At 40.9% G+C, this 114742-nt stretch carries 104 protein-coding genes, 1 other RNA gene and 7 pseudogenes (1 of these 112 cut by a window edge); 86 read left to right on the top strand and 26 right to left on the bottom strand.

Going from position 1 to position 114742, the window contains the following annotated elements; all coding sequences use genetic code 11:
• Positions 1-147 precede the first annotated feature (147 nt).
• From A5886_RS16115 to A5886_RS14735, 3 genes are all read left to right on the top strand, one after another.
• Positions 148-282 (top strand): hypothetical protein, encoded by a 135-nt coding sequence (locus A5886_RS16115; RefSeq protein WP_256926238.1) that lies wholly within the window; start codon positions 148-150, stop codon positions 280-282.
• Positions 283-708: 426 nt separating this feature from the next.
• Positions 709-4398, top strand: a complete 3690-nt coding sequence (locus A5886_RS14740; protein WP_086275820.1) for a helicase-related protein — start codon at positions 709-711, stop codon at positions 4396-4398.
• Complete coding sequence (locus tag A5886_RS14735; RefSeq protein ID WP_086275819.1) at positions 4376-7669, top strand: Eco57I restriction-modification methylase domain-containing protein; 3294 nt, start codon at positions 4376-4378, stop codon at positions 7667-7669. Before A5886_RS14740 ends, A5886_RS14735 begins: the two co-directional genes overlap by 23 nt.
• 576 nt (positions 7670-8245) lie before the next feature.
• Here the strand turns inward: A5886_RS14735 and A5886_RS14730 are convergent.
• Complete coding sequence (locus A5886_RS14730; protein WP_179190055.1) at positions 8246-8926, bottom strand: IS6-like element IS1216 family transposase; 681 nt, start codon at positions 8924-8926, stop codon at positions 8246-8248.
• Positions 8927-9525: 599 nt separating this feature from the next.
• On the opposite strand from A5886_RS14730, the gene A5886_RS14720 reads away from it, so the two are divergent.
• Complete coding sequence (locus A5886_RS14720; protein WP_256926237.1) at positions 9526-11481, top strand: DUF3991 domain-containing protein; 1956 nt, start codon at positions 9526-9528, stop codon at positions 11479-11481.
• Between the two features lie 136 nt (positions 11482-11617).
• On the opposite strand, the gene A5886_RS14715 is transcribed toward A5886_RS14720, so the two are convergent.
• A complete protein-coding gene (locus tag A5886_RS14715; RefSeq protein WP_086275816.1) occupies positions 11618-11872 on the bottom strand; it encodes a transposase in 255 nt (84 codons plus the stop codon).
• Between the two features lie 297 nt (positions 11873-12169).
• Between A5886_RS14715 and A5886_RS14710 the strand changes: the two genes are divergently transcribed.
• From A5886_RS14710 to A5886_RS14660, 11 genes and pseudogenes are all read left to right on the top strand, one after another.
• On the top strand, positions 12170-12946 hold the full coding sequence (locus tag A5886_RS14710; protein ID WP_218776647.1) for an IclR family transcriptional regulator: 777 nt from the start codon (positions 12170-12172) through the stop codon (positions 12944-12946).
• Between the two features lie 21 nt (positions 12947-12967).
• The gene (locus A5886_RS14705) at positions 12968-14572 is read left to right on the top strand and encodes an ABC transporter substrate-binding protein (protein WP_086275814.1); all 1605 of its coding nucleotides are present in this window, start codon (positions 12968-12970) and stop codon (positions 14570-14572) included.
• Positions 14573-14664: 92 nt separating this feature from the next.
• Positions 14665-15666, top strand: coding sequence for an ABC transporter permease (locus A5886_RS14700; RefSeq protein ID WP_218776646.1), 1002 nt, complete (start codon positions 14665-14667; stop codon positions 15664-15666).
• 27 nt (positions 15667-15693) lie between these two features.
• Positions 15694-16557: an ABC transporter permease gene (locus tag A5886_RS14695; protein WP_086275813.1), complete on the top strand. Its 864-nt coding sequence runs from the start codon at positions 15694-15696 to the stop codon at positions 16555-16557.
• 13 nt (positions 16558-16570) lie between these two features.
• Positions 16571-17404, top strand: coding sequence for an ABC transporter ATP-binding protein (locus tag A5886_RS14690; RefSeq protein ID WP_086275812.1), 834 nt, complete (start codon positions 16571-16573; stop codon positions 17402-17404).
• A gap of 16 nt (positions 17405-17420) precedes the next feature.
• On the top strand, positions 17421-18251 hold the full coding sequence (locus A5886_RS14685) for an ATP-binding cassette domain-containing protein (protein ID WP_086275811.1): 831 nt from the start codon (positions 17421-17423) through the stop codon (positions 18249-18251).
• A gap of 79 nt (positions 18252-18330) precedes the next feature.
• Positions 18331-19428, top strand: coding sequence for an S-methyl thiohydantoin desulfurase family protein (locus A5886_RS14680; RefSeq protein ID WP_086275810.1), 1098 nt, complete (start codon positions 18331-18333; stop codon positions 19426-19428).
• A 12-nt stretch (positions 19429-19440) separates the two neighbouring features.
• Entirely contained in the window at positions 19441-20115 is a 675-nt protein-coding gene (locus A5886_RS14675; protein ID WP_086275809.1) for an AroM family protein, read from the top strand.
• A gap of 33 nt (positions 20116-20148) precedes the next feature.
• Complete coding sequence (locus A5886_RS14670) at positions 20149-21084, top strand: DUF1177 domain-containing protein (protein ID WP_081119598.1); 936 nt, start codon at positions 20149-20151, stop codon at positions 21082-21084.
• 437 nt (positions 21085-21521) lie between these two features.
• Positions 21522-21638 (top strand): annotated as a pseudogene (locus A5886_RS14665) (recombinase family protein); the annotation flags it as partial.
• Positions 21637-21851, top strand: a pseudogene (locus A5886_RS14660) (IS6 family transposase); the annotation flags it as partial. The pseudogenes A5886_RS14665 and A5886_RS14660, both read left to right, overlap by 2 nt.
• 61 nt (positions 21852-21912) lie before the next feature.
• Here A5886_RS14660 and A5886_RS14655 read toward each other — a convergent pair.
• Positions 21913-22938 carry a LacI family DNA-binding transcriptional regulator gene (locus A5886_RS14655; protein WP_086275808.1) on the bottom strand — a complete coding sequence of 342 codons (1026 nt, stop codon included), beginning with the start codon at positions 22936-22938 and terminating at the stop codon, positions 21913-21915.
• Positions 22939-23097: 159 nt separating this feature from the next.
• On the opposite strand from A5886_RS14655, the gene A5886_RS14650 reads away from it, so the two are divergent.
• From A5886_RS14650 to A5886_RS14620, 7 genes and pseudogenes are all read left to right on the top strand, one after another.
• Positions 23098-24534: a glycoside hydrolase family protein gene (locus A5886_RS14650; RefSeq protein WP_086275807.1), complete on the top strand. Its 1437-nt coding sequence runs from the start codon at positions 23098-23100 to the stop codon at positions 24532-24534.
• A 14-nt stretch (positions 24535-24548) separates the two neighbouring features.
• Positions 24549-25829, top strand: coding sequence for an ABC transporter substrate-binding protein (locus A5886_RS14645; protein WP_086275806.1), 1281 nt, complete (start codon positions 24549-24551; stop codon positions 25827-25829).
• 13 nt (positions 25830-25842) lie between these two features.
• Complete coding sequence (locus A5886_RS14640; protein WP_086275805.1) at positions 25843-26793, top strand: carbohydrate ABC transporter permease; 951 nt, start codon at positions 25843-25845, stop codon at positions 26791-26793.
• Positions 26793-27620: a carbohydrate ABC transporter permease gene (locus tag A5886_RS14635; protein ID WP_086275804.1), complete on the top strand. Its 828-nt coding sequence runs from the start codon at positions 26793-26795 to the stop codon at positions 27618-27620. Before A5886_RS14640 ends, A5886_RS14635 begins: the two co-directional genes overlap by 1 nt.
• 3 nt (positions 27621-27623) lie before the next feature.
• Positions 27624-29072, top strand: a complete 1449-nt coding sequence (locus tag A5886_RS14630; protein ID WP_086275803.1) for a glycoside hydrolase family 32 protein — start codon at positions 27624-27626, stop codon at positions 29070-29072.
• A 7-nt stretch (positions 29073-29079) separates the two neighbouring features.
• Positions 29080-29949: an ROK family protein gene (locus A5886_RS14625; RefSeq protein ID WP_086275802.1), complete on the top strand. Its 870-nt coding sequence runs from the start codon at positions 29080-29082 to the stop codon at positions 29947-29949.
• Positions 29950-29973: 24 nt separating this feature from the next.
• Positions 29974-31083, top strand: a pseudogene (locus tag A5886_RS14620) (ABC transporter ATP-binding protein).
• Positions 31084-31148: 65 nt separating this feature from the next.
• On the opposite strand, the pseudogene A5886_RS14610 reads toward A5886_RS14620, so the two are convergent.
• Positions 31149-31625 (bottom strand): annotated as a pseudogene (locus tag A5886_RS14610) (recombinase family protein).
• A gap of 782 nt (positions 31626-32407) precedes the next feature.
• Here A5886_RS14610 and A5886_RS14605 point away from each other — a divergent pair.
• From A5886_RS14605 to A5886_RS14560, 10 genes are all read left to right on the top strand, one after another.
• Positions 32408-32740: a hypothetical protein gene (locus A5886_RS14605; protein WP_022797073.1), complete on the top strand. Its 333-nt coding sequence runs from the start codon at positions 32408-32410 to the stop codon at positions 32738-32740.
• Positions 32718-34679 carry a V-type ATP synthase subunit I gene (locus A5886_RS14600; RefSeq protein WP_086275800.1) on the top strand — a complete coding sequence of 654 codons (1962 nt, stop codon included), beginning with the start codon at positions 32718-32720 and terminating at the stop codon, positions 34677-34679. Before A5886_RS14605 ends, A5886_RS14600 begins: the two co-directional genes overlap by 23 nt.
• Positions 34676-35146, top strand: a complete 471-nt coding sequence (locus A5886_RS14595; protein WP_005225567.1) for a V-type ATP synthase subunit K — start codon at positions 34676-34678, stop codon at positions 35144-35146. The genes A5886_RS14600 and A5886_RS14595 overlap by 4 nt, the downstream gene beginning before the upstream one ends.
• A gap of 13 nt (positions 35147-35159) precedes the next feature.
• Positions 35160-35744: a hypothetical protein gene (locus A5886_RS14590; RefSeq protein WP_086275799.1), complete on the top strand. Its 585-nt coding sequence runs from the start codon at positions 35160-35162 to the stop codon at positions 35742-35744.
• Positions 35745-35747: 3 nt separating this feature from the next.
• Complete coding sequence (locus A5886_RS14585; protein ID WP_054115303.1) at positions 35748-36734, top strand: V-type ATPase subunit; 987 nt, start codon at positions 35748-35750, stop codon at positions 36732-36734.
• Complete coding sequence (locus A5886_RS14580; RefSeq protein WP_054115302.1) at positions 36724-37032, top strand: V-type ATP synthase subunit F; 309 nt, start codon at positions 36724-36726, stop codon at positions 37030-37032. Before A5886_RS14585 ends, A5886_RS14580 begins: the two co-directional genes overlap by 11 nt.
• A gap of 15 nt (positions 37033-37047) precedes the next feature.
• Positions 37048-38835, top strand: a complete 1788-nt coding sequence (locus A5886_RS14575; protein ID WP_022797079.1) for a V-type ATP synthase subunit A — start codon at positions 37048-37050, stop codon at positions 38833-38835.
• Positions 38819-40216 carry a V-type ATP synthase subunit B gene (locus tag A5886_RS14570; RefSeq protein WP_054115301.1) on the top strand — a complete coding sequence of 466 codons (1398 nt, stop codon included), beginning with the start codon at positions 38819-38821 and terminating at the stop codon, positions 40214-40216. The genes A5886_RS14575 and A5886_RS14570 overlap by 17 nt, the downstream gene beginning before the upstream one ends.
• Positions 40197-40826, top strand: a complete 630-nt coding sequence (locus tag A5886_RS14565) for a V-type ATP synthase subunit D (protein WP_022797081.1) — start codon at positions 40197-40199, stop codon at positions 40824-40826. The genes A5886_RS14570 and A5886_RS14565 overlap by 20 nt, the downstream gene beginning before the upstream one ends.
• 83 nt (positions 40827-40909) lie before the next feature.
• A complete protein-coding gene (locus A5886_RS14560) occupies positions 40910-42280 on the top strand; it encodes a TrkH family potassium uptake protein (protein ID WP_179190053.1) in 1371 nt (456 codons plus the stop codon).
• Positions 42281-42447: 167 nt separating this feature from the next.
• Here the strand turns inward: A5886_RS14560 and A5886_RS14555 are convergent, their stop codons facing one another.
• Positions 42448-43506: a zinc-binding dehydrogenase gene (locus tag A5886_RS14555; RefSeq protein WP_086275797.1), complete on the bottom strand. Its 1059-nt coding sequence runs from the start codon at positions 43504-43506 to the stop codon at positions 42448-42450.
• Positions 43507-43677: 171 nt separating this feature from the next.
• On the opposite strand from A5886_RS14555, the gene A5886_RS14550 reads away from it, so the two are divergent.
• On the top strand, positions 43678-44088 hold the full coding sequence (locus A5886_RS14550; RefSeq protein ID WP_086275796.1) for a MerR family transcriptional regulator: 411 nt from the start codon (positions 43678-43680) through the stop codon (positions 44086-44088).
• Between the two features lie 70 nt (positions 44089-44158).
• Here A5886_RS14550 and A5886_RS14545 read toward each other — a convergent pair whose 3' ends face one another.
• From A5886_RS14545 to A5886_RS14535, 4 genes are all read right to left on the bottom strand, one after another.
• A complete protein-coding gene (locus tag A5886_RS14545; protein WP_086275795.1) occupies positions 44159-44743 on the bottom strand; it encodes an acyltransferase in 585 nt (194 codons plus the stop codon).
• 137 nt (positions 44744-44880) lie between these two features.
• Positions 44881-45684 (bottom strand): Cof-type HAD-IIB family hydrolase, encoded by an 804-nt coding sequence (locus A5886_RS14540; protein ID WP_086275794.1) that lies wholly within the window; start codon positions 45682-45684, stop codon positions 44881-44883.
• Positions 45685-45729: 45 nt separating this feature from the next.
• A complete protein-coding gene (locus A5886_RS15950; protein ID WP_373404594.1) occupies positions 45730-45906 on the bottom strand; it encodes a hypothetical protein in 177 nt (58 codons plus the stop codon).
• 17 nt (positions 45907-45923) lie between these two features.
• Complete coding sequence (locus A5886_RS14535; protein WP_179190051.1) at positions 45924-46361, bottom strand: DapH/DapD/GlmU-related protein; 438 nt, start codon at positions 46359-46361, stop codon at positions 45924-45926.
• Positions 46362-46537: 176 nt separating this feature from the next.
• On the opposite strand from A5886_RS14535, the gene A5886_RS14530 reads away from it, so the two are divergent.
• Positions 46538-47539, top strand: a complete 1002-nt coding sequence (locus tag A5886_RS14530) for an ROK family protein (RefSeq protein ID WP_086275793.1) — start codon at positions 46538-46540, stop codon at positions 47537-47539.
• A gap of 178 nt (positions 47540-47717) precedes the next feature.
• A complete protein-coding gene (locus tag A5886_RS15945) occupies positions 47718-47867 on the top strand; it encodes a hypothetical protein (RefSeq protein WP_179190050.1) in 150 nt (49 codons plus the stop codon).
• Positions 47868-47959: 92 nt separating this feature from the next.
• Here A5886_RS15945 and A5886_RS14525 read toward each other — a convergent pair whose 3' ends face one another.
• Positions 47960-49390, bottom strand: coding sequence for a peptidoglycan DD-metalloendopeptidase family protein (locus tag A5886_RS14525; RefSeq protein WP_086275792.1), 1431 nt, complete (start codon positions 49388-49390; stop codon positions 47960-47962).
• A 184-nt stretch (positions 49391-49574) separates the two neighbouring features.
• On the opposite strand from A5886_RS14525, the gene A5886_RS14520 reads away from it, so the two are divergent.
• On the top strand, positions 49575-50042 hold the full coding sequence (locus A5886_RS14520; protein ID WP_086275791.1) for a GNAT family N-acetyltransferase: 468 nt from the start codon (positions 49575-49577) through the stop codon (positions 50040-50042).
• 219 nt (positions 50043-50261) lie between these two features.
• Here the strand turns inward: A5886_RS14520 and A5886_RS14515 are convergent, their stop codons facing one another.
• On the bottom strand, positions 50262-51365 hold the full coding sequence (locus A5886_RS14515; RefSeq protein WP_086275790.1) for an iron-containing alcohol dehydrogenase family protein: 1104 nt from the start codon (positions 51363-51365) through the stop codon (positions 50262-50264).
• A gap of 1 nt (position 51366) precedes the next feature.
• Positions 51367-52302, bottom strand: a complete 936-nt coding sequence (locus tag A5886_RS14510; protein WP_256926236.1) for a bile acid:sodium symporter family protein — start codon at positions 52300-52302, stop codon at positions 51367-51369.
• A gap of 680 nt (positions 52303-52982) precedes the next feature.
• Here A5886_RS14510 and A5886_RS15940 point away from each other — a divergent pair.
• The 6 genes and pseudogenes from A5886_RS15940 to A5886_RS14475 all read left to right on the top strand — a co-directional run bounded on the left by A5886_RS15940 (position 52983) and on the right by A5886_RS14475 (position 60229).
• Positions 52983-55636, top strand: a pseudogene (locus A5886_RS15940) (HAD-IC family P-type ATPase).
• Between the two features lie 205 nt (positions 55637-55841).
• Positions 55842-56360, top strand: a complete 519-nt coding sequence (locus tag A5886_RS14495; protein ID WP_086275788.1) for a VOC family protein — start codon at positions 55842-55844, stop codon at positions 56358-56360.
• A 282-nt stretch (positions 56361-56642) separates the two neighbouring features.
• Positions 56643-57716 (top strand): FecCD family ABC transporter permease, encoded by a 1074-nt coding sequence (locus tag A5886_RS14490; protein WP_086275787.1) that lies wholly within the window; start codon positions 56643-56645, stop codon positions 57714-57716.
• A gap of 5 nt (positions 57717-57721) precedes the next feature.
• Positions 57722-58504: an ABC transporter ATP-binding protein gene (locus A5886_RS14485; RefSeq protein WP_086275786.1), complete on the top strand. Its 783-nt coding sequence runs from the start codon at positions 57722-57724 to the stop codon at positions 58502-58504.
• A complete protein-coding gene (locus A5886_RS14480; RefSeq protein ID WP_086275785.1) occupies positions 58497-59510 on the top strand; it encodes an ABC transporter substrate-binding protein in 1014 nt (337 codons plus the stop codon). The genes A5886_RS14485 and A5886_RS14480 overlap by 8 nt, the downstream gene beginning before the upstream one ends.
• A 128-nt stretch (positions 59511-59638) precedes the next feature.
• Entirely contained in the window at positions 59639-60229 is a 591-nt protein-coding gene (locus tag A5886_RS14475) for a DUF3885 domain-containing protein (RefSeq protein WP_086275784.1), read from the top strand.
• Between the two features lie 5 nt (positions 60230-60234).
• On the opposite strand, the gene A5886_RS14470 is transcribed toward A5886_RS14475, so the two are convergent.
• A complete protein-coding gene (locus A5886_RS14470; protein ID WP_086275783.1) occupies positions 60235-61266 on the bottom strand; it encodes an SDR family oxidoreductase in 1032 nt (343 codons plus the stop codon).
• A gap of 124 nt (positions 61267-61390) precedes the next feature.
• Here A5886_RS14470 and A5886_RS14465 point away from each other — a divergent pair, with 124 nt between their 5' ends.
• Positions 61391-61810, top strand: a complete 420-nt coding sequence (locus tag A5886_RS14465) for a MerR family transcriptional regulator (protein WP_086275782.1) — start codon at positions 61391-61393, stop codon at positions 61808-61810.
• 140 nt (positions 61811-61950) lie between these two features.
• Positions 61951-62490, top strand: coding sequence for a hypothetical protein (locus tag A5886_RS14460; RefSeq protein ID WP_086275781.1), 540 nt, complete (start codon positions 61951-61953; stop codon positions 62488-62490).
• A 58-nt stretch (positions 62491-62548) separates the two neighbouring features.
• On the opposite strand, the gene A5886_RS14455 is transcribed toward A5886_RS14460, so the two are convergent.
• The gene (locus tag A5886_RS14455) at positions 62549-63277 is read right to left on the bottom strand and encodes a DUF554 domain-containing protein (RefSeq protein WP_086276080.1); all 729 of its coding nucleotides are present in this window, start codon (positions 63275-63277) and stop codon (positions 62549-62551) included.
• A 334-nt stretch (positions 63278-63611) separates the two neighbouring features.
• On the opposite strand from A5886_RS14455, the gene A5886_RS14450 reads away from it, so the two are divergent.
• From A5886_RS14450 to A5886_RS14425, 6 genes are all read left to right on the top strand, one after another.
• Positions 63612-64577 carry a tRNA dihydrouridine synthase gene (locus tag A5886_RS14450; RefSeq protein ID WP_086275780.1) on the top strand — a complete coding sequence of 322 codons (966 nt, stop codon included), beginning with the start codon at positions 63612-63614 and terminating at the stop codon, positions 64575-64577.
• Between the two features lie 225 nt (positions 64578-64802).
• Positions 64803-65246 carry a MarR family winged helix-turn-helix transcriptional regulator gene (locus A5886_RS14445; protein ID WP_086275779.1) on the top strand — a complete coding sequence of 148 codons (444 nt, stop codon included), beginning with the start codon at positions 64803-64805 and terminating at the stop codon, positions 65244-65246.
• Positions 65247-65311: 65 nt separating this feature from the next.
• On the top strand, positions 65312-66712 hold the full coding sequence (locus tag A5886_RS14440) for an MDR family MFS transporter (protein ID WP_306297906.1): 1401 nt from the start codon (positions 65312-65314) through the stop codon (positions 66710-66712).
• 172 nt (positions 66713-66884) lie between these two features.
• Positions 66885-67781: an EamA family transporter RarD gene (rarD, locus tag A5886_RS14435; protein WP_086275778.1), complete on the top strand. Its 897-nt coding sequence runs from the start codon at positions 66885-66887 to the stop codon at positions 67779-67781.
• 288 nt (positions 67782-68069) lie between these two features.
• Positions 68070-68912: a BglG family transcription antiterminator LicT gene (gene licT, locus A5886_RS14430; protein WP_086275777.1), complete on the top strand. Its 843-nt coding sequence runs from the start codon at positions 68070-68072 to the stop codon at positions 68910-68912.
• Between the two features lie 132 nt (positions 68913-69044).
• The gene (locus A5886_RS14425; protein WP_086275776.1) at positions 69045-70913 is read left to right on the top strand and encodes a beta-glucoside-specific PTS transporter subunit IIABC; all 1869 of its coding nucleotides are present in this window, start codon (positions 69045-69047) and stop codon (positions 70911-70913) included.
• Positions 70914-70998: 85 nt separating this feature from the next.
• Here the strand turns inward: A5886_RS14425 and A5886_RS14420 are convergent, their stop codons facing one another.
• Together A5886_RS14420 and A5886_RS14415 are read right to left on the bottom strand one after the other, a co-directional pair.
• Entirely contained in the window at positions 70999-71670 is a 672-nt protein-coding gene (locus A5886_RS14420) for an ABC transporter ATP-binding protein (protein ID WP_086275775.1), read from the bottom strand.
• Between the two features lies 1 nt (position 71671).
• The gene (locus tag A5886_RS14415; RefSeq protein WP_086275774.1) at positions 71672-72766 is read right to left on the bottom strand and encodes an ABC transporter permease; all 1095 of its coding nucleotides are present in this window, start codon (positions 72764-72766) and stop codon (positions 71672-71674) included.
• Between the two features lie 112 nt (positions 72767-72878).
• Between A5886_RS14415 and A5886_RS14410 the strand changes: the two genes are divergently transcribed.
• Complete coding sequence (locus tag A5886_RS14410) at positions 72879-73466, top strand: TetR/AcrR family transcriptional regulator (protein WP_086275773.1); 588 nt, start codon at positions 72879-72881, stop codon at positions 73464-73466.
• Positions 73467-73664: 198 nt separating this feature from the next.
• Positions 73665-74534, top strand: coding sequence for a ferrochelatase (gene hemH, locus A5886_RS14405; RefSeq protein WP_256926234.1), 870 nt, complete (start codon positions 73665-73667; stop codon positions 74532-74534).
• A gap of 66 nt (positions 74535-74600) precedes the next feature.
• Here hemH and A5886_RS14400 read toward each other — a convergent pair whose 3' ends face one another.
• Entirely contained in the window at positions 74601-75269 is a 669-nt protein-coding gene (locus A5886_RS14400) for a cyclic nucleotide-binding domain-containing protein (protein ID WP_086275772.1), read from the bottom strand.
• Between the two features lie 190 nt (positions 75270-75459).
• Here A5886_RS14400 and A5886_RS14395 point away from each other — a divergent pair, with 190 nt between their 5' ends.
• The 5 genes from A5886_RS14395 to A5886_RS14375 are packed head-to-tail and all read left to right on the top strand — an operon-like array spanning position 75460 to position 79566.
• Positions 75460-76380 carry a phosphate/phosphite/phosphonate ABC transporter substrate-binding protein gene (locus A5886_RS14395; RefSeq protein WP_086275771.1) on the top strand — a complete coding sequence of 307 codons (921 nt, stop codon included), beginning with the start codon at positions 75460-75462 and terminating at the stop codon, positions 76378-76380.
• Positions 76381-76438: 58 nt separating this feature from the next.
• Positions 76439-77203 carry a phosphonate ABC transporter ATP-binding protein gene (phnC, locus tag A5886_RS14390; protein WP_086275770.1) on the top strand — a complete coding sequence of 255 codons (765 nt, stop codon included), beginning with the start codon at positions 76439-76441 and terminating at the stop codon, positions 77201-77203.
• Positions 77200-77979, top strand: coding sequence for a phosphonate ABC transporter, permease protein PhnE (phnE, locus tag A5886_RS14385; RefSeq protein WP_086275769.1), 780 nt, complete (start codon positions 77200-77202; stop codon positions 77977-77979). Before phnC ends, phnE (A5886_RS14385) begins: the two co-directional genes overlap by 4 nt.
• Positions 77976-78758, top strand: coding sequence for a phosphonate ABC transporter, permease protein PhnE (phnE, locus tag A5886_RS14380; RefSeq protein ID WP_086275768.1), 783 nt, complete (start codon positions 77976-77978; stop codon positions 78756-78758). The genes phnE (A5886_RS14385) and phnE (A5886_RS14380) overlap by 4 nt, the downstream gene beginning before the upstream one ends.
• Before the next feature lie 4 nt (positions 78759-78762).
• Positions 78763-79566, top strand: coding sequence for a metallophosphoesterase family protein (locus A5886_RS14375; RefSeq protein ID WP_086275767.1), 804 nt, complete (start codon positions 78763-78765; stop codon positions 79564-79566).
• A 57-nt stretch (positions 79567-79623) separates the two neighbouring features.
• Here the strand turns inward: A5886_RS14375 and A5886_RS14370 are convergent, their stop codons facing one another.
• Positions 79624-81048 (bottom strand): glycoside hydrolase family 1 protein, encoded by a 1425-nt coding sequence (locus A5886_RS14370; RefSeq protein WP_086275766.1) that lies wholly within the window; start codon positions 81046-81048, stop codon positions 79624-79626.
• Between the two features lie 167 nt (positions 81049-81215).
• On the opposite strand from A5886_RS14370, the gene A5886_RS14365 reads away from it, so the two are divergent.
• Both A5886_RS14365 and A5886_RS14360 read left to right on the top strand, forming a co-directional pair.
• Positions 81216-81929 carry a GntR family transcriptional regulator gene (locus tag A5886_RS14365; protein ID WP_086275765.1) on the top strand — a complete coding sequence of 238 codons (714 nt, stop codon included), beginning with the start codon at positions 81216-81218 and terminating at the stop codon, positions 81927-81929.
• Positions 81930-82068: 139 nt separating this feature from the next.
• Positions 82069-83394, top strand: a complete 1326-nt coding sequence (locus A5886_RS14360) for a PTS sugar transporter subunit IIC (RefSeq protein ID WP_086275764.1) — start codon at positions 82069-82071, stop codon at positions 83392-83394.
• A gap of 139 nt (positions 83395-83533) precedes the next feature.
• On the opposite strand, the gene A5886_RS14355 is transcribed toward A5886_RS14360, so the two are convergent.
• The 3 genes from A5886_RS14355 to A5886_RS14345 all read right to left on the bottom strand — a co-directional run bounded on the left by A5886_RS14355 (position 83534) and on the right by A5886_RS14345 (position 85471).
• Positions 83534-84556: a peptidylprolyl isomerase gene (locus A5886_RS14355; RefSeq protein ID WP_086275763.1), complete on the bottom strand. Its 1023-nt coding sequence runs from the start codon at positions 84554-84556 to the stop codon at positions 83534-83536.
• 132 nt (positions 84557-84688) lie between these two features.
• Entirely contained in the window at positions 84689-85045 is a 357-nt protein-coding gene (locus A5886_RS14350; RefSeq protein WP_086275762.1) for a YtxH domain-containing protein, read from the bottom strand.
• The gene (locus A5886_RS14345) at positions 85046-85471 is read right to left on the bottom strand and encodes an HIT family protein (RefSeq protein ID WP_086275761.1); all 426 of its coding nucleotides are present in this window, start codon (positions 85469-85471) and stop codon (positions 85046-85048) included.
• Between the two features lie 210 nt (positions 85472-85681).
• Here A5886_RS14345 and A5886_RS14335 point away from each other — a divergent pair, with 210 nt between their 5' ends.
• The 16 genes from A5886_RS14335 to A5886_RS14260 all read left to right on the top strand — a co-directional run bounded on the left by A5886_RS14335 (position 85682) and on the right by A5886_RS14260 (position 100014).
• Positions 85682-86161, top strand: coding sequence for a hypothetical protein (locus tag A5886_RS14335; protein ID WP_086275759.1), 480 nt, complete (start codon positions 85682-85684; stop codon positions 86159-86161).
• 63 nt (positions 86162-86224) lie between these two features.
• The gene (locus A5886_RS14330) at positions 86225-86953 is read left to right on the top strand and encodes an ABC transporter ATP-binding protein (protein ID WP_086275758.1); all 729 of its coding nucleotides are present in this window, start codon (positions 86225-86227) and stop codon (positions 86951-86953) included.
• 2 nt (positions 86954-86955) lie between these two features.
• Positions 86956-88167, top strand: a complete 1212-nt coding sequence (locus A5886_RS14325; protein WP_086275757.1) for an ABC transporter permease — start codon at positions 86956-86958, stop codon at positions 88165-88167.
• A 102-nt stretch (positions 88168-88269) separates the two neighbouring features.
• Positions 88270-89049, top strand: coding sequence for a phosphotransferase family protein (locus A5886_RS14320; RefSeq protein ID WP_086275756.1), 780 nt, complete (start codon positions 88270-88272; stop codon positions 89047-89049).
• Between the two features lie 58 nt (positions 89050-89107).
• The gene (trmB, locus tag A5886_RS14315) at positions 89108-89758 is read left to right on the top strand and encodes a tRNA (guanosine(46)-N7)-methyltransferase TrmB (protein WP_086275755.1); all 651 of its coding nucleotides are present in this window, start codon (positions 89108-89110) and stop codon (positions 89756-89758) included.
• A gap of 83 nt (positions 89759-89841) precedes the next feature.
• Positions 89842-90807 carry a competence type IV pilus ATPase ComGA gene (comGA, locus tag A5886_RS14310; protein WP_086275754.1) on the top strand — a complete coding sequence of 322 codons (966 nt, stop codon included), beginning with the start codon at positions 89842-89844 and terminating at the stop codon, positions 90805-90807.
• A complete protein-coding gene (comGB, locus tag A5886_RS14305) occupies positions 90758-91789 on the top strand; it encodes a competence type IV pilus assembly protein ComGB (protein ID WP_086275753.1) in 1032 nt (343 codons plus the stop codon). Before comGA ends, comGB begins: the two co-directional genes overlap by 50 nt.
• A complete protein-coding gene (gene comGC / locus A5886_RS14300; RefSeq protein WP_086275752.1) occupies positions 91786-92109 on the top strand; it encodes a competence type IV pilus major pilin ComGC in 324 nt (107 codons plus the stop codon). The genes comGB and comGC overlap by 4 nt, the downstream gene beginning before the upstream one ends.
• Positions 92110-92118: 9 nt before the next feature.
• Positions 92119-92562, top strand: coding sequence for a competence type IV pilus minor pilin ComGD (gene comGD / locus A5886_RS14295; RefSeq protein ID WP_086275751.1), 444 nt, complete (start codon positions 92119-92121; stop codon positions 92560-92562).
• Positions 92543-92860 carry a competence type IV pilus minor pilin ComGE gene (gene comGE, locus A5886_RS14290; protein WP_086275750.1) on the top strand — a complete coding sequence of 106 codons (318 nt, stop codon included), beginning with the start codon at positions 92543-92545 and terminating at the stop codon, positions 92858-92860. Before comGD ends, comGE begins: the two co-directional genes overlap by 20 nt.
• A complete protein-coding gene (comGF, locus tag A5886_RS14285) occupies positions 92850-93266 on the top strand; it encodes a competence type IV pilus minor pilin ComGF (protein WP_086275749.1) in 417 nt (138 codons plus the stop codon). The genes comGE and comGF overlap by 11 nt, the downstream gene beginning before the upstream one ends.
• On the top strand, positions 93238-93600 hold the full coding sequence (comGG, locus tag A5886_RS14280; RefSeq protein WP_256926233.1) for a competence type IV pilus minor pilin ComGG: 363 nt from the start codon (positions 93238-93240) through the stop codon (positions 93598-93600). Before comGF ends, comGG begins: the two co-directional genes overlap by 29 nt.
• A 168-nt stretch (positions 93601-93768) precedes the next feature.
• Positions 93769-94773 carry a class I SAM-dependent methyltransferase gene (locus A5886_RS14275; RefSeq protein ID WP_086275747.1) on the top strand — a complete coding sequence of 335 codons (1005 nt, stop codon included), beginning with the start codon at positions 93769-93771 and terminating at the stop codon, positions 94771-94773.
• 24 nt (positions 94774-94797) lie between these two features.
• Complete coding sequence (locus tag A5886_RS14270) at positions 94798-95982, top strand: acetate/propionate family kinase (protein ID WP_086275746.1); 1185 nt, start codon at positions 94798-94800, stop codon at positions 95980-95982.
• Between the two features lie 338 nt (positions 95983-96320).
• Positions 96321-98150 carry a hypothetical protein gene (locus tag A5886_RS14265; RefSeq protein ID WP_086275745.1) on the top strand — a complete coding sequence of 610 codons (1830 nt, stop codon included), beginning with the start codon at positions 96321-96323 and terminating at the stop codon, positions 98148-98150.
• Positions 98151-98553: 403 nt separating this feature from the next.
• Positions 98554-100014 carry a peptide MFS transporter gene (locus tag A5886_RS14260; protein ID WP_086275744.1) on the top strand — a complete coding sequence of 487 codons (1461 nt, stop codon included), beginning with the start codon at positions 98554-98556 and terminating at the stop codon, positions 100012-100014.
• Between the two features lie 185 nt (positions 100015-100199).
• Here the strand turns inward: A5886_RS14260 and A5886_RS14255 are convergent, their stop codons facing one another.
• Positions 100200-102203 (bottom strand): KUP/HAK/KT family potassium transporter, encoded by a 2004-nt coding sequence (locus tag A5886_RS14255; protein WP_086275743.1) that lies wholly within the window; start codon positions 102201-102203, stop codon positions 100200-100202.
• A gap of 270 nt (positions 102204-102473) precedes the next feature.
• Here A5886_RS14255 and A5886_RS14250 point away from each other — a divergent pair, with 270 nt between their 5' ends.
• From A5886_RS14250 to A5886_RS14235, 4 genes and pseudogenes are all read left to right on the top strand, one after another.
• Positions 102474-103232 (top strand): ABC transporter ATP-binding protein, encoded by a 759-nt coding sequence (locus A5886_RS14250; RefSeq protein WP_086275742.1) that lies wholly within the window; start codon positions 102474-102476, stop codon positions 103230-103232.
• Positions 103229-104809, top strand: coding sequence for an ABC transporter (locus A5886_RS14245; protein ID WP_086275741.1), 1581 nt, complete (start codon positions 103229-103231; stop codon positions 104807-104809). Before A5886_RS14250 ends, A5886_RS14245 begins: the two co-directional genes overlap by 4 nt.
• 398 nt (positions 104810-105207) lie before the next feature.
• A pseudogene (locus tag A5886_RS14240) lies at positions 105208-105390 on the top strand (type II toxin-antitoxin system RelE/ParE family toxin); the annotation flags it as partial.
• Positions 105386-105651: pseudogene (locus tag A5886_RS14235) on the top strand (helix-turn-helix domain-containing protein). The pseudogenes A5886_RS14240 and A5886_RS14235, both read left to right, overlap by 5 nt.
• 298 nt (positions 105652-105949) lie before the next feature.
• On the opposite strand, the gene A5886_RS14230 reads toward A5886_RS14235, so the two are convergent.
• The 4 genes from A5886_RS14230 to A5886_RS14215 all read right to left on the bottom strand — a co-directional run bounded on the left by A5886_RS14230 (position 105950) and on the right by A5886_RS14215 (position 108507).
• Positions 105950-106429, bottom strand: a complete 480-nt coding sequence (locus tag A5886_RS14230; RefSeq protein ID WP_086275739.1) for a universal stress protein — start codon at positions 106427-106429, stop codon at positions 105950-105952.
• Between the two features lie 61 nt (positions 106430-106490).
• A complete protein-coding gene (locus A5886_RS14225) occupies positions 106491-106775 on the bottom strand; it encodes a hypothetical protein (RefSeq protein ID WP_086276078.1) in 285 nt (94 codons plus the stop codon).
• A gap of 158 nt (positions 106776-106933) precedes the next feature.
• Positions 106934-107128: non-coding RNA, 6S RNA (ssrS, locus tag A5886_RS14220), on the bottom strand.
• A gap of 104 nt (positions 107129-107232) precedes the next feature.
• On the bottom strand, positions 107233-108507 hold the full coding sequence (locus A5886_RS14215) for a replication-associated recombination protein A (RefSeq protein WP_086275738.1): 1275 nt from the start codon (positions 108505-108507) through the stop codon (positions 107233-107235).
• 184 nt (positions 108508-108691) lie between these two features.
• Here A5886_RS14215 and A5886_RS14210 point away from each other — a divergent pair, with 184 nt between their 5' ends.
• The 7 genes from A5886_RS14210 to dtd all read left to right on the top strand — a co-directional run.
• Positions 108692-109312: a DNA-3-methyladenine glycosylase gene (locus tag A5886_RS14210; RefSeq protein ID WP_086275737.1), complete on the top strand. Its 621-nt coding sequence runs from the start codon at positions 108692-108694 to the stop codon at positions 109310-109312.
• A gap of 16 nt (positions 109313-109328) precedes the next feature.
• On the top strand, positions 109329-109817 hold the full coding sequence (locus tag A5886_RS14205; protein ID WP_086275736.1) for a DUF3013 family protein: 489 nt from the start codon (positions 109329-109331) through the stop codon (positions 109815-109817).
• Between the two features lie 10 nt (positions 109818-109827).
• Entirely contained in the window at positions 109828-110775 is a 948-nt protein-coding gene (gene prmA / locus A5886_RS14200) for a 50S ribosomal protein L11 methyltransferase (RefSeq protein ID WP_086275735.1), read from the top strand.
• Between the two features lies 1 nt (position 110776).
• On the top strand, positions 110777-111532 hold the full coding sequence (locus tag A5886_RS14195; protein ID WP_086275734.1) for a 16S rRNA (uracil(1498)-N(3))-methyltransferase: 756 nt from the start codon (positions 110777-110779) through the stop codon (positions 111530-111532).
• 4 nt (positions 111533-111536) lie between these two features.
• Positions 111537-112175: a deoxyribose-phosphate aldolase gene (locus tag A5886_RS14190; protein WP_086275733.1), complete on the top strand. Its 639-nt coding sequence runs from the start codon at positions 111537-111539 to the stop codon at positions 112173-112175.
• A gap of 177 nt (positions 112176-112352) precedes the next feature.
• Complete coding sequence (locus tag A5886_RS14185; RefSeq protein WP_086275732.1) at positions 112353-114563, top strand: RelA/SpoT family protein; 2211 nt, start codon at positions 112353-112355, stop codon at positions 114561-114563.
• A 9-nt stretch (positions 114564-114572) separates the two neighbouring features.
• Positions 114573-114742, top strand: partial view of a D-aminoacyl-tRNA deacylase gene (gene dtd, locus A5886_RS14180; RefSeq protein WP_086275731.1) — the 5' portion only. It continues 277 nt past the right edge of the window; only the first 170 of its 447 coding nucleotides appear in the window; its start codon is at positions 114573-114575; its stop codon lies beyond the right edge, outside the window.

Genomic DNA, 114742 nt, shown 5'->3' with positions numbered 1-114742 from the left:
TTTTTATAGAGTTTGTGATATAATAAAATCACATAAGAAAAGGCTTACATTTCCTGTATAGCCTTAGACTATCAAATAAAAAATGGTGTGATTTCTGATATTCTACCCACTTTCTTTTGAAAAACAGATCAGTGAGGTGATGTTATTATGGCAAAGAAAAGCTGCCAACGAATATCCGCTAAAGTTAGAAAGGCTGGTAGAGATTTATCTACTGGTAAAACGAAAAAAATTAGGAGTAAAGCTGCTGAAGTTTTAGTTGGCCACAAACAGCAACATCATTAGAAAAAGAGGCTTAGGCCTCTTTTTCTGTTTCTGTTCATAATTTTATAATTCGTTTAAAATCTTAAAAGGGTAATCAACTGTTATTAGAATTATCAGATATAAAGTTAGCATCATATTAAATAAAAAAAATTATTTGTTAATACATTGAATATTACCTCTGAAACAGTATTGAATGTATATCCATATTGTAATTTAAACGGACACGAAATAATTTATTAATCGTTTTTCTACTAGAGACTTTAGGTTTTCTGTAGTAAAATATTTTATAGGGAGTCCCTCTTTTCTGTGAATGTGGTGTTATAACGCTATTCTACAGAAGGGGATTCTTTTTTTTAGTATATATAAAATATTCAAACTTTGATGCTATCTTTAGACGCATGTTTTTTAGAGGAGATATATATTTAGGAACGGAAAGAGGCGAATTTAATGGCGCAATACCCACAATTTATTGATAATAAAAGAAAAACATTAGCAGAAACACTACGTACAATCGCTCCAAATTATAACGTTCTTCGTATAGCAACAGGATATTGGGATTTAACTGGAACATTGGAATTAATAGAAGAAATTAAACATTATAAAAAAATACACTTATTAATCGGGCAAGAGCCTTTAGCTAATCATCTTCAAAAAAAAATTAAAATTTCAGTTGATGAAAATGAACTATTTCCAGATGTTTATGTTCAATCTGATTTAGAAGATTATGGAGGGGCCAAGCAAATAAATGAACTACGTGAAACAGCACGTAAAGTGGTAACCTTAATAAAAGAAGGTAATTTAGAAGTAAAAGTTTTTAGGCAACCTAGACTTCACGCTAAGGCATATATATTCGGTGAATTAGGTGATGGAAAATCTGTTGGGATAATTGGATCATCTAACTTTACAAAAGCAGGGCTTACTACTAGTCAGGAACTAAACTTTTTAACTGATGACTATAAAATAGTAGAGTTTGAACCCAAAACCGACAATCAAGAGAACGGTCATATCACTTGGTTTGATGAGTTATGGAACGATATTGGTGCGGAGGATTGGACTGGGGATTTTACAGAAATAATTAGTAACAGTCCAGTAGGGGATAAAACTTATGGTCCATACGATGTATATATAAAGACATTAATGGAAGTTTTTCCAGATGAGCTGATTGATATATCTCCATTCGATACTGATATTGAAAGAGTTTTGCATGAATTCCAAAATCAAAATGCACTAAGTCTTCGTCGAAAATTAGATAATATGGGCGTTGCTATGCTTTCCGATTCTGTAGGATTGGGAAAAACCATCACAGCTGCAGCTATAATTAAACAATATATCCATGATGATAAGGTGAATATCGCTATTATTCCACCTGCGTCACTAAAGCAACAGTGGGTAGATGAATTAGAAAGTGATAGATGGAATTTAGTAGAACATAGAGATTTTGAAATATATACACAGCAGGATAGTAATAAAATTCAAGAATTAATTGATAAATCAAAAAGTCGTAGAAATACAAGGGATGAAATAGATCTGTTTGTGGTAGATGAGGCTCATAACCTAAGAAATTCAAGCTCTACACGACACCAGCAAATATTAGAATTATTTCAGGAAAATCCGAATGCTAAAGTTTTACTTCTTACTGCAACTCCAATAAATAATTCACTTATGGATTTTGCCAATCAAATTCAGCTTGGTTCAAAGGGTGATTTAGTTTCTGTAAATGTTCCCTACGCAACAGGAAACTCACAATTAGAATATATTGATTTCTTTGAAGCATTAAAAAGGATTCAGTCACAAGTAAGTAGAACAGAAAAAAATGGTGAAAAATTAGATTGGAACATCTATCGAAAATCATTGACTTCTGGTATTAGGCATTATTTAGTTCGTTCTACAAGACAAGGTGTAATAAAAAGAAATGCAATGAAAAGCAGTGTTGAGGGACAAAAACTATTCCCTGATACTAAAGTTGAACAATTTTCATATAGTTATGGGAAAGATAATTCAAAATTGGTAAAAACGGCGATTGAGGCACAGATTAGCAATGTTTTTGAAGGCTTAGATCCAAGGTTGTTAAATCTAAATTTTGTAAGTGAAATTACACAGAGAACGACTCATCCGATTGATTTGTATTCTAATATTCATAGACTTCAAGAGGATAATCAGAACGAACAAGTATTTGAAGACAATGATATTTCAGAAAAATACTTAGATATTAAAATATTAAATAGTAACATGTCGGAAACGGTAATACCACTTCTTTTTCAATTAATTAATTTTCTAGGATTTACACCATATAAGCCTGACTCTTATCGTAATGAAATATATGGTAAGTCTATTCCAGAAGTCCGTTCTATGAATATCTCTTCTAAAATAAGAACGCAGTTAGCTATTCATAATATGTTGCATGTAACTTGGTTAAAACGCTTGGAGTCATCAATGATGGCTTTAAAAAAATCTATATCTAATTATAAACATAGAATTGAATTTTTCGAAACTTGGTTAGAAAAAGGCTATATCATAAATTTATCTGATGCATCGTTGTTGGAAAATGAGTATGGGGAAGATATTGATAGAGCCTTTGAGGACTATGAACAATATCTTTCCGAATTAGAAGAGGCAATGGATGGCGATGATGAGTATATTAAGAAACGTGGTATAGAACGTAAAGATGCAGATGAAGATATTTATAATTTGGTGCAACTAAGAAAAGACATAGATCGTGATAAATCGATTATTAATCTATTATTAAGTTTACTAGACCTACTAACACAAGAAGGTTCCGATGAAAAATTAAATTCTTTTGTATCACGCTTATGTGAGCAAATCAATGAAGGAAAACATGGAGGAAAAGTGTTAGTTTTTAGTTTCTTTTCTGATACAGTGGATTATTTGAGAGATACATTGCCTCAATTATTAGAAAATAATATACCAGGATTTAACAAGCAATCAGCATTCGTTTCAGGTAATAGCAAAGAAGTAGAAGAGATTGCTAAAAGATTCTCTCCAAATAGCAAAAAATATCAATTGAAAACTAATGAAGTAGAGTTGAATTTTTTATTTGCAACAGACGTCTTGTCAGAAGGACAAAATCTTCAAGATGCAGGGATTTTAGTGAACTATGACTTACATTGGAACCCAGTAAGAATGATACAAAGAAATGGACGTATTAATCGTTTAGGATCATGTTTTGATGAAGTTCTAATTGCCAATGCAACGCCAAGTGATGATTTAGAGACATATCTAAAATTGGTTAGAAGACTCGAACGTAAAATTGATACGATAAATTCAACAGTAGGTAATGACCAAAGTATATTAGGCGAAGAAGCTAATCCAATTGAATTTAACGATATGCTTGATTATTATAATGAAAATGAAGTAACAGCAAGTAAAGCAGCTTCTAAATTAGAAAATCAAGGGGATCCCCTTGATTGGACTGACGATTATTCATTAGAATTAAGGGCTTTTTTAGAAGAACATAAAGAAGATGGAGAGGTTGAGAGAATAAAAGCAATTCCTAAAGGAAAATGGAACTATCTTCCTGAATCTAAACAAGCAATTCTTGATCCATCGGAAGTGATTGGCTTATATACAACTAATGGGAAAATTACAGGAACTGGTGAAAAAATTAAAGATGTAGGTTTTGTTAAAATTGCATTTTCTGGTCAAAGTAGAGGTCCTTTCCGATCTATTAGAACAGAATACATGGAAGAACAAGAAGCTTTAAGAAGAATTAAAACAACGCCTGATGATAACGATGTAATTATGGATACAATAAAGGTGAATAGGGAAGAATATATATCTAAAGGAAGAGTAGAAGTAAAAGTGCAGTTTGATTCAAATAAAACTGTTTTTGATTTAAAACCCTCTCATATAAAAGCTTTAGAAATTGTAGGGACATACTTTACATTGGATGTATTAGGTATAGTTAGAAAAGGTATTAAAAGATCAAATGAGAAACGTGAATTTGAACAACTTGTAAGAAAGTTAAATAAGGAAGTAAAAGAATCAGGTGCTCCATATTCTACAACTATTCGAAAATTTGAAGTTTTCATTAAAAAACTTTTAGATAAAGAAAATCAGGAACAAAAAATAGATAAAATTGAAGGAGTATTATTTTATGCTAACAACGAAAAGGCTTAGTATCATAGATGATTTGGTTAAAAAGCTTTCAAATGAAGATGATAAATGGATGTCCCTTGCAATTGCAATTGATTTAGCAGATGAAGTATTAAAGGTAATTCTCCCCGAAAATAGTGAATGGGAAAAAAAATTAAGTAGAGAGGCTAGATATACAGGACAGCTGCCAGATCCGTTACCTTTAGACACTTTTAAGAATCAAAAACAGATATCATGGTTTAATAGTCATCCTGAATCGACTTCAGCAAGAAGTGCATTTAAATTATTTTATTCTGAAGATTGTGCTTTGGAGAGTAACTTTTTTTGGTTTAGTGATTCAGCAACTAAGCAAAAAATTGCTGCTGCCACAGAGTATTCACAAAATTGGGAGGATTCAGACCTTACTCGTAAGCCAGAGTATAAAGTAGGAATAGATTTCTTTTTAACACCAGATACTAATAGTTTGATGGTTGTTATTTCTAATCATCAAAAATTACGTGTATTAGAATTACATGGACATTTAAGTAATACTCAAAAATTAATTTTGAAAGATAAATTGAATGGTGCTGCAGCATATACAGGGATTGAAAATGGTAAGCAATTAGAATTTGAGCCACAACGCACAATTCATACGACACTATGGAATGCATTACAACTTAAAGAAGTGAATAAACAATTTTATGGGTATGTGGCTAGTCATTATGCAGAAGTTGTAACATATTTAGAAAAAAATGGGAAAAAGTCGGATGATTCAAAACAATTCTCTTCAAGGTTATTGGGGAGATTATTATTTATTTGGTTTTTAAGAAAAATGAATGTTATCGATGAAAGTATTGGATATTTTGAAACAGATGATTTAACAGCAACTGAATATTATAACCAAAGACTGAAACAATTATTTTTTGAAACATTAAATACTGAGGTTGAATCTAGAACTAGCGGCGATTTGCTTAATCCTTATTTAAATGGGGGTCTATTTGAAGCGAAGGAAAACGACTTTGTTGATGAAACAATAGAATTTCCAGAAGGTTATTTCACACGCTTATATAATCATTTTGATGAATTTAATTTTACAACAGATGAATCTAGTGCTGATTTTGAATTAATAGCGGTAGATCCTGAAATGTTGGGACAGGTTTTTGAGTCTTTATTAGCTTCTCAGACAGATAATGAAGATAATAATGAGCGCAATAATACAGGTTCGTTTTATACCCCACGTGAAATTGTTGGGTATATGGTGAAAGAAACTGTTAGACAATATTTATATTCTAAAATAGACGAAACAGCTCATAAAGGAATAGATGAATTATTAGATTTATCTGATTCTCAATGGTTGAATAGAAAAAGCACATCTAGCGCAGATGTCTGGGGAGTTAATAGCAAGAAAGTTATTTCTGAAATTAAAATAGCTCTCGACAATTTCAAAGTACTTGATCCTGCGGCAGGTTCAGGAGCATTTCCTATGGGGATGCTTCAGCAACTACTAAAAACTTATGAAAGAATTGAAAAACGTTTTGACCCTTACAAGTTAAAACTGTCTATTATTGAAAATAATATTTTTGGTGTTGATATTCAACCTATGGCTGTGGAGATAGCAAGACTTCGTGCATGGTTATCAGTAATTGTTGATGAAAAAGATATTTCAAACATTAAGCCATTACCAAATCTAGATTTTAAATTTATTGCAGCTAATTCATTAGTTAAGTTAGAGGATGGTCAAACTGATTTATTTGCTGATCCAGAATTAGATATTAGGCTTCAAGAATTAAGAAATAAATATTTTAATGCTAAATCTCCCCATAAGAAAAAGGAATATCAAGAAAGGTATTATAAACTGACACTTGGTCAAGGTAATGTTTTTGATGATGAACGAACTTTTCAGTTGAAGTCATTTGATCCGTTTAAAAATAGAACTGCTGCAGAATTTTTTGATCCACACGTAATGTTTGGAATAACGGAAGGTTTTGATGCAGTAATTGGGAATCCACCATATCTTCTGGAAGGAAAATCTTCAAAGGATAAATTCATAGGAATACCTTATTATCAAGGAAAAATGGATTTGTGGTACAGTTTTGCTTGTTTAGGAATTGATATGTTGAAAAAACACGGACATCTTGCTTTTATTGCAAAAAATAATTGGGTTACTAATAGTGGAGCTAGTAAATTAAGAAATAAAGTTATCAAAGAAACTAAAATTATTCAACTAATTGATTTTGGTGAATTAATGGTATTTGAAAGTGCTGACCAACAGACAATGATTATGCTTTTTTCTAAGAATAATGATACTGACAATTATCAATTCGATTATTCTAAAGTAACTGCTAATAAAGATCAATTAGAACTTTTAAATGCTTCAAAAGTATTGGCAAAGACTTCTCCTGAAGTCGAGTATTTAAAACCCAAAATAAATAGAGTAGAGTTCATAGATTGTTATTTGACTTTTAGTGTTTCAGAAGGGTTGTTAAATAAAATCAATAGTTCACCATCATTTTACTTAACAAAAGAAGAGGTAGCTCAAGGTATTGTTTTTCCACAAGATTTTCTGAATAAAGCTAATCAGAAAAAATTAGGAGAAAGTTTCACCGTGGGACAAGGAATATTTGCATTTACAAGTGAAGAGAAAGAGCATTTTCATTTAAATGAAAATGAAGAATCTTTAATAAAACCATACTATATGCCAGAACAGTTAAAACCCTACTATACAAATCCAAAGAATAAAAATTGGCTAATTTACACGGGAAAAGAATATAAATTTCATGATAGTTTTGATAATTATCCACAACTAAAAAAACATTTAGATCCTTTTTTATCAATATTAACTTCATCAAATAAGCCTTATGGGCTTCATAGAATGCGTGTCCAAGATTTTTTTGAAGGTGAAAAGGTGGTTGCAGTTAGAAAATCAGTAGGTAGACCTATATTTTCTTATTCAGATTTTGATTGTTATGTTTCCCAATCATGCAATATTATTAAACCCCAAAAAATATCGACGAAAGTATTGACTGGAATTATTAATTCAAAATTAATAGCATTTTGGCTGAAAGAAAAAGGAAAAATGCAAGGAAATAATTATCAACTAGATAAAGAACCTTTACTAAAAGTTCCTCTACGGGTCCCTCAAAGTAATGAAATTGAAAATATCACTAATCAAATATTAATCAAAAAAAATAAGCAAGAATCTACAGCTTATCTTGAGAAAGAGTTAGATAAAGAAATATATCTATTATATGGATTAAACAATGAAGAGATAGAAATAATTGAGACATTAATTCCCGATTGGAGCTCACTGACGTAGTTGTCTTTTATTATTAAATTTAAATGGCGGATTTTAGTTTTAATTATCAACATAATTATTCTATAAAGGAATTAGTAAATATATTCTCAGGTAAGTTGACGGTGTCTCGAAAGAGGTCTACTGGCAAGAAGGCCTCTTTTCTGGTCCAAGTCCCTACTAAGTAGTCGTCATGTGAGAAGAGAAGATTTCTTCGTCTACGATTCGAGTATCATCAACCAGACTGAGAAACAGCTGGTTGATAGACTGGCGGAACGCATTAAGGAATTCCAAGAACACTATGAACACGTATACTTGCTCTGAATGGACGAGAACATGCACCGCGAATCCATAAAAAGTGATGCGCTCAAAAGCTCTATCAGTTTGGTGAGCGCGTCCGTGAACGACGCTTTGAAGCTTTCCAGCCGGACTTTATCCTCTTGTTGGAAAATAAAGATCACTATCTCCAAATTTTCATTGAACCCAAAGGCATGCACTTGCTTGAAAAGGAACAATGGAAAGAAGGTTTGTTGTTATATATCAATCGGTTCTGTTGCAAAGTTTTAAATAAAGAATAAAATCGCTTACGGTATCTATGATTTAAGCTGGGATTCCCAATAATACCTTGATTTCAGTACAGACCGAAAACCTGAAGAGAGTGCCTTCTTTTCGGGTTTTCTTATATAATCCTCGGATGGCTTCCATGCCTTTAATCGTGGTAGAGGCAGTGCGTAAACTTCGATAGAATTTATTGCGTCTCTTTACTGGACGATGGTCTTGTTCAATCAAATTATTCAGGTATTTAATGGTAAGATGTTCTGTCCCTTGATAAAAGCCGTATTCTTTTAGTTTCTTAAAGGCACTTGTAATAGAGGGGGCTTTATCTGTGACTACAACCTTCGGTTCATCAAACTGCTTCACTAACCGCTTAAGAAAAGCATAGGCTGCTTGTGTGTCCCGTTTTTTACGTAACCAAATATCCAAGGTTAAACCATCTACATCGATGGCTCGATACAAATAATGCCATTTTCCTTTAATTTTGATGTACGTTTCATCCATTTTCCATGAATAAAAGGATTTTTTATTTTTCTTTTTCCAAATTTGATAGAGTAGTTTGCCATATTCTTGCACCCAACGATAAATCGTCGTATGAGAAACGTTAATGCCACGATCATATAAGATTTCTTGAACTTCACGATAGCTAAGGTTATAACGAAGATAGTAGCCCACGGCTACAATAATCACATCCTGCTGAAATTGCTTTCCTTTAAAATGATTCATCGTCATTCCTCTTGCTATCTTTTTCTATTATTCTACCTTATTTGATAGTAGATTTAAAACTTTGCAACAGAACCTTTTAAACGAACTAACGGGTGACACTACAGAGGTGCTCAACGCTACAAAAGATCAAGAAGCTGCCTTGAACCATTTCCATCGAGTGGAATTTAACGAGGGGTCGGAAAGCATTCGTAATTTTGAAGGAGAGATCGTTTCACAACCTTTAATCGAAGAAATCAAACGTTTAGATCGACCAATGGAAAGTGTATTACAAATTTTACTTTTAGGAAATTAAAGATGGAGAAATCGTCGATGCATTTCGTTTAGACGTCGGGGACGGGGTCAATAGTAACCAAGACTATTATGAAAAGCTTGAATCGTTAGCTACAAAAGATAAGAAGGATGTTCTAACAAACGATCATTCAAAAGCAGCTTACTATTTAAGAATTGAAAACCATGCAGAAGGGGCTTTTTTCAGAATCTATACAGATGAGGAAAATATTTTTAAAAGTACAGTAGCGTCCTATGAGTTTGATTTACATGCGAAATTAACTGAAGAAAATATTTGGTTCAGTCAAGATCATAAAGAAGCTGAAGAGAAATTGAATGATGATTTTTTAGTAAATAACCGATTGAATCCAAAATATCTTTCCTCTTTTATTAGCCAATGGAATGACTATAAAAAACAAAATAATGTTTATATGGGCGTGCCTATTGATCATGGATTGATCGAATTTGATTCGAGTGATTACTATAAAGGAGAGCCAGAGCAGCTGACACAAGGGCAACTCAAAATGAGCAATCCAGATACTAAAAATAAAATTGAATATTCTGAAGAAAAACGGTCAGTCAAAAAAAGAAAATCAGCCGATGAATTAAAAAAAGAAACCGACCAACTCGTCAAAGATGCCATGGAAAATATCAAGAATCATTTTGATGATCCGGAAGACGTCTTAGAACTAGGTGCGTTTATGAGTGAGTTTTACAATTACTCACTAAAAAATACGGCATTGATCCAAGAGCAATTACCTCATGCTCACGCTGTGGCCGGTGCGAAAAAATTCAAAGACGCTGGCTTTTTTATTCGCAAGGGAGAAAAAGCCATATGGGTTTTGGCGCCAACAACGTATAAGTGTTTTATCAACGAACAGGGACGTTCACAGTCACTATCGAAAGCCACCAAGCAACAAAAAGAGAAGATACTCAAAGGAGAACTGAAAACAGAAGAAAGAAGGGCATTCAAAAACGTGCCGGTCTTTGATATTAGTCAGACGACGGCCGCAAACACAAAACTGTTATACCAATCATTAGAAACCTATGCCTTATCAGAAGGCCTAACGATCATTGATGATCTAACGACTGTTACGCCAGTGTTAGGAACTGCAAAAGGGGCATATGGTCAGGGCATCGATGGCTCAGAAATGCTTTTCATGAATCCTCGGTTTACACAAGCAGAACAAGTGCCAACCATGATCCACGAATTGGCACATGCAAAACTTCAATCAAAAGCGAGTAATTCGACTTATTCTAGCTCAGTCAAAGAATTTCAAGCGGAGTTGGCTGCGTATATCGGTGCCCACCATTACGGCATTGATACGAAAGAAGAATCGATTCCGTATATTGCGGCTTGGACAAAGAATGGACAGACCGTTGAGGATAAATTGGCTCAAATGGAAGAGGTGAAAGTGTTCTCTCGCCAAATGATTGAACAGATCGATACGCAACTGATGATCCATCAAGAATTGGAACAACGAGAACAAGAAAAAGCGCCCACGGTAGAAAAACAAAAGCTGACCGAACCACAAAAGACGTACAAAACGTTCTCGGAACAGATTGCTTTTGCGAAGACAGTATCGATCCTAGATATCGCTCATAAAAATGGCATTGACTTAAAAAAAGATTCTGCCAAACAATATCGTATTGCAGACAATCATTCTGTAGTTATTACAGTCCCCAAAAATTTGTTTATTGAAAATAATGGACATTTTGGTGGAGGGCCGATTGACTTTGTCCAAAAGATTGTTGGAATAAAGGACTTTAAAGAAGCCGTCAGACATATTACAGACAATGACTATGACGCAACGGAATTTGAACCAGAAGCAAAAATTGACTACAAATATGATAAAGAAAATGAACGGCCTTTTGTTCGAGCAAAAAAATATTTAATAGAGGAACGCTGCATTGATGAAGAACTTGTAAATGTCCTTCATAACAAAGGGTTTTTACGACAAGATAAACGTAATAATCTAGTATTGATTTGGAATAATCAAGGGGAAATCTGCGGAAACAGTGAAAAGGGAACGATCAAGGACTCTACCTGGAAAAAAATCGAACCTGGTTCTAATAATTTTGTGGGATTCAACGTTAGAAATGGCGAACCTAAACGGTTGGAATTCTTTGAATCTGGCGTTGATCTTATGAGCTACATGACACTAAATAAATCTGATCTGCAGGATACCTGGTTTGTTTCTATGGAGGGGTTGAAGCCGGAAACGGTCTACTATTATCTAGAAGAGTCACAGCGTGTAGCGCCTTCAGGAGTTGAAGAAATATCTTGACGTGCATTGACCAAGAACTTGTTATCTCTACTCTGTAAAGTGTTTTCTAAATATTGCTTCCGATTTGTTGTGACAGTTCCATCTAAAGAAACAGTGTAATCCTTACACCATTTTTCAGTAAATTGAACAAGCGAATTTAGGTTTTCCGAGAGAACATGGCTGCGGCTTTTTTTAAGATTTCAAGTTCCCCTTTCAAACGAGCATTTTCTTTTTTCAGTTCAGCCACTTCTTTTCCAGTCAGTCCCGTGGACTGATTAGGTAAATATAAATTCTTCCATTTGTAAATCGTTGCTTCAGATAAGCCATATTCTTTCGCCAACCCTCGAACAGAACGTTCAGTTTGATTCAGTTCAACAATCATCTGTTTAAAATTTTCTTCATATCGGTTCATAAAAATTCATCCTCTCGTAGATAAGTTTAATTTATTCTTGTCTCTACGAAAAGCTGTCTAAGATTTGATACTAACACCAAAGCGGACAATTGCTTGACTATTTTATATATGGACTGATTATTACTAAAAAAATTTATAATTAGAAATGTTGATATAACTAGGTTTTTAAAATAATCATGATGTTTATATTAAATAATGTAAAGTTTTTTCACATCAAATAGGTTTACTTGATGAGAAAATTGTGATAATATTCAGAAAATTAAATAAATGAAACATCGGTTCGTTATGAGAACCACTATGAGGGAGGGACCTAAAATTTTAAGTAGTGTACAGCTTTCATTACAAGTAATGAAATGTTTTACCATTGAAAAACCGGTATGGGGTATTAGGGAACTAGCGCGTGAACTTAATCAAAGTCATACGAAAATTTTTAGAATATTAGAGACAATGAAAGAAGAAGGTTTTGCGGTTCAAAATCCTGAAACGAAAAAATATAGTTTAGGAACTCCCTATATTGAGTTAGGTAACTTAGTGAATAAACAGTTTAACGTGGAAGAAGAGTTGCGTCCATGTATGATTGAGCTTCGAGATGCGTTAGATGAATCGATATTTTTCACGGTTATCAATCAGCGTCAAGGTAAGACTTTAATTGCTGTCGATTCACAACAAGGTGTCAAATTTACGGCATTTGAAGGAAGTTCAGAACCTTTATATGCAGGAGCTTCTTATCGAGCGATTTTGGCATATCAGCGTCCAGAATTTATTCAAGAAGTATTGTCAGAAGAAATGTTTCCTTATACAGAAAAGACGATTTTAGATAAAGAAATCCATTATGAAAAATTGGCAGAAATCAGAAAACAAGGCTATGCCATTTCTTATGGGGAATATACACGAGATGTTTGTGCTATTGCCTTTCCAATTAGAGATGCAAGTTCAGAAGTTCGGGCATCTTTAACCATTTCCGGTCCCCTTTATCGAATTTCAGAGGAAAAACAACAGGACGCATTGAACATAGGTAAGGTCACTCAGGGCAAGATTGAGCATATTTTAAAACGATCCAATATCTATTTTTAAGAAAAGAAAGAGGGAGTACAAATGAAAAAGAATTTTAAAGCATTGATGCTTTGCTTTGCAGCAACAGCACTATTGGCGGCGTGTGGTGGCAGTAAAGATTCAGGAACAGAAGCAAGTCAGGGTACAAACACACTTGATCGTCCATTTGTTTATGTAGCACAACAAGTGGTAGGGTCGATTGATCCTGCAAAAGTAATTGATGAAACAGAAATTATTGCGGCAGTCAATTTATATGATCCTTTGTTCTATCCCGATACAGCTAATGGCAAAATGGATCCAGTACCACATCTAGCTTCAGAATATGAAGTATCCGAGGATGGCTTGGTATATACGGTGAAATTAAGAGATGATGTAACCTTCCATTCAGGAAATCCATTTACAGCCGATGATGTAGTGTACACAATGCAACGTATGTTAGCGGTAGGTCAAGGAAATTCTTGGTTGTGGAACAATGTATTAGATGCTGAAAATGTGAAAAAAATTGATGATTATACCGTTGAATTTACCTTAAACAATGCATATGCGCCATTTATCTCTTCAATGACACAATTATTTATTGTGGATAGTAAACTGTTGGAAGAAAATACAACAGGTGATGATTATGGACAAGCTTATTTAGAAAATAATGAGGCTGGTTCAGGACCTTATACATTGGCAAAATGGGATCGTGAATCACAAATCGATTATAAAGCGTATGAAGATTATTGGAAAGGTTGGAAGGACAATCAATTCAAAGATGTTCAAATGAAAATTATTACAGAAGAAGCAACTGTTAAAACATTGCTTGTTTCTGGACAAGCGGACATGGTTCATCAATGGTTGAATGTTTCAGCCTATAAAGAATTTGAAAACAATGACAAACTAGTTGTTCAAAAAGATCCAAGTGCAAAACTTCAACATATTCCAATGAATATGCAAAAAGCACCAACTGATGATGAGAATGTTCGTAAAGCAATCGCAGCAGCATTTGATTATGATTCAGCGAACAAGGATATTTTAGGTGATTCAACACAAGCAGTAGGTCCAGTTCCAATCGTTGTTACTGGAAACAATCCTGATGTGACGGTTTTCAAACAAGACTTAGAACAAGCGAAAGAATATTTAGCTGCTTCTAAATATGCAGGACAAGATATTTCAGTAGACTTTATGATTATGGGTGAAAATCCAGAGCAACGTCAATTTGGTCAATTGGTATCAGATAATTTATCGAAAATTGGGATTAAAGTAAATATTGTAAATGCAACATGGCCACAAATTACTGAAGCGGCTACTTCGGCTGAAAAAACACCAAACTTAACTTTAATTTCTGATTCATTGAAATACCCTCATGTAGATAGCCACACTTATGGCATTTATCATCCTTCTACACAAGGGAGCTTCCGTACAATGAGCTGGTATGATGATGAAGAAACGACAAATATTTTGGATGAAGCAAGAAAAGAGATTGATGTAGATGAACAACTTGAGCTATATAAGAAAGCGCAAGAAATTATTACAGCAAAAGCACCATCAATTTATGTAGCGAATCCTACACATAATATTGCTTATGCAAATTATGTTGATGGTTATACTTTTGTTGGATTGATGGGTTATGATATTGCCTTTTACAATTTGAGCATGAAATAAGAAAGTTGAGACAGAAAGGTTTTTTATCAGTTACCTATGATAAAAGAATTCTGTCTCCCTTTCTTTTCACTACTATGGGAGGAGCAGATTAGATGGGACGATTTATAGGAAAAAGAATTCTTGGCTTAATTCCAACAATACTAGGATTGATTTTGCTTATCTTTTTATTATCAAGAATTATGCCCGGAGATTCTGTTCGTTTGGCGTTAGGGCCTGAAGCAACGCAAGAACAGATTGTGGCAATGGAAAATCAATTAGGGTTACATGATCCACTGCCGGTACAATTTTTTAATTACATTAAAGGATTATTTGTCGGATATATGGGGTTGTCTTTACGCTCTGGTCGTAACGTTTGGTTGGATATTAAAGATACCTTTCCAGCGACTTTTGAATTATCTTTAGTCTCAATGATTATTTCAGTAGCAGTAGGAATTCCTTTAGGTATTTATTCTGCGGTGAAGAACAATAAAATTTCTGACCACATTATTCGTATTGTCTCTTTATCAGGAATTGCGTTGCCACGTTTTTGGCTAGCAATTTTATTGCAATTGATTTTTTCTTATTGGTTAGGTATTTTTCCAGTTATCGGTCGAGGAAATGTTGCGGTTGAGTCAATTACAGGCTTACGTTTGTTAGATAGTTTGCTTACAGGGAATTTTGCAGGTTTCACAGATAGTTTTATTCATATTTTATTACCTGCTATTGCTTTATCGATTGCAACTGCTGCTCAAATTATTCGAATGACACGTACAAATATGATCGATCAAATGAACAAAGATTATGTGTTAGCAGCGGAATCTTATGGCTTGCCAGAAAATCTAGTGTATCAACGATATATGTTGAAAAATGCGTTCATCTCGGTATTGACAACAGTTGGGATGCAATTTGGATCATTGATTGGGAATGCATTTCTTGTAGAAGCTGTTTTCGGTTGGCCAGGAATGGCACAATATGCGATTCAAGGAATCTTGTATAAAGATTACAATGCCATCATTGGTGTGACATTGGTCATCGGTTTATTCTTCGTCTTGATTAATGTGATTGTTGATTTACTTTATGGATTCTTTGATCCGAAAATTAAATTAGATGCTTAATAAATGAAAAAACTATAGGAGGTTCATATGGAAGCAAATGTAAAAGAAAGAAAAGCTCCTGGGAAAATCCGGAAACTCCTAAAAAATAAATTGACGCTTGTTGGATTGATTATTGTAGCATTAGTAGTCTTTGCCGCAATTTTTGCAGATTTTATCGCTCCCCATCCAAGCGATGTCACTGGTTCGATTGATTTTTCATTAATGAATCAACCGCCTAGTAGTCAATATATTTTTGGGACAGATGAAGCAGGAAGAGATAATTTTAGTCGTGTGTTGTTTGGTGCACGTTATTCTTTAATCATGGGTGTGGTTGTTTTAACTGTGGCGATTGGGATTGGCGTTCCTTTAGGCTTAATTGCTGGATTTTGGGGTGGAAAAGTTAATTCTGTCATTATGCGTTTGACAGATATTTTTTTATCAATTCCATCAATTATCTTAGCGATGGCTGTGGCAGCGATTATGGAACCCTCTTTATTTAACTCAATGGTAGCTATCTCTTTTGGTTGGTGGCCATGGTTTACACGATTAGTTCAAGCGGAAACGTTAAAGATAAAAAATGAACAATTTATTTTAGCTTCAGAAGGAATTGGTGCTAGTAAATGGCGCATCGCTTTTATTGAAATTTTACCAAACTGTTTATCTACAATTATTGTTAAAGCTTCTACAGATATTGGATTTGTTATTCTGACTGGTGCAAGTTTAGGGTTTTTAGGGTTAGGTGCACAACCACCCGCTCCTGAATGGGGAACAATGGTGGCTGAAGGACGAGTTTATTTGCCGACAATGTGGTGGCAAACAACATTTCCTGGTTTAGCTATTTTAGTAACAGTACTAGGATTCAACCTTTTAGGCGATGGATTAAGAGACTTCTTCGACGTAAGAGTAGACTAAGGGGGAGTAAAGAATGACAACAGAGAATTTATTAGAAATCAAAAACTTATCAATAAGTTTTAAAAATGGACCAGAAGAGGTGCCAACATTACACAATATCAACATTTCATTAAAACCTGGCGAATTGGTCACAATTGTTGGAGAATCTGGCAGTGGCAAAACAATTACAGTTCGTTCCATTTTAGGATTACTTAAAACGCCACCAACACTCTATACAGGTGGCAGTATCCTTTATAAAGGAAAAGATTTGTTGAAAAATAAGAAAAAAGATTGGCGTGAGATTCGAGGAAAAGAAATTTCGATGGTTTTTCAAGATCCAATGACAGCATTAAATCCTGTATTTACCATTGGAGAGCAGATGCTGAATGTTTATTTGTATCAAGGGAAAAAACGCGCCCGCCGTTGGTTTGGTAAACCTTCAAATGAAGAAAAAAAAGCAGCTCGAGAACGAGCAATTGAGTTACTGCATAAAATGAGTTTGCCTGATCCAGAAGGGCTACTGGAACGTTATCCTTTTGAACTTAGTGGTGGGATGCGCCAACGTATAGTGATTGCGCTTGCACTCATCCATACACCTAAGCTATTAATTGCTGATGAACCAGGGACAGCTTTAGATGTAACGGTTCAAAATAGTATCAATAAAGAATTACAGCGTTTAGTCAAAGAAGAAGGAATCTCGATGTTGTACATTACACATAATTTGGGTGTCGCTAAAGAAATGGGTGAACGAACTTACGTCATGCAGTATGGAAAAGTTGTCGAAGAAGGCAATACAGAAGATGTCTTCTTACGACCAAAAGAAACCTATACGAAAAATTTATTAGCGGCGTTGCCAAAACTTGTTTAGGAAAGGAGACAAGCTAATGGATAATCAACCAATTTTAGAAGTTCAAGGATTGAAAAAAGAATTTATCGTCAAAACGAAAAATCGTGGAGAAAAGGAAATCGTTCATGCTGTGAATGACATCTCCTTTATTATGAAACGTGGTTCGACGTTGGCGGTGGTAGGCGAGTCTGGAAGTGGCAAAACGACATTAGCAAAAATGATTATGCGTTTTGAGAGCATTACGGCTGGAAAAATTCTTTTCAATGGAACCGATATTAGCCAAATTAAAGGAAAAGAGGCTATCAAAGCCTTTCATAAACAAATACAAATGGTTCATCAGGATCCCACATCTTCTTTAAATCCAAGTAAGACTATTCGTCAAATTATCGAAGAACCTTTACTTGTGCATAAATATGGAGATGCAAAGCAACGATTAGCAAAAGTCAGAGAATTGATTCAAGTGGTAGAATTACCCTTGAACTTTTTAGATCGGTACCCTCATATGTTAAGTGGAGGACAAAAGCAACGGGTGGGAATTGCGCGAGCGATTGCTTTAGATTCTGAATTGATTATTTTAGATGAACCAACATCTGCATTAGATGTTTCTGTACAAGCAAAAATTATTCGTTTATTAGAAGAATTGCAGGAAAAATATCAGCTTTCGTATTTGTTTATCACTCATGACTTAGCCTTGGTGAAAAATTTTTCTGATGATGTCATTGTCATGCAAATAGGAAATTTAGTTGAGCAAGGCAATGTGGAAGAAATTTTTTACCACGCCCAAGAAACCTATACGAAAAAATTATTAAAATCAATTCCTGTAGTTGAACCAGCAGAACAAGAATATTTAGATAGTATTGGGATTTAAGATTGTTTGCCTAAATCGATTAAGAAGTTAATCGATTGAAAAATGAATTACCATAACACAAAGTAAGTAGGAGGTTGACATGGTTTTAAAAATAGATGAATCAAAAATTGAAGCACTTGCCATTGGTGGTCTGATTTTAGGCGGTGGTGGTGGTGGTGGCATGGACCACGGAATTGAAAATGCACAAAGTTCTTTAGCGGATGGACGTAGACCAAAAGTGATTGCTGTGGAAGACTTGACAGAAAATGCCACAGTGTTGACAATTTCCGCTGTAGGAGCTCCTTCGGCAACTGAACAATATGTCGTTGTAGAAAATTATGTAGAAATCGTAGAGCTCTTAGAAAAAAATTATGGGCTTAAAGTGGATGCTTTAATTACCAATGAAATGGGTGGCGGCTCTAGTTTTAATGCTTTTATTCCATCCGCTTTGAAAGGAATACCAATGGTGGATGCCTCTTGCAATGGACGAGCACATCCACTGGGAACTATGGGGGCAATGGGATTAGCTGAAACACCAGGATATGTAACTCAGCAATCAGCTGTTGGTGGAGATCCTGCAACTAATAAAGCAATCCAATTAGTCACACAAGGTTCAGTTAATGCCACATCGACATTAGTTCGAAAAGCAGCAGTTGAAGCTGGGGGATTAGTCGTTGTTGCGAGAAATCCTGTTAGTAAAGAATTTATTTTAAAAAATGCCGCGTTGAATACCTTAACGCAATCTTATGAAGTAGGAAATGCTTTTTTACAGGGAACGACACCATTGGAAAAAGTAGAAAATGCTGCTAATTATCTTGGTGGAACAGTCGTATGCCAAGGTAAGGTGCAAGACTTTGAACTAACTATATCAGGTGGTTTAGATGTAGGGATATGCACGGTTCAAGATCAAGAGGATGACTATGTCTTGTATATCTGGAACGAATATATGGCATTAGATAAAAATGGCGAACGTGCCAGCACATTCCCTGATTTATTGATGTCTTTTGACCAAGCAACAGGCTTGCCGATTACTACAGCTGAATTAAAAGCAGAGCAAGAAATTTTTGTTCTGCAAGTACCTTACCAAAAATTGGCTTTAGGAGCGGGTATGTATGAAGCTTCTGGTTATGAACGGATTGAACAAACCTTGGGCATTGAAATTTTACCGTATATTCAAGACGTCATCAAAAAAGCATAAGGAAGCGATTCGATGAAAAAAATTGTATTTGTCACAATCGGTGAAGCACCACGTTTGGATATCGCTGATTCGTTTGCTGCTTTTTTTCAAAAGTCTGCAAACGTCAAACAAGACGGGTTGCTAAATGGCTTAACAATGACCAAAGCAGAGAAGCTATTGTCTCCACAAGGCAATGAAGAAGTAGTTGTTAGCACCTTTTGTAATGACGAGAGTATTCGCATGTCAAAAGAAAAAGTACAAGCACGAATGCAACAAAAAATTGACGATTTGGAAACTCAAGGAGTCGATGTGATTGTTGTATTGTGTACTGCTGAGTTTGAAAATCTAACCACTAAAAAAGCTATTTTAGTTGAACCCGAGCGGATTCTATTACCGTATATTCAGCAAAAATTTGGCAAACAACAGCTGGGAGTAATGCTTCCACTTGCACTTCAAATAGAAGCATCAGGGAAGAAATGGCAAACCAATCAATTAAATCCGATTTTTGCAGCCGCTTCACCTTATGACTTTTCAGAAGATACATTTGCAAAGGCAGGAAATTATTTGCAAAAAGCTGGTGCTGAAGCAATTATTCTAGATTGTATGGGCTATAGTCGATACATGAGTGAATTTGTGATTCAGGTAACCGGACTACCGGTATATCAAAGTAACGAATTATTATTTGAATATGTTCAACATACATTTTAAATCAGGTTGTATTCATACAAAAGGAGGAGTAATATGTTAAAACAAGTGATGGAAATCATTGATTTATTAGATGATCCTAAAATTACTGGAGAAAAGGCGTTGCAGGCGTTTCAAGGAATTAAAGGAATTACTGCTACTAGCACAACTTTGCAAGGAGCAGAAGGGTCAACGGACTTTGTAAAGATCTTCATTGAAGGTTCCAATGGAAAAAGTACAGGTGGAACCGCTCCAACGTTAGGAATTATTGGTCGATTAGGTGGTATTGCCGCCCATCCTAGCCGAATTGGATTAGTTTCTGATGCCGACGGAGCTATTGGCGCTTTAGCTTCAGCATTAAAATTGACGGACATGTATCAAAAAGGCAATCAATTAGCCGGTGATATTATCGTGACGACGCATATTTGTCCAGATGCACCGACTCAACCACATGAGCCTGTGGATTTTATGGGTTCTCCTGTAGAAATGTCCGATATGAATGAATACGAGATTCTACCAGAAATGGATGCGATTATCTCGATTGATGCAACAAAAGGCAATAACGTGATTAATCATCGTGGTTTTGCTATTTCGCCAACAGTAAAAGAAGGCTATATTTTACGAATCTCAGATGATTTACTTCGTTTAATGAGTATGACGACAGGTCAACCACCCGTTACATTCCCTATTACGATGCAAGACATCACACCTTATGGAAACGATGTGTATCATATCAATAGTATCTTACAACCAGCCATTGCTACGAATGCACCAGTAGTTGGATTAGCTTTAACAGCTGAATCAGCAGTTCCAGGTTGTGGCACAGGAGCCAATCATGAAATTGATATTGCAGGAGCAGTACGTTTTGTATTGGAAGTAGCCAAAGAATTCACTCAAGGAAAATGTTATTTCTATGACGAAACAGAATTTGCTCACTTAGAAAAATTATATGGAAAGATGACTATTTTACAAACATTAGGTCAAGATGGATAGATGTCAATAAAGTAGACACAAAAAGAGCAGATATTTAGTGAGAATCAAAGTATTTATCCTCCATTCATTGGGTGTAAGCATATCCAGTGTGCCATGAGGACGTTGAGAATTGTAAAACCCCTCAATATATTGAAAACAAGATATTGACTCAAATCCAACACTCTTTTTAGATACTATAATTGATATGTATTGCTATTTTTTTATGTTAATAAACTTGCAAAATAAAGATGTGGTCAGAAACTTAAAAGTTTTTGATCCTTTTTTTATTTCTCATTTAATCGCTCTTTCAGCAGCTCAATTAATTAGGTCAGAAAGTATTTCATTTAGCGGTCAACAGATTATACTTAAATTAGACACTCACGTTTTATTGAAATTACTGATTTTCCCGTGTGTGCTTAGGGTGTATGATAATTAGTTTGAGAAATTAGGTGGAATTTTTGAAAATTGCATATATTCGTGTCTCATCGACAGATCAAAATGAGCAGCGGCAAATTGAAGAGATGAAAAAATTTGGAGCAGAGAAAATTTTTGCTGAGAAACAGTCGGGTGCAACATGGGACGGTGAAGTATCTCAATAACTTGATTGAGCAAGATCATCGTCCAATTAAGTGACGGAATAAATTTTATTAAAGTCTTCGGACAGCGTTAGCTACAATTAAGGCATGGAAACTATTCGAGGAGTCTACAAATAAAGCCGAAATGAAGGGTCTCTTTTTGGCTTTTCCGTCTGCATAGAAATTAAATGGTTACTGGGGATAGCAGCGTAATTCGTAGTCAAAAGGGTAGTATCGCTGTCTATTTTGAAACTTTGCAACAGAACATTATTTTTTATAAATTAGTAGACTCCCTAAAGATCAGCTTCGTAGAATATTTTGAAATCGAATAAGGAATATCAGGTTCACTCAAGCGGTCCATAATGAGATGCGCAGCTTTTCTGCCCAAATAAAATTTTGGCGCGTCGATGGTGGTCAACCCCGGTAAAATTCGCTCGGAGTTCGGGATATTATCAAATCCGATCACGTTGACATCGTCCGGTATTTTGTGTCCCAGCGCCTGTAGGGCGTAGATTAATTGGATCGCTAGCCAGTCATTTCCGCACAAGAAGACATCCGGCACTTTTTTCATGGAATTGAGCAATTCTTTGATTTTCTCAAAATTCTCGAAAATCGTGTCTGTGTCCTTGAGAATCGAAGCATGGCTGTTGATTTCCAGTTCATGCTTTTTCAGCGTACTGAAAAAGGCATAATAACGCTCCATAAAGCCAAGGCCTGTATTAGGTGAATACAAATCGCCAATAAAGGCAAAATCAGAGAAGCCCTTTTGAATGAGTAATTCAGTGATCCGTTCAACATTGGAATGATTTTCCATCATAACAATGTCACACTTTCCAATCAAATAATTAGGATTTTTTGGCGCATCCACCGTGACGATCGGAAGGTGAGTCTCCAATAACTTGTCCCAAACCGGTCGGAAATTCATTTCGACCACAATGATGCCTTTCGTATTCGAACTGTAGACCGCTTCGGGCAAACGCCCTTCCTCGATATCCTCTTTCGATAATGTTGCGATCGTCAGCTGGTAATTCGTCTCGGAAAGGATCGTTTCGATCCCCGTCAAAACATTGCTCCAAAATTGAGAATCGTTTGCATGATTGATATTCAGGAACAAGATATTTCCCTGATCGATCTTGTATTCTGTTCGTTCTTCCTTCGTAAAATACCCCATGGATTCGGCTTTTCTTATAATGATCTCCGTTGTTCGCTGAGATACTTGAGGATCGTTCTTGAGCGCCTTTGAAACAGTATTTCTTGAATACCCGGTTTCTTTAGCAATATCATTGATCGTACATTTCATTTTTCACCCTCCCACAGGCAGTATACCCACCGCATGCACATAAAAGCAATATTTATTTGCACGAAAATGCACAAAAACGTGAAAAACACTTGTGATTAAGCGCTACCAAAATTATTCTAAGGGTGTTAAATGATCAATTAAGTTTAGGAGAGATGTTGAATGAGTTTATTTTATCGACCGGAGAATGCGTGGGTGGGGGACTTGATCCCGTATTGTGAAGAAGGAACATTTTATGCGTATTATCTGCATGATCCAAGAATCATCGAGGGAAAATATGCCGAAGAAACAACGTGGCATTTGGCGACAACCAAAGACTTTGTCCAGGTGGATTATCAAGGAGAAGCAATCAAACGGGGAACGAAGGAATCCTACAACCTCAATAATTACACAGGTTCAATCATTAAAGACGCTCAAGGTAAGTACCATGCTTTTTATACTGCTTTTAATGAGAACAAGCCTTTTGTAAATGGAAAGAGTGTCCAGCTAGTCATGAAAGCGGTCGGCGAAAGCTTGTACGAGCTCGAGACAGACCCGAATTTTTTATTTCCATCTGACGGGAAGATCTATGAAGAGTTTGACTGGCGCGATCCTTTCGTTTTTTGGGTGGAGGAGGAGAAATGCTACTTCATGTTGTTGGCGTCTAGATGTCAAGGGGCGGGAGATCTGAGAGGCGGCTGCATCTCTTTGTCGAAGTCAAAGGATTTGGAGACTTGGGAATATTGCGAACCATTCTATGATCCGAAGATGTACATCACGATGGAGTGTCCAGAGGTCTTTAAGATGGGGGAGTACTGGTATTTAGTGTTTTCAACATTTTCAGACCGCTTTACGACACATTACCGTTACGCAAAAAGCTTAGAGGGTCCGTGGATCATACCAGCAGACGACGTATTTGATACACGCGCCAACTATGCGATCAAAACAGCTTCAGATGGAGAAAGAAGAATTGCCTTTGGCTGGGTCGCGACAAAAGAAGGAGAGACGGACTTTGGTCCCTGGGACTGGGGAGGAACGATGATTTTCCATGAATTGATCCAAAATCCTCAGACTGGTGAACTGAAGGCTGTGATGATTGATTCGGTTGGCGAATTCTTTGAAGAAAAATCGGAGATATCCGCACCAGTCTTTTATAATGATCATAGTAATGATAAAAACAAGGTCGCAAGCGACACGTTAGGAGCCATGCTGTTCGATAGTCCATCCGACACTTTTTCAGTGACAGTGGATTTTGATGTTTTGAAGGCAAAAGAGTTTGGAATTGCCCTTCATGTGGATGAAGGGATGGAAACGGGCTATTTCTTACGGATGCTACCGGAACAACAGCTGATTGCGTGGGATCTCTGGCCGCGAGCTGAAAAGGGCGAGTATCAGTGGCAGATCAAAGGAGATATTCCCTATCAAGTGGAGACAAGCCGGATTCTGCCGAAAGCGTCACGCTATCGTGTCCGCGTGTTGCGAGAAGGAAGTATGTGTGTCGTCTATATGAACGACGAAATTGCATTATCGACGAGATTATACAATCACAGCGGAAAAAAAGTAGGGGTTTACGTGGTTCAAGGGGAAGTAGTGTTGCATGAGATCGAGATAAGAGAATAGGAGTTGTTTCTTCCATGATAAGAAAAGTTGGAGTTTTGGTTAGTCTTTTAGGCGTTCTTTTTATGGTAACAGCCTGTGGAGGGGAAAAAGAAGATGCCTCCACTACGACGGTCAAATGGCTGACTTCTCGACCAGTCGGCGGGGCAATCGACGAGACCATGCGGGAAATCGCCGATCAGTACAGCAAGGAGAAAGGCGGGAAGTGGAAAATTGATTTTGAAACCACGGCGGACAGACCTTCGTATTTACAGAAATTAAAAACATTGGTTGCCGGCAACAACATGCCGGATATCATTGACACCGATCCAGACCTTTACGCAAAAGAGCTTGTCAAAGCAGGGAAGCTCGTAGACATGAAAAAATTTCTGCAAAAGAACGACTACTATCAAAACTTTTACCCGACAGCATTAAAATACCAAGAATTTTCGGATGGTTCGATGTACACTCTCCCACTGGAATACCATGTCGAAATGATCTGGTACAACAAAAAATTGTTTTCTCAACACGGAATCAGTGTTCCGAAAACCTTCGATCAGTGGTTAGCGGCATGTAAAAAACTGAAAGAAGCAGGGGTGACGCCAATCTCTGTAGATGGGATCGATCGCTGGCCGGTCCAACGCTATTTGGCGATGCCCGCCTTCAGACAAACAGGAAATCAGTTTATTGAGAATCTGAGTCAAGGAAAAGAAAAAATGTCTAGTCAAACGGGTGTTGATTCAGTCAAGTTTGTAAAAGAGATCGGGCAGTACTTCAATGAAGGGTTTTCTGCCACCGATTACGCGACAGCACAATCCATGTTTTTAGATGGAAAATCAGCGATGTATTATATCGGTGACTGGGAGATTGGCGCCATGCAGGAGAAATACGACGCGGGCGAAATTGATTATTTCTATATGCCGACAACGAAGGACAGTGTGACAGCAGCCAATGAATTTTGTGTAAACTCTGGAATCGGTATGGCCTTCAACGCAGAAACTTTCGATGAAAAGACGAAGGATTTCCTCCTCTATGTGCTGAACCATTATGCAGATATCTACACGAAGAAAATGCAGATGTCTCCAATTAAAACGGAGTTGCCAAAAGATGTCGATTATTCAAGTTTGTACTTGAGAATCCGAAAAGATATGGACAATACCGGGGAGCAATTTATGAAGCCATGGGATACCTATCTGGATTCTTCAACGAATACGATCGTTCAGGACAACTTGCTGCTTGTAGGATCGGGAGACATGAAAATTCAAGATTTTGTCAAAATGATCGATGATTCGATCAAAGTGAACGTCACAGATCAATAATGGAGGGGAAAATATGGGTGTTTTACGTGATAAGAAAGCATTTTTCGTTTTTCTGATGCCTGGCTTGCTGTTCTATCTGCTTTCTGTTTTTTATCCAATCACGGAGTCGCTTCGTTTAAGTTTTATTAAATGGAACGGCATCACTCCGCAACAATTTGTTGGGTTGGATAATTACAAGCGGCTTTTTCAAGACCCGGTGTTTTATAAAGCATTAATCAATAATTTAATTTATTTAGTGATTGTTGTCATTATTCAATTGTCGATTGGGTTACTATTTGCGGTACTGTTGACGTACTTGAAAAAACGGGCGAATTTAGTCAAGACGCTCTATTATGTTCCATGTATCGTTACGACAGTCGCCATCGCGCAACTCTTCAGAAGTATTTATTCAACACAGCCAGAAGGCTTGCTGAATCAGATGTTATCGGCAGTAGGGTTAGGAGGACTGACGACTTCTTGGTTGACGAATTTGAATACGGTGCTAGGTGCCGTCTCGATTCCCGAAGGCTGGCGCTTCATCGGAATGTACATGGTCATCTTTTATGCAGCCCTCGTCTCATTAGATGAATCGGTGTATGAAGCAGCGAAAATCGATGGTGCTACAGAACTGCAAATCCTCTTCAAAATCAAGATTCCCATGATCAAAGACATTCTGCTGCTCACCTTTACGATGTGCTTGACAGGTGCTCTGAGAGGGTTTGATATTCCTTACTTGCTGACAAACGGCGGTCCAGGGAATGCAAGCGAATTAATGTCCACATATATGTACAAACAGGCCTTTACCAATAACCAGTATGGATATGGGAGCGCCTTGGCCGTCTTTATCATTATAGAAAGTGTCTTGATCATCTTTATTCTAAGAAAAATATTTGAAAATTACGATGTGAAGGCGCAGAAAAAGGCAGCGAAGCAGGCGCTGGCATTAAGTAAACGAAAAAATAACAAGGAAGGGCGTGTGGCGTAATGAAAGAGAAGGCAATAAAGTACTTGTTTATCCTTTTATTGATCGTTTTTTTGATCATACAGATCTACCCTGTGATCTGGCTGTTCATTGCAAGCTTGAAAGATTCCGTAGAACTATCGACGACGCCATTCTCATTGCCGAAAGCTGTGACATTTGAGAATTATAAAAATGTGCTGGGAGACGGTGTCATAGGCGGTTATATGTGGAACAGTTTGAAGATCACCATGATCTCGCTGGTGCTGATCCTCGTATTAAGTGCAACGATCGGCTTCGCGTTATCAAAATTTCACTATAAACACAGCAAAAAAATCTATTCATTTTTTATGTTCGGCATCATGGTGCCTGTTCAAATCACACTGATTCCACTGTTCATTTTTTATAGCAAAATCGGGATCTTAAATACCAGTATGGCGATGGTCCTGCCGCAAGTCGGCTTTGCATTGCCGCTCTCTGTCATGATGTTTGTCAATTTTTACAGTTTTGTTCCTGATGAACTGATTGAGGCCGGGATCGTAGACGGCTGTTCACCGTATCGGGTCTTTTTACAAATCGTCGCACCGTTGGCGAGAAATACGATGATCACGATCGCTTCAATGTACAGTATTTTGATCTGGAACGACTTCATATTTGCCAATACATTTATCAGCGATTCTTCTGCAAAAACCATCACCATGGGCTTAAAGGATTACGTGGGCGCGTTTGGAAATGTGGATTGGGGCGCGACCTACGCGGCGATATCGATCGCCATTTTGCCACCAATCTTGATTTACTTCTCGCTGAATAAATGGGTGACTTCGGGCATGACTGCTGGCGCGACGAAAGGATAGCTTATGGAGAACAAAGCAAATCAATATATCGAAACCAATAGAGCGTTGGCCGTGAGAAGCTCTCACCAGCCGATCCTCCACTTCACACCGTCATTAGGATGGATGAATGATCCAAATGGACTGATTTTCTTCAAAGGAGAATATCATCTGTTTTATCAATACCACCCCTACCAAACAAAATGGCATCAAATGTATTGGGGCCACGCGGTAAGCCACGATCTAATCACTTGGCAGGAGCTGCCGATTGCTTTGGCACCTTCTGAGGTATACGAAGATAGCACGGAAGGCGGGTGCTTTTCGGGAACAGCGATAGAACACGAAGGCACGCTTTATCTATTCTATACAGCCGTAGCGAAAAATGCGGCAGGGCAATTGGTCCAAAAGCAATGCGTCGCAATGAGCGAAGACGGCAGGCTTTTTTCAAAATACGAAAACAACCCCATCCTTCAAAACGATTCTCTCGGAAAGGAGAATCCTCATTTTAGAGATCCTAAAGTGTGGCAAAAAGATCATACCTTCTACATGCTTGTCGGTGTTAGTCAAGATAACGTTGGGAAGTTGGTTCTCTACCGATCAGAGAATCTTTTAGAGTGGACACTGATGGGGGTCGCCTTTGAAGAACCCAATGCGTGGATGCTGGAATGTCCAGATTTTTACGAATTAGATGGCAAGGACGTATTGACCTTTTCACCAGTAGGAATAAAAGGTGAATATTCGAGTTATCTGATTGGTCGCCTGGATTACGAAAAGGGGCGATTCCAAGTAGAATCGAGGGGCATTCTTGATTATGGCGTTGATTTTTATGCGCCTCAGACCTTTCTAACACCAGAGGGGGAACGGTATGTTATCGGCTGGCAAAACGGTTGGGAATGGATGTATGAGTGGAACGGATTCGGTGAATTAACAGAAAATAGCTGGTGTGGTGCGATGAGCATACCAAGAAAAGTCATACGAAAAGGCGATCGGCTGCACGCTTTATTATCAAAGGAAATCTCGCAATTGAAAGCGGCAGAGACGGTCATTTATGATACACAAACCGATGGATACCAAAAGTCCGTTTCCACGATTCAAAAGCCTACGCTCATTGAATTGTCGCTGGAAGCAGGAGAAACACCGATAACGCTGGTGTTTAAGGATAAACGAACAGGACAGACAGACACGTTCACCATTGAGGAACACCTACTTTACCATTCTGAGGGGAATCCTTTGGGAAGAAAGGATATCACGCTGCCGCTTTCCAGCAGAAGCAAGACCCTCAAGATTCTGCTAGATCTATATGCTATAGAAGTCTTTGATGAGGACGAAGGAACGGTGTTAAGCGTAAATAGCTTTTTCGAAGGCACGCTAGCTCGCGACTTTTCCTTCAGCTGCAGCGAAAAAGGGCGGCTCAAACAGGTGGTAGTAACAGAACTGAATGGAAAACAATTGATCAAGAGATCTGTGAAGGGATAGATGAAAAATGTTTGGAAGTATCGAAGCAGGAGGAACGAAATTTGTCTGTGCAGTAGCAACGGATAACTTAGAGATCGTGAAGCGGGACAGCTTCCCCACCACGAAGCCTGAAGAAACCATGAAAGCTGTCCTCGAATTTTTCTCGCCATATAAAGAAACGCTGAAAGGAATAGGTATCGGTTCATTCGGTCCCATTGATATTCAGTATGAATCGCCAACTTATGGCTACATCACTTCTACACCAAAATTGGACTGGCAGCAGTTTGACTTTGTGGGAACAGTGAAGAAGGCTTTTCCTATACCGGTTTCTTGGACCACTGACGTGAACGCGGCCGCTTATGGAGAATCTGTTTTTGGGAATGGAAAGGGACGATCAAGCATCGTTTATTATACGATCGGAACCGGCATCGGGGGCGGCGCACTGCAATACGGCCGCTTTATCGAAGGCTTCAGCCATCCAGAAATGGGGCATATGCTGGTGAACCGACATTCAGCGGACACATACGAAGGAAATTGTCCGTTCCACAAAAATTGCTTAGAGGGCATGGCCTCTGGTCCAGCGATCGAAAAGCGAGCTGGGAAAAAGGGACAGGATTTGAGTGAAAAAGATGTGCAATGGGAGCTGGAAGCCTATTACCTTGCGCAATGTGCCTACAATACGACACTAATGCTTTCACCTGATGTCATTATTTTTGGTGGAGGTGTCATGAAGCAACGCCAACTGTTAGAGAAAATGAAGTCAGCCTTTAAAGAACTGTTGAAGGATTACGTGGAGGTACCAGAACTAGATCAATACCTTGTGCTTCCGAAATTAGGAGACAACGCGGGAACGTACGGGTGTCTGGCATTAGCAAAAGAGCAGCAGCTGCATTCTTGATAGGAAAGAAATGGGTGAACACATATGACAGAACTAAGTTTAAAACATATTCATAAGAAATACGACAATGCAGAAACGTATTCAGTGACTGATTTTGATTTAGAGATCAAGGACAAAGAATTTATTGTATTTGTTGGTCCATCAGGTTGCGGGAAATCCACAACCTTGCGCATGATCGCCGGGTTAGAAGATATCTCGGAGGGAGATTTTACGATTGATGGTCAGCGGATGAATGATGTAGTTCCCAAAGACCGAGACATCGCCATGGTTTTTCAGAATTATGCGCTTTACCCCCATATGACCGTTTTTGATAACATGGCGTTTGGCTTAAAGCTTCGTAAATACGATAAAAGTGAAACCGCGAAACGAGTCGAAAACGCTGCCGAAATATTAGGTCTTTCAGACTATTTGTATCGAAAACCAGCGGCGCTATCCGGTGGACAAAGATAGCGTGTTGCTCTTGGAAGAGCGATTGTCCGTGACGCACGAGTATTTTTGATGGATGAGCCATTGTCGAATTTGGATGCTAAGTTGAGAGTCTCGATGCGTGCCGAGATCGCCAAATTGCATCAACGGTTAGAGACGACAACGATTTACGTGACCCATGACCAGACCGAAGCAATGACCATGGCCGACCGGATCGTCATCATGAAAGACGGCGTGATCCAGCAAGTCGGTTCACCGCAAGAAGTCTATAACACGCCCGTGAATATTTTCGTGGCAGGCTTTATTGGTTCGCCAACAATGAACTTCTTTCACGTAACATTGAAAGATGGGGTGCTGACGAATCATCATGGCTTAAAGTTGCGGATACCTGATGGGAAGAATAAAGTATTAAAAGAAAAAGGCTATGAAGGAAAAGAAGTGATATTTGGGATTCGTCCAGAAGACATCCATGGCGAGCAAATTGCTCTTGATGCCGCACCTCAATCAACAGTCCGTGCTCAAGTAGTTGTTTCAGAATTATTAGGAGCAGAAACAATGCTTAATTCTGTTATCGGTGATACTGAATTCGTTGCCAAAGTGGATGCGAGAAACTTCCATGAACCGGGATCCTCTGTAGATTTGGCATTTGATTTGAATAAAGGGAATTTTTTCGATAAAGAAACAGAGTTAGTTATAAAATTACCTTAATGGGGGTACAAGGAACATAGAAACGAAAATGCACGACAGAAAAGCGAATGAATGTAGTATGAAATCTACAAATCATTCGCCTTCTTTATTATATATATGGTTGGTTGAGAGAGTCCATTTTCTTTGGCAATCTCTGTAACTGGAACTCCTTGCTTTAACATGTCTACCACCGTTTTATTAACTAATCGTCTTTGCGGATCTTTTCACGCTCATTTTGTACAATATAACTCAGTAGTGATAAAAACATGTCAAACATAGCTGTGTCCAGGAGTTCATTTCCAGTGTTGAAATCCAAAAACTGTGCGACCAGTATTTTTAATGCTACTTTAAAAGCAACTGTATTTTTACGTCTTCATAATCTCTGCCTAAACGGTTCAATGATGCAACGATGACACAATCACATTTGCGAATATAAGTTAGTATTTTTGAAACTCAGGTCGCTGGGTATCTTTACCGCAGGCTTTTTCTTGGAATAATTTCTCAATATGAAACTGAGAACAATTTCCCTGACCATTTTCCAAAGAAACGATTTTATGGACCAAATAAAAATGTTGGTTTTTCTGGCGACGATGATAGGCCAAGCGAGTAAGAGCGAAAGTGACACAATCAGATTCTGTCACATTCGATAAAATTGCTCTATCCTTAGAGGCTCTAAGAGAAAATCTTTTTTCTTTTAGCGATTTTTTTCTATAGCTTTTTTAAATGTGACTTATCATCTGTTATAGTCGTATTAAGTAACATTTGTGAGGTGGCTAAACCGGAAAATATGGGCAATGAAATTAGATGCTTTTTAGTATGTATAAAATAACTACGGTCTAATAAAACGCCAATAAATCCTATAGCTAATATATTTTTTCTGCAATGTGTCCCATCGCAATCGCAGGTTGGCGATTGATTTCTCAGAGATTCACACATCTTTTTCTGATCATCCGATAAGACAATGGTTATATAATCGGTCGTCTCCAATTCTTTCGAATCTTTTGAAAGAATAATTTAGGGGTAAAGAATGTTAATATATAGAGTTTAGAGTAAATGTTGCCGCTGATTGGCGAAGTGCAGAGTGGTCTAGTGATGAGAGATGAAAATAATTGCACTTATCTATTGATGATTGGGATTATTTTTGTTACAATATATATTGTATCAAAAAATTGAAGACACAAAGGTTGAGCATTTCGGTGTTTCAAGGATCAGGTTTGCCAAGGGGTGAGGCGAACATTCTTGGAGGAATGCTGGCCTTTTTTTGTTATAAGCATACTTCTTCGCGAGGTATGCTTTTTTGTTTGTTTTTCAGTTGAATATACACATGATTATAGGAGGGGAATTAATGAGAGAAGCTTTGACTCGTTTACGAGAAGCAGAAGAAGCCAATGAACAGCAATTGATCGCTTTGAAAAAAGCGCTACAATTGGAAGAAGCGCAGCAACAACAAGAATTGCAAAAACGGGCTGCCGCTTTGGAAGAGGCACTTGCACAAGAACAAGTCGCAGTCGAAGAGCAGTTACACCAGTCGCTGGAAGCACAAAAGCAACGGCTGGCAGAAGAAAATCAACAAGTTTTAGATCGTTACCAAAAAAATATGCAAAGCTTCCAAGAGCAAGCGATTCAACAGATCGTTGAAGGAGTGATCGGGACTTATGGCAGTAACCAAACTAAATAAATTAACGTTGATCACCCCGAAACGCTACCAAGAAAGTTTGTTGACGAAGTTGCAAGCGATGCAGTTTGTTGAAATCGAGAATGTATTTGAGAAAGAAGCCAACGAAACTTGGTTGCAGGAATTTTTTGCAGGTACAACGCCAGAAAGTACTTCTCATCAGACACTGATTCGTCGTCTACAAGAAGCAATCCGCTTTATTCGTCAAACTGGCGATGCGAAAAAAAGCACGGAGTGGCGGCGGGCTGCCTTGCGGCTGTCGGACTTTGAAACAAGCTTCGATGAAGCAGCAGCTTTAACAGAACTAGGTCAAGTTGAGAATTTGCAGGAGCGCTGGTTAGAGACGATTGAAGCGATCGAAGCAGCGACTCAGGCAGAAGATTGGGCGACACAGTGGCAAAATCTTGACGTGCCACTAGAAATTGAAGCAACTACACATACGTGTTTTTTTGCAGGTAGTGTTGAAGAACCACGCTGGGAAGATCTAGCTGAAGCTTTGCGTCAATTGGAAGATGTTCATATAGAAGTCATCTATTCTGATCAGAAGAAAGTTAATTTCAGCTGTCTTTTTTTAGCAACGACCGAGGCGCAAGTTTTCCAATTGTTTCACCGTTTTGGGGTGAAGAAAGAAACTGGCCTAACATCAGAATCACCAAAAGTGGTTTTGCAAAACGCGAAACAAGCGTTGACTTCCTTGACGCAGCAGCGCAAAGAACTGATTACAGAAATCAGTCAGCACAAACAACGGCTGATCCTGTTGCAGCAAGCGGAAGAACTGTTTTTGACTCGTGAGAATCGTGCAATGATGCAACAACGTCTAGCGGCAGGTCAGACATTTTCGCTCTTGCGCGGGTGGATTGCAGAAAAGGATCAACCGTTAGTGGCAGAAATGGTCCAAGAATCCTTTGCCAATGAGATTTACTATTCATTTGAAGAACCAACGGCAGACGAGATTGCTGCCAATCAAGTACCAACGAAGTTAAAAAATGCTTCATTTATACAACCCTTTGAAATGCTGACGGAAATGTATAGTTTGCCGAAATACGATGAAATTGATCCAACCCCTTGGATGACGCCTTTCTATTATGTTTTCTTTGGGATGATGGTGGCTGATTTAGGTTATGGTGCATTGATGGCTGTAGCGACAACGATTGGGCTGTATGCCTTACGTTTGCCAAAAGGAACCAAACGATTTCTGAAATTGTTCCAGATATTGTCTGTACCAACCATGATTTGGGGTGCAATCTACGGCTCGTTTTTTGGTGCTACATTGCCTTTCCAGCTTTTATCGCCCGCCGAAGATTTTATGGCAATCTTTGGTCTATCGATGATTTTTGGTGGCATCCAACTGTTTACAGGTCTTTATTTGGCGGCTAAGGAAAACATCCGCAAAAAGGATCTTTTAGGTGCAGTAAACGAAGGCTTTGCGTGGCTAGGACTTTTGAGTGGTCTGCTAGTGGCAGCCGCAGGCAATCTTTTGATTGATGTCCCTGCATTAACCACTGTCGGCTTGATTTTAGCGGGCTTTAGTGCCTTATTGATTATCGTGGTACCGATTCTTAAAGGGAAAACCAAAGTGGGCGGCTTCTTTCTAGGGTTGTACGACTTGTACGGTGTGACGAGTTACATCGGTGACTTTGTCAGCTACAGTCGCTTGATGGCCTTAGGGATCTCCGGTGGGAGTATTGCAGCAGCCTTCAACTTATTGGTGGGCTATTTGCCGCCAGCTGCTCGTTTTTCAGTGGGTATTCTCTTATTGCTTGTACTGCAAGCATTGAATATCTTTTTATCGTTACTGAGTGCATATGTGCATGCCGCTCGTTTACAATATGTAGAATTTTTCGGCAAATTTTTCACTGGTGGTGGACGTCAATTTGAAACCTTTACGCCAAGTGAGAAATATGTTGATTTTGACAAAGAAAATGGAGGAGACAATAAATGATTGATTACTTGATTAACAATAATGGTGGTATGGTGTTTGCAATTATCGGAATGGGGATTGCGACGATCTTTTCTGGGATTGGTTCAGCCAAAGGTGTGGGCCAAACTGGTGAAGCAGCGGCAGCTTTAACGACGAATCAGCCTGAGAAGTTTGGACAAGCTTTGATTTTACAATTGCTTCCTGGGACACAAGGTCTATACGGATTCGTTATTGCGTTTATGATTTATGGCAGCTTAAGTGGTGAAATGTCGACAGTGACTGGTATGGCTTATTTGATGGCATCACTGCCAGTTGCTTTTACTGGTTTATTCTCAGGAATGGCCCAAGGAAAGGTCGCTGCAGCTGGGATTCAAATTTTAGCGAAAAAACCAGAGCATTTCTTTAAAGGCGTGATGTTCTCAGTAATGGTTGAGATGTATGCCATCTTAGGCTTTGTTATTTCTTTCTTACTTTTAGGAACGATTTAAAGGGGGCGAAGGTATGGATGCAATCGACAAAATGATTGCTGAACTAGACCAAGAAGCGCAGATAAAACGGGAACGTTTGGCTGCCGCTGAACGTGCTAGGATCAGTGAAACCATGGCACGTGACTGGGCGAAGAAAGAGTCGGACTTGCAGCTTCGTGCCCAGCAAGCAAAAAAGCAAGTCGAAAAAAATTATCAGCAAGCCCTGAATCGCCAATCAAGTGCCGCCAAGCAGCAAAAAATGGTGAAGCAAAATGAATATCTGACACAACTTTTTGAGCAAGCTTATCAACAAATGATTGGTTGGACACCAGAAGAGCTCCAGACATTTGTTGAAAATGTGCTGGAGCGGCTGCCAATCAGTGGCACGTTGACCTTTCATGCGGGTCTAGATCAAGCAGCCCACTTAGATGATACTTGGGTCGAGGCTTGTCAGTCCGACTTGCCGTATCAAATCAAGGTAGGAACACCATTGTCAGAAGCTGGATTTTTGGTGGATGACAATGGTATTCAATACAACTTTACTTATCGTGTGTTACTTGAAGAATACAAGAAAGAATCCCGTGAACGGTGGTTACAGATCATACAAAAAGGAGGTTGATCCATGAGGAACTATCATCAATTGAATCCCATCATTCGGCTGAAAGAAATGACTTTACTGAAGCCGCAAGAAGTGGAACAAATGATTACGGCAAAAAACTTTGCTGTGGTCGAAACGGTGCTGCAGCAGACCCATTATCAACGCTATTTGCATCCATATTTTCACGAACAATTCGAAATATCACTTGATGAAGAATTGTTAAAGACAATCAAAGAATTGATCGAGCTGGTTCCCAATCAAGAAATCCTCCGATTGTATATGATGCCTTTTACTTTCCACAATCTGAAAGTCTTGACCAAAGAGTCAGTGACTGGAAAGGATTATGCGCATCTACTGGTTGAAGACGGTTTTTACACGATCGACGAATGCCGGACCGCCATCAAAACAGGCATATCAGAAGTATTGCCTGAGAAAATCGTGACTACAATTCAAGAGGTTCGGGAATACTTGGAAGGCGGCGCTGTGTTGCAAGGCATCGATATCATATACGATCGCCGGTATTTGCATGAACAACGGCGATTGGCAGACAAAATCAATATACCTGAACTACAAGAAGCCGTCATTAAGATGATCGATTTAACCAATATAACCATCGCCGCTCGCTGTCTGAGCCAAAAGCGATCCTGCAGTTTTATGAAGGCGGTCTTGGTGAGTGTCGGCAGTATCCCGAAAGAAGAATTTTTAGCGTTTGCGGATGCGTCCTATAGCGACTTTATAACGTTCTTATTAGAAAGTGAGTATCAGGAAGTGATGCGGCCAATCATTCATGAACAAGTGATCGACTTCGCTGGCTTGGCGCTTTTACAAGACAACTTGATTACAGAAAGCTTTGCATCAGCCCAAATAGATGCTTTAGGACCACTACCTTTACTCGCATTTTTGAATGCTAAGATTTTGGAACTGCAAAATCTGCGTATCTTGCTGGTAGGCAAACGCAGCGGCTTTACGGAAGGACAAATCAGAGAAAGGATGCGGCGCTATGACGCATAAAATCGGTGTGATCGGCGAGAAAGAATCCGTCATTCCTTTTCAATTATTTGGGTTCCAAGTTTGTTATGCCTCGGAAGAAAAAGAAGTCAAGCAGGCACTGGCAAAATTAATGAAGAGTAGTACGATTATCTATCTGACTGAAAAATGTGCAGAGATGATTCCCGATGAATTAGCAAAGGTCCAACAAAAAATGACACCTGCGATCATCTTGATTCCTGATTACGATGGTTCCCGAGGAATCGGCAGACGGATGATTCAAGATAATGTTGAAAAAGCGGTCGGACAAAACATACTATAGAGAGGAGCCGATGTTGTGGAAAAAGGAACAATTATTAAAGTATCAGGTCCATTGGTTTTAGCCAAAAATATGGGTCATGCAAGTTTAGAAGATATCTGTTATGTAGGAGATTTAGGCGTGGTCGGTGAAATCATCGAAATGCGCGGCGACGTCGCTTCGATCCAAGTCTACGAAGAAACTTCAGGGATTGGTCCCGGAGAACCAGTCGAAACCACTGGTGAACCGCTATCCGTGGAATTGGCTCCCGGAATTATGTCTCAAATGTTTGATGGGATCCAACGCCCTTTGGAAACCTTTATGGATGTTACCAAAAGTAACTTCTTGACTCGCGGGGTGCAATTGCCTGCGTTGAATCATGAGAAAAAGTGGTCTTTTGTACCGATGGTCGAAGTGGGTGCAGCGGTTAGTACCGGAATGGTTATCGGAACTGTGCAAGAAACACCACTGATCGATCACAAAATTATGGTTCCTCATGGCGTTTCAGGAACAGTCAAAGCTGTTTATGCAGGGGAATATACGATTGATGAAGTGATTTATGTCTTAGATACGACTAAAGGAGAACGTTCATTTACGATGCTACAAAAATGGCCGGTTCGTCATAGCCGTCCAGTGAAGCAAAAACTGAATCCAATCGAACCGATGATTACAGGACAGCGCGTGATTGACACGTTCTTTCCAATCGCTAAAGGCGGGGCTTCAGCCGTTCCGGGTCCTTTTGGTGCGGGAAAGACCGTTGTTCAGCATCAAATTGCCAAGTGGGCGGATGTCGACTTGGTTGTCTATGTTGGCTGTGGGGAACGCGGCAATGAAATGACAGATGTAATGAACGAATTTCCAGAGTTGATCGATCCTCGCAGTGGTGAATCTTTAATGGCTAGAACCGTTTTGATTGCCAATACATCAAATATGCCAGTAGCCGCTCGGGAAGCGTCGATTTATACGGGGATTACCATTGCAGAGTACTTCCGTGACATGGGCTATTCAGTGGCGATCATGGCGGATTCAACCTCACGTTGGGCGGAAGCACTGCGAGAAATGTCTGGTCGTTTGGAGGAAATGCCTGGGGATGAAGGATATCCGGCTTATTTAGGTAGCCGTTTGGCAGAGTATTATGAACGTTCTGGGAAAGCGATTTGCTTAGGTTCTGATCAAGAAGGCAGTATTACTGCAATCAGCGCCGTGTCACCATCTGGTGGGGACATTTCGGAACCAGTTACTCAAAATACTTTACGGGTCGTTAAAGTATTTTGGGGCTTAGATGCCACATTAGCGCAAAAACGTCATTTTCCATCAATCGATTGGTTGAAGAGTTATTCTTTATATGAAAACGAACTTGGCGCCTTTTTGGATCAGCAAATGCAAGTGGATTGGTCCAAACAAGTAACAGAAGCCATGCGGATGCTACAAAAAGAATCTGAGTTGTCAGAGATCGTTCGTCTTGTCGGTATCGACGCTTTATCAGAAAAAGATCAATTATTGCTGGAAACGACCAAGTCCTTGAGAGAAGATTTCTTACAGCAAAATGCTTTTGACGATGTCGATACGTTTACCTCTCGTGAAAAGCAGTTCAAAATGCTAGAAACGATCTTATTGCTCCACAAAGAAGCCGAAGATGCGTTAACACTAGGCGCGTATCTTTCAGAAGTCTACTCAGGAATTGAAGAACTACGAGACAAAGTTGCACGCATGAAGTATTTGCCTGAAGGTGAATTTGCCAAAATTTCTGCTTTGCATCAAGAAATCAAAGCAACGATAAAAGAAATTTTACAGAAAGGAGACCGTACTGATGATCAAGGAATATAAAACGATTGGAGAAGTCGTCGGTCCATTGATGGCCGTCGATCGTGTCTCTGGTGTCAAATACGAAGAGTTGATCGAAGTCCGCATGCAAAACGGAGACATGCGACAAGGCCAAGTGCTTGAGATTCAAGAAGACAAAGCATTAGTCCAAATTTTTGAAGGGACTGGAGGGATTAACTTGCGCGAATCAGCGGTCCGCTTTTTGGGGCATCCTTTGGAATTAGGCGTTTCAGAGCAAATGATTGGGCGCGTCTTTGACGGTTTAGGACGGGTCAAAGACGGTGGAGTAGAGATCGTTCCCGAAAAATTTATGGATATCAACGGCGAAGTCATTAATCCAGCAGCCCGAGATTACCCTGATGAATTTATTCAAACGGGGATTTCATCAATTGACCATTTGAACACATTGGTTCGGGGACAAAAACTACCAATTTTTTCAGGTTCTGGTTTGCCTCATAAAGAATTGGCCTCTCAAATTGCCCGTCAAGCACAAGTGCTAAACTCGGAAGATGAATTTGCTGTTGTATTTGCCGGCATTGGGATTACCTTTGAAGAAGCAGAATATTTTATGGAAGATTTTCGGCAAACTGGCGCCATCGACCATTCTGTTGTCTTTATGAATCTAGCAAATGATCCAGCGATCGAGCGGATCGCTACCCCACGAATGGCATTGACGGCAGCTGAATACTTGGCCTATGAAAAGGATATGCATGTCTTGGTGATCATGACGGATATGACCAACTATTGTGAAGCTTTACGGGAGATCTCTTCTGCACGCCGTGAAGTACCGGGACGTCGTGGGTATCCAGGGTATCTCTACACGAATTTGTCAACGTTATATGAGCGTGCCGGACGAATTCGCGGCTTGAAAGGTTCAGTGACGCAGTTGCCGATTCTGACTATGCCAGAAGATGACAAAACGCATCCAATTCCTGATTTAACAGGCTATATCACTGAAGGACAAATCATCTTGTCTCGGGATTTATATAAAAATGGCATTCAACCGCCAATCGATGTCTTGTCATCGCTGTCACGCTTAAAAGATAAAGGGACAGGCGAAGGCAAAACACGTAAAGACCATGCTGCAACGATGAACCAGTTGTTTTCTGCATATGCGCAAGGACAGCAATCCAAGGAATTAGCAGTTGTTTTAGGCGAATCGGCCTTGTCAGACGTTGATAAAATCTATGCTAAATTTGCAGAACGCTTCGAAATTGAATACTTGAATCAAGGATATCGAACCAACCGCTCCATTATCGAAACCTTGGAATTGGGCTGGGAATTATTGGCGATGTTGCCAAAAGTCGAACTGAAGCGAATCAGTGATGCGTTACTGGCGGAATATTTACCGGAAGAGGAGAATAATGGCGCAAAAAAACGTTAATCCAACCCGCATGGAGCTGTCGCGCCTCAGTAAACAATTGGCGACAGCTAAACGCGGCCATAAATTATTAAAAGATAAACAAGATGAACTCATGCGTCAATTTATTGAATTAATCAAAAAAAATGATCATTTACGTAAAAATGTGGAAGAGCAGTTGCAACATGCCATGAAGGCATTTCGCTTGGCCAATGCCACAATCAATGAAAAATACATTGAAGAAATGTTTATTTTACCTGCAACTGAAGTCTCCCTTGAATTATCAACGAAAAATATCATGAGTGTAGAAGTACCGGTCATGCATTTTGACTATGATGATGCTGTGATGCAAGCGCCGATCGAATACGGATTTTTGAATTCCAATGTTCCTTTAGATAACGCTGTCGCCCGTTTTACAGACGTTATGCCCAAGCTGTTGGCTCTAACAGAAATCGAAAAAACCTGTCAATTGATGGCAGGGGAAATCGAACGAACCCGCAGGCGGGTCAATGCGTTAGAATATTTGACGATCCCTGAATTAGAAGAGGCCATATATGGGATCAAAATGCGGTTAGAAGAAAACGAACGAGCGAATGTAACAAGAATGATCAAAGTGAAGAATAAATCAAAATAAAATGGTATGATAAGAGAAAAACGAAAGCAAAAGACTTGGATTACTAAGACATTCGTTTTTGAAAAAGGTCAAAGGAAATGAGAATGAAAAAAAGAGATCGTTTGAAAAAAAAGTTGGCACATCAACACTTTTTAATTCCACAAATCGTCTCACTAGTGTTTCTCTTACTGATATTGGCAGGGACAGGCTTACTGATGTTGCCTACGGTCACCAAAAGTGGTGCAGGTACCAACTTTTTAGATGCTCTGTTTACTGCTACTTCAGCTATTTGTGTGACGGGTCTTTCTACCTTAACGGTGGCGGATCATTATAATATCTGGGGCCAAGGCATTTTGTTGATATTGATTGAAATTGGTGGAATCGGCTTCATGTCGATTCCCGTCTTCTTTTACATTTTGGCAAGAAAAAGAGTCCATCTTAGTACGCGGATGATTTTGCGAGAATCCTTGAATCTAGATCGTATGTCCGGTGAAATCCATTTAGCATGGTACATTATCCGGATCGCCTTTTTGATTCAAGTTAGTGGGGCTGTATTGCTGGCTTTTGCTTTTGTTCCTCGTTTTGGTTGGCGCCAGGGTCTCTGGTATAGTGTTTTTCATGCGATTTCGGCCTTTTGTAATGCTGGTTTTGATTTGTTTGGCAACAGTATGGTCGGATTTCAGAATGAACCGTTTGTGCTAGGGGTCATCAGTTTCTTGATTATCGCCGGCGGTCTCGGTTTTCTCGTTTGGTTCGATCTCCTGCATAGGGCATCCAAAAAACGTTCCTTACATAGCCGCTTGGCATGGATCACAATGATCGTTTTGATTGTTCTTGGAACGGTAGGCTTCTTTTTGACCGAAAAAAATTCACAGTTGATCACTGGTGATTCTGTCATTGAACGCTTTTTTCAATATTTGTTCTTAGCGGTCACCCCAAGAACAGCTGGCTTTTTCAGTATTGATTACGGACAAATGAGTCAAGCCAGTTTGATGCTGACGATGATGTTAATGTATATCGGCGGAACCTCCGGATCAACTGCTGGGGGATTGAAGACAACGACATTTGCAGTCTTGATCATCAAGGTCCGTAGCTTGTTAAAAGGACGCAGCCAAGCTGAGATTTTTGGCCGAACAATTAAAGAATCTGCCGTTTCGCGAGCTTTTACTTTGTTTTTTCTAACTTTGTCGTTATGTTTCATATCTATTTTCCTGTTATCGATTACTGAAAATATGCCGCAAAACCCGACATTCGGTTTGCAATATATTGCCTTTGAGGTCTTTTCAGCTTTTGGGACTGTGGGCTTGACGATGGGACTTACGCCCTATTTATCGGTTTTCGGCAAGCTATTGATCATTCTTTTGATGTTCATTGGTCGTGTGGGAATCATGACAGTTGCTTTTTCATTGATGAAAAAAGCCAACCAGCGAGAAGTTGGATACAAATTTCCTGAAGAGCGAGTGATGATTGGTTAAGCTAGACGTATTCTGTTAAAACAGTTGCGTATTTCAAAAGAGGATGATTTTTTTTCTGAGTAAATCATAGGAGTGAATATCTATTTTTATGTAAACGAAAGGGGCTGTTGATACAGCCCCTTTGTACTTTATGTGTGTTTTTCTCACACTAAGTAACACAGAATCATTCAGTCGGTCATCTTTTTCGAAACAACCACCATCGATTTGATCGTGCGACGATTTTGCATATCTGCATAGGCTTGGTTGATTTGTGCCAATAGATACGTTTGGGTGAAAACACGGCCAGGATCAATGGTCCCATCCAAGACTGCTTTCAGTAAGACTTCTTTGTCATAGGTGGTCACAGAAGCAGAACCACCGGCAATCGAGATATTTTGGGCAAATGTCGAGCCAATGGGCCGATTGTTGTAGTGAGGGACACCGACATAGCCAATACGGCCACCATTGTGCAAGACCCCAAGCGCTTGCTCGATAGCCGCTTCGGTACCAACACATTCTAATGCCGCATCAGCGCCACCACCTAAGACTTCTCGTACTTCAGCAATCCCGGCTTCACCGCGCGCTGCAACGACTGCTGTTGCACCAGATTGGCGGGCCATTTCTTGACGGTCTGGGTGTCGACTCATTAAGACGATTTGTGAAGCCCCAAGCATTTTTGCGGCGATCACAGCGCATTGACCAACGGCCCCATCGCCAATAACGACCACTTTATCGCCTCTTTGAACATGGGCACAACGGGCAGCATGATAACCTGTTGGCATCACATCTGCCAAAGTCAGCAGTGATTTGATCATGCCTTCCGTGTAATCCGATGGTTGACCAGGGACTTTGACCAGCGCCCAGTTGCCATAATGGAAACGGACGTACTCTGATTGAAAGCCATGGGACCAGTTGGTCGCACCTTGGTGGCGATCACAAGTCCCATCGAATCCTGCACGACAGGCATCACATTCCCCACAACCATGGGTGAAAGGAACGATCACGAAGTCACCGGGTTTAACGGTGGTAATAGCTGTACCAATTTCTTCCACAATCCCTAATGCCTCATGGCCATCGTTGACAGAGTGGGGTTCTTTGTTGTCACCATGGGCATAAGACCAGAGGTCAGAACCGCAGACACAGGCCCGCACGATTTTGATGATGACATCATCGGTTGCTTGCAACTGTGGTCTGTCTACTTCTTGGACAGAAACAAGCCCGGCTTTTTCAAAAATAGCTGATTTCATATACATCCTTCTTTCTTCTTCAACATACAGCTAGTGTAAATCTTGAAGTGTACTTTAAGGCAAGGGAAAGACGTCAAAAAGGTGCAAAAATGTTTCTGGTTGACTTAAAGTATACTTTAGGGGTTAAACTAAGGTTGAAGCAATGCAAAAATCACAAAGAGGGTGGCTTATATGGCAGATACGATTGGCGCAGTCGCCAAAAAATTCAATCTCAATCCGTCTACATTGCGGTACTATGACGCAGAAGGGTTGATTCCAGCAATCAAGAAAAACGAGCAAGGCAACCGCATATTTGATGAAGAAGCGGTGTCTACCTTATTCACGATCGAATGTTTGAAAAAATCAGGGATGTCGATCAAAGAAATCAAAACATTCATGTCCTGGTGTCAAATTGGAGATGACTCACTCAATCAGCGCCTCGCCATGTTCAAAGAACGCAGAGCATGCCTAGAAGCGCAAATCAGCGAATTGACCGCGACATTGGATTATATCGACTACAAAATTTCCTATTATACACAAGCAGTCGAAGATGAAACAGAAACCCATGTGAAAGGGACTTTCCGATTCAAGCAAGAGGCATAAGCCATAGGATAAAACAAGCAACCAAAAACAGGTGGCGCAGCATTTTTTGCTGGCCACCTGTTTTTTTGGATCAATGAGTGGCGGGTTCATCCTCGATCGTTTTGATCAGTTTTGCTGGTACGCCGCCTACGATCGTCTTGGGCGCCACGTCTTTTTGGACGACTGCGCCGGCTGCAATAATCGCATGGTCACCAATCGTGACACCAGGCAATATGGTTGCTTGCGCGCCAATCCATACATTCTTGCCAATGGTGATAGGCGCTGGGTAGAGATCCTTTCTGGTTTTTGCTGAAAGCCCGTGATTCAATGTGGCCAGCACCACGTTATGTCCAATCAGCGTGTCATCGCCGATAGTGATTCCACCTTGGTCTTGGAAGTGGCACCCAGCGTTGATAAAGACACCTTTACCAAGGGTAATATTTTTGCCGCAGTCTGTATAAAAGGGTGGAAATAAACCAAAATCAGTATCGACTTCTTTGCCAATCAATAGAGCGAAGCGTTGCCGCAATTCTGCCTGTGTATGATACTTGTTATTGATCTCCGTCGTATGTTTGCGGGCTTCGTCACTTAGCTTAGCCATCATCTGGTGATAGTCCGAACCTGCCTTTACGACTTGTCCGCTATTTAAATAATCTGTGAATGTCTTGTTATCCATGTGTCCATCTCCTTTATGTGTCTGTCATAGCTGTGTGCTTTATTCTAGGTTACAGCTTCAACTCAACTTGAAGTCAACTGCAAAGGAGCAATCAACAAAAAAAGCTTGCCATCGTCTAGAGGCAAGCTTGGGGAAGCTTAAGCAAATGTGGTGAGTAACTTTTCGATGGTGCGTAGGACGCCATTTTCGTCATTTGATTTTGTGACAAAATCAGCGCGCGCTTTGACTTCGTCAAAAGCGTTGGCCATCGCAAAGCTGATGCCTGCTTGTGCAAATAATTCCAGATCATTGAAGCCATCGCCAAAGGCAATCGTTTCGGCTTTGGTGACGTGCAGTCTTTTTTGCAATTCATTGACAGTTGTTCCTTTATGCACATTATGGTTTGAAATATCGATCCAAGCAGCTTCCGAGGCTACGATGTAAGCGCGATCACTGAATGACTGCATTGATTTGACACTTTCAAAGCAGCGTAGTTTCGGATCGAAGACAGTGATCTTGACAAAATCTTCTTGGATGTCGGCAAGATCGGCCATTTTTTGAACAACAGCGTAAGAACCGCGCACTTTTTGGGCTTCTTCTTCAGGAATTGTTTCTTTGATAAAGGCCGCTGTCGGTGTGCAGGCAATAATCACATGATCTGAGGCGATCGAATCTAAAGTCTGGATGATTTCTCGACCAACTGTGTTTGGCAACAATGATTCATAGACATATTGGCCTTGATGTTTGATGCGTGTAGCACTATCTCCTAAAATCCAAATGTCTTTTGACGCTTCAAGCCCAAATAATTCTTCGACGCGTTCACATTGCTTGCCCGTGCAAGCCGCAAAAATAATGTCTTTGTCGTGCATCAATGCTTGGATCCGTTGGTATTCTTGCTGATCAAAATCACTCTTGCTTGTCAAAAAAGTGCCGTCTAAGTCAGTAATAATTAGTTTTATCATGGTACGTTCTCCTTTTGTTGGCGTGCCCTTTGGCGAAACGTCATCTTATGGTTGTTGGTTTACTTGTTGGACTGTTTGTAGTTCACTCGCATTGATTGGCCGATTGTTTCGATAATAGTGGTAGTCATGTTCGTTGATGGATCGCAATACACGGCACGGGTTGCCTACCGCAACGGTATTGTCTGGGATGTCTTTGGTCACGACACTGCCAGAGCCGATCACACAGTTTTCACCGATCGTTACCCCTGGATTTTGATCACAACGCCGGCACCAATCCAGCAATTGTCTTTGATCGTGACCGTTTCCGCATACATAAAGGTGCGGTAGTCGGGGTGAACAGGATGCCCAACAGTGGCGATCGTGACATTGGCTCCGAACATGACCCGGTCGCCAATCAAAATCTGCCCATCATCAATGAAATTGCACTGATAATTGACATAGCAATCTGTTCCAAAGTGAATATTGCTTCCATAGGTGAATAGGAAAGGGGTTTCAATCCAAGCGTTACAAGAAGCGCCAAAAATATCTTTTTTCAGCGCCTCTTTTTCGGTGAGCTGGTCTGGCGATAAAGCATTCAATCTATGACGCTGCACCCGCGCGCGCTGTCGTTCAATATCTAGCCCTTGGCAGTGATCAAGAAATAACTGACCAGAGGCGATTCGTTTTTTCATATCCATAGCTTGCCTTTCTGATTTTAGTTAAAGTTTTTAATTAAGTATATTAACTAAGTGGAAAGATGTCAAGAAAAAATGTGATAAAAAGCATGAGCTAGCTGTGCAGATTTACTTTTTCCGACAGATAGGGTATGATCAATGAGAGTTAATTAATAGATTTAATTAAGGACGTGTTTTTTATGTCGCAAAACAAAAATTTGATTCGTGAAAAAAATATGCGTGCCATCAAACAAATGATGCGTGAAAAGGGGACCGCCTACAAGGCAGAAATCGCTGCTGAAACGGGGCTAAGTGTGGTGACTGTGAATGCGCTAGTGGCCCAGCTGGTAGAAGCGAAGGTCTTGATCGAAGGGGATTTGATGCCCCAGACAGTCGGTCGTCCAGCCATCGCCTATCATTTCAATGAGGAGCAGCAGTACTTCTTATTGCTAAGTATTCAAGAGAAGCTGACCCCGAACTACCGTCAATTGATGATTCATGGTCAAATCGTGAACTTGACCGGGGACATCAAATATACCCAAACAACTGAATTTTCAGAAGTGACAATGCCCTTCTTTTTGGCATGTGTCCAGCCATTTCTATCTGCTGGTTTTGAGATCGCCAAAATCGGCGTGTCGATCCCTGGTAAAATCTACCAAGGGGTGATTCTGTCCAGTTGGGAAAATTTATTGAATCAATGGCATTTACAAGACGCGTTGTCTGCATTTGCTTCTGTACCAGTAGTTATCCAAAATGATGCCCATTTGGTCACGATTGGCTATACAGTTCGAGAAAAACGCAGCAAAGAAGAAACGATCGTCGGTATTTTCTATCCCGAAAATAGTATGCCTGGTATCACGATCTATGCCAAAGGGACATTGATCGAAGGCAATATGAACTTAGCCGGCGAGGCAAAATTTTTGCCTCATTTGATGGAAGAGATCTTTCCTTTGACAAACGAGAAGTTGATTGGGAATTTAGTTGAGATTTTTACGATTTATAATGCAGTCATTGCACCAAATACCTTTGTGATCTCGGCTGATTCTGTCACTGAGACCGCCATTCGAAACAAGATTGCGCAATCCACGCTATTGGCCATGCAAGTCAACCAGCCTCAATTTTTATTCGTGGACCAATTTACAGCATGCTTGTATACGGGTTTGCTTTGGTTGGTGCTGAAAGACAGTGATTATGCACTATAGACGGATCATCCTTGCCCGCACAGTTAGATAATCATACAGTAAAGAAAGGGAATCGATAATGAATACGATCATTGTAAGCTTGGCGATCTTACCTGTGGTCTTGCAACTGCTGATGCTGCTGTTTCTTATGCAATCTCGACAGCCACGGACACGGGGGATCAAGATACTGTTTTGAGCAATGTCCATTTTGAATGGCGTAACTGCTATGTTCGTTGCCTTTTTGCTTGGTTATTTGGCGGATGAGAGGCTGATTGCTTCTTCATCGTATATGCTGATCCCAGTGCTTGCGACAGGATTGGCAGCCATCGCGACGCTGCTCAAGGTATAAAGGCAACTGTGGCATCAGCAGGCAGAAATGAAAAAAATGCTAGACCAGGCTGGTTGTCCAGCGCTGGCTAGCATTTTTTAGTTGCCTGTGGTCTATTTGTTCAACACAGTCATTGGGTCGATCAATTGATCTTGCGCCAACGTTGGGGACAAACTTACTTCAAAGTGCAAGTGTGGGCCAGTACTATTGCCTGTGCTGCCCATTGACGCAATCACTTCTCCTTGTGCGACTTTTTGGCCGACTTTTACAAGGTTTTGATTGTTATGCGCATACAAAGTGGTTAGGCCATTGTCGTGAAGGATCGTGACATATTTTCCCCATGAATAGTGGCTTTCCGCACGAATCACAGTGCCTGATTGACTAGCGTAAATAGGTGTGCCCATTGGCGCAGCAAAATCGACACCCCGGTGGAAACCACCGCCTCGTGGACCAAATGAAGAGGAGATTTGCGGATCTTTGACCGGATAGATCAAGGCTTCGCTGCCTTCTGGCAATTCTTGGTCATAGCTGGTCAATGCATAGGCTTCGATCAAGGCATTTAACTTTTGGTCATATTGACTGTCTGTTGCATACCGACCAGTTAAATAAGCCGTTGCTTCTTTATAATCTTCGGTCTCTGATTTCCATGCGCCTTTATAAAATTCTTCGTTATGATCCAAACCATTCTTCAATAAATCAGCATAATCTTGCAAAGATTCGGCATATTCATTGTAGTGTCTGAAGGTTGCAGTGATGGTAAAATAATTGCCTGATGCATCTTCCTCTTGGGTGCGGAAATTGACACCCTGGCCTTCAAATGTCCCTTTGATGCCGAACAAATTGAAATAAGGCGCTTGACTCAATTGACTTTGTCCATTAGCAGATTCCAAAATGGCTTGTGCGATCATCACTGACGCATATAAGTCTTCTTCCAGACCAATTTCGCGGGCATCTTCACCAATTTCTTGGATAAAAGCCCAAGTTTCTTTGGTTGGCGTCACTTGGATCGATGAGGCGTCGGTGACTGTAGTGGTGCCATTGTTGTTTGTTGCTGATCCTGAAGGGGTGTTGCCGCTAGGTGTGGTGGTTTCAGGTTGTGCTGGTGTCTTCTCAGGGACACTTGGCGTACTGGTGTCTGGTGTTTCTTCAACAGGTGTTTCAGGCTTCACCGGTGTTTCGGGTTTTGTTTCAGGTACTGTAGGCTCCTCAGGTGTTGGTTTTGCAGGTGTCTCAGGTGTTGTCGGTGTTTCAGGCTCTTCCGGCGTTTCTGGTGTTTCTGGTGTTTCAGGTGTTTGAGGCGTTTCCGGCTCCTCAGGTGTTTCAGGTACTACTGGTGTTTCTGGCGTAGGGACGCTCTCTTCGGGTGTCGTCTCCACCGGTCCAGCTTCCGTTACTTCAGGGACCGCTTCGGTTGCAGGTGTTTCTATCGTACCGCTTTCCTCAGCTGCGTTGTCGCTAGCGACTACAGCGGCTGAAACGGGTAAACTCGTTAATAATTGGCTGCATACCAACGCAATGGCGAGCCATTTTCTTGTATGTTTCAAAATATAAAACCTCCTTTATATCATAGTGTACCAAGGGGGGAGCAGACATGTGTAGTCAAATTTTTCATGCCGGTGTGAAAAATTTAACAAGACTAAGCATTTTGCAACAGTTTCCTGTAGATTTTGGTAAAATAATAAAATGATGAGAGCCTATACCATCATTTTATAAGAAAGGGTGACTTTTTTGAAACTAAAAGGGTATCGTTCTACCTACCATGAAGATGTAAGACACTATGTGCAAACAGAAGAACTACTGCGATACACAGGCACACCGCAAGACAATATCGCTATTTCTGCAACCACCCCGACGCATCACTCTATCTTAGTATACGAAAAAAATCAGCTTGTGTGTTTTTTTGCTTTGGATGAGGGAGCGTTAAAAACGCAATACACCTCAGAACCGTCGGCGTTCGTACTTCGCAGTTTTTCAACAGATGCACGCTACTTGCGTAGAGGTTATGGCAAGCAGGCATTAATGTTGTTGCCTGATTTTGTGCGCAATCAGTTTCCTGACATCAAAGAAATCGTTTTAGGAGTCAATCAGAACAACTTGCCCGCACAAGCTTTGTATGAGAAAGTCGGGTTTGTCGCGAACGGGCGAATACTCCAGGGGCCTAAAGGACCGCAAAATATATTGATGTTGTCCATTTGACAGCTATCCTGAAGAACAAAGACGTGTCTGGACAAGAAATTCTCTTGCGGACACGTCTTTTTGATTGTTTAGGCAAAGAAGTAGGAAGGGTCTAGTCCTAGATGGATACAGATTGTTTGCCAATCTTTGGCTTTCGGGATAGCGTTGATCAATACATAGGGATTGGTCGCGATTTGCTAAAAAGAAAGATGTATCCTAAAATCAACTTTTATATGAAAGTCAGATTGTTTTCACTAATGAATCAACTTGAGTTTGCCCCACATGATACGCCTCAACCGCCAAGATCGCTTCCTTGAACATCTCCCGTGTGATCTCATATGGCACATGGACGATGTCGTTGGTGGTCATCGCTTTGTCCAAAATCGCATCCAGATCGTCGGCAGCATTCAGCTGCATATCCGCCAAACAAACTGGCAATCGATTTTCTTTCATAAAACGATAGATTCGTTCAAACAGGGCTTCTTGCTGATCCAATTTCAAGAGGGCTAAGACGCCATAGCTGACGGAAGCACCATGAAGGTAGTCTTCCATTTTTTCTAAGACGGTTGTGCCATAATAGAAAGAATGGGCCATTGCGGAGTTGTAGTCATTGATCACCAAGACGGAGACCAAGCCAGTGGTCACGATGATGTCCAAAACAACTTGTTCAATCGAATAAGACGGGATATTGGCGGCGCTATCGGTCAACGCTTGGGTACCATACGTCAATAAGCGTTCGGTACACATTTTGCCGATTTGGATCCCCAGTCCGTCCGTGTAATCTAGCTGGTCGCCTCTAGCAGAAAAGCTGGATTCGATTTCTTTGGATAAGGCATCGCCAATCCCTGCCCACAAATATTTGTCAGGGGCTTCCGCTATGATTGCGATATCGATGAAGGCATGGGTTGGTGGTTTGGTTGGGAAGAATAAGCCTTGCATTTCGCCATTTTCTTGATACATCACACAAACAGCAGTGACGGGTGAACAGTTGGAGCCAATCGTCGGAAAGGTAAAAATGGGCTTGCCTAATTTTTCAGCAGTGACTTTGACGGTGTCGCAGACCCGGCCGCCACCAACTGCAAATAAGACATCCGCATTTTGGACACTGGGTTCTTGCAAGAGTGTCTCAACGTTTTCATAGGTGGAGTTGCCACCATACCAAAGGGTATCGGTGACAGTCACTTCTTTCGTTAGGGCAGCTTTGATCTTGGTTTCGGCTTTTTCGAGGGCGGTTTTGCCCCCGATCATCACGGCTTTGGTGCCATAGGATTTGACGATATCATTGATGGCGCTGTAGGCATCGGCACCGATGGTATAATTTGGCAAAAAGATACTTTGACTCATATTATTTTCCTTCTTTCTTTGATACGAGATTGGCTAAGATGGGTCCTGTGATTTGATGGATGACCATTCCGACGGCAGCTGGCGTCACCGCAGCTGCGATGGTCGCGAAATGCGCATTCGCTAAGGAAATCGCGAGGCCGGTATTTTTCATCCCTAATTGAAACATGATTGATTTGGCTTGTTTGGCACTGACACCGAGCATTCTGCTGAGTCCGTATCCGGCACCGTAGCCAATTAGGTTGTGGATCAAGACCAATACGATGACAATGACACCGGATTGAACGATCACGGCACCGTTTTTAGCGACGGTTCCTGCCACGATCAACAGGATACTGACGGAGGAGATCAAGACGAATGTTTGCAGCCATTGATCGATATACTTATGGATCACACGGTGGACGATTACCCCTAAGATGATTGGGACTAAGACCATTTGCAAAACAGACAACAGCATATCGACAAACGAAATCTCAGTATATTTTCCTGCTAAGATGTAGGTCAAAAAAGGTGTGACGATCGTGGCCAAAAGGGTGGAGACGGTTGTCATGGATACGGTCAGCGCCACATCGCCTTTCCCGATAAAGGTCATGACGTTGCTGGCGGTACCGCCGGATACCGAGCCAAGTAAGACAAAGCCGATGATCAATCCGGAGGAGAGGCCGAATACTTGAGCGAGTCCATAGGCGACCAATGGGCTGATCGTAAATTGAAAAAGAACGCCAATAATAAAGGCTTTTGGCTGGATAACAACCATTTTAAAAGCATCAAGATTCAAGGTCATGCCCATGCAAAACATAATGATGCTTAACAGATTCGTGATTCGAGGTGGAATCCACAAAAAAGGTTGCGGCATGAAGTAGGCGAGTATCATGAGAAGAATCATAATATAGATCAAATATTTATTTACAAAGGCAGCGATCATATTGACAGTTTTCATCGTAGGTTTCTTCCTTCCGCATCCTGTTGTAGCAGGATCATCTATAGAGTCAACGTTTATCAAATCTGCCATACATGACAGTTGATAAACGGAATATAAGGGCAAATTGAGGTATAAAAAAACATTCCATCAAAGAAGCGAAATCTTCTTTTAGATGCAATGTGAATAGGGACTTTTTGAATGTATAATCAAAAAAGTCCCGTTTATAATAATAAAATAATGACTTGATTCGGCATTCGTTTCGACATCTATATCACGCTCCTTTTTTGTCAGAAAATTCATAATATTAACAATAATTTCTTTTCAGTCTACAAAAGCCAATAAGAAATGTCAACAGCTTTGCGAGAAATATTGTCATTTTTTCTGAAATATGCAAGAAAACATAATCTTTGTTCTGTAGTGGTTCATCAGATAAGCGAGTAGGAATCTGTTCTTTGATGGGTGAAAAAAGCGGATTCTTGACAGTCAAAAAAGACTGCGCTATCATAGAGGCTAACTTTTAAATCTGGATGTGGTAAATAAATGTCTAGTGACTCGAGTGATGGTGAGCAGAAAATGTATTTTGCGTTGCCTTAATTCCTAATTGAATAGCGAATGATCCAGCACGTTTATTTATCATGTGATAAATAAAGGGGCTTTTTTGTGCTATTGATTTTCGCAGATAGAAAGGGAAGAGAAAAATGAGTAAACAAGCATTTCAACAAACAGTAGCGGAAACCCGCGAGACCTATCATGTGCAACAACTTGATGATGGACTGACAGATAGGCAGGTGACCGAAGGACTGGCTCGGTATGGATTGAACCAGTTGGCGGTCGAAAAAACCTCGAAATGGCGCTTATTGCTGCGTCAGTTCAACAACATGATTATTTATATATTGATGTTTTCTTGTGTATTGACTTTACTGATGGGTGATCGCTCAGATGCATTGATCATTGGTATCGTTGTGATCGTGAATGCCTTGATCGGATACTATCAAGAAGCCAATGCTCAGATGCATTGGAACGAATCAAAGAATTGCTGTCGGCAGAAGCGACTGTCTATCGTGATGGCGTCCGTCAAGATATTCCTGCTGAAGACGTTGTACCGGGAGATGTCGTCTTCCTGGAAGCCGGCGATAATGTGCCTGCTGACATACGTATCTTTGAAGCAGATAACTTACGGCTCCAAGAATCCGCGCTAACTGGAGAGCCAGATTTAGTTGAAAAAAATACACTGCCTATCGATGATCCAGCGACACCTTTAGCCGAACGAACCAACTTGGCATTTGCCTCAACATCAGTGACTTCCGGCAGTGGGAAGGGGATCGTGATTGCCACTGGGGAACAAAGTGAGATTGGCCAGATCTCATCGGAAGTCAATCTTGCAGAAGAACGCAAAACCCCATTGATGAAAGAGATCGATGGCTTAGGCAAAGGGATTACCTATGTGATCATGGCTGTCGCGATAGGGTTGTTTATCATCAGCCTATTCCAGCAAACATATGCTTTATCCGTACTATCGTTAGCGGTGGTCACGATGATCGTGGGATCGATCCCTGAAGGATTGCCAGCGACGACTTCTGTTGTGCTAGCAATGGGTGTCTGTGATATGGCAAAGAACAAACATACCATCATCAAAACATTGCCTGCAGTTGAAACACTAGGCTCTGTCGATGTGATCGCCACAGACAAAACCGGTACTTTGACCAAGAATGAGATGACCGTCAAAGACGTGATCCTTGCAACGCAGCAATACCATGTCACCGGAGATGGGTATGCACCAGAATGAAAGCTTGTGCCAGTGACACAAGAAAGTGCTGAGGATACCCAACAATTGGCATTGTTCTTGGCTGCCGGGTATGAAGCCAATGATACTGTTTTGGTCAATGAGTCCTTACGTTGGCAAATCAACGGAGAACCTACGGATGGTTCATTCTTGACCCTGTATCATAAGCAGTATCCATATCCAGAAGCACCTGTGTATAAAGAATTGTCTATGCTGCCTTTTGATTCGGACAATCGCTATATGGCAAAACTCGTGGAAGACCAAGCCCAACAGCGCCTGCTCTTCCTTAAAGGAGCCCCTGACAAAGTGTTTGCGATGGCGAAGACAGCGGACCCAGCCTTTGATGAAGCGTACTGGACTGCCCATGTTCGTCGCTTATCCGAGCAAGGAAAACGGGTTGTAGCTGTGGGCTATCGGCAAGAAACAGCAGCTGAGATCACCGATCAGACGTTTGAACAAGGAATCCAACTGCTTGGCCTTGCCGGTATTATCGATCCTCCTCGTGATGAAGTGATTGCTTCTTTGAAAGAAATGAATCAAGCGGGTGTCCAAGTAAAAATGATTACTGGCGATCATCCCTTAACAGCCAAAGCGATTGGCGAGACATTAGGCTTAGCACCAGAGATCAAGACAGTCACTGGTGCCGAACTAGACGGGATGACAGAAGCTGAATTTCAAGACGCAGCTGTCGATAACCAAGTGTTTGCCCGAACAACACCGAAAAATAAGCTTGATATTATCAAAGCACTGCAAGCCAAAGGCAAAGTGACTGCGATGACTGGAGATGGTGTCAACGATGCGCCTGCCTTGAAACGAGCAGATATTGGTGTTGCAATGGGAATCAGCGGTACCGATGTGGCGAAAGATGCGGCGGATATGATTTTAACCGATGACCATTTCGGTACGATGTCCGATGCTATCCGGGAAGGGCGCCGCATCTATGACAATATTAAAAAAAGTATCCTCTTTTTATTGCCGACGTCATTTGCTGAAGGGTTGATCATCGCTTTTACGATCTTGATGCAGCAAGAGATGCCTTTACAGGCCACGCAATTGTTGTGGATCAATATGGTATCAGCGATCACGATCCAGTTCGCGTTTATCTTTGAGCCAGCTGAAGCAGGAATCATGAAACGGCAACCGCGTAAAACAGGAAACAAGTTGTTAACGAAACACGATTGTTGGCAAATGGGGTATGTATCGGTCTTGATGGCACTCATCAGTCTGATCGCCCATGATTGGCTCTTGGCACAAGGTGTCAGCGAAACAGTGGCCAGTACGATGATGGTCAATATCGTTGTCTTGAGTAAGATTTTCTATTTATTCAATATTCGTACCAATGCTCCAGCATTTTCTAAAGCGTCCTTAACCAATCCAAAGGCCTTTTTGATTATTGGTATCATGTTGGTCTTACAATTGTTGTTGACCTATGTGCCATTCATGCAACGGGCCTTTCATACCGCCAATATGGATCTTACGGGGTGGCTGATTGCTATTGCATCAGGAATCATTGTTCTATTGGTGACAGAATTAGACAAATGGCTGCGACATCGGCGAACTGCTGATTAAAGAAACAACTGACTTGATCTATCTTATGTGATCGTGGATCAAAACAGACCCAAGAATAAACAAACCCTGCTTCAATAAAGGGTTTGTTTATTTGTTTAAAGTAAATAAAATGTATTTTTACGCGATGTTTTATGTTTGACAGATACATTCCTTCTTGTGCACTATGAAAAGGAACGATTGAAAAAAGTGAGAATGGGGGAGGATCATGAACAATAATATGCACGGCATCGATCATATTGGTTTGACTGTACCGAATTTAGATGAAGCCACACAGTTTTTTTCAGAGGCTTTGGATGCAACTGTTATTTATGATACGTACAAAAAAACAGAGCTGATCAAGGATGCTGCATTTACCAAAAAACGCTTAGGTATTCCAAACGATATGGCAGAACGGGCCATTCGTATGATTGGTTTGCCGAATGGCCCGCAAATCGAATTATTCGAATTTGTTGGACCGAATCAAGCCGGACCAGTCGCCCCTTCTGATTATGGCTGGCAGCATGTCGCATTCAAGGTGGATGATATCCAAGAAGCAGTAGCGAAAGTTGAGGCTGCCGGTGGAAAAAGAAATGCGGATCCCACTGATTTAGGCGGGATCGAAGCTGGTGCGGGCAACCAATTCTGTTATTGTCGAACACCGTGGGGCTCAACAATCGAATTGATTGCCTATCCGACACCGCAACCCTATTTGGCGCAGGCAGAGCGAAGAAAATGGGATGTCTAAGTAAAGAAACGATCCAATATAAAGCAGCATATAAAAAAGGCACAGTCTGGTATGTGCCTTTTTTTGCGGTCAAAGATAGGGACTATCTTGGTAAATAAGAGGTAAATGAAATATTTATTAGTGAATTTTCAGAAAATTATTTACATTTGTGAGGCTTTTACTTATAATAAACTCAATCATTGAGAGTGATTCTCATTTGCAATTATTAGATTCTCATATGCGTTTGCACAATCATACACAGAACATTGTCTATCGTTGTTGGGTATCAAAGGGGATAAATACATGTCGGTCGGAATAATCAAAACAAATCGGTGGTTCGTGTCCACCACAATTTTTGCGCTACTGATAGTGGCTATCTTACTATCTGTAGGAATTGCCTTGGCCAATGGTCAAGCAGATATATCAATAGGTGAAGTGTACCAAATTTTATTTTACAAATTAAGCAACGGCCTTTATGGCAGTATAGCTGGATTATCAGAAGCCAACGCCAATATTGTTTGGTTTGTGCGGGCACCACGGGTGTTGTTATCGATTTTCGTTGGAATGGGTCTGGCGATCAGTGGGGCTGTGATGCAAGCAGTCGTCCAAAATCCCTTGGCAGATCCATATATTTTAGGTATTTCATCTGGTGCCTCACTAGGTGCAACCTTCGCGATTTTGGTTGGATTTGGCGGTTCAGCACTGGTTCTGCAATTGGGTCTTTCTTTCGGTGCATTTGTTGGGGCGGGTCTGGCGACTATTTTGGTCCTGGTCCTTTCCAGTATCGGCGGGAGAATGACTTCTACCAAGCTCGTTCTTTCAGGCACAATCGTCAGTGCATTATGCAGCTCAGTGTCGAATTTGATTGTCTACTTAGCCAGCAATGCCGAAGGAATGAAAACGGTGGCTTTTTGGTCAATGGGTAGTTTGGCTTCGGCCTCTTGGAACAAGTTGACGTTTATTGTGTTGATCGTCTCGATCGTTACGGTCTTTTTCTTATCGCAATACCGGATTTTGAATACGTTATTATTGGGAGATGAAGTCGCGTCGACTTTAGGGGTCAAACTGACGTTTTATCGACGCCTTTATATGATTTTGGCTGCATTGTTGACCAGTATCATTGTGGCTAATTCCGGGATGATTGGTTTTGTGGGATTGATTATCCCTCATATCGTCCGTGGCGTCAGCGGCTCAGACCATCGTTTATTGATGCCGATGACGGCGTTGACCGGCGCCCTTTTCTTGATCTGGGCGGATGTGATCGCTCGTGCCACATTGCATGGTGTAGAATTACCGATCGGGATCATCACGGCCATTATCGGTGCACCGATTTTTATTTATATTATTGTCAAACGACAATATAACTTTGGAGGTTAAAGTGGATGAAATTAACAGTCGATGCACTCAATCTCACAATCGGTGATCAGCAGATTTTAAAGGATATCTCGGTGCAAACACAAGAAGGACAATTTGTCGGTTTAATAGGCTCGAATGGCAGCGGCAAATCCACCTTATTGAAAGCTATATACAAAACATTGAAACCTGACAGTGGGGAGATCCACCTTGGGGACATGAATATTTTAAAAAGTACTGAAAAAAAAGTGGCGCAGCAAGTAAGTGTTGTCAGCCAGTTCAATGAATTAAGTTTTGATCTCACAGTGGAACAGATGGTTCTTTTGGGTCGGACGCCCCACAAATCACTATTGGAGCAAGATACCCAGGCGGATTTCGATCTGGTCGAGCAAGCCCTCGAAAAAACAGGGTTAATCCGCTACAAAAAGCGCAGTTATCTATCCTTGTCTGGTGGCGAAAAACAACGGGTCGTTTTAGCACGAGCTATCACGCAAGAGCCGAGATTCATGATTCTTGACGAACCCACCAATCACTTAGATATCAGATATCAACTGGATATTTTAGAAACAGTCAAAGCGTTGAATATCGGCATATTGGCTGCTTTGCATAATTTGGAACAGGCGGCCAATTATTGCGATATCATCTATGCGTTAAAAGATGGGCAAGTGATTGGTTGCGGTACACCAGAAACGTTATTGACCGAAAGTCTGATCGAAGGAATCTATGGGGTAAAGTGCAGTATTTATCATCATCCAATCACTGGCGGATTAGGGTTTCATTATTATTTTGAAAAGGAGCAAGAAGATGAATAAATGGGGAAAAATGATTGGCTTAGGATTGGTTTTGGTAACATTGAGTGCATGCAGCAGTGGGGACAGCGAGACAACGGCTGCTTCTTCAAGTGCTGTTGAGAGTACCTATCCACTAACAATCAGCAACTATGCAAAAGCTGAAGGCGGTTCAGAGTGGTCGGCAAAAGACCAAACCTTTACAGAAGCACCAAAAAAAGTGCTGGCAAATTCGCAGCCAGCAGCAGAATTATTGTTGCATTTGGGATTGAAAGATCGAATCGCTGGTGTCGGTGCGACATTTGGCGCGGCGGATGAATCAGTTGCCGCAGAGTATGCTGAATTGAATAACTTAGGTAGCGATTATATCAGCAAAGAGACTGCCTTGAGTGTCGATCCTGATATGATTTACGGTCGTGGTGGTTTATTTGACAATCAAGATTGGGGCGTTGGTACTGTAGACTCATTGAATGAAATGGGCATTCCAACCTATGTGCAAGAAACATCAGTCACGGGTGCGACTTTCGATTCTGTGTATAAAGATATTGAAAATCTAGGCAAAATCTTTGATGTGCCCGAAGCAGCTGCTGCGTTTGAACAAGAGTTAAAAGACAGGCAAGCAGTCTTGGAAGATAAGGTAGCAGATAAAGATGTCCAAACGTTTGCCCATTTGTTTATGTCTGATCCAAGTGAGGTCAGTGTGTATGCTGCGCAAGATGAATCTTTCTTTAATAGTAATTTCGAGATGATCAAGCTGGACAATGTCTTCAAAGATTATTCAGGTGAAGTCAGCGTTGAAACATTGATTGAAACTGATCCGGATATATTGATTGTAGGAGATTGGTCAACGATCGAAGGCAGTGTATCTGGCGATGAAATCATCAAAGGGCTGTATGAGAACGAAAAACTATCTAGTATGAAGGCAATCAAGAACAAACAAGTGTATGCATTGGATTATAACTACTTGTTCGGCTATGGCTATCAAGCATTGACTGGGTTAGAACAATTGGTGGATGAGATGGCCCAGTAAGAATAGAGAAGTTAGCGTAAAGAATGAGCAGTTTGGGCTTAAGCCCAAACTGTTTTTGTTTTCAACACATGCACCTGCCTATATGGTATCCTAAACTAAATAACTGACTATGTGAATGGAGGCTTAAGATGAATCAGATCATACGAGATATCTATCAGCAACATCACCATACGTATCCGTTAAAAGAAAATATTCGTTTTGAATTGGCCCATGGCAGAGAAACTGATTACGATCAGCAAATAGAAAACGGCAAAAAACGTGCCCATCGATTATTTGAAGAAGTCTTTCATGATAGCGAAAATATCCAAATGATTTTCTTCGATGCTGCCTGTTCAAAGAAAGGATTCTTTAGGAAGTTTCTACACCGCAATTATTTTACAATTATTGATCATTTCATGACAGATTCGTTCAAAGAATATTATACAGATGAAACATCGATCACGGTTGTGGAAACACCTTTAGTCAATGTAAGAAAAACCAAACTGATTGATGGAATCTGTTATGAAGACTTTAAGAAACCTGGCAAACTAAGGATAACCAATGCTGTGGTTTTCTACGAGACTAAGAAACATACACTTTTGACTATTTACGATGATCGTGGCTGCGACATTTGGTCGGATAATATCCAGCAACAACAAGCAATCTATCACAAGTTCAATGATTGGATTTTGGATTATGACCGAGGAACCATTGATCAGGTTTTCAAAGAACTGATATAACCATTTTATTGTGTTTCCTCAGATGCAATCAAGCTATCAACAGCCGCTAAAACCGCTGCTTGATTATCAGCTAATGGCTGCCAGCCCAAAACTTCTTTGGCCTTTTGATTGCTGACGCGACGATTCATCTTTAAGAAAAGGGCGCCTTCTTTTGCCTGCTGATTAAATAACGCGCCGAAACGAATGACCCATGTGGGGATTTGTTTGGTTGTTACACGTGAAACCAATTGTGGTCGTTGTTCTCGGATGATTGCAGCGATTTCTTTCATCGTGATTTCACCGTCGCAAGAAGCAATAAAGCGTTGTCCGGCAGCCGCTGGTGTAAACATAGCCAAAAGATGGATCGCTGCTACATCCCGGACATCGACAATATTCAATGGGATATTGGGGTATCGTTTGTCTTTGCCTGCCAACAATGTTTCTAACAACGTAAAGCTGCCTGATACATGTTGATTCAAAGATGGGCCAAAGATGGCGACTGGATTGACTGTTGCAAAAGTATATTCAGGGTGTTCGGCTGTCACAAAATCCCACGCAGCTTTTTCAGCCAGCAATTTTGACTTTTCATAAATCGATAGTCCGGATTCATCGGGATCAGTCCAGTTGGCTTCAGTGGTTGTGGTCTGTTTGTCTAGGTTGCTAAAACCAACTGCACCGAAGTTAGATGTCATAACGACTCGTTTAACAGGGCTGTTTTTGGCTGCCCGCAAGATGCGGATGATGCCTTCCGTTGCCGGACGGATCACTTCAGCTTCGTCTGTGACTTTTCCAAAAAATACTGGAGAGGCTACGCTGAAGACATAGCTGCAATCAGCCATTGCTTCATGCCAACCCGCATCTTTGGCTAAGTCCGCCTCTACGAATGACAAGCGATCCAATGGAGTGATGCCATTTTCTTTCATGGTACGCAAGATTTGATCTTGGCTCTTCATTGACCGTACCGTGGTTTTCACTTGATAGCCTTGTTGTAACAATTGATAAATGATATGAGAAGCCAAAAAACCTGTTCCGCCAGTGACTAAAACTGTATCTGTCATTATGATTTCCTCCTAAAAGCAAGCAAATGTTGCTTTGTCTATTTCTTTGATAGCCAAATCGTAAACCCTAGAGTATACTCTAGGGAAAGCGAAATGATCAAAAAAATATAAAAGAGGGAAAAAGATGACCTATTCAATCAAAGAAGTAGCCGAGATGTTTGACTTATCTGTTTATACCCTACGTTACTATGACAAACAAGGCTTGATGCCTTTTGTGGTCAAAAATTCTTCTGGTTACCGGACATTTACAGAATCAGATTTGTCATTGATTCTTACGATTTGTTGTTTGAAAAATACGGGGATGTCGATCAAAGATATTCGTACCTATATCGACTATTGCATGGCAGGCCCGCAAACGGCAGCCCAACGGCGAACATTAATGGAGAACCATCGCAAGAAAGTGGAAGAAGAATTGACGAAATTGCAGGAAAACTTAGTCGAGATCGATCATAAATTGGCGATATACACAGATCCTGATGCGGAACAAATTTTACAAAAGATGCGCGATTATACCGCAAAAGAGAAGGCTGTCCTTGGTTTTTGAGGGAGGGCCTTTGTTACCTATATGTTTTTCACGACCAATAGTCTTCCATATTTTTAAAATATTTTTTTACGATAATGATTGATAACTATCATTTGAAAACGTATACTGAAAAAAATAGGACATTCGTAAGGAGGACACATATGAAAAAGTGGCTTGGTTGGTTAGCCGGTGTGCTAGCTGTGGGATTGGTTATCTGTGGCGGCATTTGGTGGTTCTTTCCTGATGTAATGGGCAACAAAAGTACCTTATCAGAATACGTAGAGGCTACCGACGATACCCATACGACCTTTTTGGTCAAAGAAGAAGCAGGGGTCTTTCAGGTTACTTTGCGAAACCCAGATGAGGAAAATAAGCAATTATTGAGTAATGAAGAGCAAATAAATGACTACACAGAAGATTGGTTAGTGACATTTGGCATCGAAGGAACCAAAGAACAAGATATAAAGATTCAGACAGCGAAGGACGGCAATCTTTCTACAGGTAATACTTATGTAAGTGATTTGACGTATGCTGCGTATATCCCATACGCAACGCCTCAAGGCAATGAGGTAGGACTGTTTGTTGCGACAGATGATCGAACGGTGATCGAGGCAATCGAAAAAGAGCCGCAAACAGCAGACACCTATAAAGAAACAGCAGAGATTCGCTATGTTGGTATTGAAACGGAAGCAACTGAATAAAGCAAAAAAAGCTGTCCCGTTTAGGCGTCAGCTTTTTTGCTTGTAGAAGGATAAAGCTTTATAGCAAAGGTAAAATCCAATTGACCCACATCCAGCTAAAAGGCATAATCAAAATCATCGCCGGGATCATATCGGCAACAGGAAACATTTTGACTTTGATCATCCGGAAACCAGTCGCCAACATTAAGATGCCGCCGCAAGCTTTAAAGTCCAAAATCATATCCGGTGTTGTGAGTGGGAAGATGAATTTGGCCAATAAGAAGAGCATGAAAAAGATAATGAATTGAGGAATCGCAATCACTGAAACCACAAATCCTAGATTACAAGCAAAAATCGCTGCTGTAAAAAAATCTAAAATTGATTTAGCAATCAAGACAGAACTGTCACCCGTCATCCCCGAATCTAAGCTACCATAAATACCGGTTCCGCTGGCACAAAACAGAACGATCACTGTGATCAATGTGCTCATGAATTCGTCTTCCGTTAGACTGATACTTTCGTTAGGCACGATTTTGGCGATTGGTTTTTGCATCATTCTGGCACCTTTATTGATGAGATCTCCCAAATGGATCGCTAAACCAAAACCAGTTCCGATCACCATCGCGAAAATAACGGCTGGCATATACTTCATAGGGGCGATGGCAAAAATCCCCATGGCCATCGAACAAGCACCAAAGACCAAATTGATTTCTGTTTTAAATTTTTCTGGCAATTTTTCTCCTAAAAAACCGCCAAGTAGTCCACCGAGTAAGACAGACAACGCGTTGATAATGACTCCTGTAGGCATGAGACCCGCTCCTCCATTTAAAATCCCTACTATAATAAACTCACTAAACCCTAAAATAAATGCAATCAAGATCAACACAAAACTTTGAAACGGAAATCTCTTCATCCAACCATCCTCTTTTCTAACATATACCAATGGTAACTTTCTTACCAGAATGACCACGTCAATCTAGCGTTCACGTAGTATACCAAAATAGAGTTTTCATCGTCAAATATAGCGAATAACTATCTTCTGATGCGCCAAATTTTGCTTCTTTCGCTCATTCCTTGTATAATAACCTTGTTTTGCAAAGCGGATATAGATGATCCGAGGTCAAAGAAATGGAGCGTAGATCATGACAACAAATTTTTGGGCTGAATTACCTTCGCCTTTTTTCGTTTTGGCACCAATGGAAGATGTGACAGATGTTGTTTTTCGTCATGTGGTGCAAGCAGCCGGTGCGCCGGATGTGTTCTTCACCGAATTTACCAATTCAGATAGTTATTGTCATCCAGAAGGTCGGGATAGTGTCCGTGGCCGTCTGGTGTTTACCGAAGATGAACAGCCGATGGTGGCGCATATTTGGGGAGATAAACCCGCATTCTTCCGAGAAATGAGTATCGGACTGGCTGAAATGGGCTTTCAAGGAATCGATATCAATATGGGCTGTCCTGTTCCTAATGTCGCTGGTCGTGGGAAGGGCAGTGGCTTGATTCTACGTCCAGAAGTGGCCGCAGAATTGATCCAAGCAGCCAAAGCAGGCGGTCTGCCTGTCAGTGTCAAAACGCGATTAGGGTATACAGAGTTAGGTGAAATGGAGGCTTGGTTGACCCATGTTTTGCAACAAGATATTGCCAACTTGTCGATCCATATGCGCACGCGTAAAGAGATGAGTAAAGTAGATGCCCACTGGGAATTGATTCCAGAAGTGGTTGCTTTGAGAGATAAGATTGCACCGCAAACGAAGCTGACAATCAACGGGGATATTCCAGATCGTCAAACAGGCCTGGCTTTAGCTGAGAAGTATGGGGTAGACGGCTTGATGATTGGTCGGGGGATTTTTAAGAATCCTTATGCCTTTGAAAAAGAACCGAAAGAGCATACATCAGAAGAATTATTGGGCCTGCTGCATTTGCAATTGGATCTGCAAGACCATTATGCGCAAATGGTGCCACGTTCAATCGCTGGTTTGCACCGCTTTTTCAAAATCTATGTCAAAGGCTTTCCTGGAGCCAGCGAATTGCGTGGAAAACTGATGAATACCAAGTCAACCGATGAAGTGCGGCAATTGTTGGCTGATTTTGAATCGAATAAAGCTTAGTTGATCAAGTATTGAGTTGTGTCTGACTCAATGCTTTTTTTTGTTATGGATCAGTATGAGTAAAACCATGGGAGGGCCCTTGACAATAGATAGGTACCTCGGTAAAATAGAAAACGGACTTTTAAATAGGTACCTATCTAATTGCGTTTCATTGCAAGAACCGTTTACATAGCAAGTTTTATGAAGAATAGTGCAAGAACAGAATGAGAAGAGAGGAGGAACATGATGGCTTATTCAGAATTAGACATTGTCGAGCGCTTATTCGAAGTATACAAATTGAATCGACGCTACGCCGAAAAAAAATATGGCCATTTTATGCCTGGACGCGGACAGTTTAATTGTTTGATCGTGTTGGATGAAAAAGGCACGTTGACGCAAAAAGATTTGGCTGCGTATCTTGCAATCCGTTCAACCTCTACCGGCGAGTTGATCAAAAAATTAGCGGAAAAGGGCTTGATCAATAAAGAAGTCGATCCAACAGACAAGCGCAGTCATCTGATTTCGTTGACAGAAGCAGGCAAAGCAGAAGCCCAACTGATGAAAGACAAACGCAGCAAGGCCCATACTGAAATGCTGACTTATTTATCGGAAGAGGAGAAACAAGCTTTTGGTGAAGGCCTAGCCAAAATTGAACGTTTTTATTATGAGAAGGAGGCGCACATGGATTGAGCGACCTGAATGAAGGAAATGAACAGACTATACAACACACTGAACGAACAGAACGACAACGTACATTGATTTTTATCAATTTGATGATTACTTGTATTGCGGTATCGATGTTGGCTACTGCATTAACGACGGCTTTGCCTGCAATTGTCACCGATTTGTCTATTTCGGTGACCACTGGTCAATGGTTGACTAGCGGGTACTCGTTGGCAATGGCGATCGTGATGCCGTTGACGGCCTACTTGATGAATCGTGTACCAACGAAGAAACTATACTTATCGGCGTTGGCGATTGCCTTGATTGGTCTATTGTTGTGTGCGGCTGCGCCAAACTTTTATGTCATGATGGCAGCCCGGATCTTGCAAGCAATCGGTAATGGCATTTTGACGGCGATGGCGCAAGTCATCTTATTGACGATCTATCCAATGAATCGTATCGGTGTCGTCATGGGGTGGTATGGATTATCAATTACCGCTGCTCCTGTGATTGCGCCAACCTTGGCAGGGCTAATCGTCGACCGTTTGAACTGGCATGCGATTTTTTATATTGTTGCAGCTATCGTCTTACTTTCACTGATCTGGGCTATTCGTGTATTTGATGATGTCTTGCCGACAGCGAAGAGTCGTTTTGACCAACTCTCTTTTGTCTTAAGTGCGTTTGCATTTGGCGGAATCACGCTGGGCTTTGGGAATATCGGCAGTTATGGATTTGTTAGTCTGCCTGTATTGGGTTCATTAGGGATTGGTCTGCTGGGTGGCCTCTGGTTTGTTTTGCGTCAGTTTAAATCAGCCAATCCGTTTCTAGATTTGCGGGTCCTGAAAACCAAAGAATATGCAATCAGTGTCTTTGGCAGTATCATGCTGTATTTGGTTTTAATGGGCTCGGCGATGTTGATGCCTCTCTATGTACAATCGATTTTAGGCAAGTCAGCCACGATTTCTGGGTTGGTGATTTTGCCGGGTTCTTTGGTGTCGGCCTTTCTCAGTCCAATTGCCGGCCGTATTTATGACAAAATCGGTATCCGCTTGTTAACGATCGTTGGTGGTGGTTCACTCGTATTAAGTAATATTGGCATGTATTTTGTTCATATGGATTCAAGTATTTGGTTGGCTGTTGGCTTAAATGTCTTACGTTGTGCGGCGACTGGTTGTTTATTGATGCCGTTTGTTACGTGGGGCAATAAAAATATCCCGCCGGAACTGACCGCGCATGGGACAGCGCTTTTGACATCATTACGTACAGTGGCTGGTGCAATCGGTACAGCGTTATTTGTTGGTATCATGAACAGTGTTGCGCAAAAAAGTACGACATTGTCTGGGACAGCTGCCTTGCTTCATGGGATGAATGTCTCATTTTTACTGATGACGATTGCTTCTGGTCTGCTTTTTGCAACAGGTCTATTTTTGATTCGTGACAAAAAGAAGGAAGCGCCAGTTTGGGTCGAAGGATTGGAAGAACCAATCGAATAAATCTGTTCCATTAAAATGAAAAGGCGAAGAAAGCTGATGCTTTGTTCGTCTTTTTTTCTGAAAAGGATATGAAATCTCAAGTTTTCGGCTATAATAAGATAACTTATACAAGAGGAGGCGTATTTTTCTCCTGATCGATTGGTTGTCGGTCCTCAGAAAAATCAAACAATAAATGAAAAATAAAGGGATATATTATGGGTTGTCGGCGTATGTTTTATGGGGATTGATCACGCTGTATTGGAAATTGGTCGTTGGGGTCTCCCCGCTAGCGACGATGTGTTATCGTATTTTATGGTCGTTCGTCTTTATGATGGTGTTTATTCTACTGTCGGGTAAACGGCAGCAATTCATAGCGGAGTTGCGCTTGTTATGGCGAAACAAGGCTTATGCTGGTTTGATTACATTGGCATCTGTCTTGATTTCAATCAATTGGTTTACATTCATTTTTGCTGTCAGCGCAGGGCATGTGATGCAAGCGAGCTTAGGATATTATATCAATCCATTAGTCAATGTCTTGCTGGCAACAGTATTTTTAAAAGAGCGTCTGAGTCGCTCTGGGCTCATCGCCTGTCTGTTGGCAAGTATCGGGGTGATCATGCTGTCGATCCAAACGGGAAGTATTCCATATGCCTCTTTGATCATGGCCTTTTCGTTCAGTACTTATGGATTGATCAAGCGTCGCATTCCAATCAGCTCTGTCACGGGCCTGACAGTGGAAACGGGGATTATATTGCCATTTGCCCTTGTGTACATGTTTGGCTTTTCAACCGTGGCGTTCATGGATTATCCCTTGCAAACCAACCTTTTACTCGCGGGTGCGGGCGTTGTGACGGCGATTCCATTGCTGTTGTTTGCGGAAGCGGCCAAAAGCATTTCTTATATCACGTTGGGCTTTATCCAATACATCAATCCCACGATCATGCTGTTATTGGCAGTCTTTTTATTCCATGAAACCTATACAGTGGCGCAGTTTTCTGCGTTTGCCTTTATTTGGTTCGGGATTGCTGTTTTCACATACGGCACATTGGGACGTGCCATCAAAGAGCGACGGATGTCTGTGTCGAAATAGTAGATAGAGCCAAGGGACAAACGCGGAGGTGTTTGTCCCTTTTTTAAAAATAAAAAAACACCAGAAATATGTAGAATGATTAATGTATAAGTGAATTGATCTAGTTGGATAACATCATCGTGATTGGAAGAGAAAAGTGCTTTTGAAAAGGGTTGCATATGGTAAATGAGTGTGTTATTATTCTTTCAGTTACAAGGATTGTTACTGTTCGGCAGGCAAAACCAGAATTGACCAGCGTATATTGATGGGTAGATTCTAGGTTTTTTTATTTTGGAGTGAGGGAAAACGATGGTTATTGGTAAAATTTTGAATAATAATGTCGTCATCTCGACAAATGATGCCGGTCAAGAAGTCATTTATATGGGGCGAGGCATTGCCTTTAAGAAAAAAGTGGGCGATCCGGTTGATACAGCGTTTGTGGAAAAAGAATTTGTCCTAAAAGATACCTTTACCGCAAATCAATTTCAGCAATTGTTTTCTGATATCCCAGTCGAAGAAGTCGAAGCAGTCAAGCAAGTGGTAGATGATGCCGAGACAACTTTAGGGGTCGAATTGTCGCCAAATATTTATCTGACCTTAACGGATCATATCCATTATGCCTTGATACGGGCCAAAGAAGGCATCGAGATTCCAAATCCGCTTTTGTTCGAGACCCGCAAGTTCTATCCTAAGGAATATGCAGTAGCTGCAAAAGCAATCGCACATTTTGAACAGGTCTTTGGTATCGCATTGCCAGAAACCGAGAAAGGGTTTATTGCCTTTCATATCGTCAACAGTGAGCAAGCCAACGGTACGATGGAAACCACGATGCAAGCTGTCGAGATCGTACGAGACGTGTTGGCAATCATCAGTCGCTTTTACGGACGGGTCTTTAATCCCGACTCGTTACATTACCAACGGATCACAACACATTTGCAATATTTTGCGCAGCGGTATCTCAGTGATGGATTATCAAGTGAAAAAGATGAGTTTTTATTTGCACTTGTGCAATCGAAATACCCGAAAGCATTTCAGACGGTGCAACGGATCAATGATTATTTGATCAAGACCTACGATAAGTCGATCGGTGAATCAGAAATGATCTATTTGACGATCCATATCGAACGGGTGGTCAATGATCAAAAGGAATAGACATTCAATCAATAACGGATTGTTACTGTTAGGCAGGCAAGACCCAGATTGAAAAGACAACAGTCAGTAGTTTTTTACTGATGGTCGTTTTTTCAATCTGGGTTTTTTTAGATAAAAAAGGAGTGTTGATAAATGAGTACAAATAAAGAAATCGCTGCGCGCGTTTTAACAGCAGTCGGCGGCAAGGAAAATGTCAATAGTGTGGTGCATTGCGCCACACGTTTGCGCTTTAAGTTAAAAGACGAGCAAAAAGCGGACACAGTGGCATTGAATCAAGATGACGATGTGATCCAAGTTGTTCAAAGCGGTGGGCAGTATCAAGTAGTGATCGGCAGTCACGTCAGTGATGTGTATCGTGAATTAAATGGTATCGCAAACTTTGATGGAACCGCTGAAGATACAGGTGAAAAAGGCAATATCTTCAATCAATTGATCGATATTATTTCATCGATTTTCACCCCTTTTCTAGGCGCAATGGCGGGGGCTGGAGTGTTGAAAGGGTTCTTGACCCTGGCACTGACGTTAAATTGGCTGACGGCTGAGTCAGGTGTCTATACTGTTTTATATGCAATTGCTGATGGGTTGTTTACCTATCTACCAGTGATGTTGGCCTTCACGGCAGCTAAGAAATTCAAGACCAATGAATTTTTGGCAGTCTCTCTGGGGATGGCATTGGTTCATCCGAACATTACCGCTTTGGCCGGCCAAACGTTGCATTTCTTCGGTATCCCTGTGATTATCGGGGCAAGTGCCTATACATCGTCTGTCATTCCAATCATTTTGGCAGTCTTCTTGCAAAGCTACGTTGAACGTTTCTTTAAAAAAGTGATTCCAAGTTTCTTGCAAATCATTTGTGTTCCGTTGGCAGTGTTTTTGATCATGGCGCCATTGACCTTTATTGTGGTTGGTCCATTGGGAACGATTCTTGGTAATTTGTTAGGTAGTACGTACGCAGGGATTTATGATTTCAGTCCCCTTGTTGCCGGCGCGGTCATGGGTGGATTATGGCAAGTATTTGTGATGTTTGGCATGCACTGGGGCTTTGTACCAATCATGTTGTTGAATTTAAGTCAAAACGGGGTTGATACGATGGTGCCAATGTTGTTGCCAGCTGTACTATCACAAGGTGGCGCAGCATTAGCGGTCTTCTTTATGACAAAAAATGTCAAACTAAAAGGATTGGCGTTGTCTTCAACGATCACGGCATTCTTTGGTATCACTGAACCGACTGTTTATGGGGTAACATTGCCGCTGAAAAAACCATTCATCGCTGCGTGTATCAGTGGCGCAATTGGGGGTGCCTTTATTGGGTTTAGTCAAGTACAAAACTTTACCTTCGGCTTAGTCAGTATCTTGAGTTTGCCGTCCTTTATCCCACAAGACACCAAAGATTTAAGTGGATTGATTGCGGCATCTATTGGGACAGCGATTGCCTTTATCGCAGCCTTTGTCTTGACCTTTGTGTTACGTTTTGAAGATAAACCTGAAGCAGGCACAACCAACGCATCTGATACGCCAACTGTACCGGTCGTAAGTAGCGGCAATGAACGGATGATCTTAAGTAGTCCTTTAGAAGGGAAAATCGTGCCGTTGTCCGAAGTCAAAGATCAAGTCTTTTCATCCGGTGCTTTGGGCAAAGGTGTAGCCATTGATCCAGTTGTCGGTGCTTTATATGCACCAGCAGATGGCACGATCACGACACTGTTTCCGACTGGTCATGCAGTAGGACTGACAACGACAGATGGGGCAGAGATCCTTATGCATATCGGCATGGATACGGTTGAGTTAGAGGGCAAAGGCTTTGAAACATTCGTCAAACAAGACGATCAAGTCAAACGTGGTGATTTATTAGTAAAATTCGACATCGATACTATCAAAAATGCCGGCTTTTCAACAGTGACACCAATCGTTGTCACCAATACACCGAACTATTTAGATGTCTTAGATATGAATCAAAGTGATGTATTGCAAGGAGAAGATTTCTTGGCAATCGTCAAATAACAAACAGAAACTGACGCAACAGGTGACAAATGTCACTTTTGCGTCAGTTTTAGTTTGGATATTTTTATGGAACGAATGGGTATTTTCAGGCTTCTATTTGCAACAATCCGTCTTTCATGCGATAGATTCGATCGCTCCATTGGGTCATGCGGGGATCGTGGGTGACCATGATGATTGCTTTTTGTTTTTCGTGGGCTTCTTTTGCCAATAGCTGAACCACTTCAAAGGCGTGGTCAGAATCCAGACTGGCTGTTGGTTCGTCAGCCAGGATGATGGCAGGGTCATTGAAGAGTGCCCGAGCAATCGCTACCCGTTGCCGTTCGCCACCAGAAAGTTCTTTCGGAAACTTATCTTTCAACGCCCAAATATCCAGCGAACGCAACAAGTCGGCAGCTTTGTTTTCTTCATGGCTTTTGTTTAATGTGTCGACAAAAACAAATTGTTCCTGAACCGTTAAAAAGGGCACCAAATTTGAGCTTTGCAAGATGAAGCCAATCTCTTCAAAGCGGGCTTTGGCTCGTTGTTTGCCTGTCAAATCGGTAAAGGAATGTTGGCCAATCATTATCGTTCCAGTTGTAGGATTTTGCAATCCGCCTGCGATCGTTAAGAAGGTACTTTTTCCTGATCCGGAAGGCCCGATAATACTGATAAATTCACCGGCTTTGACTTCAAAATCAATCCCTTTTAGCGCTGTGATCTCTGTATGACCGGTACCAAATCGTTTGGTGATTCCTTGCATAGATAAAACTGTTGTCATCTTATTCGCCTCCAATCGCAGTAATAGGATCAACGTTTGTCACAGTCCGAATAGAAAAGAGACCGCCAATCATTGATACAAAAATCAAAAGCACACCGTACATTGCCCATTGTGGCAGATCAACGGTGAAAGGCATCGCTGTTGGTAAAACAAGACTTGTTGCATAGCTGAGAAGGAAAGCCAATCCTACACCAACCACACTAACGATCAAGGATTGTCCGACAATCGAACGAATCAAATAGCCAGTGGCGACACCTTGGGCTTTCAATATGCCAAAGAGTGCTGTTTTTTGCAAAGTCATCACATACAAAAAGATACCGACAACTGCTGCAACCACGATGAACAAGAAGTAGACCATGGCATTCAGTGTTAGCTTCTCTGCTGAATAACCAGGGAGATTTTGGATAAAGTCATCCATAGTCAGTGCAGTTAACATTGTTGTCTCATCCTCATTCTCGAGGGTTATATTCGAAGCAGTCGATTTTGTGGCAATCAATGTGATCGGTTTTTGGCTATCTTCCGTATAGGTTTGATTGCCGTATTTCAGCTGGGCGAAAGCATCCAAATCGAGATAAAGGACAGGGACCACGCTATAAGTTGTGGCCTTGGTCACACCAACGATAGTAAAGATCGTATCGTCACTGCCTAAAGTAATTTTATCCCCCAGTTTGAATCCATCTGTTAATACATTCTCAGAGACAATCACTTCATCAGCTGCTTGATAAAGACGCCCGTCGATGACGTCAGGGACAACGAAACTGTTGGCTTGTGCTCCGAAAACTGAGATATTGGTTTTTTTTGAATTGTTTTCATGAGAAATGGCGGATGCGGTCAAACCGACTGCGGCTTTTTCTTTTGCAGTGACACGATCCAAGTCACCTTGTGTCAGAATCGATGCACTAACCACTTTGTTACTGTCCTCTGACAGAATGATCGAAGATGCCCCCCAATCGCTGACAGCCTTTTTGTGCCCGTCGGATAGGCCATTTGCAAGACCTGATAACATAAAGACAACATACGCTACAAGGAGCATGATGCCTATGATCAAACTATACCGTAATTTGGCATAGCGAATTTCTTTCCACGCTAAATACATAATTGATTTCCCCTTTCGAGATGTATCATACACCCTCGGTGACATTTTGTCACCGTTTTTGTTTCCTTTTTTTGTGCTATAATTTAAAAAAAAGAAACAGGAGGTCAGAATCATGCCAAAAGCGACCTTTAATCATTTGCCTCCAGAAAAAAAGGCATTCGTCCGTGGTGTGCTGCTGCAAGTCTTTGCTAAACAACCATTGAGTCAAGTGAAAGTCAGTGAAATCGTTCATGACCTGCAGATGTCGCGGGGAATTTTTTATAAATATTTTGAAGACTTGAATGATGCCTATGATTATTTGATCAAAGATGCTGCCAATAAGATTCATGGCCGTATTTTGCAAAGAATTGGGGCGCATCATGATGACTTCTTCGCAGGATTGTCTGTTTTTCTGACAGAAGCTTTGGGCTATGCAGATACGTCAGATGCCTATAAAGAATTGCAATTGCTGACACAAAACAGTTATTTGTTTTCCTACCGCAGTGCCGATCCTCATGGTGCTGATGCATGGCAAAAAATATTAGCCGCAAATCATTTTACGATCGATGGAGAAGACGAAGCGATGAGTTTCTTGTATTTTTCTATGAAGCTTGTGATCGATAGTTTGACAGATGCCTATGCCAATCAGTGGACGGCTGAAGAACTGATCCGAGATTTTGATTTTAAAGTCCATTGGTTGAAACACGGAATACAAGGATAGGTCAGCATGGGTGGTCAGGTGCAAAACGCTTCGTCATTTCACAAGCGTACCTTAGGTGGAAAAGCGCGGAAATACGGTATATTAATCTTTTGTTCAATATGAAATAAAGGAGATGGATCCGTGGAAAAAAAGCGGGGCGTATTATTGATCAACTTAGGGACGCCTGATAGTCCTGATCCCCAAGACGTAAAGAAATAGTTGAAACCTTTTCTATCTGATAAGCGTATCATCAAAATGCCGAGTATTTTGTGGCAGCCTATTTTGCATGGATTTATATTGACTACGCGACCCAAACAATCAGCGGCCTTATATGAAATGATATTTGAAGATGGCGTATCGCCATTATTGAAATACGCCCGCGCCCAAGCAGCCAATGTACGACGATTATTGCCACATACAAAAGTTGGGATTGCCATGTCGTACAGTTCGCCATTGATCCCTGAGGCAATCGAAGAGATGCTGCAAGCTGGAGTGAATGATTTAACGATCATCCCATTGTATCCGCAATATTCTGGAACCACCGTGGGATCAGTGTTTGATGATGTGATGGCGTTCTTTCGTCGATCAGATAAGATCATTGATCTTCGCTTTATTAGCTCTTTCTATGATCATCCCAAATATATTGATTATTATGCTGAGAAGAATGCGCAAGCTGTAAAGGAGCATGCAGTGGATACGTTGAATTTTTCTTATCATGGTATTCCCGCATCTTATGTGACAGATGGGGATCGTTATCCAGATGAATGCACGGAGACAACGCGTTTAATCATGGAAAAATTGGCGGTCGAAATTCCCCACCTCCAAACGTACCAATCTAAATTTGGTCCCAACGAATGGTTGACACCGGCCACGGATGCGACAATGAAAGCTTTGCCTGAACAGAAAAGCAAGAAAATCTTGGTCATTGCCCCTGGGTTTGTGGCGGACTGTTTAGAAACAATCGAAGAATTAACGCAAGAAAACAAAGGCTACTTTTTAGAGGCGGGTGGAACAGATTTCTATTACTTGCCGCCTTTCAATGATGATCAAGCGTTGGCTGAGATTTTCGTTGACTTGCTGAACAAATAAAGTCGATAGATGTGCGGAAAACCACTTTTGTATCAAAGGTGGTTTTCCGCATGTACATCGACTTTTTTATTCACTTAGATTTTCTGCTAAAGATGCAAGTGCGGCTATATCAGTTAAGATATAGCCTTTTTTGCTTTTTTCAATCCATTTTTCTTCTCTAAAGTTATTGATCGTTCGTAAAAGATGACGGTAGCTGACATTCAGAATAGCGGCACATGTCGTTAGCTGAAATGAAAAACGCTCATTTTCTTGATTGGCTAACATAAACTTGGCCAAACGGGATTCCACTGGCGTATTTAATGCATTTGCTAATGTGATACCTGCATTTAGTCGATAGCTGAGTAGTTGACAGATAGTTTGTAAAAACCGAACATCTTGCTGTAACGCCGATCGGTACTTTTGCAAAGGGATACAGACACATACGCAAGTTGATGCAGCTTTTACGCTACTCTTTGGCATTAGCCCCCATAGAGAAGAGGCTTCGCCTAATGGTGCTGCCGGTTGCGCATAATCGATACAAATCGTTTGCGTGTCTGAGGAAAATGAATACACCATGACTGTACCCTCGACGAGGAAATATAGGTACTCTGAAGGGGTTTCTGTACGTATCAAATGTTCTTCTTTATCAAATGATTGCAATGTAGACATAGACAGTAAGTCACAATCCATATATTCTTGCAAGTCGAAAGTCTCAATATAGGATGCTAAACGCTTTTTATCTCGGATGGTTTTCATCAATTGTGCCTCCTCGTACTACGCTCTAGTATAGCGTAGATAGCCAAGAGACTCAACACGAACAATTAAAATATAATTATGTAAAATGTATGTAAAAATAAGGTAAAATAGGACATATGTCACTTCTTTTATCTATAAAAATTGCTATGATTTACAGGTAAACGAGAATGATCCAATAGGAGGAGAAAAAATGGCTATAAAAAAGATGACTAAAGGGCTAATAGCAATCAGTTTGGCTTTATTTTTGACAGGATGCAGCAGCAAAGGAGATACGGAATCTGCAGCAGCAGACAAATTGGTGGTTCAATTTGTGCCTACAAACAATGATGGCACGATGGAGGCCAAAGCAAAACCATTTGCTGAATATTTATCTAAAAAATTAGACCGTGAGGTAGAGGTGACACTAGCTACAGATTATTCAACGATCGTTGAAGCGATGGCCTCAGGTCAAGTGGATCTTGGGATTATGCCGCCAGCCGCCTATGTTCAAGCGAAAGATATGGATGCCGCGGAAGCAATTTTAACCTCTCAATTGGGAGAATATGACCAAGAAACGGGTTTGCCGATTGAAGGGGAAAAGACCAATACATTCAAAGGTGAGATTTTGGTTCGGGCAGATAGTGGACTAAACGAGCTAACAGATTTAAAAGGCAAGAAGATAGCCACATTAAGTCCTAATTCGGCAAGTGGCTATATTTATCCAGTCGCCGAAATGAAAGATGCGGGTGTTGATCCAACAACAGATGCTACATTGACAACAGTCAATGATATTCCAAGCGAGTTCACTGCAGTCTTGAATGGCCAAATGGATGCGGCTTTTGTGTTTGAAGGTGCCCGAAACGTATTTGCATCTAGTTTTGCTGAGAATGATCTTTTTACTGAATTAAAGGTGTTGTATTTAACTGAGGGTGATATTCCGAACGATGCGATTGCCGTTCAACCAACAATGGATGATACTCTGAAATCAGACATAAAAGAGGTCTTCTTGCATATGGCGGATGATGAAGAAGGTGCCGAAGCGATGGCATTGTGGGGGCATCAAGGCTATGAAGAAGCTGCAGACACTGCCTACGACACGATTCGTGCCTATACCCAAAAAGCTGCTGAATAAAATCAAAAGATAGTGCCGATGATGACGGGACTATCTTTACATAGATGGAGATAAAAAGATGATAACATTTGATCACGTATCAAAAACTTACCCAAATGGGGTTCAAGGATTAGACGATATCAATTTAACGATAGAGCAGGGAGAATTTGTGGCGATCATTGGGCTCAGTGGTGCAGGAAAAAGCACCCTCTTGCGGTCAATCAATCAATTAGTGCCGATTACAAAAGGGGATATTCGCATCAATGGTCGGTCAGTGACCAAAGCCAACAAGCGGGAGTTACGCCTGATCCGCCGACAAATCGGTTTGATATCTCAGCAGTTCAATCTGGTCAAACGCAGCACAGTTCAGAAAAATGTATTATCTGGCAGGTTAGGTTATTACAGTACATGGAAAAGTATCTTGGGTCTGTTTACAGCCGAAGATTACCAGCAGACACAAGCAGCTTTAGCAGCTGTCGGATTGTTAGATAAACTGCAGACACGCAGCGATCAGCTTAGTGGGGGACAGCAACAACGGGTATTGATCGCCCGTGCTTTGGTTCAGCAAGCCCCCATTATTTTGGCGGATGAACCCGTGGCCTCTCTTGATCCGATTACAACGGAAAAGGTGATGCGGGATTTACAGCAGATCAATCAAAATATGGCAAAAACGATCGTCATCAACTTGCATTCCGTGCCGTTGGCTCGAACCTATGCGACAAGAGTGATTGCCTTGAAAGCTGGGACAGTTGTCTTTGATGGTACAGCCGAAGCATTGACTGATGAACGGCTTGAACAAATCTATGGCAAAGCTATTTTTGAAGAAAGTGGGCGAGATCTTTGAAGTTGAGAGATACGGTTCACTTTAATCTATATAAGCATGTATTACTCTTGGCGCTCTTATTGCTGTTCTTTCGGAGCAGTGTGTGGCTTACAGGAGCAGAGTTTTCGAAAATTTGGACAAACAGCAATCAAATGACTGCCTTCTTTTCACGGTTTTTACAACCAGATGTTCATTATATCCCCAAGCTGATTCTTCCATTAGTCAAGACATTGCAAATGTCGTTTTTGGGGACGGTTATTGGTGTGGCTGCAGCATTGCCTTTTAGTTTATTCGCGACAACCGTCGTAACTGAAAATCGGTGGGTCTCTTTAGTGATTCGCTTTATTTTAGGCTTGATAAGGACCGTCCCGAACTTATTATTGGCGGCGTTATTCGTTGCAATCGTAGGTATAGGGGAAGCGACTGGTGTATTAACGATTGCCGTCTTTACGTTTGGGATGGTTTCCCAATTGATGTTTCAAGCAATTGAAACGATCGATCTGGCACCAATAGAAGCGGCCACCGCTGTGGGTGCTAATAAATGGCAAATCACCGTGTTCGCTATTTTGCCTCAAGTGATGGGCCAGTTTGCAAGTTATACGTTTTATGCCTTTGAAGTGAATGTCCGGGCCTCAACAGTTCTGGGATATGTAGGGGCTGGAGGCATTGGTGTGATTTTGAATGCATCATTGGCATTATTGAATTACGAACGAGTATCGATGATCATTATACTGATTCTATTAACGGTTGCAGTAGTTGATTTCTGCAGTGAACGGGTCAGGAGGTCATTTCTATGATGCTGAAAGAAATCAAAAAAACAACATGGGCCTGGTTCTGTTTGTTTGTAGTATTGTTTCTGCTTGCTTTGTTTACATTAGATTATTCTAGCTTAAGTACCTTTTCACTTGCCTTAGGAAAGGAAGTGGTACGTGGGCTAAGTCAACCAAATTGGGCTTTTCTCTATGATGGAAGCGGGGAAGATCTAGTAAGTTTGTTGCTGCTCACGTTGGCGATTGCTTGCTTAGGGACAATGATCGCCACAGTTTTCGCCATTCCAATTGCATGGATCAGTGCAAGCAATCTTTGGCACAGTGCCCCATGGGTAGCTAAAATCGGTAAAATGATTTGTAATGTGTTACGGGCCTTTCCAGAATTGGTATATGCGATCATTTTTGTGAAAATTGTTGGACCAGGACCTTTCGCAGGGGTTATGGCTATCGGTATCCATCAAATTGGTATGTTAGGTAAACTATTTACAGAAGAGATGGAAGCGATGAATGACCACTTGATTGAGGAGTCACAGGCGGTAGGTGCCAATTTTTGGCAAACAATGTTCTTTGTTCGGGTACCCTATTTAGCCCCTATTTATAGTTCATTTGCGCTAAATCATTTTGAGATTGCTGTTCGAAGTGCTGCGACTTTAGGTTTAGTTGGTGCCGGAGGAATCGGTGCACCCTTGATCTTCGCCATTCAAACGCGAACATGGAGCAAAGTAAGCATCATTTTGCTAGGTGTCGTTGTTACTGTCTTTATACTGGATCAGCTGACCGGTATCATTAGAAAGAAATTGAGATGACCGTATGAATATATTACATGTTTCAGACATTCATTATCGCCAACAGTATTCCACACAAACTAAAGGGTATCAAGGTATGCTTGGACAGATGAGAAACCCATTGATTCCTTTGACTGACTGTATCAAACGGGCGCAAGAAAATAGGGCAATTGATTTGTTGATCATTAGTGGAGATTTGACAGAAGACGGTTCATCGCAAGATTATGCGTATCTTAAACAGAGCATTCAACAATTGATTGGAGATGTCCCTATTTTGGTCACTTTGGGTAATCATGACATCAAGGAACATTTCCGACAAGGCTGGTGCGAAGAGTCAAGTGATGCATCGCCGTATAATACTATTACTGATGCGGGATCTTTTTATATTGTTAGTTTTGATAATTCTTGCCATGGTTTTTCTGATGGGGTTATCGATGAAGCCCAATTTTCATGGCTTGAAAAATCGCTGACCTCGTGTCAAGATAAGCCAATACTTTTTGTAACACACCACCACTTGGTTGACGATCAAGCGAGCACAGCTGCTTGGCCAGGAGCAAAACGTTTGTTTGAGTTACTGACAAGCGTTTCAGTTTGCGCCATTCTGTGTGGACACACCCATCATGCATATACAGGTACAATCAAAGGCATCCCCTATTTTACAGTCGCAAGTATGTCGTTTGTCGGAGAAGATGAAGGGGACGGGATAGTCCGTTTTGAAGAACGTTATGGCTATAATCTATATAAAATCGAATCGGGGAAATTGATCTATCAAGCATCAGAAAACTTCCGGCCAAATCACGTATTGATGCGTGTGGATATGCGCGGATGAAAGAAGTACAGTCTCACTCATGAAAGAGACTGTACTTCTTTATACTTGTAATCATTCTCACCGTATCAATAAATCAGTATCATAGGAGAACCCATTTTGTTCACTTAGTGTCTTATAAAAATAGCCACTTTTTTTGATTGTTCTTTTTTGCGTAGCTAAATCCAATGATACAAGCCCATATCGGTTCTTGTAAGAATTTATCCAGGACCAGCAATCAATGAATGTCCATAAATGATACCCTTTGATATTACAGCCATCTTGTATTGCTTGCCATAAATAAGCTAAGTGATCTTGGATAAACGTGATGCGATAGTCATCGATTACTTTTCCTTGTTTATCCATGAAGCGTTCTTCATCAGCTACACCCATCCCATTTTCTGAAATAAACGCTTCTATATTTCCATAATTATCACGGATATCGATACATAAATCGTAGATTCCTTTTTCGTAAATTTCCCATCCGCGGTACTCGTTCATGCGTCGACCAGGCATCACATGATGCTCGAAGAACCAGTCGGGCAAGAATGGACCATCGGGATTGATGGCGGTCAACCGAGCTTTGACACGACGGGGTTCATAATAATTTAGTCCTAAAATTTGTGCCGTATTTTCTTTGATAATGGTTAAATCAGCAGTCTGATAATCTACTGGCATTTGATCATATGTTTTTAGCAGGCTGGTCAATTTCTCTGGAAATGTCCCTTTGACCATAGGATCTAAGAAGCTTCTGGTGTAGAATAAATCAGCAATTTCAGCTGCCTTTACATCAGCAGGGTTCTGACTTCTTGGAAAAGTCGGGCTTAAATTAAGAATGACACCGATTTTACTTTCCAGTTGATGTTTTTTAAATGCTTCAATTGCTTTTGCATGTGCCAGAATCGTAAAGAATGCTGCTTGTGCACCTCTTTTGAAGTCAATGAGATTGGGATAATGGAAATCTTCAAGGTAAGAGCCTAAAATAGGACCTAACGGTTCATTGAAAGTAAACCAGTGATATACCAAATCACCAAAATAGGTAAAACATGTATCTGCAAAGCGGACGTAGGCGTCAACGACTGCTCTAGATTCCCATCCACCTTGGTCTTGTAACGCTGCGGGCATATCAAAATGATAGAGATTTGCAAAAACTTTGATGCCGTTATTGTTCATTTCAGTAAATAAATCCCGATAAAAGGCAATCGCTTTTTTGTTTGGTTCACCGATGCCATCATCAGGAAACATGCGGGCCCATGAAATCGAAACGCGAAATGAATTGTGACCGGTTTGCTTCATCAATTGGACATCATCTTGGTAGCGATGAATATGATCTGTTGTCGTATCAGGACCGATCCGTTTGTAAAAACGATTTGGTTGTTCTTTAAACCATCTTTCCCAAACGGTTTCTGCTTTACCTGTTTCTCCCCGACCTTCAGCTTGTTCAGCGGACCATGCAGATCCCCACCAAAAATCTTTTGGAAATACCAATTGTGTTTCTTTTGTCATAGTGTATTCCTCCTAATCATTGGCTTTATTTTAACATCGCTTACATCTAAAAGTAAATAGTTTTATTCAAAAATATATATCTTTATCGATGGCGTATATTTTTTGTAGCTTAAATCGGTTTGTTTATGATAAAGTAGTGATAAGATTGATTGTTAAGGAGTGTTCACATGAAGAAACAACCAAAATATATTGAAGTATATACAGATATCAAACAAAAAATAGCCAATGGAACATACAAAGTTGGCGAGAAACTTCCTCCGGGAGATGTATTGGCAAAAGAGTACCAAACAAGCAAATTAACCGTTAAAAAAGGAATTGATCTGTTGGTCTCAGAAGGGGTATTGCACACACGTAGCGGCTATGGAACAGAAGTATTACGTACACCCATCGATAATTCAAAAGTATTTGGACCAAATGAAGGATTGTTTGATTTGGTTGGTGAAGAACATGTCACATCTGAAATCCATACTTTCTCAATTGAATTGCCTACAAATGAAGTCGCCCACATCTTAGAAATCGATCCTAAAGAATATGTCTATAATATTATTCGTAGTCGATTTATTGATGATGCACCTTATTCAATTGAGCAAACCTTTATGCCGCTTTCAGTTATTCCCGGATTAGAACCAAAACACTTGAAACGATCGGTATATGGATATATTTCAGATGAATTAGGGTTGGAAATCAAGTCTTCACATATATGGATCAAGGGAGATACAGCGAATGATTTTGATGCTGAAGTGTTAGCGATTGAACCTGGATCGTTCATGATCGAGGTCGATAAAGTGGTGTCATTGTCTTCAGGTATTCCTTTTGAATATTCATTGTCTCGTCATTTGTATCAAGATTTCGTTTTTGAGGCAGTGTTTGTGGAAAAATAAAAATCAACTTGAATGTTGATTTTTTTATTTATAAAAAGATATATAATTTTAAAAAAAGATATTTACTTTAAAATAAAGGTAGTGTATTATCATCTCATAAGTAATCGGTTACAACTAATTTAAGGAGATGGATAATGCTATGAGTAAGAAAGATGCTATATTTGAAAAATTCGGTATCGTCGCAACAAAGTTAGGTAATCAAATACACTTACGCACATTGCGAGATGCATTTGCAACCTTTATGCCGTTTATGATGTTGGCAGGGTTTGTGACATTGATCAATTACGTGATATTAGAACCAACAGGGTTTATGGGGAAAATCGTGGATCCTGCTATTTTGACCAAAATACAGGAGATAGGGACATCAATCAGTAACGGAACTTTGAGTATCACAACTTTGTTGGTCGTGGCAGCAGTATCTTATCATATGTGTGTGAGTAGAAATTATACCAATCAAATCGCTGCCGTTTTAGTTGCTATTTCCACATTTGTTGTGTTAACGCCTATGATGACTTTATTCACTCCAGAAGGAAGTCAACAAGCACTTGAAGTCAGTGGTGTCATTCCTGTTACGCATACAGGAGCATCAGGTATGTTTGTGGGGATTTTTGTAGGACTTGCTGCAACAGAAATGTTTATCAAGCTGTCTAATAATAAAAAATTGCAAATTCAATTGTCTGGCAATATTCCGCCAGCAGTGTTGAAATCATTCAATGTATTGATTCCAATCATGATTACTGTGACAACATTTGCAATTGGTTCTTTTGCTATCAATCAATTGTTCGATATGGATGTCAATACGTTGATTACAACTGTCATTACTGGTCCTTTAAGTAAAATTACGACGGGGTTACCAGGATTCTTATTGATTACGTCAATTGCTAATTTGTTCTTCGGTTTTGGTATTCATCAAGCGGTCATCTCCGGATCATTATTGGATCCATTCTTATTACAAAATATGCAGGAAAATATGGCTGCTTACGCGAATAGAGAAGAAATACCCCATATCATCAATATGGCGTTTAAAGATACCTTTGCAGTTATGGGCGGTTCTGGCAATACGATTGCTTTATTGATTGCTATATTCATCTTTAGTCGTCGAAAAGATTATAAGGATTTTGCGAAACTTTCTGTAACACCTGCATTATTCAACATTAGTGAGCCGATTATCTTTGGGTTACCAATCGTATTTAATATCAGCTTGATTATTCCGTTTGTTTTGGCACCTATATTTTCTTTAACAGTTGCATATTTTGCAACAGCAGTAGGGTTGATCAATCACGTTGTCGTACAGATTCCTTGGACTACACCACCAGTTATTTCAGGATTTTTAGCAACTGGAGGAGATTGGCGTGCGGCAGTTCTGCAAATTGCTATAATTGCGGTCAGTGTATTTATCTATATGCCGTTCTTACGCATTGATGAAAAAGTAACAGCAAATATGAGTTCTGATTCTGCTCATTAAAAATCATTATAAACATACTTATTATTGAGGCAACGTAGCTAATAAAACGTTGCCTTTTTTTTGTCAGCTATAACAAAAAGGTGTATCCACTTTTCAGTGGATACACCTTTTATAGAATAGCGTTATAGTCAATCAGAAATTATTCTGCAGAAGAATCAGTAGCACTTTCGCTTGTCGCAGTAGAATCTTCGGTTGAATCAGTTGCAGCGTCACTGTCAGTGGCATCAGTTGCTGAAGAATCAGTAGTAGAGTCTTCTGTATCTGCAGCTGTGATGTAATCAGAAAGAAGATCAGCAAGATCAGAGTCTTTCATTTTTACATTTGCTGCTTGTAATTCAGTACCGATGGTTGAAGAAACGAAAGTTGAATCATTCAACAATGTATTTTGTGCAATTTCTGTTAATTCATCGTTGTATTTATCCATGTCATTGCCTTTGTCTTGGTTTTTCACCATTTTGACAACATAATAACTTGTTGTATAAGTTGATGTGTCCGTAGCAGAGATCACATCTGAAATTTCGCCATCTTTTAAGGCAAATGCAGCTGTTTGCACTTCTGTTGGCACGTCTGTTGAGGTAGAATCAAATTTGATCGTTCCGCCATCTTCGGCAGTCGCTGTATCTGTTGACTTGTCTTTTGCAATTTCGCCAAAGTCAGCGTCATCTTTTTTCGCTTCGTCTAATACATCATTGGCATCATCTTCGCTTGCCACTTTGATGATTTGTGCTTCTACTTCAGGATGGAAAGAATCCCAAGCAGTTTTTAAGTCTTCATCCGTAATATCCATGTTGGCTTTCAAGCCTTCTTGTAAGGATAAATTTTGTTTGAGTTGTTCGCGATAAGATTTGGTTGTATAACCAGCAGATTCTAACGCAGATTCAAATGCATCGCTGCCGCCGTATTGATCAGCATACGAATCGAATTGCTCATCGATCATATCATCTGTAACTTTATCGCCATATTTTTCATCGAATACTTTTAACACGACCATTTGACGGATCAAACTTTGGTTGGTTGAGTCTGTTTTGGCTTCATCATAAAAATCTTGAACGGTGATTTTTCCACCTTTCATTGTTGCAATTTCTTCACTGGAACTTCCACAAGCAGCTAATGCAAAAAGGCTCATTGCACTGACGGCTGCTAAAATCAATTTTTTCTTCATTCTAGTAAGCACTCCTATTTCTTCAAAATTCTAAATAATCACAGCTCTTACTATACCACTTCTATAAATGGTTGGAAAGAAAACCGTAGATGTTTCAAACAAAATTCATAAAAACTACAATGTTTCTGCTGACTATTCCTCATCCGCGGATTTGGCTGCAATCGTTGCGACATGCTGATTCAGCTGATCAAGCTGGGTTTTGATTCTTTCGATCCGCGGTTGGGCCTGGAATTTGAAGGCTGCTAAATCTTTGGTGAAGGATTCTGTCACAACCGGAATCGTCTCATCCATCGTTTTACGCGTAACCATCACTGCGTCTTTTAAATTCTTGACGCTATCATTGAATTCAAGGGTTGCTTCTGTTGTTTCATCCAAATACCGAATCATTTGTTCCCGGGTTTCGTGTCCACTTTTTGGCGCAAACAACAGTCCGCCTAAACCGCCTGCCAATGAGCCAAAGAACAATCCTTTCATGAATTGACCAATCATCTAGCGCACCTGCTTTCTGATGTTACTTGCAATAGCTGCCAATTCTTCAGCTGTATATTCTTCTGTATGGTTGCCGAAATGCATCGAGAAATCATCTTCTTTGCTATAACGTGGAATCAAATGGATATGTGAATGAAAGACCGATTGATACGCAAGTTCTTTATTGTTGTTGACGATATTCAACCCTTCGATCTCAGGAAAAGCGGCTTCGATTGCCCGAGCGATTTTAGGGATTCGCGCAAATACCTCCGCAGCCAGTGAGTCATCGAATGCAAAAATATCCATCACATGTTTTTTGGGAATGACGAGGGTGTGACCGGGTGTTACTTGAGAAATGTCTAAAAAAGCGTACACAACCTCATCTTCGTAGACTGTATGGCTAGGAATCTCCTTTTGACTGATTTTACAAAAAATACAATTGTCCATTGCAAGAACCTCCTTTATCTATTCTACTTACTTTACCATATTTGACTCGCTTTCGTCAGTTTCCATTCACAATTCGCAACAGCTGGTTCGACAAAATCAGAGGATGGGGGAATTCTCTTAAAAAAAATGAAAAACTTCTTGAGAAACGCTTGCATTTCATTTGTGACATCCCTAGACTTAACACTAATAACGAATCGAAAGTAGGAAGTCATGAAACCAATCATAAAAAAAACACTGCAACAAAAGAAAACTGTTCCTGAAAAAGTACGCTATTTGGCATACGCATACAAAGAGTGGCTGATAGCAGGCATTTTGATCATCGCTGTCGGTGGTTCGCTAATCTATTCAGTGACTAGACCAAAAGAAGAAGTCGTGACAGCTGCGGTTGTTTCAGAGAATGCTTTAGGGCAAGATACGCAAGAAGCAATGACTGCTGCTGTCACCCAGTGGGCCAAAGAACAAGCTATCGATGAAGATACGTTGACCATCAATATGGTTTCATATGATGAACCAGCAGCAGTCCAAGCCTTTACCACACGTTTGGCAGCAGGCGCCATTCAAATCGTGGTCTATCCAGCTGCAGAAAATCAGTTGTGGCAAGAGCGCTTCGGCAGCCAAGATTTAGCGTCAGAGACAATAGCTGTCGGAGAAGACGACTATACGTTACAAGTCACCAATCGCTTTGACTAGAGTGGTTCGTAGCTGTTGCACATGCTTGCACATGGTATAATTGGCAAAATGGAGGATAAACGAATGACATTACAAGTAGCAAATGTGACCGGCGGTTATAATCAGCTGCCAGTCTTGAAAAATATTGATTTTACCATTGAAGATGGCGAGTTGGTGGGTTTGATCGGTTTAAACGGTGCCGGGAAAAGTACGACGATCAAAGAAATCATTGGTCTTTTGCAACCCCACAGCGGCAAAATCACGATTGATGGTCTGACGCTGAAAGAACATCCTGAAGACTACCGCAAAAAAATCGGGTATATCCCAGAAACACCTTCTTTATATGAAGAACTTACATTAAGAGAGCATATTGAAATCACAGCAATGGCCTATGATTTGCCGCAAGCTGAAGCGATGGCGAGAGCTGAACGCCTGCTGAAAACCTTTCGATTGGAAAATAAGCTGGATTGGTTTCCCGCTAATTTTTCTAAAGGAATGAAGCAAAAGGTGATGGTTCTTTGCGCCTTTTTGATTGAACCAAGTGTCTACATCATTGATGAACCTTTTTTGGGATTAGATCCACTGGCAATCAATGCTTTATTAGAATTAATGAATGAAATGAAACAATCTGGCGCGGCTATTTTGATGTCTACACATATTTTGGCTACTGCAGAAAAGTATTGCGATAAGTTTGTCTTGCTGCATAATGGTGAGATTCGTGCACAAGGCACATTGGCGCAGTTACAAGCAGAGTTCCAAACGCCGGATGCTTCATTAGATGATTTATATCTAACGCTGACAAAGGAGCCATAATGATGACTGAATTCTTTTCTCAACGTTTGCAGCAGCATCAAAAACATATGATGCGGTATTTACGGTACGTGTTCAATGACCACTTTGCCTTGATTTGTACATTTTTAGTTGGCGGATTGGGGTTATACTACTCTGAACTGCTGAAAACATTGCCCCAGCCTTTTACACTTGGCGGCTGGATCATTCTGCTTTTGTGGGTAAGTGCCTTGTCACTTGGACGCCTAGCCACGTTGATGAAACCAGCAGATTTGATTTTTTTATTGGCGAAAGAAAGTCAAATGGCGGATTACTTGAAACGTGCTTTGCGTTATTCTATGTGGCTGCCTCTTGCGGTGCTTTTTCTGATCGTTGGCGCTTCGATGCCTCTTATTGTGGTTTCTGTTGCGGTCCCATTTGCTTATTTTCCTGTGTACGTCCTGATGATGTGGCTGCTGAAAATCAGTGAACTAACGACCCAACGCCTGCGGTTGTATCAAGGGACATCAGAACAGGTCAAACGACAGCGGATCATTTGGTTTTTGGCGGTGCTTGCATCAATCAGTTGCAGCCTATGGCTGTCTCCTTGGATCGGGTTATTACTGGCAGCGGCACAGTTTATAGGGTTCGTTTTCTTGTTGAAAACACCTCAGCAGTTGTTGGCTTGGGATGAGATGATCCAACAAGAACAAACAAGACTGCATCGCATCTATCGATTTATCAATCTATTTACCGATGTACCCCAAATAACGGCGCAAGCCCAACGCAGGAAATACTTGGACTGGACATTGAACTGGGTGCCAAAGGTGCACAAAAACACCTATCTCTATCTGTACTTGCGACGCTTGGTTCGAGGGGGGCAATATGGTGGGTTATACCTCCGTCTCACTGTGATAGCGAGTTTGATTCTTAGTTTTGTACAAGAATCGTGGATTAGTTTGATCATAGGCTGCTTGTTTATTTATTTGATTGGCTTTCAACTCATTCCATTGACCAATGCATTTCAATATATGGTCTTGACCCACTTGTATCCGGTACAAGCAAAACAAAGCGTTGATGCCATGAAAAAAGTCTTGGCGTTACTGTTATTTTTGACAGCACTGATTTTTGCGGTGATAGGCTGCTTCACCTTGGCGACGATTGCGCAATGGGGCCTGAATGCCTTTGGCTACTTCGTTTTTACCGGAGGATTTTTGAAACTTTACTTACCAGTTAGGCTCAAAAAAATGAATCCATGATTTTATCTGTTTTTCTCAAAAAAAGCGAACGCATATGCGCTTGACGGCAACACTTTAGGAAGCTAGAATAAGAGTTACTGTGAAATAAGGAGAGAAGTTAGGATGGATATTCGTTTGGATCAAGATTGGCGTATGCGGCCAATCAAAGGCGACACCGGAAAAGCCTATATTGGGCTTAAAGACAACGACAAAGTCTTTATCAAACGGAATACGACTCCTATGCTGGCTGCACTCTCCAAAGAGGGCATTACGCCGAAGCTCGTTTGGACCAAGCGGACGGGAAACGGGGACACGTTATCCGCGCAAGAATGGCTTGAGGGAAGGGTCTTAGATCCTGAAGAAATCGGTCAGCGCAATGATGTGATCGATGTGTTGTATCATTTGCATCACTCCAAAACATTGGCACAAATGCTTAGTAAAATTGGTGGACAAGTGATGACTCCAGAAAAGATGGTCAAGGAGTTTACGGAAGATTTGCCCAAATCAGTGGCGCAAAATCAATTCATTCATTTGGTGACCACCTATCTGAAAAAAAATATTCCAGATTTTCAAGCCCAAAAGGCTACAGTCGTGCATGGTGATGTCAACTATCGAAACTGGTTGGTTTGTCAAAACTATCTATATCTTGTGGATTGGGACTCGATTATGTTTGCTGACCCAGCAATGGATATCGGTACGATTCTAGGACATTACGTTCCTTTATCAAGTTGGCCTCATTGGTTGATGCGTTATGGCATCCACGGCAGTAGTGAAGTGATTGAGAAAATTTACTGGTATGCATTACTGAGTATGTTGCAAGAAGTGAAAAAATATTATCTGCGGGGCGATTTAAAAGCGATGAACGCAGAGATTTTACAATTAAAAAGAATTTATAGTGAATAAAGCCAAGATGGAGCGCGATCAACTGGTTCCATCTTGTTTTTTTCGGAGAGGAAAGAATATGAGAGTAAGAAAACGTGCGGGGGCGCCAGAACTTGTCGCAGCCCATCCAGAATTTGTGGTGGCAGAGCCAACAGAATGGAAAGGGCGTTGGCATGAACGCTTTGGCAATGATCATCCAATCCATATCGAAATTGGTATGGGCAAAGGTCAATTTATTACAGGGATGGCGAAAACCAATCCAGATATCAATTATATTGGCATCGAGATGCAGATCAGTGTCGTGTCGATCGCCTTGGATAAGCTGATTGCCGAAGAAATCCCCAATGTTCAATTATTGCATGTGGACGGCTCGGCGTTGACCAATTATTTTGCTGACCATGAAGTAGATCAAATCTACTTGAACTTTAGTGATCCTTGGCCAAAAACCAAACATGAAAAAAGACGTTTGACCTCAAAAGCGTTTCTCGCAGTAGATGAGCAAATCATTCGACCAAACGGCGAAATCCATTTTAAAACCGACAATCAAGGATTGTTTGAATATTCCTTAGCTAGTTTTTCTCAATATGGCATGCGATTGAAGCAAGTATGGTTAGACTTGCATACGAGCACATATGAAGGCAATATTATGACTGAATATGAGGAGAAATTCTCTAACCGTGGCCAACGGATCTATCGGGTCGAAGCACAATTTGTATCAGAAGAAAAATAAACAATAGCAGTGCCATGCAAGACGAAGCTTAAAAAGTGCTTCGTCTTTTTTTGCGTACTTCTTTTTAGGAGGGGATCATTACTATGGATATTGAAACATTTTCAGATGCATTAGTGGCCCATGCAAGAAGCGCTTGTATCCAAGATGTATCTGTGTTGCCACAAACCGATAAAATGGTCGTGATTTGCAGCAAGAGTTATCAACGACAGCTGTATGCGCATTTATCAGAGGAAGAAGCCCAGAAATTGATCACACGCTTCAAATTTCTAGGCGGCATGGATGTTGGGGAACGCCGCAAAGCGCAATTAGGGGCGGTCAGTTACCCGATGCCAAAAGGCTATCAACGGATTCGTGTGTCCACAGTCGGAGATTACCAAGGCAGAGAAAGCTTGGTGCTGCGTTTCTTGTATAGGATCGATCAGCAGCATATCAACTATTTTTTTGCAGAAGATGTTCAACTAATCCTATCAGCGACGCGCTATCGCGGTCTTTATTTGTTTGCAGGACCCACGGGATCGGGGAAATCTACCTTGATGTATCGAATCGCCAACCAAGCCCAAGGACAGGTGATCACCATCGAAGACCCGGTTGAGATCGAAGCACCCCAGTTTCTACAATTGCAGACGAACCTTAAGATCAATCAAGACTATGATGAATTGATCCGTCTATCATTGCGTCACCATCCAGAGCTGCTGATCATTGGTGAAATCCGCAATCGTGAAACCGCTCAAGCCGCTGTTCGGGCTGCTTTGACTGGTCACCGAGTATTCGCAACGATCCACGCAAGAGGTGTAGAGGAGACAAGTGCGCGCCTGTCAGAGTTGCTCGGCGAAACCACAAGTCTTCACCATGCGTTACAAGGAGTGGTTTATCAGCGGCTCTTGCCTGATGCAAAAGGAGAAGTCCGTGGGGCTATGGCCTATTCCTTTGTGGATGCACAGTGCACCAGTACGTGGCAGCAGACCTTAACCCAGATTTATGAGAAAGGATGGATCACAGATGACATTTTTCAAAAAGAAGGCGGGCAAATTGTCGCGGCAGACAGCTGAATCATTTCTAGCCACCTTTACGATCCTATTAGAAAGCGGCTTTTCATTGCAAGAAAGTTTGCACGTCATGTTGCGCAGCGGACAATATGATTCTTCGGTGATCCAGTCACAGATCTCAGAGCTCTCTCAAGGACAGCGCTTGGCACAGGCTATGAAAAATGTACATCTGACACCTTCTGAAATCAATCAACTTTATTTGGCAGAGACCCATGGAAATTTGGTTGACACATTGCGTCGGATGGTTGACTACCAATCATTATTCAATAAGCAGAAGCAACTATTGTACAAGACGATCCTCTACCCTGCGCTATTGCTGCTTTTTGTCTTCAGTGCATTGTTTGGTATGCGCAGTTTTTTACTGCCTCAGCTTTTGGCTTCGGGCATGATCGATGGGCACCACTGGGGCATTCAGTTGGTAGAACAGGCGCCAATCATTTTGCTGATTGGTATTCTGATCAGTGTGGTTCTCCTGTTGCTGACACAATCTGTGTTCTCTCGAAAAACAGCCATTGCAAAAGCTGAGTTTCTTAGTCGCATTCCCTTGTTTGGATCAGTGTATCGTTGTTGGCAAACGAGCTTCTTCGCTTTGGAGTGGGGCAAGTTGTTTCGACAAGGTTTAGAAACCAATCAAATCATTCTCTGTATGAAAGAAACCAATAAGGCCACATTGATCCAAGAACTTGCCAGCGTACTGGAGCAGACGCTGGTACAAGGTGGGAAACTAACAGAGCAACTGGAACAGTATCATTTTTTGACGCCTGAATTTGCACTGATCGTCTTTCAAGGAGAGGTCAAGGGGCGTTTAGGGGACGAGTTGTTTGTCTACAGTCAGCTATTGTCTGAACGCGTGTTCCAACGGGTAGAAAAGGCGATTCAATGGATCCAACCGGTGATTTTTTTGTTTGTCGCATTGTTGATCGTAGGGATATATGCGGCGATGTTTTTACCAATCTATGGAAATATACAAGGAGTGATTGAATGACGACAGGAGTAAAAGGCAACACACGAGCGATAAGAAAAACAACAACCATCCTAAAAAAGAAATACACACAAAAGGGCTTCACATTAGTGGAAATGCTGATTGTCTTGCTGGTGATCAGCGTTCTGATCCTGCTCTTTGTGCCGAACTTGTCTCAGCATCGTGACACAGTTGATCAGAAGGGAAATGAGGCAGTCATCAAAGTTGTTGAAACACAAATAGAGTTGTTCAGACTTGAGAATAATCGCGCACCTGTCGGCAATGAATTGGTTGATAGAAATTATGTTTCAAATGAACAGTATCAAATCTATCAAAATAGGTAGGGTGAATGAATGGTTCTTTACAAAGGATTTACACTGATAGAAAGTCTGCTGGCACTATCTGTGGTGAGTGTATTTATTTTATTGCCGGTATTGGCAATCGATAATTATCAAAAGCAAATCGAAGTCGTCGGTTTTTGCGGAAGATTAGAAAAAGGGCTATACACTGCCCAACAGACAGCAATCATCGATCAACGGCAGACCCGGGTTGCTTATACGAGTGGAACGGATGCCGCCGTACATTTCCAGTCAACGATTACAGGAGAGTTGCGATTAAGTAGTATCGAGGTACCTGAACCATTAGAGGTGCGCAGTTTTCCTACGATTTTATTTAATAGCAGTTCTGGCAATAACAGCAGTTTTCCACGGATAATTTTGTATTGGCCAGAAAAGGACCAAACGATCACCTATAAATTTCTTTTTGGGAGTGGACGCTATGAGAAAGTCATTGAATAAAGGCTTTATTTTAATGGAAAGTTTGCTGGCTTTCGGTGTGTTGACAACCTGTATCTTTCTTTTTTTAAGTGTGCAATCTGTTTCGCTGCAACAAAGTGCCCAACTACAAGAACAAGCTGAAATTTTACGGGTCTTGTATGAAGAAGTGCAGAATCAGCAGCCATCGCTTCCGGCGGATCTTTCCTATACAACGGATCGAAACAATACCTACCAGCTGAAATTTTGGCAAAAAGATCAGCTTCAGCAAGTCCAAATCAAGAAAGGGGACATTCAGGTGGTGATCAAAAGTGAGGACTAAAGGATTTACATTGCTCGAGTGTGTGCTTGCATTAGTTATTTTGTCTGTCAGTTTGTTGATGATTGATGGGATCATCAAACAGATTCCCAAAGTCAACCAACAAATAACTGCCCGTAAAGATCAAGAATGGCATATTTTTTTATTGCAACTTGAAAGAGAATTGGCCACTTGTACCTATATTTCCGTTACAGATTATACGTTGTTTTTGCAAAGTGCGGAGAATAATACTGTCACCATCGACCGCATCAATGGCGTAATCCGTAAGCGAGACAATAACGGCTATCAACCGTTGCTGACCGAGGTCAGTGGTCTCAGGTACCAAAAAATCAATGAAAGTATTCGGTTTACGGTTACTTTTGAGAATGGAGAACAAAAAGTTGGGCAATGGAAGATCCATACAGTATAAAGGTGGGGTTTTGCTGACTGCATTGCTATTGATACAATTGTTAAGCTTGATGCTGATCACTGTGTTAGAAAGCAGCCGTGCAACAACCGATTTTTATCATAAAACGATTCAACGGTATGAAGCTGCAATCATGAGTGAATTGTTTTGGTCTGGGTATGAAGCAGACCGCGATCCTGAGCAAGGCAGCAGGCAATTTAATACCGGAAGATTAACGTATGAGAAGAAGGGGGAGCAAGTGGTGATTCATTGTCAGATAGGCGCAAGATCATTTACATTCTATTACACATTGCCGCTTGAAATCCACAAAATAGACACAGATTCTGAAACAGAATAGTACAGAAAGAAGATGTCCGCTTTGGGCATCTTTATTCGTATAGGCAAACGGAAAAGAATGTTTACAGCTTCACAAATTATTCTGGGCGAAAGCGATTGATTATTTTGCACGAATCAGCTAAAATTAAACAGGTATACAAGTTGTTATAGTTTTGAGAAGAGGTGCGAGATGTCCGCAGAAAAAATGGAAACATCCTTTCATTTGACTGTTGAAGCAATTCAGTTGTTACAAAACGCGTTAGAATCATCTTTTTTTGATTCTTATGTCGAAACCATCGAAAATTTTATTGATCACTATCAAGTGCGTGTGATTGATGGGGTACCCGATGAGGCAACAGTTGCTCGACTACAAACCATTTATGAAGAGCTGAAAGCAGTATCGTTGACTGCTGAAGAAAAGCGCAAACTTGCGCAATTGCTTCTTTTAAAAGGAGGTCAAACTGAACGGCTGCAAGCCAATCATCAACTCACACCAGATAGTTTAGGCTTTTTATTCGTCTACCTGATTGAACAGTTGACCAATACCAATGATACAACGCGGATTTTAGACTTGTCTGTTGGAATGGGCAATTTACTGCTTACAGTTTTGTTGAATCTCCAATTGGCCAAAAGACAAGTAGAAGGTATCGGCGTGGATATCGATGAAACGCTGTTGGCCATTGCTGCGGCTACCGGCGAATGGACACAAGCGCCAATGCATTTGTTCCATCAAGACGGCTTGCAAGACTTGTTGATTGAACCAATGGATATTGCAATCAGCGACTTGCCTGTCGGTTACTATCCGCAAGACGAAAAAGCCGGACAATTTGTGTCTGCTGCGCCAGAAGGCCATAGTTATGCCCATCATTTACTGATGGAACAAGCGATGAACTATGTGAAACCTGACGGATTTGGGCTATTCTTGATTCCAAGTAATTTCTTGGAGTCAGATCAAAGCGACTATCTAAAAAACTGGTTGAAAGAGAAAGTCTATCTGCAAGGAATGATTCAATTGCCGGATGAACTTTTTAAGAATACGCATTCACGCAAAAGCATCTTGCTTTTACAAAATAAAGGAGAAACGAGCCAACAAGCACCAGAAGTCTTGCTTGTGAAACTAGCGTCCCTAAAAGAACCGAAGAACATCACCAAACTATTTGAACAATTTGCTGCTTGGAAAGCGGCAAATCTGTAATATAAACCGGATAAGGAGATCAACATGTCAAAAACAATCGCTATCAATGCTGGAAGTTCAAGTCTAAAATGGCAATTATATGAAATGCCAGAGGAAACAGTTGTTGCCAAAGGAATCGTCGAAAGAATCGGTTTGAAAGATTCAATCTTTACGATCAAATATGGTGACGATCAAAAATTCGAACGAATCATCGATATCAATGATCATGAAGTAGCTGTAAAAATGCTTTTAGATCAATTGATCGAATTAAATATTTTGGGATCTTATGATGAAATCACAGGTGTTGGACACCGTGTCGTTCATGGTGGAGAAGACTTCCCAGAATCAGTGATTATTACGGATGAAGTGATGGCACGAATCCAAGATTTAGCTGAGTTTGCACCCTTGCATAACCCAGCAAACTTGATGGGGATCACAGCATTCAAAAAAATCTTGCCAGACATCATTAGTGTAGCGGTGTTTGATACATCCTTCCACGCAACAATGCCTAAACATAACTACCTATATAGCTTGCCAATTGAATTCTATAACGACTATAAAGTACGTAAATATGGATTCCATGGAACAAGCCATCGTTATGTATCTGAGCGTGCAGCGGCTATGTTAGGAAAACCGGTTGAAGAGTTGAAAATCATTACATGTCATTTAGGAAATGGCGCATCGATCACTGCAGTGGATGGTGGCAAATCAGTCGATACATCAATGGGCTTTACACCTTTAGCAGGTGTGACGATGGGTACGCGTTCTGGCGATATTGATCCAGCCGTTTTACCTTACTTGATGGATAAACTTGATTTGAATATTGATCAAATGGTCGATGTGTTGAATAAAAAATCTGGCTTACTAGGTTTGACTGGTATCTCAAGTGATATGCGCGATCTAGAAGCAAATTATGACAAAGATGAAGTCAAAGTAGCTTACGACGTATTCACGGATCGCATCCGTAAGTATATCGGTGGCTATGTCACAACGATGAATGGTGTCGATGCGATTGTCTTTACAGCAGGAATCGGTGAGAATGATGCCCACGTCCGCAGTGAAGTAATCAAAGGCATGACTTGGTTTGGTTGTGCGTTAGACGAAGCGCAAAATGCCAAACGTGGTGAAGAGTTAGTTATCTCGACGGAGGATTCAGCAGTCAAAGTTCTATTGATCCCAACGGATGAAGAATTAATGATCGCCCGTGATGTTGAAAGTTTACGTGGGTAAAGTCCACGTCGGACAAACAATTCATGCTATAGTCGATATGGGGATATAGATTTAATATAAAAGCATGAGCAGAAAACTCTTCGGTTTTTTGCTCATGCTTTTTTTTCATGTATTCATTCAAACCAATCATTGAAAAGAGCAAAAAAGAGACCGCAAATGTTTGCCCTCTCTTTTTATTGAAAAGAACACTCAGATTCAAAAGGGTTTTTACACGCATCAATTGAAAAAAGTGTTCTTAATAAACTATACAGTTTTATATCTTTATCATATACTAGATACAAATAAACTGCAAGAGATACAAGGAAACTTAATATTATATTCGAAAGGCAGGTGATTTTATGGTTCTAAAAGACTATAAAAATAGTAAGTTAAAGAAATTTAAAATCAGTACTGATGGAGAAATAATATTTGTGCAAAAATTCACAGAAGTGCTGTATCATGATTCTTTTCACTCCTATAAGTATATGCTACATAATTCATACACATTGATTGAAGAGATTTTGCACACTTTAGAGGATGTATATGCCCATATTATAAGTGTCAATCATTTAAGAAAGCTTATTGAAGAACTGAAGTACTTTTCTGATAAGGATATTATTTTAAATCAGGAATTTCCGCAAGTGGGGTATATCATTCGGTCGTTGAAAGAAAAAACACTTAAAGAAGAGGAACCCTATTCTTTAAGGAATTTAGAGTTTAAATTAAAAGGGATCTTCGATGAACTACAACACTCGTACTTTAAAAAACTCATCACACAGCTCAAAAATGAAATTGACAAGCAATCAGTTGATGTTGACGCTATCAGTGATCTGACTCAATATCTAGTCTCTCATTGCATAACAAAATTTGGTATCCATTCACGGAGTCTCACTTATATCATGAAAACAATATTTGTTAGCACAAACCCGAGAGACAAGCAGCCTAGTTTTGATGATAAGTGGTTGATTTTCATCAGTTTCCTTGAATCAAAAAAATATGAAGAACAGATGGATGCATACGTATTGGTTCGTCCATTGACTGATAAGATTTCTGCGGACATTTTATCAGATATCGGTGTGAAATATATGTCACGAACTGATCTAGAACAAATCAATTTTGTGAATGAAAAAGAGGCTTTGAATAGATTAGGAGATGCAACCTATATATCTTATCGAGGGTTAGTCAAAAAAGAGAATCTATATGCCTCCATAAATGAAGTTATGGAAATTATCGAGCAAGAATTGTCGATTGCAGCTTTTAATAATGAACCTGTATATTTGGACAAGACGTCTGTTATCGTGTTGATCAAAACAACTGACGAAGCATACAAAATAATTGCAAAAGATAGATTATTTAATATATCGAGTAATCGAAAAAGGAACATCGTGTCGAATGGATTTTCACAAATAAAAATGAGTATTGATACGAAGTCTATTAAAGATAAGGAAAGAATCTATAGTTCGCTGAAAAACTACAGTATGGGACAAAGTTCATTTTCTACAGAAACTTCCTTTATTATGTATTGGAGTAGCTTGGAAAATTTATTGAAAGTGGGATCTTACAGAAGTGTGAATGATTATTTGGCCCATTCAGTGCCTACACTTATGACACTCAAATACAGCAGAGGTTTATTAGAAAACTTCTTCTTAGATCTGATAGGTATTGGCATAAAAGAAGTTGTTTTTTCTGAGGATGAATTCATCTTTCATTTGACTTATCCCATGAGTTCGTTAAAAATGACAACTTTTTTAAAATTAGTAAGAACCCGTAAACCGTCTAACTTAGATTTGCTTTTGGAAAATTATTCCTTGTTAGCCTATAGATGGGAAAAGGTAAAGAAACTCTTTTCTGACGATGATGAATTGGCTTTAACTTTGATGAATCATCAAAAGAAAATTGAATGGCATATTCTTCGCTTGTATCGAGTGAGAAATAAAATAGTTCATTCAGCATCTACGGATAATAATATTTTATCCCTCACGCAGCATTTAGATTTTTATACAAGAGAAATTATTTCGGAAATTTTGAATAGTATCGATTGTATCAAAGAGAAGCAGTTACCAGCGGCATTAATGGCATTGGACCTAAAAAGTGATTATTTGAAGTATGTACTATCTAATACGAAAAAAAATCTAAACTACGATGAATTAAATAAAATCTTGTTCCCTGAGAAGAATAATTATTTATAAGATAAATGATGGAAGGGTTATTGGTTCAAACGAATGACTTCATTCAGACATCTATGTGCTTCTTGTCTTGATAAGTCGGTTGTAATGATAGTGATTTTCTTTATGTGTTGCAAGAACCTCAAATGAAAAATTGATCATCCGATAAAAATTGGTTAAGACCATTTTAATGTTACGCGATGTTTTTTAATAATTATATAGGCGCCGCTATCAGATTGGAAGTGCTTATAACATGAATACTCTAATAAACGGTTCATTTTTGAATGATTGATTTATGAAAATGACCACTTTCTTCTCACCATTTTAACCTTGTAAAATAGTGGAATAGGGCATAAACTGGCTTGTATAAATTTTCAGAAAAATTCAGCTATTCAATATTCATTACTTTTTTAAGGAGCCAGGAATTATGGAGAAAGAAAAAACTTTTTTAGGTCAGCCGCGAGGGCTTTCGACACTGTTCTTCACTGAGATGTGGGAACGATTCAGCTACTACGGAATGCGTGCCATTCTGGTTTACTTTATGTACGATGCTGTGACCAATGGCGGATTGGGCTTGCCAAAAGGAACTGCTGTTGCAATCATGTCTATTTACGGTTCATTAGTGTATATGTCTAGTATCGTTGGTGGATGGGTCTCTGACCGTTTGCTTGGATCAAATAAATCAGTCTTTTATGGCGGGATATTGATCATGTTTGGTCATATCGTTTTGGCAACACCGTTAGGTATTCCAGCCTTATTTGTATCAATGATGTTGATTGTTATCGGAACAGGATTATTGAAATCAAATGTTTCTGGTATGGTCGGTCATTTATATAGCAAAGAAGATGTCCGACGTGATGCCGGCTTCTCAATCTTTTATATGGGGATCAACATTGGGGGCTTATTGGCACCGATCATTGTTGGTATCTTAGGGCAAAAAGTCAATTATCATTTAGGCTTTTCTATTGCAGCCATTGGGATGTTCATCGGTTTGGTTCAATACTATGTTCAAGGGAAAACAACCCTGAAAACAGTCGCAACAGAACCAACAAACCCTTTAACAGCAGCAGAAAAGAAAAGCTTCTTCCGCAATATCATTATCGTCTTAGTGGTTTTAGCAGTCATTTTTGGCGGGGCAGCAGCTGCTGGATATTTATCAGTTGATTTCTTTATTAACTGTATCAGTATTCTGGGTATCTTTTTACCTGTTTACTACTTCACCAAAATGTTGCGTTCAAAAGATGTGACAGCGGATGAAAAGAAAAAAGTCTTGGCTTATATCCCGTTGTTCTTGTCAGCGATTGTCTTTTGGTCATTAGAAGAACAAGGATCATCGATTTTGGCCTTGTTTGCTGCTGATCGTACCCAAGCTTCTTTATTTGGTATCTCGATCCCAGCTAGTTTGTATCAAACACTGAATCCATTATTTGTCGTTTTATTGACGCCTGTTTTTGTCTGGTTATGGACAAAATTAGGAGACCGTCAACCACGGACTGAAGTCAAGTTTGCGATTGGATTGATTTTGGCGGGTTTGTCATTTGTCTTATTGATGTTCCCAAGCGTGATGTTTGGTGTGGATCAACGGGTCAGCCCATTATGGTTAGTTTTTAGTTTCTTCATCATGATTGCTGGAGAAATGTGCTTGTCACCCGTTGGCTTGTCAGTCACCACAAAATTGGCACCGAAGGCTTTTGAAGCACAAACATTGGCTATTTGGTTATTGGCAGATGCGTCATCACAAGCGATCAATGCCCAAATTGCCCGCTTCTATACACCACAAACAGAAGGTGCCTACTATGGTATCGTTGGTGGGGTCGCAGTGGTTGTAGGGATTATATTGTTCATGGCAAGAAAACCAATCCGTAAATTGATTGGCAATATCCATTGATCAACCGCTATATACAACTCAAGCTATGCAAGCAACCGATTAGCGGTTGACGCATAGCTTGAGTTTTTTTGTTAATTGTTCAGTGTCAGCCAGTAAAATCGGCAGTTCGATGAATGTGCTGCTGGAACAAAATGCAGGACCTAAGGAGGATAGGAGTCATTGACAAGTCCTGCAATGTAAATGAATCATTCATTGCCTTTAAATTTTTCAGACAAATGGCTTTCTTTCGGTTGACCAATCACCAATGGGACTGTCTCGTGAACGACATCGCTGTATTCCAAACCAAACCAGCGCTCTGGTGAGATGGTGTGACGTTTGATAAAGAGTTTCATCTGCATGATTTGTTTTTTCCACTTGGACAGCGCCGTAGCGTTGGACAATTCTTCTTCGATCAAGATGAATTGGAAGTCCCCGACATTGCGTCCCGGTGTCAACGAATACCGTTGCGGCTGTTCAGGCAATCGGCCATCTTTCATCAGCTCTTGAATGATCTGACGAATATAAACATTGACTTCTTGTGGTACGCGGAAACCTAGGTAAAGTTTCAATTTGACGATAAAGTCGGTATCAGCCATAGATACTTCATAAGATTTTGTATAAGGCTCATCCGTCACTTCAACATTGACGAACCAATAGACTTTTGCTCGTTTGGGTCGTTTGTCCAGAATCGAATAGATAAATTGCTGCCCAATGCGATCGTCGCTCAAACTTGGAACCATAAAGACTACATTGGTTTGGGACAACGGCAACGTATCATCCTCCTTCAGCTCTTTCAACTGTGGAATATACGCAGACAACGCTACTTCTTCTGCGGCATGTTCTTGAATGTGATTGCCCCATTCCCAAATCAGCATAATGGCGATGATCACACTAGCCATAATGACCGCCACGTACCCACCATGTAAAAACTTGGTGGCGCTTGAGACAAAGAAAATACTTTCGATCGCTGCAAAGAACAGTGTGATGAAAGGAGCCAAGAAGCGTGTTTTTTTGTTTTGATGCAAATAAAAATAAAGTAAGATCGTGGTCATCAGCATGGTGACTGTGATGGACAACCCGTAGGCAGCTTCCATTTTGGTCGAGGTTTGAAAAAGTAGGACCACACCTGAGCATGCAATCCACAACAAGGTGTTGAGTGCTGGGATATACATCTGACCGATTGAAGCACCAGGATAAATGATTTGCATTCTTGGCAATAGTTTTAATTTGATGGCTTCAGAAACCAAAGTGAATGAACCAGACAACAGTGCTTGAGAAGCAATGATTGCCGCAATGGTTGCAAATCCGACACCGAAGATTGTCCATCCTGCCGGTAAAGCTTCGAAAAATGGATTTAGATTTTCAATCGATTGATAGTTTGGGTTTTGATAAACTTGCAAGAGCCATGCGGCTTGACCAAAATAGTTCAGCATCAAGCAAATTTTGATATAGGGCCAACTGGCATAAATATTTTTCTTGCCCACGTGGCCTAAATCAGAATATAGCGCTTCAGCACCTGTGGTTGCCAAAAAGATATTGCCTAAGATGAATAGGCCTGAAGCATTATCTGGACTAAACAGCAAGTTAAGCGCATATCGTGGATCCAACGCACGGATTACTGAAAGATCGCCAGCAAAGTTGAAGACACCGACTACACCTAAAAAGGTGAACCACCCCAACATGATAGGACCAAAAGCCTTCCCTACAAATTCAGTACCGAATCGCTGCAAGGCAAACAATACCAATAGAATTGCTAAGGTGATACCGACAATGATCGACTGATCGTTGCCAAAGCGGCCGTAGAAGGCAGGGATACCCCGCAGACCTTCAATGGCTGTGGTAACAGTCACAGCAGGTGTCAGCACGCCGTCAGCCAATAACGCTGCTCCGCCAATGATTGCTGGAATGATTAGGTATCGACTATGTTTACGCACCAATGTAAAAAGTGAAAAAATACCGCCTTCGCCGTGATTATCGGCGTTTAATGCAATTAAGACGTATTTGATCGTTGTCAGTAAGGTCAGTGTCCAAAAGACTAAGGAGACACTCCCTAAGATGAAATCAGGTGTCAGAGAAGATAACCCCCCGTTATCTTCCACAAGAGCTTTCATTACGTAAAGCGGACTAGTGCCAATGTCTCCGTAAACGACCCCCATTGCTACCAGCAAGCCACCCGCGGTTATTTTTTTCATTTGATTTGTTGCACGCATCGTTTTATTCCCTCCAATTTTTTCATGCAAAAAGACCTAAGCGGCCCTTTGCCACTTAGGTCTTGCAAGAAACACCTTAAACCAGCGGATACCCGCTTGCTGTTGATCTAAGATCATGGAAATATCCATGTGCTACTCCCCTAAAGTTCTCTCATTATCAATGTTTTTTTATTTCTTGTCAACTAAAAGAATGAAAAATCGCAAAAAACATTTTTCATTCCTTTGGCTATAACGTAAAATAACGCTAACAGCATAAAGGGAGGGTAAATGATGATTGAAATCAAACATCTTGCAAAAAAGTACGGCACCAAAGTGGCGCTGAATGATCTGTCATTAACGATTCGCCAAGGGGAAATATTTGGCTTTCTAGGACACAATGGCGCAGGGAAATCGACGACGATCAAAAGTATGGTCAGTATTTTACAACCAACCAGCGGGGAAATTTTTGTTGATGGTCAAGCATTGTCTAGTCATCGGGAAGCGATCAAAAAACAAATTGCCTATGTCCCTGATTCCCCAGATATCTTTTTGCAGCTCACTGCCGCAGAGTATTGGGATTTGATTGCCGCAGCCTATGAAGTGCCGCAAGAAATGAAAGCGCGTCGTCTCCAAGAGTTGGGTCAAATGTTTGATATGTTGACCCACGCAGAAGAAACGATTGCCGGTTTTTCTCATGGGATGCGCCAAAAAACCTTATTGATTGGTGCACTTATTCCAGATCCTGATATTTGGATTTTAGATGAGCCGTTGCAAGGGCTTGATCCGCAAGCTGCCTATGACTTGAAAGAGATGATGAAACAACACGCTGCAAAAGGAAAAACCGTTATTTTCTCGACCCATGTCCTAGATACAGCGCAACAGCTGTGCGATCAATTGGCCATTTTAAAAAAAGGAGAATTGCTCTATAACGGATCGGTGCAAGCGTTGCTGGCAGCCAATCCTGACACGTCGTTAGAAACAATCTATCTGCAAATGACTGGCCGCAGTCCGGAAAGTCAAACCGAGGGAAGGGGCGACGCTGTCCTATGAGAAAACAGCAACTCTTGATGTTGACCAGAATCAATTTGCTCTATGCCAGCCCGCAAACAACAGACAAAGCGCGCAAAAAAGGCAAATCTGGCAAGAAATTGACCCGTTATCTGCTTTGGCAGTATGGATTATCGGGCTTGACGTTTATTTTGATTTATGGCGTGACCATGATGAGTATGGACTTTAGCCAAATGCCTGGTTTTTTCACCTATTACGTAGCTTTGTTCGGCATTTTAGGGTTTTCTCAAGGAATAACGACCATTTACAATGTGTTTTTTGAAAGTCAAGATCTCCCTGCATATTTGCCATTGCCGTTTCGGCAAATAGAGATTTTTGCTGCGAAAATCACTGTGGTCTTTCTGACGGTAGCACCGTTTGTCTTTCCGATGATGGTCTTATTCTTATTGACCGGTTTTCGGGCCCAGTTGTTTTTTGTGGCGACGATTTTATTGTCGATCGTGTTGTTTCTTTTGGCTGTAGTGATTATTTTCAGCATATGCAGCTTGATCGTATTCGGGCTGACACGTACCAAGTTTTTTCTGAAACACAAGAAACTGGTCACGACTTTATTATTGGTTGTGACGATGGTCGTTGTTATGGCTGGTGTCTTGATGTTGAATCAGGTTAATACGTATGATACAGAGATAATAGACAGGAGCGGAATTGCCTTTTTACGGCCATTCTTTTATGTGATGACGACGCCTTTTCAGTTGAACGGGCTGTTGAGTTTGGTGGGCGTATTGGCGATATCCGTCTTCTTGATTGCGGCACTCTACTGGTTGATCCTACCTAAATTCTTTGACCAAGTGGCAGCCGCAGCACCCAATCAAGGGAATGTGACCCGTAAACACAAGACCGGGCGCAATCTAAATCAGTTGCTTTTCAATTACAATTCGCAATTGATTCGCGATCCCAATTTGATTATGCAGGTATTCTCCTCTTCTTTAATGATGCCCATCATTTTTCTTTTGTCTTTTGTGTTTACAGGTATCTTTCGGTTGGATCAATTGGATGAGCGTTTCTTGGGCGTGCTATTTGTGGCCGGTGGTGCTTTGGCCGCTTTGATGGTCAATCCGACATCCTTTGTCAGCAATTTGATTTCATTAGACCAGGAAAATTTTTTGTTTGTTCGTTCGTTGCCGCTATCCATGAAGACCTATCTAAAAGCCAAGTTTCAGTTTGGTCTGTTTGTACAGATTGTTTTAGCAGTATTGGTGTCCTTAGCCGCAATGCGCTTACTGCAAGCACCTCTTTTGTTAGGGATTGCCTTTGTGTTAGGGGCGGTCTGGAGTACGTTGTTGATGAGCAGTCACTACTTTGCCCGTGACTATCGCTTACTTTTGTTGCAATGGACCAATATCAGTCAATTATTTACAAGAGGTGCTGGCAGCCTCGGCTTGGCGCTGGTGACTATAGGCACGATGGTTCTTGCTGCGATTTTGATTGCAGCATATGCCTTTGCTGCGACGATGTTCGACTTTTGGCTATTGAATCTACCAGTCTTTGCCCTGCTATTGGCAATTACTGGGGCAGTACTATTGCATATCCACCATAAATTTTGGCGTCGATTTTCTTGAAAATCGGCGTTTCTTTTGTTTACAAAGACATGTGACTTTGAAAGAAATGTATATCTATTCAGAAAATTCAGAATAAACTATTTACATTCATCCCAAAACATGGTTAGATAGAGGTACCTATTACTTTGCTTTCATTTTTTTGCTGTACAAGTTAGGATAACCGACTTGTCATCCTGAATGGTTTTTGCCATTCAGGCTTTTTTTGTACAAAAAAAGCCTGTCTTCATTTGAAGATAATTACAATTGCTTTTTGAATAAATAGTAAATAAGAGATAACTGTTAGCAATTTCTTTAAAAGACAACCTAAAGGAAACTGTCTAATCAAATGTTAAGGATATAGAAAGAAGTTGTTTATATGATAAACTATCAAATAATATCAATATATGATGTAAATGGGTATGGAGAAAATATCTTTTGAAACGTATAAGAGACCTAATGATCATGATGAATTTTTAGAATGGTTGGAAACATTACCTAAAAAAGACAGTGCTAAACTTTTACGTACGATTGAAGAGACGGAAAAGAATGGACTGCTTATTGCACAACGTTTAAAATGGGTAAAAAAATTAGACACTCATGTTGATTAAAGAGGTAATTGAAGAAAAGAAAAAAGATATAGCATTTGCAGAAGCATATGATCATGAAGGAAGAAAACTCGAAACGGCAGTTGCTCTTTACCACGCTCGAGAGGAAGCAGGATTAACTCAAGCAGAACTTGCACAAAAAGCACATACAACGCAATCTACAATTGCTAGAATCGAGAGAGGCGATAATGTGTCCTTTGATAACTTGATGATATTGCCAGAGCATTAGGTAAACGATTGGTAGTAGAATTTGCATAGATGTGCGTTGTCAATATGATGGACACAGATTTCTAACGAGCAACGGTTCTATATTATTTGGTGTTGTTACTCAAATTGAGTAGTAACACCAAATTTTTTTAATAAAAAAGGAATGATTAGACACAACCACTTAAACGAATCGCGGCTGGCTTGCGAATTTATCAACAGCACTAAATCATGTAGAGCCAAAAAAAGGGAAGTGCAAAAGCACTTCCCTTAAGTGATTCAATGAAACAACTCCATTTGGCAGAGAACCTTTCTTCTACATCAGTTCGTTGAGACACTTCCAAAGGACAGCCTATTCACTTTTTGCATCTTTTGCAGGTAATTGATTGTGCAAATCGGTCCGTACCACCAATACGTCACATCCTGCATGGCGAATCACATATTCGGAAACAGAACCAATAAAGATGCGTTCTACTGCATTCAAGCCAGTCGCGCCAATCATGATCAAGTCGATCTGATGCTCTTCAGGCAATTGTTTGGCGATGATTGGTTTTGGTGACCCATATTCAATCAGCGTTTTGATTGAAGTCACTTGATGTTTGCGGGCATAGTCTTCATAGTCTTTCAACGTTTGTTTGGCCATCTCAGTGGCTTGTTCTGCCAACATCCCGTCAAAAGAGGACACTGTTTGAAACGCGCGGGTATCGATCACATGGGCCAAAACCAATTCAGAATCATTCCGCTGGGCTACATTGACAGCTTTCTTAAAGGCAAGTTCGGCTTCGCTTGATCCGTCGACGGCGACCATGATACGTTGATATTGTTGTAACATATGAAACACTCCCATCTGTTCTTTTCTTTTATTGTAGTCCTTTTTGACCGAAAAAGAAAACCTAATCCCCGCTTTTTTTCATTTTTTGCGCAAGCAAGATACTAAAGGATGCAGAAGAAATCAGCAAGAGCGCCAAATAGAATAAAGCAATCAGTTTTGAATCGATCACAGCCACCGCAATGGCAATGAGGCCTAGTACCAGATGCACGATACTATAGATCTTTAAAAAAGCCTGATTGGTGTTGTTGTTAGGAATCAAACTGAAAAAAATCGCTTGTTTGGCATAGAGTAAATAGCTAGTGGCAAATAAAACCAGTGCCACAAGGGTAAATAGTAGGATGATCATCATGTAGGGTTCGCTCCTGTAATCAAAGTTACTTTAAGTATAACGAAGTCTCTGATGAATAGCAAAGATCGTCTGTAGTGATCAGTGGCAAGCACCTCATACATAAGCAAAAAAAGCCACCTGTCAAAAAACAGGTGGCACATTCTATAAAAGAATGGGTAATATCCGTTGATGCCGTTCTTTTTCCCGTAGTATTGATCCCGCAAATTCTAGCAGGTGGGTTCCACGGTCTAAGCTTCGAACTACCAAAAGAAAAGGCATGTTACCAGCATTGACACAAGACAGATCCCAAGATATCAATAAAAATGTTCGGTCAACACACAAAAGGGATAACTCGTACATCACAGAATTCCCACCCTTATAGTAGCATAGGAACACAAAAGGTGCAATAAAGTTGTCTGAAAACGATACCAAAAAGTTTAAAATATTGGTTAGACACCTTCAAAAGTTGATTAGATCAACGTTTTTTGCGGTTGTTCAGCTGTTGGTATCGCTGGCCAAGTGCTTGTTCATATTTGCCAGTGGCTTTTGGTTCATAATAGCGGGTACCTTTTAGTTTATCTGGTAAGTATTGCTGATCGACCCAGGCATCATCAAAGTTATGGGGATACTGATAGCCAACCCCGCGATTTAATTTTTCCGCCCCTTTATAATGACTATCCCGCAAATGATCTGGGACATCGCCAGCTTTGCCATTGCGGATATCCGCGATCGCTGCATCTAATGCCATATAGGCACTATTTGACTTCGGCGATAAACAAAGATCGACGACGGTATCTGCTAATGGAATCCGTGCTTCAGGCAAGCCCAAACGTTCCGCAGCCAAAACGGCATTGACTGTGCGTGCAGCGGCAGCAGGGTTGGCTAGGCCGATATCTTCATAACCGATCACCATTAGTCGCCGACAAATGATCGCCAGATCACCGGCTTCCACCAAACGACCTAAGTAATGCAAGGCCCCATCCACATCACTGCCACGGATCGATTTTTGAAAAGCAGAGATCACATCGTAATGGGCATCACCATCTTTGTCATGGGTCAGCGCTTTACGCTGCACACATTCTTCAATCACTTCAAGAGATAGATGAATCACACCATCATCAGCTTTTGGGGTCGAGCGGGCAGCTAGCTCTAAACCATTCAAAGCACTGCGCAAATCACCATTCGTTGCACGAGAAAGGTGCAGTCTTGCTTCATCACTCAACGCAATCGCTTCATCTCCTAAGCCACGCTCGGCATCAGCCAACGCTTGATCGATAGCTATTAAAATATCACTTTCTTGCAAGGGTTTGACTTCGAAGATCTGTGCCCGACTGCGAATAGCCGGATTGATTGTGATATAAGGATTTTCAGTTGTCGCGCCAATCAAAATGATTTTGCCACTTTCCAAGTGAGGCAGCAAGAAGTCTTGTTTGGTTTTGTCCAAGCGATGCACTTCGTCTAATAGCAAAATGACTGTACCGCTCATACGGGCTTCTTCGGCAACGATCTGCAAATCTTTCTTGGTGTCCGTTGCCGCGTTCAACATGCGGAAGGCATACCGTGTTGAGCCAGCGATCGCGCTGGCGATACTTGTTTTTCCAGTACCTGGCGGCCCGTAGAGAATCATTGAAGACAGCATTTTGGCTTCGACCATCCGGCGAATGATTTTACCAGGACCAACCAAATGCTGCTGGCCCACAACTTCATCTAAATTTCTAGGCCGCATACGATAGGCTAATGGTTGTTGCATAAAACGATCCTCTCCTTTCTTATTAGTATAGCATAGAAGTCGCGGTTACTAGGCCAAAGTGGAACGCCCACTCTCAATCGAGTGACGGATAGCTATCAGTTTGTCCGTTGATTTGACGAGATTTGGCCGCAATGATAGTAACTTGACTTGTAATTGTGTAAAATAGGGTAACGGAGTGATAAATATGGATGAATTGATGACTTTATTAAACCAAAAGGATACAACGCTGATCGCCCAATCATTGATCGGCATGTATATGGTCCATGAAACAGCGGCTGGGCGTTTAGGCGGCTATATCGTCGACTGTGAGGCCTATCTCGGACCAGATGATCTAGCGGCCCATAGCGTAGGTATGCGTCAAACACCAAGGGTACGGGCCATGTATCAAGAAGCGGGAACCATCTATCTTTATACGATGCATACCCATAGAATCGTCAATATTATTACGCAACCCAAAGGCATTCCTCACGGTATCATGATCCGTGGGTTAGAACCAGTGGAGGGTATCGAGGCGATGCGCAATAACCGCCAAACAAGCGGAGCTGCATTGACGAATGGACCCGGGAAACTGGTACAAGCCATGAACATCGGCCCTGAATTGTATGGGGAATCGATTGTCACCAGTCCACTCCATTTAGAACCACAAAAGAAACGGCAACCAAAAACGGTCATGGCGTTACCGCGAATCGGGATTCCCAACAAAGGTGAATGGACGGACAAACCATTGCGCTTTATTGCAGCAGGCAATCCGTATGTGACCAATATCAGAAAATCAGCGATCCGACCGGACCACGGTTGGTTATAAGAAAGAAGGAATATACATGGCAAAAGAAACGATTTTGACCTATTTAGACCAACGTTTGACGAAACAAATCACCGAATATGACGTGGCCATCGATTGGGATGCCAAAAATCATACGATCGAGCTTGTATTACGCTTATTTGCAGAAAATCCAGCCCATCAAACAATAGATGATGCCCAAGGCGTCGCCTCTGATGAAGACATCATTGAATTTGAAGATGGGATCTTACTCGTTGATGCCAATAAGTCAACCTACGAGGAAGAAGACTTTTTGGCTGTGATTCCTTATGAAGGGAAGAAAGGCATCAAGAAAGCGTTGTTGGATGGCTTAGTCGATTATATCAAAGAGATTTTGATCGAAGGCGAAAGCGACTTGTTAGACTTCTTGAATGATGATGCGGAAGATGCTGTATTTGAATTGACTTTTGACGAACAAGAATGGCTTGAAACAGTCGCAAAATATCAAACAAAAGATGGGGATACAATGATCCCCTATCCAAGTTATTAAGGAGTAAATCATGAAGTGGAATGAAGTAACGGTTGCCACCGCAAGTGAATCAGTCGAAGCTGTTGCCAATATTTTGATGGAGCAAGGGGCCAGCGGGGTAGCCATTGAAGATGTATTAGATATCGAAAATTTTAAAAGTGATGCCTATGGAGAAATACTAGACAAAGAAACCTATACGACATTGGCTGAAGGGGCGCAAGTCACGGCCTATTTTCCAGAAACGATTTTTTTGCCTGAAGTGATGCCAATCATCAAAGCAGTGATCGATCGTCTGCCTGAGTACGGATTAGCGGTGGGCAAGAACGAGATCACGACCAATGAAGTGGTCGAAGAAGCATGGGCGACAGCGTGGAAAAAATATTATCACCCAGTCCGTATTTCTCGTTATTTAACGATCGTACCTAGTTGGGAAAACTATCAAGCGGAGCAGGTAGAAGAAAAAATCATTACATTGGATCCTGGTATGGCCTTTGGCACCGGGACACATCCGACAACACGCTTGACGTTACAAGCACTGGAAGTCTACTTGCGCGGCGGAGAAACGGTGTTGGATGTCGGCACCGGTTCAGGGGTGTTAAGTATCGCTAGTAAGCATTTAGGCGCAGAAACGGTCTATGCGTATGATTTAGATGAAGTCGCTGTCCGTTCTGCATTAGAAAATATGCAGCTGAACCCAATCGCACAAGATGTTCATGTCCATGCCAACAATTTATTAACGGGTGTTGAGATAGTGGCGGATGTGATTGTCGCCAATATCTTGGCGGATATCATTTTGTTGATGATTCCGGATGCGTGGCGTTTATTGAAACCAAAAGGCACATTGATCGTTTCGGGAATCATTGAAGCCAAAAAGCAACTTGTTGTAGAAGCGATGCAAACCCAAGGATTCGAGATCGACCAAGTCTTTACGCAAAAAGATTGGGTAGCCATCGCATTCAAAAAAGCTGAGGAAGAGTAATATGCAACGATATTTTATTGATCAGCCGTATCATACACAGGCTGAATATGCCCTAAGTGGTGAGCCGTTCCATCACATGATCCGGGTCATGCGTATGACGACTGGTGATCAAGTTGGTTTGGTGTTTCTTGACCAAATAGCCATCATTGCTGCAATCAGCCGCATTGATGAATCGGATGTGTATCTGATAGAGATTGAAAAAGAACAGCAAAACAAAGAACTGCCGATCCACGTGACTATCGCCAGCGGTTATCCCAAAGGCGACAAATTAGACTTGATCGTCCAAAAAAGCACCGAACTTGGTGCCGCTGCTTTCATCGGTTTTCCAGCCCAAACCTCTGTCGTCAAGTGGGACGAAAAGAAGTTGCAAAAGAAACAACAGCGCTTGCACAAAATCGCGCAAGAGGCAGCTGAGCAATCGCAACGACAAGTGGCACCTTCTGTGACGTTGCTCGCCACTGAAAAAGCATTTTGGGATCATCTTTCAACATATGATCATATCTTGGTGGCGTATGAAGAGTCAGCCAAACAAGGTGAAATAGCTATGTTGCTGCAAGTCTTAACTGAAGTAAAACCCGGCAGCAAAGTTCTGGCGATTTTTGGCCCGGAAGGTGGATTGACGCCTACTGAAATCAAATGGGCTGAAAGTCATAAAGCAGTACTATGCGGGTTAGGTCCAAGGATCTTACGCACAGAAACAGCCCCGTTGTATTTCTTAAGTGCTGTCAGTGTACAATTGGAATTGACAAGGAAGTGAGTAGATGGACACACAACAAAGAGCGGTCAGTTATCGATTATTGGCAGCTGATTTGACAGACTGGCATCTAAAAGATGCGATCATCTATTGCCAGCAGGGGGCAGTCGATGAAATCGTCGTTTTGCCAAGCGCGATTCGTCGTGCCAAACAGTTGGCCCAAACTTCTGATCTACAAATTGGCGGCGTCATCGATTATCCATTAGCACAAGGAACCATGGCAAAAGTGGCGTTTGAGATGGGCCGCGCCTTTATGGATGGGGCAGATTTTCTAGAAGTATGGCTGCCATCATCTGTATTGCTTGATAACAGCCGCGGGTTTGAAGAACTCATTGAAACGATCCGTTCCTTGACACTTTCGGGTGGCGAAGTTCGATTGGGACTGCAAACTGAAAGTATGAATGAGCTGACCAAAATCCAAGTGGCCCAACAGCTGAAAGCGCGCAATTGGCCGAGTGTCGTTTTGGGACAAGGTACACCGCTGGCGGATGCAATTCATGACGTGACGCTATTTGCATTAGACGGAGGTCCGCAACTATCGATCCAAAGCAACCCTGAAGGTGTCGATGCAGCAGCGTATGATCAATTGATAGAAGCTGGCGCAGCCAAAGTCAGCATTCCTTTCGCCAATATGGATTCTTTATAAAGAGCGAGGGCCTATGCGAGCGAGCAACAGTGATTGAAAAAAAACAGAAAAATTTGTATAATGGCAATGATTATACGAGTGGTTTAGACAGGAGTCCATGCTTGAAAGAGTTTGCTTCGGCAAACGCTTGTCAGGGACTGCTGTCTAATTTTTGAAAAGAAGAAGGAGGCGATAATCATGGCGAAAGAAGTTATATTGACAGGCCCAAATGTCATCAAGTTAGTGTCGTATTATATGAGTGATGAACATGTGGCGTTTGTCCAAAAAGCATTAGACTACGCCACAGAGGCCCACAAGGAACAATTTCGCAAATCTGGCGAACCTTATATCATCCATCCAATCCAAGTCGCCGGGATACTTGCTGAGTTGCAAATGGATCCCCACACGATTGCGACAGGATTTTTGCATGATGTCGTTGAAGATACCGACATCACATTAGCTGACTTAAAAGACAATTTTGGTGCTGATGTGGCTATGCTGGTAGACGGTGTGACCAAATTGGGTAAGATCAAATATAAATCTCATGAAGAGCAACTTGCTGAAAATCACCGTAAAATGTTGATCGCCATGGCGCAAGATCTGCGGGTCATTATGGTCAAATTAGCAGACCGTTTACATAATATGCGTACGTTGAAACACTTGAGAGAAGATAAACAACGGCGAATCGCGCAAGAAACGATGGAAATCTATGCGCCTCTAGCACACCGTTTGGGGATCAGTCGGATTAAATGGGAACTGGAAGATATTTCATTACGCTATCTAAATCCACAACAATATTATAGAATCGTTCATTTGATGCAAACCAAACGAGAAGAACGAGAGGCCTATGTATCAGAAACAGTGGAAGAAATTCGCGTAGCGACAGAAGAACTCGATATCTATGCCGAAATCTATGGACGACCAAAACACATTTATTCGATTTATCGCAAGATGAAAGATCAGAAGAAGCAATTCAACGAGATTTATGATCTGTTGGCGATACGGGTCGTTGTGGATTCCATCAAGGATTGTTATGCTGTCTTAGGTACGATCCACACCAAGTGGAAACCAATGCCGGGCCGATTCAAAGACTACATTGCGATGCCTAAAGCCAATATGTATCAATCTTTGCATACGACTGTTATCGGCCCTAAAGGAAATCCTGTCGAAATCCAAATTCGTACCCATGAAATGCATGAAATTGCCGAGTTTGGGGTAGCTGCCCATTGGGCGTATAAAGAAGGCAAGACGGAAAAAGTCAAGCCTGATAAAATGACCCAACAAGTTGGCTGGTTCCAAGAGATTTTGGAATTGCAAGATGAATCGTATGACGCGTCTGAATTTATGGAAGGTGTCAAAGGCGATATCTTCAGTGACAAAGTCTACGTGTTTACACCAAAAGGCGATGTCACAGAGTTGCCGCAAGGCTCTAGCCCATTAGACTTTGCCTACAGCATCCATACCGATATCGGCAACAAAACCACTGGTGCCAAAATCAATGGCAAGATGGTCCAACTGGACTATAAGTTGAAAAATGGCGATATTATTGAAATCTTGACCTCGCCGAACTCCTTTGGCCCCAGCAAAGACTGGATCAAATTGGTGGCGACCAGTAAAGCAAAAAATAAGATCAAACGCTTCTTCAAAGATCAAGACCGCGAAGAAAACATCATCAAAGGCCATGAAGCAGTCGTCCGTACCTTGCAAGATATGGGCTTTGTTCCAAAAGAATTTTTATCGAAAGCCAAAATGGCAGAAGCTTGCGAGCGATTTAATTATCATACGGAAGATGATTTGTTTGCGTCAGTTGGTTTTGGTGAAGTCAGCCCGACTACATTAGCCAATCGTCTGACGGAAGAAGAACGACGAGAAAGACAGATTGAAAAACAAAAACAACAAGTACAAGAAATGATCAATCAGCCGGCCAAAAAAGAACCTGAGAAAATGAAGGTACGCCATGAAGGCGGCATCGTCATTGAAGGGGTCGACAATCTGCTGATTCGTATTTCTCGATGCTGTAATCCAGTGCCAGGAGATGACATTGTCGGCTATATCACCAAAGGCCGGGGAATTTCCATCCATCGCAGTGATTGTCCCAATGTCCAAAACAAAGAAGCAGCCAATCGCTTGATCGATGTCGAATGGGAAGATGCTTCAGATAGCAAAAAAGAATACAATGCCGATCTTGAAATCTATGGCTATGATCGTTCGGGATTGCTGAATGATGTCTTGCAAACGGTCAATACCGTCAGCAAGCGATTGGTCAGTGTAGAAGCCAAAACCAATAAAGACAAAATGGCCACGATCCGAATCACCGTATCGATCCAAAACTTGACCCACCTGCGATCTATCGTTGATAAAATCAAACAAATTCCTGATGTCTACAGTGTGAGACGGACGAAAGGGTGATTGATTAAGATGAAAGCAGTGATCCAACGTGTTCGTCAAGCCAGCGTATCTATCGATGACATCGTTGTTGGTGAAATCAAGCAAGGATTGATGGTATTACTGGGTATAACTCATGAAGATACCCAAGAGGATGTAGCGTATCTGGTGCGTAAACTGACACAGTTGCGCATTTTTGAAGA

The sequence above is a fragment of the Candidatus Enterococcus testudinis genome (assembly GCF_002140915.1).
Taxonomy (GTDB): domain Bacteria; phylum Bacillota; class Bacilli; order Lactobacillales; family Enterococcaceae; genus Enterococcus_D; species Enterococcus_D testudinis.
This window is presented reverse-complemented; position numbering and strand designations above follow the sequence as displayed.

Excerpts from the sequence above, each read along its gene's own strand:
- A5886_RS14330 (WP_086275758.1), top strand. The coding sequence starts at position 86,225 with ATGACATTACAAGTAGCAAATGTGACCGGCGGTTATAATCAGCTGCCA.
- A5886_RS14345 (WP_086275761.1), bottom strand. The coding sequence starts at position 85,471 with ATGGACAATTGTATTTTTTGTAAAATCAGTCAAAAGGAGATTCCTAGC.
- phnC (WP_086275770.1), top strand. The coding sequence starts at position 76,439 with ATGATAACATTTGATCACGTATCAAAAACTTACCCAAATGGGGTTCAA.
- A5886_RS14260 (WP_086275744.1), top strand. The coding sequence starts at position 98,554 with ATGGAGAAAGAAAAAACTTTTTTAGGTCAGCCGCGAGGGCTTTCGACA.
- A5886_RS14195 (WP_086275734.1), top strand. The coding sequence starts at position 110,777 with ATGCAACGATATTTTATTGATCAGCCGTATCATACACAGGCTGAATAT.
- A5886_RS14600 (WP_086275800.1), top strand. The coding sequence starts at position 32,718 with ATGGCAGTAACCAAACTAAATAAATTAACGTTGATCACCCCGAAACGC.
- A5886_RS14630 (WP_086275803.1), top strand. The coding sequence starts at position 27,624 with ATGGAGAACAAAGCAAATCAATATATCGAAACCAATAGAGCGTTGGCC.
- A5886_RS14190 (WP_086275733.1), top strand. The coding sequence starts at position 111,537 with ATGGACACACAACAAAGAGCGGTCAGTTATCGATTATTGGCAGCTGAT.
- A5886_RS14565 (WP_022797081.1), top strand. The coding sequence starts at position 40,197 with ATGGCGCAAAAAAACGTTAATCCAACCCGCATGGAGCTGTCGCGCCTC.
- A5886_RS14715 (WP_086275816.1), bottom strand. The coding sequence starts at position 11,872 with ATGAACCGATATGAAGAAAATTTTAAACAGATGATTGTTGAACTGAAT.
- A5886_RS14695 (WP_086275813.1), top strand. The coding sequence starts at position 15,694 with ATGGAAGCAAATGTAAAAGAAAGAAAAGCTCCTGGGAAAATCCGGAAA.
- A5886_RS14550 (WP_086275796.1), top strand. The coding sequence starts at position 43,678 with ATGGCAGATACGATTGGCGCAGTCGCCAAAAAATTCAATCTCAATCCG.
- A5886_RS14705 (WP_086275814.1), top strand. The coding sequence starts at position 12,968 with ATGAAAAAGAATTTTAAAGCATTGATGCTTTGCTTTGCAGCAACAGCA.
- A5886_RS14465 (WP_086275782.1), top strand. The coding sequence starts at position 61,391 with ATGACCTATTCAATCAAAGAAGTAGCCGAGATGTTTGACTTATCTGTT.
- A5886_RS14640 (WP_086275805.1), top strand. The coding sequence starts at position 25,843 with ATGGGTGTTTTACGTGATAAGAAAGCATTTTTCGTTTTTCTGATGCCT.
- A5886_RS14445 (WP_086275779.1), top strand. The coding sequence starts at position 64,803 with ATGGCTTATTCAGAATTAGACATTGTCGAGCGCTTATTCGAAGTATAC.
- A5886_RS14590 (WP_086275799.1), top strand. The coding sequence starts at position 35,160 with ATGGATGCAATCGACAAAATGATTGCTGAACTAGACCAAGAAGCGCAG.
- A5886_RS14735 (WP_086275819.1), top strand. The coding sequence starts at position 4,376 with ATGCTAACAACGAAAAGGCTTAGTATCATAGATGATTTGGTTAAAAAG.
- A5886_RS14635 (WP_086275804.1), top strand. The coding sequence starts at position 26,793 with ATGAAAGAGAAGGCAATAAAGTACTTGTTTATCCTTTTATTGATCGTT.
- trmB (WP_086275755.1), top strand. The coding sequence starts at position 89,108 with ATGAGAGTAAGAAAACGTGCGGGGGCGCCAGAACTTGTCGCAGCCCAT.
- A5886_RS14655 (WP_086275808.1), bottom strand. The coding sequence starts at position 22,938 with ATGAAATGTACGATCAATGATATTGCTAAAGAAACCGGGTATTCAAGA.
- comGB (WP_086275753.1), top strand. The coding sequence starts at position 90,758 with ATGACATTTTTCAAAAAGAAGGCGGGCAAATTGTCGCGGCAGACAGCT.
- A5886_RS14540 (WP_086275794.1), bottom strand. The coding sequence starts at position 45,684 with ATGATAAAACTAATTATTACTGACTTAGACGGCACTTTTTTGACAAGC.
- A5886_RS14605 (WP_022797073.1), top strand. The coding sequence starts at position 32,408 with ATGAGAGAAGCTTTGACTCGTTTACGAGAAGCAGAAGAAGCCAATGAA.
- A5886_RS14355 (WP_086275763.1), bottom strand. The coding sequence starts at position 84,556 with ATGAAGAAAAAATTGATTTTAGCAGCCGTCAGTGCAATGAGCCTTTTT.
- comGC (WP_086275752.1), top strand. The coding sequence starts at position 91,786 with ATGACGACAGGAGTAAAAGGCAACACACGAGCGATAAGAAAAACAACA.
- A5886_RS14325 (WP_086275757.1), top strand. The coding sequence starts at position 86,956 with ATGACTGAATTCTTTTCTCAACGTTTGCAGCAGCATCAAAAACATATG.
- A5886_RS14625 (WP_086275802.1), top strand. The coding sequence starts at position 29,080 with ATGTTTGGAAGTATCGAAGCAGGAGGAACGAAATTTGTCTGTGCAGTA.
- A5886_RS14585 (WP_054115303.1), top strand. The coding sequence starts at position 35,748 with ATGAGGAACTATCATCAATTGAATCCCATCATTCGGCTGAAAGAAATG.
- A5886_RS14255 (WP_086275743.1), bottom strand. The coding sequence starts at position 102,203 with ATGCGTGCAACAAATCAAATGAAAAAAATAACCGCGGGTGGCTTGCTG.
- A5886_RS14645 (WP_086275806.1), top strand. The coding sequence starts at position 24,549 with ATGATAAGAAAAGTTGGAGTTTTGGTTAGTCTTTTAGGCGTTCTTTTT.
- A5886_RS14555 (WP_086275797.1), bottom strand. The coding sequence starts at position 43,506 with ATGAAATCAGCTATTTTTGAAAAAGCCGGGCTTGTTTCTGTCCAAGAA.
- A5886_RS14185 (WP_086275732.1), top strand. The coding sequence starts at position 112,353 with ATGGCGAAAGAAGTTATATTGACAGGCCCAAATGTCATCAAGTTAGTG.
- A5886_RS14580 (WP_054115302.1), top strand. The coding sequence starts at position 36,724 with ATGACGCATAAAATCGGTGTGATCGGCGAGAAAGAATCCGTCATTCCT.
- A5886_RS14495 (WP_086275788.1), top strand. The coding sequence starts at position 55,842 with ATGAACAATAATATGCACGGCATCGATCATATTGGTTTGACTGTACCG.
- prmA (WP_086275735.1), top strand. The coding sequence starts at position 109,828 with ATGAAGTGGAATGAAGTAACGGTTGCCACCGCAAGTGAATCAGTCGAA.
- A5886_RS14470 (WP_086275783.1), bottom strand. The coding sequence starts at position 61,266 with ATGACAGATACAGTTTTAGTCACTGGCGGAACAGGTTTTTTGGCTTCT.
- A5886_RS14370 (WP_086275766.1), bottom strand. The coding sequence starts at position 81,048 with ATGACAAAAGAAACACAATTGGTATTTCCAAAAGATTTTTGGTGGGGA.
- A5886_RS14475 (WP_086275784.1), top strand. The coding sequence starts at position 59,639 with ATGAATCAGATCATACGAGATATCTATCAGCAACATCACCATACGTAT.
- A5886_RS16115 (WP_256926238.1), top strand. The coding sequence starts at position 148 with ATGGCAAAGAAAAGCTGCCAACGAATATCCGCTAAAGTTAGAAAGGCT.
- comGD (WP_086275751.1), top strand. The coding sequence starts at position 92,119 with ATGGTTCTTTACAAAGGATTTACACTGATAGAAAGTCTGCTGGCACTA.
- A5886_RS14245 (WP_086275741.1), top strand. The coding sequence starts at position 103,229 with ATGAGAAAACAGCAACTCTTGATGTTGACCAGAATCAATTTGCTCTAT.
- A5886_RS14270 (WP_086275746.1), top strand. The coding sequence starts at position 94,798 with ATGTCAAAAACAATCGCTATCAATGCTGGAAGTTCAAGTCTAAAATGG.
- A5886_RS14700 (WP_218776646.1), top strand. The coding sequence starts at position 14,665 with ATGGGACGATTTATAGGAAAAAGAATTCTTGGCTTAATTCCAACAATA.
- rarD (WP_086275778.1), top strand. The coding sequence starts at position 66,885 with ATGAAAAATAAAGGGATATATTATGGGTTGTCGGCGTATGTTTTATGG.
- comGA (WP_086275754.1), top strand. The coding sequence starts at position 89,842 with ATGGATATTGAAACATTTTCAGATGCATTAGTGGCCCATGCAAGAAGC.
- A5886_RS14560 (WP_179190053.1), top strand. The coding sequence starts at position 40,910 with ATGAAAAAAAGAGATCGTTTGAAAAAAAAGTTGGCACATCAACACTTT.
- A5886_RS14320 (WP_086275756.1), top strand. The coding sequence starts at position 88,270 with ATGGATATTCGTTTGGATCAAGATTGGCGTATGCGGCCAATCAAAGGC.
- A5886_RS14535 (WP_179190051.1), bottom strand. The coding sequence starts at position 46,361 with ATGGATATGAAAAAACGAATCGCCTCTGGTCAGTTATTTCTTGATCAC.
- A5886_RS14510 (WP_256926236.1), bottom strand. The coding sequence starts at position 52,302 with ATGAAAACTGTCAATATGATCGCTGCCTTTGTAAATAAATATTTGATC.
- A5886_RS14350 (WP_086275762.1), bottom strand. The coding sequence starts at position 85,045 with ATGATTGGTCAATTCATGAAAGGATTGTTCTTTGGCTCATTGGCAGGC.
- A5886_RS14450 (WP_086275780.1), top strand. The coding sequence starts at position 63,612 with ATGACAACAAATTTTTGGGCTGAATTACCTTCGCCTTTTTTCGTTTTG.
- A5886_RS14420 (WP_086275775.1), bottom strand. The coding sequence starts at position 71,670 with ATGACAACAGTTTTATCTATGCAAGGAATCACCAAACGATTTGGTACC.
- A5886_RS14685 (WP_086275811.1), top strand. The coding sequence starts at position 17,421 with ATGGATAATCAACCAATTTTAGAAGTTCAAGGATTGAAAAAAGAATTT.
- A5886_RS14375 (WP_086275767.1), top strand. The coding sequence starts at position 78,763 with ATGAATATATTACATGTTTCAGACATTCATTATCGCCAACAGTATTCC.
- A5886_RS14490 (WP_086275787.1), top strand. The coding sequence starts at position 56,643 with ATGTCGGTCGGAATAATCAAAACAAATCGGTGGTTCGTGTCCACCACA.
- A5886_RS14650 (WP_086275807.1), top strand. The coding sequence starts at position 23,098 with ATGAGTTTATTTTATCGACCGGAGAATGCGTGGGTGGGGGACTTGATC.
- A5886_RS14250 (WP_086275742.1), top strand. The coding sequence starts at position 102,474 with ATGATTGAAATCAAACATCTTGCAAAAAAGTACGGCACCAAAGTGGCG.
- A5886_RS14225 (WP_086276078.1), bottom strand. The coding sequence starts at position 106,775 with ATGATCATCCTACTATTTACCCTTGTGGCACTGGTTTTATTTGCCACT.
- A5886_RS14265 (WP_086275745.1), top strand. The coding sequence starts at position 96,321 with ATGGTTCTAAAAGACTATAAAAATAGTAAGTTAAAGAAATTTAAAATC.
- A5886_RS14545 (WP_086275795.1), bottom strand. The coding sequence starts at position 44,743 with ATGGATAACAAGACATTCACAGATTATTTAAATAGCGGACAAGTCGTA.
- A5886_RS14275 (WP_086275747.1), top strand. The coding sequence starts at position 93,769 with ATGTCCGCAGAAAAAATGGAAACATCCTTTCATTTGACTGTTGAAGCA.
- A5886_RS14335 (WP_086275759.1), top strand. The coding sequence starts at position 85,682 with ATGAAACCAATCATAAAAAAAACACTGCAACAAAAGAAAACTGTTCCT.
- A5886_RS14670 (WP_081119598.1), top strand. The coding sequence starts at position 20,149 with ATGTTAAAACAAGTGATGGAAATCATTGATTTATTAGATGATCCTAAA.
- A5886_RS14710 (WP_218776647.1), top strand. The coding sequence starts at position 12,170 with ATGAGGGAGGGACCTAAAATTTTAAGTAGTGTACAGCTTTCATTACAA.
- comGE (WP_086275750.1), top strand. The coding sequence starts at position 92,543 with ATGAGAAAGTCATTGAATAAAGGCTTTATTTTAATGGAAAGTTTGCTG.
- A5886_RS14210 (WP_086275737.1), top strand. The coding sequence starts at position 108,692 with ATGGATGAATTGATGACTTTATTAAACCAAAAGGATACAACGCTGATC.
- A5886_RS14425 (WP_086275776.1), top strand. The coding sequence starts at position 69,045 with ATGAGTACAAATAAAGAAATCGCTGCGCGCGTTTTAACAGCAGTCGGC.
- A5886_RS14410 (WP_086275773.1), top strand. The coding sequence starts at position 72,879 with ATGCCAAAAGCGACCTTTAATCATTTGCCTCCAGAAAAAAAGGCATTC.
- A5886_RS14675 (WP_086275809.1), top strand. The coding sequence starts at position 19,441 with ATGAAAAAAATTGTATTTGTCACAATCGGTGAAGCACCACGTTTGGAT.
- A5886_RS14515 (WP_086275790.1), bottom strand. The coding sequence starts at position 51,365 with ATGAGTCAAAGTATCTTTTTGCCAAATTATACCATCGGTGCCGATGCC.
- A5886_RS14230 (WP_086275739.1), bottom strand. The coding sequence starts at position 106,429 with ATGTTACAACAATATCAACGTATCATGGTCGCCGTCGACGGATCAAGC.
- A5886_RS14480 (WP_086275785.1), top strand. The coding sequence starts at position 58,497 with ATGAATAAATGGGGAAAAATGATTGGCTTAGGATTGGTTTTGGTAACA.
- A5886_RS14365 (WP_086275765.1), top strand. The coding sequence starts at position 81,216 with ATGAAGAAACAACCAAAATATATTGAAGTATATACAGATATCAAACAA.
- phnE (WP_086275768.1), top strand. The coding sequence starts at position 77,976 with ATGATGCTGAAAGAAATCAAAAAAACAACATGGGCCTGGTTCTGTTTG.
- A5886_RS14460 (WP_086275781.1), top strand. The coding sequence starts at position 61,951 with ATGAAAAAGTGGCTTGGTTGGTTAGCCGGTGTGCTAGCTGTGGGATTG.
- A5886_RS14740 (WP_086275820.1), top strand. The coding sequence starts at position 709 with ATGGCGCAATACCCACAATTTATTGATAATAAAAGAAAAACATTAGCA.
- A5886_RS14690 (WP_086275812.1), top strand. The coding sequence starts at position 16,571 with ATGACAACAGAGAATTTATTAGAAATCAAAAACTTATCAATAAGTTTT.
- A5886_RS15945 (WP_179190050.1), top strand. The coding sequence starts at position 47,718 with ATGTCCATTTTGAATGGCGTAACTGCTATGTTCGTTGCCTTTTTGCTT.
- A5886_RS14730 (WP_179190055.1), bottom strand. The coding sequence starts at position 8,926 with ATGAATCATTTTAAAGGAAAGCAATTTCAGCAGGATGTGATTATTGTA.
- A5886_RS14530 (WP_086275793.1), top strand. The coding sequence starts at position 46,538 with ATGTCGCAAAACAAAAATTTGATTCGTGAAAAAAATATGCGTGCCATC.
- A5886_RS14400 (WP_086275772.1), bottom strand. The coding sequence starts at position 75,269 with ATGAAAACCATCCGAGATAAAAAGCGTTTAGCATCCTATATTGAGACT.
- A5886_RS14455 (WP_086276080.1), bottom strand. The coding sequence starts at position 63,277 with ATGCCTACAGGAGTCATTATCAACGCGTTGTCTGTCTTACTCGGTGGA.
- A5886_RS14415 (WP_086275774.1), bottom strand. The coding sequence starts at position 72,766 with ATGTATTTAGCGTGGAAAGAAATTCGCTATGCCAAATTACGGTATAGT.
- A5886_RS14680 (WP_086275810.1), top strand. The coding sequence starts at position 18,331 with ATGGTTTTAAAAATAGATGAATCAAAAATTGAAGCACTTGCCATTGGT.
- A5886_RS14395 (WP_086275771.1), top strand. The coding sequence starts at position 75,460 with ATGGCTATAAAAAAGATGACTAAAGGGCTAATAGCAATCAGTTTGGCT.
- A5886_RS14215 (WP_086275738.1), bottom strand. The coding sequence starts at position 108,507 with ATGCAACAACCATTAGCCTATCGTATGCGGCCTAGAAATTTAGATGAA.
- A5886_RS14570 (WP_054115301.1), top strand. The coding sequence starts at position 38,819 with ATGATCAAGGAATATAAAACGATTGGAGAAGTCGTCGGTCCATTGATG.
- licT (WP_086275777.1), top strand. The coding sequence starts at position 68,070 with ATGGTTATTGGTAAAATTTTGAATAATAATGTCGTCATCTCGACAAAT.
- A5886_RS14205 (WP_086275736.1), top strand. The coding sequence starts at position 109,329 with ATGGCAAAAGAAACGATTTTGACCTATTTAGACCAACGTTTGACGAAA.
- A5886_RS14595 (WP_005225567.1), top strand. The coding sequence starts at position 34,676 with ATGATTGATTACTTGATTAACAATAATGGTGGTATGGTGTTTGCAATT.
- A5886_RS14485 (WP_086275786.1), top strand. The coding sequence starts at position 57,722 with ATGAAATTAACAGTCGATGCACTCAATCTCACAATCGGTGATCAGCAG.
- A5886_RS14360 (WP_086275764.1), top strand. The coding sequence starts at position 82,069 with ATGAGTAAGAAAGATGCTATATTTGAAAAATTCGGTATCGTCGCAACA.